Raw genomic sequence first — 102,590 nt, 5'->3', positions numbered from 1 at the left:
GTCCGGGGCGGTGTGGGCGGCTCGGAGGGTCGCGGGGAGGGGGGAGGCCGCGCAGGTGGGCGGGGGCGCGGGGGACGACGGAGAGGCAGCGCCCACGGGGCACGGCGACGGCGCGGGACCGTATGTGCCGAGCGTGCCGTACCGGCCGCCGAACCCGGACACCAATCCGTACCTCCGGGTGCCGGGAGTACCGCGCGAGGAGCCGCAGGACGCACGACCGCCGAGGGGCGCGGGCGGGCCACCGGGAGCCGAGGACGACGTGTCGCGGGCCGGGGGCGGTTCGCCAGGGACTCGGGACGAGGCGTACGGCGTGTACGGCGCACCGACCATCGACGGACCCCTCGGCCCTGCTCCCCCGCGCCCTCGGCGCCGTCCCGCCCCACGGCCGGACGCCCCCTCACCGGGGCCGGAGCGCACGCAGTGGCCACCGCCGCCCCCGCCACCCCTGCCACCACCGCGACCACCGCGACCACCGGGGAAACCGAAGCGCACGGGATGACCGGTGGCTCCACCACCCGCCCGCGCAGCGCACTCGCCGCCGCCCTTCGTGCGGTGGCAAGATTCCTGATACCCGCCCGACATCCATTGTTCCGTGTCCGTCAGGCGGACCTCGGCGGCGCTGGGCACTGGGTGCCGGATACGGTGGTGACACCATGAGCGCTTCGCAGACCGCCGCTTCGCAGACCCCCGAGGCCCCCACTCTCCTCGTCAAGATCTTCGGCAAGGACAGGCCGGGCATCACGGCCGGGCTCTTCGACACCCTCGCCGCCTACCTCGTCGACGTGGTCGACATCGAGCAGGTCGTCACCCGGGGCCGGCTGGTGCTGTGCGCGCTGGTGACCCAGCCGCCGGCCGGTCTGGAGGGCGACCTGCGGGCCACCGTGCACAGCTGGGCCGAGTCGGTGAAGATGCAGGCGGAGATCATCTCGGGGCACGGCGACAACCGTCCGCGTGGTCTCGGGCGCTCCCTGGTGACCGTGCTCGGCCATCCGCTCACCGCCGAGTCGACGGCCGCCGTGGCCGGGCGGATCGCGAAGACCGGCGGCAACATCGACCGTATCTTCCGGCTCGCCAAGTACCCGGTGACAGCCGTGGAGTTCGCGATCTCCGGGGTGGAGACCGAGCCGCTGCGCACGGCTCTGGCGTCCGACGCGGCGGCACTGGGTGTCGACATCGCGGTCGTCTCGGCGGGCCTGCACCGGCGGGCCCAGCGACTGGTCGTCATGGACGTGGACTCCACGCTGATCCAGGACGAGGTCATCGAGCTGTTCGCGGCGCACGCCGACTGCGCGGACAAGGTCGCCGAGGTGACGGCGGCGGCGATGCGCGGGGAGCTGGACTTCGAGCAGTCACTGCACGCGCGCGTGGCGCTGCTGAAGGGGCTGGACGCCTCCGTCGTGGAGAAGGTGCGCAACGAGGTCCGGCTGACGCCGGGCGCGCGCACCCTGATCCGCACGCTGAAACGACTCGGCTACCAGGTCGGCGTGGTCTCCGGCGGCTTCACCCAGGTCACGGACGATCTGAAGGAACGGCTGGGCCTGGACTTCGCGCAGGCCAATACGCTGGAGATCGTCGACGGGAAGCTCACCGGCCGGGTGACCGGCGAGATCGTGGACCGGGCGGGCAAGGCGCGACTGCTGCGCCGGTTCGCCGCCGAGGCCGGGGTGCCGCTGTCGCAGACCGTGGCGATCGGCGACGGTGCCAACGATCTCGACATGCTGAACGCGGCCGGTCTGGGCGTGGCCTTCAATGCCAAGCCGGTGGTCCGCGAGGCGGCGCACACGGCGGTGAACTTCCCCTTCCTCGACACCGTGCTGTACCTGCTGGGCATCACCCGCGAAGAGGTCGAGGCGGCCGACACGCACGACGAGGGCTGAGCGGCCGGTCCCCTTCCGCTCGTCCCCCGCCGCCCATGCCCTGCCACCGATCCGCTCCGGCAGCCCGCACACGGCCCGCATACGGCGCGCATACGACGAAGGGTCCGGTATCCCCGCGCGCGGGGATACCGGGCCCTTCGTGTGCCGCTCTGTTCTGCGACGTCAGCTGTGCGGGGCCCAGAAGTCGACCAGCCTGGCCACGCCGTGCTCCACGGACTTCCAGGAGCCCTCGAAGGTGAGCACCGCGAAGGCGGCGGTCGGGAAGCCGCTGCGGTTCATCCGGGGGAGGCTCTCGCCCTCGGTCTCGCCCGCGAGGGCGTCGGCGAGGGCGTGGATCCCGGGGTTGTGGCCGATCAGGACGAGGTTGCGCACGTCGTCCGGGGTCTCGTTGAGCAGCGCGATCAGCTCGCCCAGGGACGCCTCGTAGATCCGCTCCTCGTAGACGGTCCTCGGTCGCTGCGCGAGCTCGTGGACGGCGAGCTTCCAGGTCTCGCGGGTCCGGGCGGCGGTGGAGCACAGGGCCAGGTCGAAGGTGATCCCTGCATCGGCCAGCTTGCGGCCCGCGACGGGGGCGTCCTGGCGGCCGCGCTCGGCGAGGGGCCGTTCGTAGTCCGCTTCCTGGCCCCAGTCGGCCTTCGCATGCCGGAGGAGGACGATCTTGCGAGGTTCTTCAACGCTCATGAAACCCAGCTTCGCATGAAACAAGCCAGGTGGTGCAGGGAGTTGATGTGCGGGATCACCCGCGCACGGGGCGCCGGGTCAGCGCGCGAGGAGTCGCTGGGCGCGTTCGAAGAGGTGCGCGATCGTGGGGTCGCCGCCCGCCGCGTGCGCGTCCGACGGGTTCAGTATGAGCAGCAGCAGCGCGACGAACGCGAGCGCGGGCAGGGCGAGGGCCCACCAGCGCAGACGGATGTCGACGCCGCCCGGGGTCGCCGGGTGGGGCCGGGAGTGGATACGGGCCGGCATGATCGCCTCCGCGGGTCTTCGGGCGGGTCCGTGGCCGCCTCGCGCGGTCACCACTCGAAGCTACGGAATCAGCGTCCCTGCGCCCATCCGGAGATCCACCCACTTCACCCTGACGCTTACCCCCTAGGGGATGGTGGAGCCAGCCCCACCATCCGCCGGGACGGACGGCCTCCGGGCGGCCCTCACGGGGAGGCGATGATCGCGATGACGGCGATGACGGCGAAGATGGCGAAGAACGAGCCGAAGACGATCAGCATCTTCTTCTGGCCGTTCTGCGGGTTCGGATCGAGCACAGGCTGCATGCCGTCAGTCTCGCACCGGTCCCCCGCGCGCGCGGCGCCGGGGTGGCCGCTCAGCGTGGCGCCGTGACGGCACGCGCGGGGGGGGCCGCTCAGTGGGCCGCCGCCTCGTCCTCCACGGTGCGGTTGCGGCCCGCCAGGAAGCCGACCACCATCTGCGGCACCATCAGGCCCGCCATGAGGGCGATCGGCAGCCCCCAGCCACCGCTCTGCTGATAGAGCACGCCGACCAGCAGCGGGCCCGGGATGGAGATCAGATAGCCGGTGCTCTGCGCGAACGCGGACAGCTGGGCCACCCCGGCACCGCTCCGGGCCCGCATGCCGACCATGGTCAGGGCCAGCGGGAAGGCACAGTTGGAGATGCCCAGCAGCACCGCCCAGGCCCAGGCACCGCCGGCCGGCGCGAGGTACAGCCCGGCGTATCCGGCGAGCCCGCACACGCCGAGGACCAGCACGATCGACCCCTGGTGCGGCAGCCGTGTGGCGACGCGCGGGATGACGAAGGCCAGCGGCACGCCCATCACCATGGTGACGGCGAGGAGCAGGCCCGCGGTACCGGCCGCGACACCGGCGTCCCGGAAGATCTGCGCCATCCAGCCCATGGTGATGTAGGCGGCGGTGGCCTGGAGGCCGAAGAAGACGGCGAGCGCCCACGCGGTGCGACTGCGGGTGATGCGCAGAGGCGCGGGCTGTTCCTCGGCCGCCGCGGCGGCCGTGCGCGCCTGCTCCGGCCGCGGCCGCCCGGGAGCGGCCCCTCGGTCGCGCACGAGCGGCAGCCAGGGCAGGACGGCGGCGGCCGCGAGGCCGGCCCACACGGCGAGGCCGGGCTGCCAGCCGCCGCCCATCGCGTCGGTCAGCGGCACGGTGATCGCGGCGGCGAGGGAGGTGCCCATGGCGAGGGCCATCGAGTACAGGCCGGTCATGGAGCCGACGCGGTCGGGGAACCAGCGCTTGACGATGACGGGCATGAGTACGTTGCTGACCGCGATGCCCATGAGGGCGAGCGCGCTGGCGGCCAGGAAGCCGGCGGTGCTGCCGACGTACGGCCGTATCAGCAGGCCCGTCGTGATGGCGACCATGCCGGCGCAGACCACGGCGGCCGGGCCGAAGCGGCGGGCCAGGCGGGGGGCGGTGATGCCGAAGACGGCGAAGCAGAGCGGGGGCACGGAGGTGAGCAGACCCGCCACGCTGCCGCTCATGCCGAGCCCGTCGCGGACCTCCTCCAGGAGGGCGCCGAGGCTCGTGATGGCCGGGCGGAGGTTCAGCGCGGACAGCACGATGCCGAGGACGACCAGCCGTGTCGCCCACGCGCGCGTGCGGCCCGCGCCGGGAGTCGTCTCGGGGGCGCCGCCCTCGGCACCGCGTCCGGTGGATGACGTGGATGCGGACGACATCGCCGTACGGGTGCCCGCTGTCCGGGCGTCGGCTGTCCGGGTTTCCTCACTAGCCATGAGACCCATCATAGAATGATGGGATGATTCACTGTCCATTCCCGGGTCGGCCGGATCCGGGCCCGTCGTGCGAAGGTGGGCCATGCCCCTGAGCCATCCGCGCCGTTCGGCGCTGTCCGAGCAGGTCATCGCCGAACTGCGCAACCAGATCACCTCCGGCGAGTGGCCGGTCGGCGCACGCATCCCGACGGAACCGGAGCTCGTCGAGCAGCTGGGGGTCGCCCGCAACACGGTCCGCGAGGCCGTGCGCGCGCTGGCGCACAACGGGCTGCTGGACATCCGGCAGGGCTCGGGCACGTACGTGGTGGCGACGAGTGAGCTGGCCGGGGTGATGCACCGCCGGTTCGCCGACGCCGACCCTCGGCACATCGCCGAACTGCGCGCCGCGCTCGAGTCGGCCGCGGCCAAGCTGGCCGCCGAGCGGCGTACCGAGAAGGACCTCAAGCAGCTGGACGCTCTCATGCAGCGGCGCGAGGAGGCCTGGGAGACGGGCGAGGCGGAGGCGTTCGTGGCCGCCGACGCCACCTTCCACCTGGCCGTCGTGGCCGCCTCCCACAACGACGCCATGACGGCGGTGTACGCCGACCTGGGCGAGGTGCTGCGGGACTGGCTGCGCGCGGACGTGGGGGCGGAGCTGACCCCGGAGACGCACATGGACCACACCCGGCTGGTGGACGCGATCCGCGAGGGGGACAAGGAGGCGGCCGCGGCCGAGGCGGCGAGCTATCCGTTCCTGTGCCGGCCGGGCCGGTTCAGCGCTCCCTCTGGTGGCTGATCCAGACCGCGCGGACGCCCTTCCAGCACCGGCCCGTGAGCCGTACGGTCAGGGCGGGCGGGGTGTCCACCGGTGCGCTGTCGGTGCCGATGTCCCACCACTGCGCGCACTTGATGTGCAGGCGTACGCGGTCGGTGTCGACGTAGGGATTGTGGCAGTAGGCCACCACGTGGGAGCCGTGGACGGCCGTCCGGCAGGCGGCGCCGAAGAGGTTCGGCGCGGGCGGCTTCGCGCCGTCCACGCGCGCGCAGGGCATCGCGTCGTACGGCAGACAGAGTACGAAGGCCAGGGCCACGGTCACCGGAGCCAGGCTTCCGGGCAGGCGCACAAGGGGACCTCCTCTGCCGGCCCCGACGGGATCGCGTGAGGTGAACGCGTAATCCAGAGTGCGCCGTGGGGCGGGCCGGCCGCCCGGCGGGTGGGCCGAACGGGTGATACCAGCCACCCCAGGGGCGCGGGAAACCGCGCGGCCAGCCACGGAACGGCCCGCAGTCGGCGACGCACAGTCCCCACCGCCTCCCTGCCGCTCACCCGGTACGACCGAGGCCCGCACCCCTTGGAAACCGCCGACAAGGGGAGCGGGCCTCGGTCATCGACCAGGGCTCGGCGGCAGCGTCACGCGCCGATCGCGTGCAGTCCGCCGTCGACGTGGATGATCTCGCCGGTGGTCTTCGGGAACCAGTCGCTCAGCAGGGCGACGATGCCCTTGCCGGCCGGCTCCGGGTCCTTCAGATCCCACTCCAGCGGGGAGCGGCTGTCCCACACGGCGGCCAGCTCGCCGAAGCCCGGAATGGACTTGGCGGCCATCGAGCCGATCGGGCCCGCGGAGATGAGGTTGCAGCGGATGTTCTGCTTGCCCAGGTCACGCGCGATGTAGCGGCTGGTGGCCTCCAGGGCGGCCTTGGCCGGGCCCATCCAGTCGTACTGCGGCCAGGCGAACTGGGCGTCGAAGGTCAGGCCCACGACCGAGCCGCCGTTCTGCATCAGCGGCAGGCAGGCCATGGTGAGCGACTTCAGGGAGTACGCCGAGACGTGCATGGCCGTGGCGACGGACTCGAACGGCGTGTTCAGGAAGTTGCCGCCGAGCGCGTCCTGCGGCGCGAAGCCGATGGAGTGCACGACACCGTCGAGGCCGCCCAGCTCCTCGCCCACGACGTCGGCCAGCCGCCCGAGGTGCTCCTCGTTCGTCACGTCCAGCTCGATGACCTTGGTGGGCTTCGGCAGCTTCTTGGCGATGCGCTCGGTCAGGGTGGGCCGCGGGAACGCGGTCAGGATGATCTCCGCGCCCTGCTCCTGGGCCTGCTTGGCCGCGTGGAAGGCGATGGAGGACTCCATCAGCACACCGGTGATCAGGACGCGCTTGCCCTCGAGGATTCCGCTCATGGTGATCAGTGACCCATTCCCAGTCCGCCGTCAACGGGGATGACGGCTCCAGTGATGTACGAGGCGTCGTCCGAGGCGAGGAACCGCACCGTCGCGGCGATCTCCTCGGGCTGCGCGTAACGGCCGAGCGGCACCTGAGACACGATGTTCTCGCGCTGCTGGTCGGTGAGCGCCTTGGTCATGTCGGTGTCGACGAAGCCGGGCGCGACGACGTTGAAGGTGATGTTGCGCGAGCCCAGCTCACGGGCGAGGGAGCGCGCGAAGCCTACGAGGGCGGCCTTGGAGGCGGCGTAGTTCGCCTGCCCCGCCGAGCCGAGCAGGCCGACCACGGACGAGATCAGGACGACGCGGCCCTTCTTGGCGCGCAGCATGCCGCGGTTGGCGCGCTTGACGACGCGGAAGGTGCCGGTGAGGTTGGTGTCGATGACCGAGGTGAAGTCCTCCTCGGACATGCGCAGCAGGAGCTGGTCCCTGGTGACGCCGGCGTTGGCGATCAGCACCTCGACCGGACCGTGCTGGTCCTCGATCTCCTTGTAGGCCTGCTCCACCTGCTCCGGGTCGGTGATGTCGCACTTGACGGCGAGGAAGCCGGCCGGCGGCTCGCCCGAACGGTACGTGATCGCGACCTTGTCGCCGGCGTCGGCGAATGCGCGGGCGATGGCGAGGCCGATGCCCCGGTTTCCTCCGGTGACGAGAACCGAGCGGCTCAACGGATCACCCTTTCGATAGCGGTCTGCAGCATGGGACCCACCCGCCCGAACACGTCGATGACAGGCGGCTTCATCGAAAACCTATCGGTAGCACCGCGCGCCCGGGCAAGCGGGCACCGACAGTGGCACGGGGAAGTCCCTGTCGGGTCCCTACAGAAAGGAGCGAGGCGGGACCGAAACCGTGTAGTCCCCGAGGGCGCGTCCACGACATGATCGGACCAGACAGGCCACGACAGCAGGGAGACCTCCGTGCCCCATTCCATCGACGAAGCCTTCACAGCGCTTCCCCTGCGCGCCCTCGCCGACGCGGCGCTGGCACGCGCGCGTGCGCTGGGGGCCGAGCACGCGGACTTCCGGTTCGAGCGGGTGCGCAGCGCGTCCTGGCGGCTGCGGGACGCCAAGCCCGCGGGCTCGTCGGACACCACCGACCTCGGGTACGCGGTCCGGGTCGTGCACGGCGGCACGTGGGGCTTCGCCTCCGGGGTCGACCTGACCCTGGACGCGGCGGCCGGAGTCGCCTCGCAGGCGGTGGCGATGGCCAAGCTGTCCGCCCAGGTGATCAAGGCCGCCGGGTCGGCGGAGAGGGTGGAACTGGCCGACGAACCCGTGCACGCCGACAGGACGTGGATCTCGTCGTACGAGATCGATCCCTTCTCCGTGCCGGCCGAGGAGAAGTCGGCGCTGCTGGCCGAGTGGAGCGCGCGGCTGCTGGCCGCGCCGGGCGTCAGCCACGTCGACGCCTCGCTGCTCACCGTGCACGAGAACAAGTTCTACGCCGACACGGCGGGGACCGTGACCACCCAGCAGCGGGTGCGGCTGCACCCGGAGCTGACGGCGGTCTCGGTGGACGAGTCCAGCGGTGAGTTCGACTCGATGCGGACCATCGCGCCGCCGGTCGGACGCGGCTGGGAGTACCTGACCGGCACCGGCTGGGACTGGGACGGCGAGCTGGAGCGGATCCCGGAGCTGCTCGCCGAGAAGATGCGGGCGCCGAGCGTGGAGCCGGGGCTGTACGACCTGGTGGTCGATCCCTCCAACCTGTGGCTGACGATCCACGAGTCCATCGGCCACGCCACCGAGCTGGACCGTGCCCTCGGCTACGAGGCCGCCTACGCCGGCACCTCCTTCGCCACCTTCGACCAGCTGGGCAAGCTGCGTTACGGCTCCGAGCTGATGAACGTCACCGGCGACCGCACCGCCGAACACGGCCTCGCGACCGTCGGCTACGACGACGAGGGCGTCGCGGCGCAGTCCTGGGACCTGGTCAAGGACGGCACGCTGGTCGGCTACCAGCTGGACCGCAGGATCGCGAGGCTGACCGGGTTCGGCCGCTCCAACGGCTGCGCGTTCGCGGACTCCCCCGGGCATGTGCCGGTGCAGCGCATGGCCAACGTCTCGCTCCGGCCGGACCCCGCCGGGCTGTCCACGGAGGGCCTGATCGGGAGCGTCGACCGGGGCATCTACGTCGTCGGTGACCGGTCCTGGTCGATCGACATGCAGCGGTACAACTTCCAGTTCACCGGGCAGCGCTTCTTCAGGATCGAGAACGGGCGGATCACCGGGCAGCTGAAGGACGTGGCGTACCAGGCGACCACGACGGACTTCTGGGGCTCGATGGCGGCGGTGGGCGGTCCGCAGACCTACGTCCTCGGTGGCGCCTTCAACTGCGGCAAGGCACAGCCCGGCCAGGTCGCGGCCGTCTCGCACGGATGCCCCTCCGCCCTCTTCAAGGGCGTCAACATTCTGAACACCACGCAGGAGGCCGGTCGATGAGCGCCCGCAGCAACAAGCCGCACGAGGTCGTGGAGCAGGCGCTCGCGCTGTCCCGGGCCGACGGCTGTGTCGTCATCGCCGACGAGTACTCGACGGCCAACCTGCGCTGGGCGGGCAACGCGCTCACCACCAACGGCGTGACGCGCGGCCGTACGCTCACCGTGATCGCGACCGTGGCCGGCAAGGAGGGCACGGCCTCGGGCGTCGTGTCCCGGTCGGCCGTCACGGCGGAGGAGCTGGAGCCGCTGGTGCGGGCCGCCGAGGCCGCCGCGCGCGGCGCCGGGCCCGCCGAGGACGCGCAGCCCCTGGTCGGCGGGGTGCCGGAGTCCCCCGACTTCACGGACGCGCCCGCCGAGACCTCCTCTGCGGTCTTCACCGACTTCGCCCCGGCGCTCGGCGAGGCGTTCGCACGCGCGCGTGCGGGCGGCCGTGAGTTGTACGGCTTCGCCAACCACGAGCTGGTGTCGACGTACCTGGGCACGTCCACGGGTCTGCGCCTGCGCCACGACCAGCCCACCGGCACGCTGGAGCTGAACGCCAAGTCGCCCGACCGGCTGCGCTCGGCCTGGGCCGGCCACTCCACGCGGGACTTCAAGGACGTCGACCCGGCCGCCCTGGACGCGGAGCTGGCCGTACGGCTCGGCTGGGCCGAGCGGCGTGTGGAACTGCCCGCGGGCCGGTACGAGACCCTGCTGCCGCCGACCGCGGTCGCGGACCTGCTGATCTACCAGCTGTGGTCGGCGTCGGGCCGGGACGCGGCCGAGGGCCGGACGGTGTTCTCCAGGCCGGGCGGGGGCACGCGCGTGGGCGACCGGCTGAGCGGGCTGCCGCTGACGCTGCGCAGCGATCCGCACGAGCCGGGTCTGGAGTGCGCGCCGTTCGTGGTCGCCCACTCCTCGGGCGGCGACCAGTCGGTGTTCGACAACGGACTGCCGGCGCACGCCACCGAGTGGGTCGGCGAGGGGGTGCTGAAGCATCTGACGACCACCCGGCACAGCGCGGAGCTGACCGGGCTGCCGGTCGCCCCGGCGCTCGGGAACCTGATCCTGGACGGCGGGGGCGACCGCTCCCTGGAGGACATGGTCGCGGGCACCGGGCGCGGGCTGCTGCTGACGTGCCTGTGGTACATCCGCGAGGTCGACCCGGCGACGCTGCTGCTGACCGGTCTGACCCGGGACGGCGTCTACCTCGTGGAGAACGGCGAGGTGACCGGGCAGGTGAACAACTTCCGGTTCAACGAGTCGCCGGTGGACCTGCTGCGACGGGCCACGGAGGCCGGGCGCACCGAGAAGACCCTGCCGCGCGAGTGGAGCGACTGGTTCACCCGGGCCGCGATGCCCGCCCTGCGCATCCCGGATTTCAATATGAGCTCTGTCAGTCAGGGCGTATAACCTCGTAGGCGGCAGTCGCTCGACTGCCCGACGACCAGCAAGGAGATACGAGAACCGTGACGGACATCGTCGACGAGCTGAAGTGGCGCGGGCTCATCGCCCTCTCCACGGACGAGGACGCACTGCGCAAGGCGTTCGCGGACGGCCCCGTCACGTTCTATTGCGGCTTCGACCCGACCGCGCCCAGCCTGCACCTCGGCAACCTCGTGCAGATCCTGACGATGCGCCGCATCCAGCAGGCGGGCAACCGCCCGCTGGGCCTGGTCGGGGGTGCCACCGGTCTGATCGGTGACCCGAAGCCCACCGCGGAGCGCACGCTCAACGCGCCCGAGATCGTTGCCCAGTGGGTGGAGCGGCTGCGCGCGCAGATCGAGCCGCTGCTGGACTTCGAGGGCCCGCACGCCGCGGTGATGGTCAACAACCTCGACTGGACGCAGAGTCTGTCGGCCATCGAGTTCCTGCGCGACATCGGCAAGTACTTCCGGGTCAACAAGATGATCGCGAAGGAGGCCGTCGCCCGGCGGCTCAACTCCGACGCGGGCATCAGCTACACCGAGTTCAGCTACCAGATCCTCCAGGGCATGGACTTCCTGGAGCTGTACCGGCGGTACGGCTGCACCCTGCAGACCGGTGGCAGCGACCAGTGGGGCAACCTCACGTCGGGCACCGACCTGATCCACCGGGTCGAGCCGCACGCCGTGGTGCACGCGCTCGGCACGCCGCTGATCACCAAGGCGGACGGCACCAAGTTCGGCAAGACCGAGTCCGGCACGGTGTGGCTCGACCCCGAGATGACGACGCCGTACGCGTTCTACCAGTTCTGGCTGAACGCGGACGACCGGGACGTCTCGAAGTTCCTGCGCATCTTCAGCTTCAGGTCCCGCGAGGAGATCGAGGAACTGGAGCGGCAGACCGAGGAGCGTCCGCAGGCCCGGGCCGCGCAGCGCGCGCTCGCCGAGGAGCTGACGACGCTGGTGCACGGCGCCGGCCAGACGGCCGCGGTGATCGCCGCGAGCCGCGCCCTCTTCGGCCAGGGCGAGCTGGCGGAGCTGGACGGCGCGACGCTGGCCGCCGCGCTGTCCGAGGTGCCGCACATCCGGGTCGCCGAGCTGGGCCCGGTGGTCGACCTGTTCGCGGAGGTCGGTCTCGTCGCCAGCAAGTCCGCCGCGCGGCGGACGGTGAAGGAGGGCGGTGCCTACGTGAACAACGTGAAGGTCGCCTCCGAGGACGCCGTCCCGGCGAAGGAGGATCTGCTGGACGGGCGGTGGCTGGTGCTTCGGCGCGGGAAGAAGAACCTGGCCGCGGTGGAGGTCGTCGCCGGGTAGTGCCGTCGGGGGTGCGGGTTCCGACACGGCCCCGCACCCCTTGGGCACTCCCGTCCAGGGCGTTCTCACACCGGTGTTCTCTGGGCCTTCCGCTTCCCCAGCGTCGCCATGTAGAGGGCGTCCACCGCGGCCACGATGATGATCGCCGCCACGATCTGGAAGATGTGCCGGCTCCAGTCGATGCCCCGGGTCGCCGCGACGCCGAGCGCACGGGCGACTGCGTTGCCCACGATCGCGCCGAGCATGCCGCAGATCGTGGTCAGCCACAGCGGACTGTGCTGCTTGCCCGGGATGACGGCCTTGGCGATGATGCCGAGCACGAATCCCACGATGATCGCCCACAACCAGCCCATGGCTCCTCCTCGAACGGCTCGACGTGAGCATTAGGGCCAGTGTCGGCGGGTAGGCCGTACGGCGCATGTCGGAATCACCCGCGCGGGCGGGTACGGGGGCATTGCCGCAGGCAGTGGGTGCCCCGGTCTCGTCGGTGACCTGGCCGCGGCGTACCGTGGAACGTGTCCCCGCCCGGTTCCCGGCCGGGTGCGGACGACGGTGCGGGCCGGGGAGAGTCCGATGCGGGCGGATGGTGGACTGTGATGCGGAAACAGCACGGCGGCGGCGTCCAGGTGTTCCGGATCACCGGGGCCCGGACGGGACTCGCCGAGGACGTGCGGGGCCGGCAGCGGCGGTACGTGATCTCGATGACCGTCCGCACGGTGTCGGTGATCCTCGCGGTCGCCCTGTGGAACGTCGAGCGGTACGTCGCCATCGTGGCGCTGGTGTTCGGTGCGCTGCTCCCCTACGTCGCCGTGGTGATCGCGAACGCCGGCCGGGAGCGGCCGCCGTCCCTGCCGTCGACGTTCGTCAGCATGCCGGCGAAGCCGATGATCATGCCGCCGCGCACCGAGGACACACCGGAGCAGCCCGATGCGGAGGGAGCCTCGGCGCATCCGACCGGAGCGCGGGGGGAGCGCCCCGACCCCATGTGATCCGCCCGGTGCGGTCCGCGGAGCAGTGGTGGAAGCGGAATTCGAGCTCCCCGTGAAGCTCAGGAAAAGCTCAGATCAATCGTGCAGTTCCTGTGCCGGGTGATGGGGTACCCGTGACATACTGCGTACGCGCTCCGCATCCCCCGTCGGAGCGACGGACCGACGCCGGGCAGCTCCCCCCGTGGCTGCCCGGCGTCGCCTTGTTCCGGCCCCTTTTCTGTGAGACGAACCCGTGACTGAAGAGATCCCGATCTGCTCCGCCAAGGGCTGCCGTGCCGCCGCCGTGTGGGTCCTGGCGTGGAACAACCCGAAGATCCACACGCCGGAGCGGCGCAAGACATGGCTCGCGTGCGAGGAGCACCGCGAGCATCTTTCGCAGTTTCTCGGGGTGCGGGGTTTCCTCAAGGACGTCGTGCTGTTCGAGGAGTGGGAAGCGCCCGAAGGGTCCTAGCCGCCGATCGCGGACATCGGCCGGTCCGGCTGCACGAACGACGGGTCGTCCAGACCGGCTCCCGCTTTCTTCCCCCACATCGCCAGCTTCCAGATGCGGGCGATCTCCTCGTCGGAGGCGCCGCTGCGCAGGGCGCCGCGCAGGTCGGTCTCCTCGGTGGCGAACAGACAGGTGCGTATCTGGCCGTCGGCCGTGAGGCGGGTGCGGTCGCAGGCCGCGCAGAACGGGCGGGTGACCGAGGCGATGACGCCGACCCGGTGCGGGCCGCCGTCGACCAGCCAGCGCTCGGCCGGGGCCGAGCCGCGCTCGTCCGCGCCCTCGGGGGTGAGGTCGAAGCGGGTGCGCAGGGAGGCGAGGATGTCCCCGGCGGTGACCATGCCCTCGCGCTTCCAGCCGTGCTGGGCGTCGAGGGGCATCTGCTCGATGAAGCGCTGCTCGTAGCCGTACTCGATCGCCCAGGCCAGCAGGTCGGGGGCCTCGTCCTCGTTCAGGCCGGGCATCAGGACAGAGTTGATCTTCACGGGGGTGAGGCCGGCCGCGTGGGCGGCTTCCAGGCCCTCGATGACGTCCTTGTGCCGGTCGCGGCGGGTCAGGGTCTTGAAGACGTCCGGGCGCAGGGTGTCCAGGGAGACGTTGACCCGGTCCAGGCCGGCTGCTTTCAGGGCCGCCGCGGTGCGCTTGAGGCCGATGCCGTTGGTCGTCAGCGACGTCTGGGGGCGGGGGGCGAGGGCCGTGACGCGCTCGATGATTCCGACCAGGCCCGGGCGCAGCAGGGGCTCACCGCCGGTGAAGCGGACCTCCTCGATGCCGAGCAGCCGTACGGCGATGTCGACGAGGCGGACGATCTCGTCGTCCGTGAGCAGGTCGGGCTTGGCCAGCCACTGCAGGCCCTCCTCGGGCATGCAGTAGGTGCAGCGCAGGTTGCACCTGTCGGTCAGTGAGACCCTCAGGTCGGTGGCCACCCGGCCGTAGGTGTCGATGAGCACGTGGGCCCCCTCCCTCTCGGTCACTCAATTGTCCATCGCTGGCGAGCCTACGTGACGCCACTGACAACGACAGCGGCCCGATCCCACGAGCTACGACGAGGCCGCGTCGTAGGACCGTACAGTCCGGCACGGCGCGGCCGTCGTGGGAACCGCTGTCAGTGCGCTCCGGTGCCGGTCAGCGAGCGGACCTCCAGTTCGGCGTACTTGCCGGCGTCCGGGGTCTCCTTCGACAGCAGGGTGCCGAGGGCGCCGAGCAGGAAGCCGACGGGGATGGAGATGATGCCGGGGTTCTCCAGCGGGAACCAGTGGAAGTCGACCTCGGGGAACATCGAGGCCGGGCTGCCGGAGACCACCGGTGAGAAGAGCACGAGGCCGACCGCGGTGACCAGGCCGCCGTAGATCGACCACAGGGCGCCGGCGGTGGTGAACCGCTTCCAGAAGAGGCTGTAGAGGATGGTCGGCAGGTTTGCCGAGGCGGCGACGGCGAAGGCGAGCGCGACGAGGCCGGCCACGTTCAGGTCGCGGGCGAGGGCGCCGAGGACGATGGAGACCGCGCCGATGCCGACCGTCGCCCAGCGGGCCGCGCCGAGCTCCTGCTTCTCGGTGGCCTGTCCCTTCTTGATGACGTTGGCGTAGATGTCGTGCGCGAACGACGAGGAGGAGGCCAGGGTCAGGCCCGCGACGACCGCGAGGATCGTGGCGAAGGCGACCGCGGAGATGGTGGCGAGCATCACGGCGCCCCAGTTGGAGTCGACGCCGCCGAGGTGCAGGGCGAGGAGGGGGGCCGCGGTGTTGCCCGCCTTGTTGGAGGCGATGATCTCGGCCGGTTTGATGAGGGCCGCGGCGCCGAAGCCGAGCGCGAGGGTCATCAGGTAGAAGGCGCCGATCAGGCCGATGGCCCAGATGACCGACTTACGGGCGGCCTTGGCGGTGGGGACGGTGTAGAAGCGGATCAGGATGTGCGGCAGACCCGCGGTGCCGAGGACCAGGGCGAGGCCGAGCGAGAGGAAGTCCAGCTTGGTGGTGCCGGTGGCGCCGTACTTCAGGCCGGGCTCCAGGAACGCCGTGCCCTTGCCGCTGTTGTCGGCCGCCTTGCCGAGCAGATCGGAGATGTTGAAGTGGAACTTCAGCAGGACCAGGAAGGTCAGCAGCAGGGCGCCGAGGATCAGCAGGACGGCCTTGACCATCTGGACCCATGTGGTGCCCTTCATGCCGCCGACGGTGACGTAGACGATCATCAGGACGCCGACCAGGGCGACGATGCCGATCTTGCCGCCGTCGCTGGTGATGCCGAGCAGGAGCGAGACGAGGACGCCCGCGCCGGCCATCTGCGCGAGCAGGTAGAAGATCGAGACGACGATGGTGGACGTGCCCGCCGCCGTGCGGACGGGGCGCTGGCGCATGCGGTACGCCAGGACGTCGCCCATGGTGTAGCGGCCGGAGTTGCGCAGTGGCTCGGCGACCAGGAGCAGGGCGACCAGCCAGGCGACGAGGAAGCCGATGGAGTACAGGAAGCCGTCGTAGCCGAAGAGGGCGATGGCGCCGGCGATGCCGAGGAAGGACGCGGCCGACATGTAGTCGCCGGAGACGGCGAGGCCGTTCTGGAAGCCGGTGAACTGCCGTCCGCCGGCGTAGAAGTCGGCGGCGTCCTTGGTCTGGCGGCCGGCCCAGACGGTGATGACGAGGGTCGCGGCGACGAACACCGCGAAGAGGGTGACGATCAGCGTCCGGTGTTGGCTCGCCTCGCCGGCCGCGAGCAGGGTGTGCTGTGCGGGGCTCATGCGCCGCCCTCCATCCGGGACTTGATGGCCTCGGCCTTGGGGTCGAGCTGTGCGGCCGCGCGCCGCGCGTACCACCAGGCGATGAGGAACGTGGTGACGAACTGGGCGAGGCCCAGGACGAGGGCGACGTTGATGTTGCCGGCCACCTTCGTGCCCATGAAGCCTTCCGCGTAGTTGGAGAGCAGCACGTAGAGCAGGTACCAGGCGGTGAAGGCGATGGTCAGGGGAAAGGCGAAGGAGCGGTGGGCGCGGCGCAGTTCACCGAACTCCGCGCTCTGCTGCACCTCTGCGAACTCCTCGGTGGAGGGAAGGGATGTCCCCGACGGTGCGGGGGGCGGTGTCTCGGTGGCCACGGAGTCTCCTCGCGTTCGCGGTTGCCATGACGACGGGGGGCTTGATGGTGCTCGTGCTCCCTGCCCAAGGTCCACGGCGCCACGCCAGGATCGGTTCAAGTCCTATGAGTTGATCCGCAAGCGGTCTTGTCGAGTCATTGCCAAGTCATTGATGATCAGCAACCGACGGGATAGCTTCACCATGCACAACCGACCCGTCATGTACCCGCCCGAGCGCCATCCGTGTCTCGGGCGGTTCCGTATCCGGATGATGTGGAGACCCTGTGCCTCATTCGCACTCCAGACGCAGGCTCGCGCTCGCCGTGCCCGTTGTGCTGTCCCTGACCGCCTCGCTCGGCTTCCTCCCGGCGGCGGCCTCGGCGGCGCCCGCCACGGCACCGGCGGCGCGGGCGGCGGAGAACGGTCCGAACCTCGCGTACGTCGTCAACACCCGGACCGACCGCCGCACGATCGAGTCGGTACGCCGGGAGATCGCACGCAACGGCGGTTCCCTCGTGGCCGGTTACGACAGGATCGGGGTGTTCGTCGTCCACTCCGCGCACCCCGAGTTCGGCGCGCGGATGCGCGCGGTGCGCGGGGTGGACTCGGCAGGGGCCACGCGCAACGCGCCGCTGCCCGCCCAGTCCACCACGGACACGGGTGCGCCGAAGGCGCTCAGTGCCCAGGAGATCGCCGCGGCCGGCGCGGAGGCGACGGCGGGCCAGGACCCGCTGGAGCCGTTGCAGTGGGACCTGCCGGCCATCAAGGCGGACAAGGCGCACGAGAAGACCCTGGGCAGCCCCGACGTCACGGTCGCCGTCATCGACACCGGTGTGGACGACACCCACCCGGACATCGCACCGAACTTCAACCGCGCGGACTCGGTCAACTGCGTGTCCGGCAGGCCCGACACGACGGACGGGGCCTGGCGGCCGAGCGCGTCGGAGAGCCCGCACGGCACCCACGTGGCCGGTGAGATCGCGGCCGCGAAGAACGGTGTCGGCGTCACGGGCGTCGCGCCGGGTGTCAGGGTGGCCGGCATCAAGGTCGCCGACCCGAAGGGCTACTTCTACACCGAGGCCGTGGTCTGCGGCTTCATGTGGGCGGCCGAGCACCACGTCGACGTGACCAACAACAGCTATTACACCGACCCGTGGTACTTCAACTGCACCGGCGACCCGGACCAGCGGGCACTGGTCGACGCCATCACCCGGGCCTCGCGGTACGCGGAGAGGAAGGGCACGGTCAACGTCGCGGCGGCGGGCAACGAGCGCTACGACCTCGCGTCCGACTCGATCGCGGACAAGGCCTCCCCGAACGACGGCACCCCGTCGGACCGTGTGATCGACCCGCACACGTGCTACGACATACCGACCCAGCTGCCGGGTGTCGTGACGGTCGCGGCGACCGGCGCGAAGGGGTTGAAGTCGTCGTTCTCCAACTACGGCCTCGGCGTGATCGACATCGCCGCGCCGGGCGGGGACTCTACGGCCTACCAGAAGCCGGAGCCCCCGGCGACGAGCGGCCTCATCCTCGGCCCGCTGCCCGGCGGCACATGGGGATACATGGCGGGAACCTCGATGGCGACCCCGCACGTCGCGGGTGTTGCCGCATTGATCAAGTCAACGCATCCGCACGCTCCGGCGAGCCTGGTGAAGGCTCTGCTCTACGCGGAGGCCGACGCCGTACCGTGCACGGACCCGTACGACATCGACGGTGACGGCAAGGTCGACGCGGTGTGTGAGGGAGCGAAGAACGACAACGGCTTCTACGGCCACGGCAGGGCGGACGCGCTGGCCGCGGTGACCTGGTGACCCGGTTGGCCAGGTGGCCGCGCAGGGCCCGAGGCGGGTGGGCTGGCAGGGGCGCGCTCCGGCCGACCCACCCGTACGACATGATCCGGTCATGTTTTCCTACCAAGATCCGGCCGCCTGGGAGCCGTTGCCGCCGCGGCCCCGCGCATGGCTGAGGCGGCGCTTCGCGGCGAGCGCCGTCTATCGCCCGGCGCACTGGGTGCTGGTGGTGCTCGTCTGGGGCCTCCTGCTGGCCGCCGGGGTGCTGGCGGAGATCGTCACGACGTTCAGCGACCGGCTCGAGGAGCGCGCTCTCGGGTTCGCCGACCGGGTCATCGCCCGGACGGCGCTGCCCCGTTGGTACGTCGGCTGGCGGGAGTTCCGGCACGAGGGCGACGCCGGCTACTACCGGACGCTGGTCGACCAGTCCGTCGCGCGCCGCACCGCCCAGGTCTCGGCGCCGAAGCCGCGGGTGCCGCGCGAGTGGACGGTGCCCGTACGCGACTACCGGGGCGCGGGGGCCCGCTACGTCGCCGAGCGGGCCCAGGCGCAGGGCTGGCAGCTGCGGCCGTCCGACGTCCGCAAGGAGGTGAGCCTGTACTGGCCGCACCCGACTCCCCTCGGAGTCGACTCTTAGATTGATTGAATCAATGTTGATTCATCAATAATGCATAGTGTATGCATGGCAGATACCGCGTCAGATACCGCGTCAGGCATCTCGGCGGACATCGCGTCCGCGTGGACCGCACTGGGCGGCGATCCCGCCCTCCTCTCCCGGGTGACGACGGTCGAGCGCCCGGACGCCCTCGCGGCGCGCCTGCCCGTACGGCAGCTGGCCCGCGCGTGTGCCGGTGCCTGTGCACTGGCCGCCGCGGAGCTGGCGGCCCGCCGGGCCGGGCTCGCCGAGGTGCCCGGCGTCCGGGTCGACGACGGCGCCGTCGCCACCGCCTTCCACAGCGAGCGGCACCTGCGGGTCGACGGCCGGGCCCCGGTCGCCTTCGCACCGCTGTCACGGTTCTGGCGGACGGCCGACGGCTGGGTGCGCACCCACGCCAACTACCCGCACCACCGGGCCCGGTTGCTCGGTGCGCTGGGCCTGTCCGAGGACGCCTCGGCGGACCAGGCGGCCGCCCGGCTCGCCGAACGGCCCGCCCTGGAGGTCGAGGAGGCGGTCCATGGCGCCGGCGGCCTCGCCGTGGCCCTGCGCACCCCGAAGGAGTGGGCGGCTACCGAGCAGGCCGCCGAGGTGGCCGCCCGCCCGCTGGTCGAGCACGCCCGCCTGGACTCCGCACACGCGCGCGTGCTCGCGCCGCTCGGCCCCGCCGCCCCTCCGCTGCTGCCCGCCGCGGGGCTGCGTGTCCTGGACCTGACCCGGGTCCTCGCCGGGCCCGTCGCCACCCGCACCCTCGCCCTGCTGGGCGCGGACGTGCTGCGGGTGGACGCCCCCTGGCTGCCCGAACTGCCCGACCAGCACGCCGACACGGGGTTCGGCAAGCGGTCCGCCGCCCTCGACCTGCGCACGGACCGGGGCACCTTCGAGGAGCTGCTGGCGTCGGCGGACGTCGTCGTCACCGGCTACCGGCCCGGCGCCCTCGACGCGTTCGGGCTCTCGCCGCGGGCTCTGGCCGAGCGCCGGCCCGGGGTGGTGGTGGCGCAGGTCTCGGCGTGGGGCGCGTACGGGCCGTGGGGCGGGCGGCGCGGCTTCGACAGCCTGGTGCAGGTCGCGACCGGCATCGCCGTGACCGAGGGCTCGGCCGAGGCGCCGGGTGCGCTGCCCGCGCAGGCCCTGGACCACGGCACCGGCTATCTGCTGGCGGCGGCCGTGCTGCGGGCGCTGACCGAGCAGTCGTACGACGGCGGCGGCCGGTCGGTGCGGCTGGCGCTGGCCCGCACCGCGCACTGGCTGACGGACGGGATCCGGCCGACTCCGGCCACGGGCGCGCCGTACCGGGGCCCGGACACGTGGCTGGCCGAGACGGACGGCCCGCTCGGCCGACTGCGCCACGCCCTGCCACCGGTGAGCTTCGCGGACGGCCCCGGGGACTGGGCGGCGGCCCCGGTGCCCTGGGGGTCGTCCCCGGCCCGCTGGTGGTGAGCGCGCGGGCGGCCGGAAACGTACGTATGCGTGGAATGCCGTAGCCCCAGTTGTTTTCCGGGACTTGCCCGGTTCTGCGGCGGCTGGCGAGGATCGCGGGGTGAGCGCGACACGACCGGCCGCCGAGGCCACCCACGAGGGCGGCCCCGACCGGCGGTCCGGCAGCGGCCGGGCCGCCGCTCTCCTCGTCCTGACGGCGCTGGGCGCCCTGATCCCGCTGCTCGGGCCGGCGGCGGCGCTGCGCGGCACCGGGGAGGCCGCCGCGCCGGGCGCGGGCGGCATCGGGCTGCTGCGCACGGTGCTGTTCGGCGCGCTGAGCGTGCCGCTGGGCGAGTTGTTCGTGCGCGGGCTCGCCGCGCGCGTGCCCGGCGCGCCGGCCGGGCGGCCCCGCAGCTGGGCGCCGCCGGGGCCGGTCTCGTCGCCGCGCTGGCGCTCGCCTCGGTGGTGTCCGCCGGCGATCTGATCCCGCACGGCCTCGGCCAGATCGACGTCGGCGGCCTGTACGGCTCCCGCGACGGCAAGCTGGCCCTGGTGGAGGTCAACGGCTTTCTGCTGGCGGGGCTCCGCGCACTCTCGCCGCGTCCGGCGGCGCAGGTGTGGCCGCTGGCCGCGGTGACGGTCGCCGAGGCGCTGCGGGCGCATCCGGCCACCGAGCACGACCCGCTCACCGGTGCGGCGCTCACCCTGGTGCACCTGACGTGCGCGGCGCTGTGGACCGGCGGTCTGCCGTACGCCCTGCGCACGCTCGGGGCATGGCGCGGCGACCCGGCGGGGGCCGCGCTGCTCGGCCGCTACGCGCGCGTGGCGCTCGTGCTGCTCGCGGCCATCACCGCGACGGGCGTGTGCAGTTCACTGCGGCGGATGCCGGCGGCCACGATTCTCGGCCAGCTGACGACGACGGCGTACGGACGCACCCTGTCGGCCAAGGTCGTCCTGGTCGCCGTCGTCGCCCTGCTCGCCCTCTGGGCGCGGATCCGGCTGCGCCGCGCGCCGGACCCGCTGACCGCGTCGGCGCCCGCGCGGGGCGAGGTGATCGCCCTGGGCGCGGTGGTCGCGGTCTCGGGCCTGCTCACGGCGCTGCCGCTGCCGATCCGCTGGACGTGATGACCGCCTGGATCAACTCTTGATCGCGACGTTGACTCAGTCGTCGTGGATTCATTCCTTATGGACTCAGTCGTTGGTGACGAGCACCTTGAGGGCGGTGCGCTCGTCCATCGCCTTGTATCCGTCCGGCACACCCTCGATGCCGACCGTCAGATCGAACACCGGCGAGGGGTCGATCGTGCCGTCGAGGACGTCGGGGAGCAGGTCGGGGATGTAGGCACGGACCGGGGCGACACCGCCGCGCAGGGCGATGTTCCGGTCGAACATGACGCCGAGGTCCAGACCGGTGCCGCTGCCGTGCGGCACGCCGACGAAGCCGATGGCGCCGCCGTCGCGGGTGATGTTGACGGCCGTACGCATGGACTGTTCGGTGCCGACGGCCTCGACCACGGCGTGCGCGCCCTGCCCGCGGGTGAGTTCGCGGACGGCCTCGACGGCGGCGTCCCCGCGCTCGGCGACGACGTCGGTGGCGCCGAAGCGGCGCGCGATGCCGGTACGGACCTCGTGCCGGCCGAGGGCGATGATCCGCTCGGCACCGAGCCGCTTGGCGGCGAGCACGGCGCACAGGCCGACCGCGCCGTCCCCGACGACCGCGACCGTGGCACCGGGCCGGGCGCCCGCGCCGAGCGCGGCGTGGTGGCCGGTGCCGAGGACGTCGGAGAGGGTCAGCAGGGCGGACAGCAGGTGGTCGTCGGAGGCCGCGTCCTTGGGCAGCCGGACCAGGGTGCCGTCCGCGAAGGGCACGCGCACGGCCTCGCCCTGGCCACCGTCGTAGCCGACGGAGCCCCAGAAACCACCGTGCTCGCAGGACGTCGTCAGACCCTCGCGGCAGTAGTCGCAGACGCCGTCGGACCACATGAAGGGCGCGACGACCAGGTCACCGCGCCTGACGGTGCCCACCTCGGCGCCGGTCTCCTCGACCACGCCGAGGAACTCGTGCCCGATGCGCTGACCCGGCTGCCGGGCAGCCTCGCCGCGGTAGGCCCACAGGTCGCTGCCGCAGATGCAGGCGCGCAGCACCCGGACGACGGCGTCGGTGGGCAGTTGCACCACGGGCTCGGGGACGTCCTCCACGCGCATGTCGTACGGGGCGTGGATGGTGGTGGCGCGCATGGCGAGGGTCCTTCTCGTGCGGGGTCGTGCGGCGCCCGCGGGGGTGTGCGGGCGCACCTCACGGTACGCCGCGGTCACCACCGGCGGCGCGCCCAGGGTGCCCCCGGCCGACGCCCCGCCACCCGTACGGCCCGCCGTCACACCCAGGCCACCCGCACGGCCCGCCCATCGCCGCCGTACGGCCCTCGTGGCCCCTTCGTCAGGCGCCCGCCGCGCCCAGCAGGCTGCCCGCCGCATAGGTGACCCCCATCGCCAGGGCCCCGCCCACCACGTTGCGCAGCACCGCCCGCCCGGGGCGGGCCGCGCCGAGGCGGGCGCTGGCCCAGCCGGTGAGGACGAGGGCGGCCAGGACGGAGACGACGGTGACGGGGAGCCGCCAACCGGCCGGGGGCAGCACGATGGCGAGCAGCGGCAGCAGCGCGCCCACCGTGAAGGCGGTGAAGCTCGCCCAGGCCGCGTGCCAGGGGTTGGTCAGCTCGTCCGGGTTGATGCCCAGCTCCACGCGTGCGTGCGCCCGCAGCGCGTCCCGCGCGGTGAGCTGCTGCGCGGCCTCCCGGGCCACTTCACGGCTCAGCCCGCGCTCCTCCAACAGGCCGGTCAGCTCCCGCAGTTCGGCCTCGGGCTGGTCGCGCAGCTCGCGTTTCTCCACGGCCAGCGCGGCCACCTCGGAGTCCCGCTGGGTGGAGACGGAGACGTACTCGCCGGCCGCCATGGACATCGACCCGGCGAGCAGCCCGGCGAGTCCGGCGGTGAGCAGGGCGGACCGGCTCTGGGTCGCGCCGGCCACGCCGACGACGATGCCCGCGGTGGAGACGATGCCGTCGTTCGCGCCGAGCACGGCGGCCCGCAGCCAGTTCAGCCTCGCCCCGAGCGCGCCCCCGTGTGCCTCGTCGTGGGTTGGTTCCGTCACAGCAGGGAGGATCGCACTCCCGGAGCCGCTCGCGCCGCACCGACGCTCCCTGCCCGCGTGGATCGGGCCGAGTACCCCACCGCCTTCCCGCCCAAGTCCCCCGCCGCCGTTGCCGGTTTACGCCGCGGGCGCATGGGCGAAGCACGCACACGCGTGCGGCACCCGCGGGTCCGTACCGGGACCTGTGGGACCGCGGTGTCAGTCCCGGCCCGTATCCTCAATGACCATGCTCGAAGACCGTGCGACCGCAGTGTCCTCCCCCACCCAGTGGCCGGCCGCGTATCCGAAGGGATACGCGGTCGTTGACGTGGAGACCACCGGCCTGGCCCGGGACGACCGGATCATCTCGGCGGCCGTCTACCGGCTGGACGAGCGCGGCGAGGTCGAGGACCACTGGTACACGCTGGTCAACCCGGAGCGCGATCCGGGACCGGTGTGGATACACGGTCTGACGAGCGAGACGCTCGAGGGCGCGCCACTCTTCGCGGACATCGCGGAGGAGTTCGCCGCCCGGCTGGCGGGCCGGGTGCTCGTGGCGCACAACGCCGTCTTCGACTGGCAGATGATCGCGCGGGAGTACGCGCGTGCGCAGCGCGAGGCGCCGGTGCGTCAGCGGCTGTGCACCATCGCGCTGTCGAAGGAGCTGGGGCTGCCGCTGCCCAACTTCAAGCTGGAGTCGCTGGCGGCGCACTACGGCGTCGTGCAGCAGCGGGCGCACCACGCGCTGGACGACGCGCGCGTGCTGGCGGAGGCGTTCCGGCCGAGCCTCGCGGCCGCGGCGGCGGGCGAGGTACGGCTGCCGCTGCTGGAGTGCCGGCCGCTGACGGAGTGGTCGGACCGCCCGGTGCCCCGCCAGCCCTCCGGCGGTTACGGCGGCTACCGGCCGGGCAGTTGGCGCCCGTCCCGCAAGCGGCCCTCCTGCCCCTATCCCAACCCCGGCCGGTACGAAGACGGCAAACACCTCAAACAGGGCATGCGGGTGGCGTTCTCCGGGGACACCTCGACCGAGCGCGAGCTGCTGGAGGACCGGGCGACCGAGGCGGGGCTGCACGTGGCGTCCAGCATCTCCCGGCTGACCAGCCTGCTGGTGACCAACGATCCCGACTCGGGCACGTCGAAGGTGGTCAAGGCCCGCCAGTTCGGCACGCCGGTGGTGGACGAGGCCGCCTTCGGGCAGCTGCTGCGCGACGTCGAGCCCGCCGACGAGTGACCGTACGGGCCGATCGGCGACCGGCTGACGGGTGACCGTACGAACGGGTGATTGACGCCAGACTCACCCCGCGGCCGCTCGCCCGGACCCCCGGCGACGGCCCACCCTGTGGCATATGGCGAAATGTGAAGTTTGCGGCAATGACTACGGAATGACCTTCGAGGTCCACGCCCAGGGCGCGGTGCACGTCTTCGACTGCTTCTCCTGCGCGATCAAGGGCATGGCCCCGATCTGCGAGAAGTGCAAGGTCGCGATCATCGGCCAAGGCGTGGAGGCCGACGGCAGCTTCTACTGCGGCGCGCACTGTGCCCGTGAATCGGGGAAAGTGGGGATCGTCGACCGGGTCTGACCCGACCCGGCCGAACCCACCCCACGGCGCGGGGGTACCGTCGTGGGGTGCGTCGCTACCGCTTCCTCCTGTCCGTCCAGTGGGTCATCCTCACGCTCGTCTCGATCGCCCTGATCCCGACGATGATCCGGCTCGGCTTCTGGCAGCAGCACCGGTACGAGGAGCGCACCGCGCGCAACAACCTGGTCTCCTCCGCACTGCACGCCGAGCCGGTCCCGGTCGAGCGGCTCTCCACCCCCGGGCACACCGTGACCCGCACCGAGAGGTACCGCACGGTCACCGCGACGGGCACCTTCGACACCGCCCGCGAGGAAGTGGTCCGGCGCCGGACCAACTCCGACGACGAGGTCGGCTTCCACGTGCTCACCCCGTTCGTCCTGACCGACGGCAAGGTGCTGCTCGTCAACCGCGGCTGGATCCCGGCGAACGGCGCCCAGACCGCCTTCCCGAGGATCCCCGCCCCGCCGGCCGGCAGGACCACGATCACCGGGCGACTGATGGCCGACGAGACGACCGCGGCGAGCGGCATCAAGAACATCCAGGGCCTGCCCGACCGGCAGATCATGCTGATCAACAGCGCGCAGGAGGCGCACCGGCTCGGCGCCCGGGTGCTCGGCGGTTACGTCGAGCAGACCGGGCCCCAGACCGACTCCCCGGAGCAGATCTCCGACCCGGGCACCGAGGACGCCCCGCTGAACTACGCGTACATGATCCAGTGGTGGCTGTTCGCCGCGGCCGTCCCGTTCGCCTGGTGGTCCCTGGTCCGGCGCGAGATCCGCGACCGGGCCTCGGCCGCGGTGGCCGAGGCCGCGCAGGACACGCCCGAGGAGACGGCGCCGGCCGCCGTGTGACCCCGGGCGCGCGGGGGCACGTCACTCCCCCGGCGCACCCCCTGGTTGGTCCCCGGATCCGCCGGGAACCCGCATCCCGTGAACGCGCGCATCGAGGACTACGCCCTCATCGGTGACGAGCAGACCGCGGCCCTGGTCGGCAGGGACGGCTCGATCGACTGGCTGTGCCTGCCCCGCTTCGACTCCGGGGCCTGCTTCGCGAAGCTGCTGGGCGACGAGGACCACGGGTACTGGCGGCTCGCGCCCAAGGGGGCCCGGGTCTGCACCCGGCGCGCCTACCGGACCGGCACCCTCGTCCTCGACACCGAGTGGGAGACCACCGAGGGCACCGTGCGGATCACCGACCTGATGCCGCAGCGCGACCGCGTCCCCGACGTCGTACGGATCGTGGAGGGCGTCAGCGGGCACGTCACCGTCCGCAGCACCCTCCGGCTGCGCTTCGACTACGGATCGATCGTGCCGTGGATGCGCCGCTCCGACGGCCACCGGGTCGCCGTCGCCGGACCGGACTCGGTGTGGCTGCGCGCCGAGCCCGCCGTGGAGATGTGGGGCGAAGACCTCGGCACCCACTCCGAGTTCACCGTCGCCGAGGGCGAACGGGTCGCGTTCGTGCTGACCTGGCACCCCTCGCACGAGCCGCGTCCCCCGCTCGTCGACCCCTACAAGGCGCTGAGCGCCAGCGTCAGCGGCTGGCGACGCTGGGCCGCCCGCTGCCGCTACCACGGGCCGTACCGGGACATGGTCGTACGGTCCCTGATCACGCTCAAGGCGCTCACCTACGCCCCGACGGGCGGGATCGTCGCCGCGGCCACCACCTCGCTGCCCGAGGAGCTGGGCGGGGTGCGCAACTGGGACTACCGCTACTGCTGGCTGCGCGACTCCACCCTCACCCTCGGCGCCCTGCTCACCGCCGGCTACCACAAGGAGGCCGAGGCCTGGCGCGACTGGCTGCTGCGCGCGGTCGCGGGCGACCCGGCGGACCTCCAGATCATGTACGGCCTGGCCGGCGAGCGCCGGCTGCCGGAGTGGGAGCTGGCCTGGCTGCCCGGCTTCGCCGAGTCCGCGCCCGTGCGCGTCGGCAACGGCGCCGTCGACCAGCTCCAGCTGGACGTGTACGGCGAGGTCATGGACTCGCTGTACCTGGCCCGCACCACGGGACTGTCCACCAAGCCGCACATGTGGGCGCTCCAGCGCTCGCTGATGACGTTCCTCCAGTCGGCGTGGCGCCAGCCCGACGAGGGACTGTGGGAGGTGCGCGGCGGGCGGCGCCAGTTCGTGCACTCGAAGGTGCTGGTGTGGGTGGCCGCCGACCGCGCCGTACGGACCCTGGAGGAGCACCCGGAACTGGAGGGCGACGCGGACGGCTGGCGGGCGATGCGCGACGAGGTGCACCGGGAGGTGTGCGAGCAGGGCTACGACTCCCGGCGCGGCACCTTCACCCAGTACTACGGCTCGCGCGAACTGGACGCAGCCCTGCTGCTGATCCCCCGGGTCGGCTTCCTGCCGCCCGACGATCCGCGCGTGATCGGCACGGTCGACGCGATCCGCGCGGACCTCGGCCACGGCGGCTTCGTACGCCGTTACGACACGGACGCCGTCGGCGTGGACGGCATGCCGGGCGGCGAAGGCGCCTTCCTCGCCTGCTCGTTCTGGCTCGCGGACGCCCTGCACATGACGGGCCGGACGGACGAGGCCCGGGAGCTCTTCGAGCGGCTGGTCGGGCTGGTCAACGACGTGGGGCTGCTGGCGGAGGAGTACGACCCGGCGCTGGGCGGCCAGGTGGGCAACTTCCCGCAGGCCTTCAGCCACATCGCCCTGGTGAACACCGCCCTCACGCTGTTCGGCGGCGAACAGGCAGGATAGGGGGCATGGATCTTGGACTGAAGGACCGGGTGTACATCGTCACCGGGGCGACGCGCGGGCTGGGCAACGCCGCCGCGCGCGAACTCGTCGCCGACGGCGCGAAGGTAGTGATCAGCGGCCGGGACGAGAAGCGGGTCGCCGACGCCGCCGCCGAACTGGGCCCGAACGCGCTGGGCGTGGCCGTGGACAACTCCGACGAGCGGGCCCCCGAGCGGCTGATCGCGGCCGCCCGCGAGCACTTCGGGGGCTTCCACGGCGTGCTGGTGAGCGTGGGCGGTCCGCCGCCCGGGTTCGTCGCGGACAACTCCGACGAGCAGTGGCGCGGCGCGTTCGAGTCGGTGTTCCTCGGCGCGGTGCGGCTCGCGCGCGCGGCGGCGGCCGAGCTGGAGGCGGGCGGGGTCATCGGCTTCGTGCTGTCCGCGTCGGTGTACGAGCCCATTCCCGCGCTGACCATCTCCAACGGGCTGCGGCCCGGCCTCGCCGGGTTCGCCAAGTCCCTGGCGGACGAGCTCGGGCCGCGCGGGATCCGGGTGCTCGGTCTGCTGCCGTCGCGCATCGACACGGACCGCGTGCGCGAGCTGGACGGGCTGTCCGCCGACCCCGAGGCCACCCGGGCCGCCAACGAGTCCCGGATCCCGCTGCGCCGGTACGGGACGCCGGAGGAGTTCGGGAAGGCCGCGGCGTTCCTGCTGTCGCCGGCGGCTTCCTATCTGACGGGGATCATGCTGCCGGTGGACGGCGGCATGCGGCACGGGTTCTGACCGTCGTCACGTGACCCTCTCGGCAGGGTGTTTGACCGCCCGTAGGCATACCTCCGCCGGGAGGGACGCCAGCCCGGCCGAGTCGCGGGCGTGCGCCAGTGTCCCGGTCGTGAAGGCGGTCAGGGCCGTCGACGGGTCGGTGTGCGGCTCCAGTTGGAGCCGGATCCGCGCCGTGGGCGCCGTACGGCGGCCACGCAGGACGGCCTCGGCGTGGGCCACGCCGTCCTGCCGCACGGCCTCCTCGGCGAGCGCCTCCTCCAGGGCCCTGCCCTGCAGGAGCGCGTACGCGCCGTCGCCGGTGTCGACGACGATCTCGGCCAGCCGCCGGCGGCGCAGGACCGTGGTCAGCCACCACAGGGCGAGCAGCACCAGGACGGCCAGGCCGGCGAGGACGGCCGGCCACCACCAGTCGGTGTGCCGCCAGCGGGTGCGCTCGGCCCGGCTCAGCAGCACGTCGTGCGGGCCGGTGCGCGGCCACCAGGAGGGCACCGGCGCGCCCAGGCCGACGGCCAGCACCGACCCGCCGAGCCCGAGCAGGAGCAGGCCGACGAGGCCCAGCACGACACGGTTGAGACGGCTCGCGCGCATCGCCGTCACCCCTTCCGTCCGGGCCGTGCCACCCGCAGCGACAGCGTGGGCGGCCGGTCCAGGCCGAGGCCCCGGATCGACTCGCCGAGGGTGCGGGCGAGGTCGGCGCGGACGTCGTCCAGGTCGCGGAAGTGCGAGACGGCGCGGACATCGGCCGTGCGCCGGCGCATCCGTACCCGTACCGAGCGGACCCCGGACACGTCCAGGGCCCGGTCGCGCAGCAGCAGCGCCGCGGCCTCGCGCCGGAGCGCGGCGCGCACGTCGGGGTGCGGACGCCGCATCGGCAGCAGGCCGCGCTGGCCGGGCGTGACCGCGAGGACGATCAGCCACAGGCCGAGGGCGGCGGCGACGCCCGCGCCCACCAGCACCCAGGGGTCGTCCAGTTGCCGTTCGGCCAGCTGCCGGGCCAGGGCACGGCGCCAGCGCATCGCCGGGCGGTGGGCGCGGACGGCGGCGACGTCGTAGAGCAGCAGGCCGGCGCCGGCCACGAGCAGGACGGCGACGACGGCGGCCGGGACACGGCGCGGCGCCCAGAAGCGCCGGCTGCCCCGGGGCACGGGCGGGGCGGCGGGCGGGGGTTTGTCGAGGGTCGGGGTGCTCGTCGGTGGCTCGCTCATCACGCCCTCCCGGGGACCGCGCCGGGTGCCGGTGCCGGATGCAGCCGCTCGATCCGGACGGCGACCTCGGTCACCTCCATGTCCACCAACGCACTTACCCGCTGGGCGACATGGCGACGCACGGCCGCGCTGTGGGCGCCGATGTCGCAGGGGTAGCCGAGTTCGAGGTGCACCTGGACGCGGGCCACGTCGGCGTGGCGGACGACGGTGGCGTGCGGGGCGGCGGCGTCGGCGGGCGGGGGCGGCAGTGCCTCGCGGGCGGCCCGCGCGGCGATCTTCGCCACGACCCGGTCGGCGATCCGCAGGGCGCCGCGCTCACCCGGCGGTGCGAGGGCCGGGCGCGGGCGCGGCACGCCGGTCTCGGCGCTCACCGCCCGTCACCGCCGCCGGTCGCGCCGGTCGTCGCGGGTGCGGAAGAGGTCGCCCAGCTCCAGGTCGCCCTCGGCGAACCGGCCGGCGACGAACCCGATCGCGCCCAACGCCGCCACCAGCAGAAAGGCACCGAACCCGCCGAAGTACCCGGCGAATCCCAACGCCATCCCGGCGATCATGCCGACCAGGGCCATGCTCATGCAGCGCTCCTCAGCTCGTCAGCGTGCGGGGTCCGGGGCCGTGCGGTCGGATCACTGGATCCGGGGCTCGGGCTCCTCGTCCTCTTCCTCGGGCAGCTTGACGTCGCTGACGGCGATGTTGACCTCCACGACCTCGAGGCTCGTCATGCGCTCCACGGCGGCGATCACGTTCTCGCGCACCGCACGGGCGACGTCGGCGATCGAGACGCCGTAGTCCACGACGATCTCCAGGTCGAGCGCGGTCTGCACCTCGCCGACCTCGGCCTTGACGCCCCGCGTCACCGACTTGGAGCCGCCCGGCACCCGGTCGCGCACGGCGCCGAAGGTGCGGGCCAGGCCGCTGCCCATGGTGTGCACGCCGACCACGTCCCGGGCCGCGAGCCCGGCGATCTTCTCCACGACGCCGTCCGCGATGGTCGTCCGGCCACGGCCCGCCGGGTCGCCGCCGCCGCGCCGGGTGGCCTTGCGGGTCGACAGCCGCTCCCACTGATCGCCCTCGTGATCGCCCTCGGGGGCCGTCGTCATGTCGGTCATCGCCGTACGTCCCTTTCGGTCGCCGTCTCCCGACCACCGTACGCATGGTTCCCCGCCCGCACACCGGGGATGCGGCAGGCTGGTGGAATGACGGCGGACCGGCGGACTGAGAAGAGGGGGCGGCGCGCAGCGCCTTCGAACAGGGCGGTGGTGGGCGACGGGTGGGCTATTCGGCAGCATGTGGCGGCGGGCAGGCTGCTGCCGCTCGGCGGGGTGCGCGACGGCGCGTGGATCTCGGAGGGGGCGGCCGCGGCCGTGCTGGAGCGTGCGGCGGCGGACGGGGTGCCCGGGGTGCGGCTGGGCGCGCTGCGCATCGGGCTCGCCGATCCGCGGGAGACGCACGAGCCCGTCGTACCGCCCCCGCCGGGCGCGCTGCCGCCGGGTCCCCTACGGGTGACGGCGGACTTCGCGGCGACGGCCGCCGAACCGCTGCCGGCGGTGGCGTCCCGGCTGCGGCAGGTCCTGGCCACGGCCGCGACGGACGGACTCGGCCTGCTGGTGCGGGAGGTGGACCTGCGGGTGACCGATCTGCTGGAGGTGGCGGAGCCGCCCCGGGAGGTACGCCCGCCCCGGCCGGCGGCGGCCGCGGAGCCCACGGACCCCGACGAGGTCCGGGCGGCCGCGGCCGTGCTGTCGGTCCCGGGGGTGACGGGGCTGGCCTCCTCCCTCGGGCGCGGGGTCCGTCTGGAGGAGCGCACGGCCGGTACGACGGCCCTGCCGCACCGGCACGCGCGCGTGGAGCTGACGACCGGCGCGGACCACCGGGCCGTCGACGTGGCCCGGCGGGTCCGCACGGCCGTACGGGAGGCGCTGGAGGACAGGCCGACGGTGACGGTGTCCATCACGGCGGTCGGCTGACCGGCGGGCCCGCATCGCCCTCCCCGGCCCGGCTGTCCTTCGCCCGCTATTCGCCGAGGCCGGCCAGGTCCCGCAGGCGGCGCGCCTGAGCGGCCCGCTCGGCGGCCCGCTGCTCGTCATAGGTCCGGTCGGTGGCACCGCGCAGCAACGCCTTGGTCTCCACGACCGCGTCCCGCGGCGCGGCCACCAGTGCCGCGGCCAAGTCCCGTGCGGCAGCGTCCAGTTGGTCGGCGGGCACGGCGAGATTGGCCAGCCCGGACGCCACCGACTCCTCGGCGCCGACGAACCGTCCGGTGGCGCAGATCTCCAGCGCGCGGGCGTACCCGACGAGACCGACCAGCGGGTGCGTGCCGGTCAGGTCGGGTACGAGGCCGAGGCTGGTCTCGCGCATGGCGAACTGCACGTCGTCCGCGACGACCCGCAGGTCGCACGCGAGCGCGAGTTGGAAGCCGGCCCCGATGGCATGCCCCTGGACGGCGGCGATGGACACGAGGTCGTTGCGCCGCCACCAGGTGAACGCCTCCTGGAACTCGGCGATGCTCGCGTCGAGCCCGGCGTCGTCACGACGCGCGAGATCGATGAAGTTCGGCTCGCCCGGGATCCCCTCCGGGGTGAACATCTGTCGGTCCAGCCCGGCGGAGAAGGACACGCCCTCGCCACGCAGCACGACGACACGGACGGAGCCCGGCAGCAGCCGGCCGGCCTCGGCGAGCGCCCGCCACAGAGCGGGGCTCTGCGCGTTGCGCTTGGCCGGGTTGGTCAGCGTCACCGTGGCGAGCGCGTCGTCGACGGTGAGCCGTACGCCGTCCTTGTCGAGTACAGGAGCGAGGTCCTGGTCGGGCGAAGCCATGGGGCGCCTCCGATGGGTGCGGTCGGTCAGGCATGCCGGCAGTGCCGGGCATGCTTAAGTGACTGCACAGTAACCACCCGGCCGGTCAGACCGCCGACCGGGTGGCCACCATCGAAGCCGATGGGCCGCCCGGAGTCAGGACGATGCGGCCTTCTTGCCTCGGGTCGCTCCGCCACGCCCACGAAGCGTGACGCCCGACTCGCTGAGCATCCGGTGTACGAAGCCATACGAGCGGCCGGTCTCCTCGGCCAGCGCCCGGATGCTCGCACCGGAGTCGTACTTCTTCTTCAGGTCTGCCGCGAGCTTGTCGCGCGCGGCGCCGGTCACCCGGCTGCCCTTCTTCAGAGTCTCGGCCACCCGTGCCTCCTCATGGGAAGTGCGCTCTGGTCTCCTCATGATCACCCCTCCTGGGCGCTATGGCCACCCATTCGGCAAGGTCGGTGGGACATCGTTGTGACGACAGGAGTGGATCCCCACAAGCGGAACTTGATGTTCCAGGAGGTGGTGCCGGTGCGACCGAACGGGTGGATTCACGAAGTACCAGGTCAGCGACGCGAAACGGCCGACCCCTTGGCGATGAAGGGATCGGCCGGAAAATCCGTGTACGACACACCCCGATACGAGGAGATCTCACACAGATGATGGATCACCGATGAGCCGAATGATCCATCCGCAGTGGATCACGCCAGGGCGACGAGGTCCGCGTAGTCGGAGCCCCACAGGTCCTCGACGCCGTCCGGGAGCAGGATGATCCGCTCCGGCTGCAGCGCCTCGACGGCGCCCTCGTCGTGCGTGACGAGGACGACCGCGCCCTTGTAGGTGCGCAGCGCGCCGAGGATCTCCTCGCGGCTCGCGGGGTCGAGGTTGTTGGTCGGCTCGTCGAGCAGGAGCACGTTCGCCGAGGAGACCACCAGGGTCGCCAGGGCGAGCCGGGTCTTCTCGCCGCCGGACAGGACGCCGGCCGGCTTGTCGACGTCGTCGCCGGAGAACAGGAACGAGCCGAGCACCTTGCGCACCTCGACCAGGTCCATGTCGGGGGCCGAGGAGCGCATGTTCTCCAGGACGGTGCGCTCGGGGTCCAGGGTCTCGTGCTCCTGCGCGTAGTAGCCGAGCTTGAGGCCGTGGCCGGGGACGACCTCGCCGGTGTCCGGCGTCTCGACGCCGCCGAGCAGGCGCAGCAGGGTGGTCTTGCCGGCGCCGTTGAGGCCGAGGATGACGACCCGGGAGCCCTTGTCGATGGCGAGGTCGACGTCGGTGAAGATCTCCAGCGAGCCGTACGACTTCGACAGCCCCTCGGCCATCAGCGGGGTCCTGCCGCAGGGCGCGGGCTCCGGGAAACGGAGCTTGGCGACCTTGTCGGACTGGCGGACCGCCTCCAGGCCGGAGAGCAGCTTGTCGGCGCGGCGGGCCATGTTCTGCGCGGCGACCGTCTTGGTGGCCTTGGCGCGCATCTTGTCGGCCTGCGCGTTGAGCGCGGCGGCCTTCTTCTCGGCGTTGGCGCGCTCGCGCTTGCGGCGCTTCTCGTCGGCCTCGCGCTGCTGCTGGTAGAGCTTCCAGCCCATGTTGTAGATGTCGATCTGGGCGCGGTTGGCGTCCAGGTAGAACACCTTGTTGACGACCGTCTCCACCAGGTCGACGTCGTGGCTGATCACGATGAAGCCGCCGCGGTAGGTCTTCAGGTAGTCCCGCAGCCAGATGATCGAGTCCGCGTCGAGGTGGTTGGTCGGCTCGTCGAGGAGCAGGGTGTCCGCGTCCGAGAACAGGATCCGGGCCAGCTCGATACGGCGGCGCTGACCGCCGGAGAGCGTGTGCAGGGGCTGGCCGAGGACGCGGTCGGGCAGGTTGAGCGCGGCGGCGATGGTGGCGGCCTCGGCCTCGGCGGCGTACCCGCCCTTGGTGAGGAACTCGGTCTCCTGGCGCTCGTACTGCTTCAGGGCCTTCTCGCGGGTGGCGCCCTGCCCGTTGGCAATGCGCTGTTCGTTCTCGCGCATCTTGCGGATCAGCACGTCGAGCCCGCGCGCGGACAGGATCCGGTCCCGGGCGAGGACGTCGAGGTCGCCGGTGCGGGGGTCCTGCGGGAGGTAGCCGACCTCGCCGGAGCGGGCGATCTGGCCGCCCGCCGGGATGCCCTCGCCGGCGAGGCACTTGGTGAGGGTGGTCTTGCCGGCGCCGTTGCGGCCGACGAGGCCGATGCGGTCGCCCTTGGCGACACGGAAGGTGGCGTTCTCGATGAGGACGCGCGCACCGGCGCGCAGCTCGATACCGGAGGCGGAGATCACGGACAGACTCCAGGGCGTACAGGAAGGGACGGGCGGACGGCTGAGGGCGTTCGCGCCGTCTAATGCGCGAGGAGAATGGCCATAGGACAAGTCTAACGGGACGGTGCAAGCGGTTTTTCTACGTCCGTGCGTTCGGGCGGCGCTGTCAGTGGTGGCTGCGAGACTGGGCAGGACGCCGCGGAACCGGCGTACGAAGGCGTACCAAGGAGTGATCGGCATGGCGGGCATGGGTGGTGGACGGCCGAGCATCTATCCCTCGCTGCTGTACGCGGACGCGAAGGCGGCGATCCGGCAGCTGACGGAGGCCCTGGGCTTCACGGAGCTGTCGGTGTACGAGACCGAGGGCGGCAAGGTGATGCACGCCGAGCTGGTCCAGGGCCACGGCGCGGTGATGCTCGGCTCCAAGGACCGGGGCGGCCGTTTCGACGCGGCGATGAAGGACGCCGGGCCCGCCGCGGTGTACGTCGTCGTGGACGACGTGGACGCCCACCACCAGCGGGCCCTGGAGCACGGCGTGGAGATCCTCGCGCCCCCGACGGACCAGGACTACGGCGCGCGGGACTACATGGCCCGGGACCTCGAGGGCAACATCTGGAGCTTCGGGACGTACGCCCCCGAGATCGGCGTCTGAGGCGCCGCAGCCGGCCGGGGGCGAGTGCTCAGCCGCCGGTGTGCACCTGGAACGCGGCCCGGCGCACGGCCTTGGCCAGGGCCGGGTCGGGGTGGGCGGCGGCGAGCGCGACGAGGACCTGCACGGTGCGCGGGTGGCCGACGGCGCGGACCTCGTCGAGCAGCTGGGGAACGGTGGGCTGCACCGCGGATTCCAGATGCCGGACCAGCATCGGCGCCTCCCCGTGGTCGGCGACGGCGGCGGCGGTGTCGACCCACAGCCAGGTCGCCTCCTCGCGGGTGAGGACCTCGTGGGCGTCCTCCGGGTCGACCCCGTCGTGCTCGGCGAGCCACAGCAGGGCGTAGGGCCGCAGGGCCGGCTCGTCGACAACCGCGTGCACCTCGGGCTCGGCGGAGCCGCCGACGACGCGCAGCGCCTCGAAGGCCAGGCCGCGCAGCAGGGCGTCCTCGCCGCGCGCGGCGTCGATCAGCTCGGTGACGGCGCCGCCGACGGGCCGCGCGGCGAGCCAGGCCCGGTACTCGGCGCGGGCCGCGTTCGGGCGGAGCTGGGCGCAGCCGCGGAGCATGTCCTCGGCGGACTGCTCGATGTTGCCCGCGGGACTCTGCGCGGCCACGCAGATCTGCTCCAGCTTGACCCACACCGCCCAGCTGCCCAGCGGGGTGAGGGTGGCCTGGTCGTCGCCGTAGGTCAGGGCGCCGACGGCGCCGAGGGCCTCCAGCGCCCAGTCGAGGAGCGGGGGCAGCGGGGTGTCGGCGGCGGGCGCGGAGCCGGACTCGGCCGGCTGCGCGCCCGGGACGACCGGCAGCGCGGCCGCGGGCTCGGCCCCGGTTTCCCCGGGCAGCTCGGTGCCGGGCCCGTAGGAGACCTCGCAGCGCTCGGTGCGCAGTTCGGTGACCCGCTGCTGGAGCAGGTCGAGCAGCTGCGCGCGCGGCACGGGCCCGGCGGACAGCTGGAGGAAGGAGAGCACCTGGGGCATGGCCGAGACGACCTCGGCGACGGCGGCCGGCTCGTGCTCCTCCGGCTCCGGGGAGGCCAGCGACCAGGCGTCGAAGAGGGCGACCCAGCCGCGCAGCACGGCGCTGTCGTCGCGGTCCCAGGCCCGCAGCCGCCAGCCGGGCCGCGCGCTGTCGCCGTGCACCTCGACGAGTCCGGCGAGGCGGGCGGTGTCCCAGTCGGCGCGGACCTGAGCGGCGTTCAGACCGAGATCGGCGGCGGCGCGTTCGGCCGTCGGATCGGAGAGGGTGGCCTTGCCGTCGGCGGTGGCGCCGGGGCTGCCGGAGCCGAGAGCGGTGTCGGCCCAGCGTGCGACGCGGACCGCGCCCGCGAGGCCGGTGCGCGCCATTCTGGCCAGTTCGGCCGGGGCGGGGGTGCCCTCCGGCGGCCGGGGTGCGGGGCGCTGCGGGCGGCGCTGGTTCACGGCTCTGGGGGCGGCGGCCAGGGGTCGCGGTCGGACGAGTCGAAGCCTGGAGTCGCGCGGGATACGGGACGTCACGGGTGCAGTCTTCCGGTTGACGGTCCGAAAACCCAAACGGAATGTCACGGCGGGCGACGGGGCTGGCCAACGCACGAGGTCCGGCGCGGGCCGAGGAGGGCGGATCAGGCCAGTCGTACGACCTTAAACGGAATGCCTGGCACCCGGGCTTTCGGTGCATGCCGGACAGCCGGGACCCCGCTCACACCAGCGGGGTCATGAACCGGCGCAGCCGTTCCTGGTACTCCTGCGGGCCGGCGTTCCACATCGCCGCGTGCGGGGCCCGGGCCACGGTGTGCAGGGCGACGAGATCCGGGCGGCGGGCGGCGAGGCGGCGGGAGTACTCCCAGGGGGCCACCTGGTCGTCGGGGCCGTGGAAGATCAGGGTCGGCACGGTGAGCAGGTCGGGGTCGGTGGGCTCGGCGGCCCGGTCGGCGTACAGGCCGGTGCGGCCCTGGGCGGCGCGCACGGCGAGCGGCAGCAGGGGCGGCGGGGTGTGCCGGGCCCGGGCGAGGGCGCGCAGCGTGGCCTCCCAGCTCAGCACCGGCGAGTCGAGGACCAGCCCGACGACGCGCTCGCGCACCGGGGAGTGCTCGGCGGCGCGCAGGGCCATGGTGGCGCCGGTGGACCAGCCGAGCAGCACGACGCGGCGGGCGCCGTAGCGGACGGCGTAGCGGATCGCCGCGTCCACGTCCCGCCACTCGGTCTCGCCGAGGTGGTTCAGGCCGTCCGGCGGGCGCGGGGCACCGAGGTCGCCTCGGTAGGCGAGGGCGAGGACGGGCACGCGGCGGGAGTGCAGGGGGCCCATGAGGTTCATGGCCTGCTCCCGGGTGGTGCCGAGGCCGTGCACGGCGATCACCCAGGTGTCCCGGGCCGCGGGTACGAACCAGGCGGGCAGGTTGCCGAGTTCGCCGGGTACGTCGATGTCGGCGTGGTCGAGGCCGAGGGCGTCGCCCGGGTTGCCGACGTACAGGTTCGGGGTGAGCCACACCGCGTCACCGGCGGCGAGGGTGCCGTGCGTGACGCGCTCCAGGCGGCGTACGACGGTGTCGGCGCTGTGCTCCGCCCCGTCCAGGACGGGGCCGACGACCGCGTGGGAGCCGTCGCCGGCGAGGCCGTAGGTGCCGGGACGCAGGGAGGCGAGGGCGCGGGTCAGCGTGATCCGGCCGGCGGCCGTGCCGTGCACGGTCAGACGGGGTTCGGTGGGCAGCGGCCGGCCCGCGGGCGCCTTCAGCGCGGCGTCGCTGGCATACCGGCCGGCGGCGACGGACGCCGCACCGGCCGCCAGGACCGCGGTGACTGCCGTGGCGGTCGCTTTGACGGGACGCACCTGTCCAGTGTCGTAGGGGTCGCGGCCACCGGCCAGTGGAGGGGCGGGGCGACGGTGGCGGCGCAAGGGGGGTGGTGTGTGGAGGGCGTGGTGTGTGGAGGGCGTGGGGCACGGAGCCGTGCGGGCGCGGGCCGGGTCGGGGCCGCCGGGCATCGCCGTCGCGGCCGGGCGCGGTGAGGGGCGGAACACGGTGCGCGGAGCCGTGCGTGCGGCTGCGGAATCACCTGGGGGGCGTCCGGGAGGCGCCCCTCGGAATCAGGTAGGCGGGTTCGGGGGGCGGCGCCCCTCCGCATCAGGTGGGCAGAACCCGGAGGCCGGCCGGGTGCGGCGGTGTGCGGCCCGTGTTCACGGTCGCTGGCCGTACCCCCGCAACTTCTCGGCGGCCTCGGTCAATTGAGCCTCCGTCAGCAGGGACGGCGTCAGGCCCGGCACGCTGGACGCCGTCAGCCACAGGCGGCACATCCACTCCAGCTGGGCGGTGCGGTCGTAGGCCTGGTCGAGGGTGGCGCCGTAGGTGACCGTGCCGTGGTTCTGGAGGAGGCAGCCGGAGCGGTCGGTGAGGGCACGGAGCATGTTCCCGGCCAGCTCGTCGGTGCCGTAGGTGGCGTAGGGGGCGACCCGGACGGGGCCGCCGAGCGCGCCGGTCATGTAGTGGACGGGCGGGAGTTCGGGGACGAGCGTGGAGACGGCGGTGGCGTGCACGGCGTGGGTGTGGACGATCGCGCGGGCGTCGGTCGTGCGGTAGACGGCGAGGTGCAGGGGCAGCTCACTGGTCGGCACGAGCGTGCCGAGCACCTGGCGGCCGGTGAGGTCGACGCAGGTGAGGTCGTCCGAAGTGAGCCGGTCGTAGGGCACGCCCGACGGGGTCACGAGCACGCGGTCCCCGACGCGCGCCGAGACGTTGCCCGAGGTGCCGACCACCAGCCCGTCGGTTACAGTCCGCCGCGCCGTCGCGACCAGCTCCGTCCACGTACGTTCCAGTTCCGCGTCCCGCCGCTGCTCAGCCATGCCGTGATCCTGCCAGCCGCGCGGCCCGCACGTGGCCGCTTCCGGGTCGCGCGGGGACGGCGCGGGGATCTCGCGGGGGCACGGGTCACCCGAAAGGCGTCGGCGACCGGAATCACCTACCCCCAAATGGGCGGAAACTGCCTCGAATCGCCGAGAAACAGTCAGGGTTCGACGCTCGCCAGGCCTTGAATGAGCCCTCTTGTTCGCCGGACGCCACACCGTCCGCCGACCCGGGGAGACACATGGCCCGTGTACGCACCCTTCTCCGTCGCCGCGCCGGTGTCCTCGCCGCGGTCACGGCCGCACTCGCCCTCGCGGTGCCCGCAGCCGGCCACCCGGCCGCGGCCTCGGGCCTGCCCCGGGGGCACGACGTCTCCTCGCACCAGAAGCACGTCGGCTGGCAGGCGGCCCGGAACAACGGCGCACGGTTCGTCTACGTCAAGGCGACCGAGGCGACGAGCTACCGCAATCCCTACTTCGCCGAGCAGTACGACGGCTCCCGCGCGGCGGGCCTGGTCCGGGGCGCGTACCACTTCGCGCTGCCGGACAGTTCCTCGGGTACGGCACAGGCCCGGTACTTCGTGCGGCACGGCGGCGACTGGCGGGCGGACGGCTGGACCCTGCCGCCCGCGCTCGACGTCGAATACAACCCGTACAGCAAGAAGCGCAAGTGCTACGGGCTGACGAAGAAGCAGATGGTCCGCTGGATCCGGTCCTTCAGCGACGAGGTGAGGAACGAGACCGGGCGCCGTCCGGTGATCTACACCACCACCCAGTGGTGGAAGCTGTGCACCGGCAACAGCGGCGCGTTCTCCTCCAGCAACCCGCTGTGGATCGCCGGACACGGCACCTCGGGACCAGGGCCGCTGCCGGGCGACTGGCAGTACTGGACGTTCTGGCAGCACGCCACCGACGGCGCCCTGCCGGGTGACCAGGATCTCTTCAACGGCTCGGCCGGCCGGCTGCGGACCTTCGCGCGCGGCTGACAGCCATGGGACGCCCGGGGCGCGGGCGACGGACGGAGACAAGCGGAATCCCATCCGCCCGCCCCGGACACCGCCGCGCCCGCCTCAGTTCACCTTCCGTTCATTCAGGTTGCCTACGTTCGTCCAGCCAATGACCTCGAACGATTGCCTGGGTAAATGGAAAGCTTCTCGCTGATCCTCGCGATTGTGGTGGTAACCGCACTCGCGTTTGATTTCACGAACGGTTTCCACGACACCGCCAACGCGATGGCCACCACCATCTCGACAGGCGCCCTGAAGCCCAAGATCGCAGTTGCCATGTCCGCCGGCCTGAACCTGGTCGGCGCCTTCCTGTCCGTGGAGGTCGCGAACACGATCTCCAAGGGACTCGTCGACGAGAAGGGCATCCGGCCCGAGGTCATCTTCGCCGCCCTGGTCGGCGCGATCCTCTGGAACCTGGTGACCTGGCTGGTGGGCCTCCCGTCCAGTTCCTCGCACGCCCTGATGGGCGGTCTGATCGGTGCCACGGTCGCCTCCGCCGGCCTCGGTGCCGTGCACGGCGACGTGCTGGTGACCAAGGTGCTGCTCCCGGCGGTCGCCGCGCCGATCGTCGCGGGCCTCGCGGCCATGATCGCCACCCGCCTGTCGTACGGCGTCGACAGCAGGACCGGGGACAGGGCCGAGAGCGAGGCCTCCCGCAAGGGCTACCGCGTCGGACAGATCGCCTCCGCCGGTCTGGTCTCCCTGGCCCACGGCACCAACGACGCCCAGAAGACGATGGGCATCATCACCCTCGCGCTGATCGCGGGCGGCGCCATCGCCCCCGGCTCGAACCCTCCCACCTGGGTGATCCTCTCCGCCGGCCTGGCCATCGCGCTCGGCACCTACATCGGCGGCTGGCGCATCATCCGCACCATGGGCACGGGCCTGACCGACCTGGAGCCGCGCCAGGGCTTCGCCGCCCAGACCAGCGCCGCGACCGCCATCCTGGCCTCCTCCCACCTGGGCTTCTCCCTCTCCACCACGCACGTCGTCTCCGGTGCGGTGATGGGCACCGGCGTCGGCCGCAAGGGCGGGGTGGTCCGCTGGTCCACGGCGACCCGCATGCTGGTCGCCTGGATCCTCACGCTCCCGGCCGCCGCGCTGGTCGGCGCGGGCGCCGAGTCCGTCACGGACCTCGGCGACTGGGGCACCGGCGTGGTCGCCGTCTTCCTGGTCGCGTCGAGCGCCGCGATCTGGAAGATGTCCCGCCGCGAGGTCGTCGACCACACCAACGTCGTCGAGGAGACCGAGGTGCCCGCCGGTGTGGTGACCACCGCCATCGCCGCGGTGGCCCCGCCCCCCTCGGGGACGATCAGCGAGGATCTGACGGCCACGATCCCCGCCCCGGCCGGCACCGAGACCACGGCCGCCGCCGCCTCGGTCGCCCCTCCGGCCACCACCGTCTGACCCCGGCCCCCTCGGTTACCAAGGAAGCATCCCCATGAAGATCGACTGGTCGGCCATCGGCTCCGTCTTCGGCGTCAGCCTCGTGTTCACGGTGGGCCTCGTGGTCCTGTTCACCCTCGGCATCAGGGGCCTGACCCGGCGCGAGCAGGCCGCGGCCCAGGGCGACTCCGCCGCCCTCGCCGTCACCGGCGCCTACGTCTGCTTCGCGGCCTGCGCGGCGGCGGTGGCGTACGGCATCTTCCTGATCGTCTCCAAGAACTGACAGAACGGCACCGGCAAAGGCTCCCCTCCGTCCATGACGCAGGGGAGCCTTTGCCATGCCGGGCGGCCACGCGTGTCCCGCGATGTGGGGATCGGCACACTCTCCCCGTGCAGGTCAACGGCAAGTTGACGGCCGTTCCGGGCCCGTGGTGGACTGCCCGGGCCATGTACGGCGGCAGGAGAGGAAGCCGGTGCGAATCCGGCGCGGTCCCGCCACTGTCACCGGGGAAGAACCCCCGGGAGCCAGGAACTCTCACCGCCGAATCTCGTCGAACCAGGGCGCGGACACCCTGAGTGAGGACACCGATCGCCATGCCCGGCTGCCGACCGACAAGGACCGTGACCAGGCCCGCTCCCGCACCCACGGCCGGCTGAGCCGATGGGTGCCGATCGCTCCTACGCGTACGGCGCCGCCGCCGGCCTTCTCGGTGACCTGCTCCTCGGCGACCCGCGCCGTGGGCATCCGGTCGCCGCGTTCGGACGGGTGGCCGCTGCCGTGGAAGGCGTGTTGTGGCGCGACCACCGCGGCTGGGGCACGCTGCACACCGTCGTGTGCGCGGGCGGCGCCGTCGCACTCGGTGCGGCCGCCGCACGCGCCGTGCGCCCCTCCCCCGCCGCCTCCGCCGCGCTGACCGCCGCCGCCGTCTGGTCGGTCGTCGGCGGCACCTCGCTCGCCCGCGAGGCCCGCACCATCGGCCGGGCGCTGGAGCGCGGGGACGTCGAGGCGGCCCGCGCCCGGTTGCCCCACCTGTGCGGCCGGGACCCCCAGTCGCTGGACGCCGACGGGATCGCCCGGGCCGTGGTCGAGTCCGTCGCCGAGAACACCTCGGACGCCGTCGTGGGCGCCCTGGTCTGGGGCGCCGTGGCCGGGGTGCCCGGGCTGCTCGGCTTCCGGGCCGTCAACACCCTGGACGCGATGGTGGGTCACACGTCCCCGCGCCACCGCCGCTACGGCTGGGCCTCCGCCCGCCTCGACGACGTGGCCGGCTGGCCCGGGGCCCGGCTGACCGCCGTACTCGCCGCCGTCGCCGGACCCGACCCGCGCGGCGCCCTGCGCGCCTGGCGGGCCGACGCCCGCAAGCACCCGAGCCCCAACGCCGGGCCCGTGGAGGCCTCGTTCGCGGGCGCGCTCGGCGTCCGCCTGGGCGGGACGCTCTCCTACGGCGGACGGGTCGAGCACCGGCCCGTGCTGGGCGGGGACACCGGGAGGGCCGTCCGGGTCGCCGACATCGACCGGGCGGCGCGGCTCTCCCGCCGCGTCGGCCTGCTCGCGCTCGGCACCACGGTCGCCGCGCGTCTGATCGTCAGCAGCGTCAAGAGCCCGAAGGGACGTGGGAAGTGAACGGGGGACTCCTCGTCGCCGGCACCACCTCCGACGCCGGCAAGAGCGTCGTGACGGCCGGGATCTGCCGGTGGCTGGTGCGCCAGGGCGTGAAGGTCGCGCCGTTCAAGGCGCAGAACATGTCGCTCAACTCCTTCGTGACCCGCGAGGGCGCGGAGATCGGCCGGGCGCAGGCCATGCAGGCCCAGGCGTGCCGGATCGAGCCGACCGCGCTGATGAACCCGGTGCTGCTCAAGCCGGGCGGCGAACAGAGCAGCCAGGTCGTGCTGCTGGGCAGGCCGGTGGGCGAGCTGAGCGCCCGCGGCTATCACGGCGGGCGGCAGCAGCGGCTGCTCGGCACGGTGCTGGACTGCCTGGCGGAGTTGCGGGGCACGTATGACGCGGTGATCTGTGAGGGGGCGGGCAGCCCGGCCGAGATCAATCTGCGCCGGACCGACATCGTGAACATGGGGATCGCGCGGAACGCGCGACTGCCCGTGCTCGTGGTCGGCGACATCGACCGCGGGGGCGTCTTCGCCTCCTTCTTCGGCACCGTCGCCCTGCTCTCGCCCGAGGACCAGGAGCTGGTCGCCGGGTTCCTGGTGAACAAGTTCCGGGGGGACGTGAGCCTTCTGGAGCCCGGGCTCGACATGCTGCACGGCCTCACCGGGCGGCAGACGTACGGCGTTCTCCCCTTCCGGCACGGCCTCGGCATCGACGAGGAGGACGGCCTGCGCGTGTCGCTGCGCGGCACGGTCCGCGAGTCGGCCGTCGTTCCCCCGGTCGGCGAGGACGTGCTCCGGGTCGCCGTCTGCGCGATCCCGCTGATGTCCAACTTCACGGACGTGGACGCGCTCGCCGCCGAACCGGGCGTCGTGGTGCGGTTCGTGGACCGCCCGGAGGAGCTGGCGGACGCCGATCTCGTCGTCGTCCCCGGGACCCGGGGGACGGTCCGGGCCCTGGAGTGGCTGCACGAGCGGGGCCTCGCGGACGCGCTGCGCCGCAGGGCCGCCGAACAGCGGCCCGTCCTCGGCATCTGCGGCGGCTTCCAGATCCTCGGTGAGCACATCGAGGACGAGGTCGAGAGCCGGCGGGGGCAGGTCGACGGGCTCGGGGTGCTGCCCCTAAGGGTGCGGTTCGCCCCCGAGAAGACCCTTGCCCGGCCGGAGGGGGAGGCACTCGGCGAGCGGGTCGAGGGCTACGAGATCCATCACGGGGTCGCCGACGTGACCGGCGGGGACAGGTTCATCTCCGACGGCAGAGGACACAGCCTGGACGGCTGCCGGGTCGGGCAGACCTGGGGCACCCACTGGCACGGCTCGCTGGAGTCGGACGGCTTCCGGCGGGCCTTCCTGCGCGAGGTGGCCGCCGCCGCGGGCCGCCGTTTCGTGCCCGCGCCGGACACCTCCTTCGCCGCGCTGCGCGAGGAGCAGCTCGACCGGCTCGGCGACCTGATCGAACAGCACGCGGACACGGACGCGCTGTGGCGGCTCATCGAGTCGGGCGCGCCGCAAGGACTGCCTTTCATTTCACCGGGAGCGCCCGCATGAGCACAGTGTTGTTGTTGTCCACCGCCGACACGGACCTGCTGGCGGCCCGGGCCTCCGGCGCGGACTTCCGCATCGGCAACCCGACCCGGGTGGACGTCCGGCAGGAGCTGCCGGGGCTGCTGGACGGCGCGGACCTCGCCGTCGTACGGCTGCTCGGCGGCAAGCGGGCCTGGGAGGACGGGCTCGCCGCGCTGAAGGCGGCCGGGATCCCGACGGTGCTGCTGGGCGGCGAGACCGTGCCGGACGCGGAGCTGATGGCCGAGTCCTCGGTGCCGGCCGGTGTGGTCGCGGAGGCGCTGACGTACCTGGTCGAGGGCGGCCCGGCGAACCTGCTGGAGCTGTCCCGGTTCCTGTCGGACACCGTGCTGCTGACCGGCGAGGGCTTCGAGGAGCCGCGGAAGATGCCGGAGTACGGCGTCCACGGCTCGTACGCGGCACGGGACGGCCGCCCGACCGTGGGCGTGCTCTTCTACCGGGCGCACGAGCTGAGCGGCAACACCGCCTTCGTGGACACCCTGTGCGAGGCGATCGAGGCGGCGGGCGCGAACGCCCTTCCCGTGTACTGCGGTTCGCTGCGCGGCGCGGACGCCGGGCTGTACGAGCTGCTGGGCAGGGCCGACGCGCTGGTCGCGACCGTGCTCGCGGCGGGCGGCACGCACGCGTCGCAGGCCTCGGCGGGCGGCGACGAGGAGTCCTGGGACGTCGGCGCCCTCGCCGACCTCGACGTTCCTGTCCTGCAAGGCCTTTGCCTCACCTCCTCTCGCGCCGCGTGGGACGAGTCGGACGCCGCCCTGTCCCCCATGGACGCGGCGATGCAGGTCGCCATCCCGGAGTTCGACGGCCGGCTGATCACCGTGCCCTTCTCCTTCAAGGAGCAGGGTCCGGACGAGGTTCCGGTGTACGTCGCCGACCCCGAGCGGGCCGCGCGCGTGGCCGGAATCGCCCTGCGCCACGCCCGGTTGAAGCACAAGCCGAACGCCGAGAAGAAGATCGCGCTGGTCTTCACCGCGTACCCGACCAAGCACTCGCGGGTCGGCAACGCGGTCGGTCTGGACACGCCCGCGTCGGCGGTGCGGGTGCTGGACGCGTTCCGGGACGCCGGGTACGGGCTCACCGAATACCCGTCCGAGGGCGACGAGTTGATCCACCGGCTCATCGAGGCCGGCGGGCACGACGTCGAGTGGCTGACCGAGGAGCAGCTGGCCGCCGCACCGGCGCGGGTGCCGCTGGCGGACTACCGGGCGTGGTTCGAGAAGCTCGACCCCGATCTCAAGGGGGCCATGACCGAGGCCTGGGGCGAGCCGCCGGGCAGCCTGTACGTCGACGGCGAGGACATCGTGCTGGCGTCCCTGCAGTTCGGGAACGTCGTGGTGATGATCCAGCCGCCGCGCGGCTTCGGGGAGAACCCGATCGCGATCTACCACGACCCCGACATGCCGCCCTCGCACCACTACATGGCGGCCTACCGCTGGCTGGAGGCCGCGCCGTCGGAGGGGGGCTTCGGCGCGGACGCGATCGTGCACATGGGCAAGCACGGCACGATGGAGTGGCTGCCGGGCAAGGGGCTCGGGCTCTCCGGCGGCTGCGCCCCGGACGCCGTCCTCGGGAACCTGCCCCTCGTCTACCCGTTCATCGTGAACGACCCCGGTGAGGGCACCCAGGCCAAGCGGCGCGGGCACGCCACGGTGGTCGACCACCTGGTGCCGCCGATGGCCCGCGCCGACACCTACGGCGACCTGGCCAAGCTGGAGCAGCTGCTCGACGAGTACGCGCTCGTCTCCGACCTGGACCCGGCGAAGGCCCCGGCCGTCCGCGCGCAGATCTGGACGCTGGTGAAGGCGGCCGAGCTGCACCACGACCTGCACGTGGACGAGCAGCCGGGCGACGACGACTTCGACGAGTTCGTCATGCACATCGACGGCTATCTCTGCGAGATCAAGGACGTCCAGATCAGGGACGGTCTGCACATCCTGGGCGGTGGCCCGGTCGGCGAGCCGCGCGTGAACCTGGTGCTGGCCGTGCTGCGGGCTTCCCAGGTGTGGGGCGGTCGGGCGAACGCCCTGCCGGGACTCAGGGCCGCGCTGGCCGCTCATTTCGGGCTGGTCGAGAAGGAGCTGCTGGCCGAGCCGGGCGCACCGGTGAAGGTGCCGGTGGAGCTGACTGACCTGGCCGCAGGCCCGTCCCGGACGGCCGCCGACGCGATCGACCTGCTGGAGCAGCTGTGCCGGGGGATCGCGGAGGGGATGGAGGCGCGGGCATGGGACCGTGCGGTCGTGCCCGCCGTGCTGCGGGGCGTGCTCGGCACCGAACTCCCTGACGCCGCCCGGGTGTTGGAGTTCGCCTGCGAGGAGGTCGTACCCCGGCTGGCGCGCACCACGGACGAGATCGGGCACATCCTGCGGGCGCTGGACGGCGGTTACGTCCCGGCGGGCCCGTCGGGTTCGCCGACCCGTGGCCTCGTGAACGTCCTGCCAACCGGCCGCAACTTCTACTCGGTCGACCCCAAGGCCATTCCGTCCAGGCTGAGTTGGGAGGTCGGGCAGTCGCTCGCCGACTCGCTGGTGCAGCGGTACCTCCAGGACACGGGCGAGTACCCGAAGTCCGTGGGCCTGACGGTCTGGGGCACGTCCGCGATGCGCACCCAGGGCGACGACATCGCCGAGATCCTGGCGCTGCTGGGCTGCCGCCCGGTGTGGGACGACGCCTCGCGCCGGGTGACGGGCTTCGAGATCGTGCCCCCGGCGGAGCTGGGCCGGCCGCGCATCGACGTCACGGTCCGTATCTCCGGCTTCTTCCGGGACGCGTTCCCGCACGTCGTCGGGCTGATCGACGACGCGGTGCGGGCCGTGGCGGAGCTGGACGAGCCCGCGGAAAGCAACTACGTGAAGGCACACGCCGACGAGGACACCGCCGAGCACGGCGACCGGCGCCGCGCGACGGCCCGTGTCTTCGGCTCGAAGCCGGGAGCGTACGGCGCCGGTCTGCTCCCGCTGATCGACGCCCGCAACTGGCGCTCCGACGCGGACCTCGCCGAGGTGTACGCGGTCTGGGGCGGCTACGCCTACGGGCGCGGGCTCGACGGACGGGCGGCGCGCGGCGACATGGAGACCGCGTTCAGGCGGATCGCGGTGGCGGCGAAGAACGTCGACACCCGCGAGCACGACCTGGTCGACGCGGACGACTACTTCCAGTACCACGGCGGCATGGTCGCCATGGTCCGGCATCTGACCGGCGCCAACCCCGAGGCGTACGTGGGTGATTCGGCCGTACCGGACCAGGTGCGGACGCGGACGCTGGGCGAGGAGACGCACCGCGTCTTCCGGGCCCGGGTGGTCAACCCGCGCTGGATGGCGGCCATGCGCCGGCACGGCTACAAGGGCGCCTTCGAGATGGCGGCGACCGTGGACTACCTGTTCGGCTACGACGCGACCGCGGGCGTGGTCGACGACTGGATGTACGAGAAGCTCAGCGCGGAGTACGTCTTCGACCCGGAGAACCGGGACTTCATGAAGAAGTCCAACCCGTGGGCGCTGCGCGGCGTCACCGAGCGGCTCCTGGAGGCCGCGGACCGGGGCCTGTGGGCCGAGCCGGACGCGGACACACTGGAGCGGCTGCGCGCCACCTACCTGGAGCTGGAAGGCGACCTGGAGGGAGACCAGTGAGCACCCCCTTCCCCTTTACGGCCGTGGTCGGCCAGGACGACCTGCGGCTCGCGCTGCTGCTGAACGCCGTCAGCCCCGCCGTCGGCGGTGTCCTGGTGCGCGGCGAGAAGGGTACGGCCAAGTCGACGGCCGTGCGCGCCCTTTCGGCGCTGCTGCCCGAGGTGGCCGTCGTCCCCGGCTGCCGGTTCTCCTGCGACCCGTCGGCACCGGACCCGGGCTGTCCCGACGGCCCGCACGGGCCGGCACCGGGTACGGCACGGCCGGCGCGGATGGTCGAACTGCCCGTCGGCGCCTCCGAGGACCGCCTCGTCGGCGCCCTCGACATCGAGCGCGCGCTCGCGGAGGGCGTGAAGGCGTTCGAGCCGGGCCTGCTGGCCGACGCGCACCGGGGCATCCTGTACGTCGACGAGGTCAACCTCCTCCACGACCACCTGGTCGACCTGCTGCTGGACGCGGCGGCGATGGGCGCCTCGCACGTGGAGCGCGAGGGCGTCTCCGTGCGGCACGCGGCCCGGTTCCTGCTCGTCGGCACGATGAACCCCGAGGAGGGCGAGCTGCGGCCGCAGCTGCTGGACCGGTTCGGGCTGACCGTGGAGGTCGCGGCCTCCCGCGAGCCCGACCAGCGGGTGGAGGTCGTCCGGCGCCGGCTGGCCTACGACGACGATCCGGCCGGCTTCGCCGCGCGGTGGACGGACGAGGAGGCCGCCGTACGGCAACGGATCGTCGTGGCACGGGAGTTGCTGCCGCAGGTGCGTCTCGGCGACGGTGCGCTGCGGCAGATCGCGGCGACCTGCGCGGCCTTCGAGGTGGACGGTATGCGGGCCGACATCGTGATGGCCCGTACGGCGACGGCGCTGGCCGCGTGGGCCGGGCGGACGGATGTGCTGGCGGAGGACGTACGGCAGGCGGCGCTGCTCGCGCTGCCGCACCGCAGGCGCCGTAATCCGTTCGACGCTCCCGGTCTGGACGAGGACAAGCTGGACGAGACGCTGGAGGAGTTCTCCGGGGAGTCCCCCGAGGACGATCCCGACCCCGACGGTCCTGGTGGGGGCGGTGGCCGGCCCCGGCCCGACTCCGGTCCGCAGGGGGGCGGGGACGCGTCCGCGCGCCCGGAGACCGGTGAGGAGGGGGAACCGCGGGCGGCCGGGTCGGCCCGGGAGCAGTCGGCCGTACGGGCCGCCGAGCCGTTCCGCACCAAGGTGCTGAGCGTGCCCGGGATCGGCGAGGGTGCCGCCGGGCGGCGCTCGCGGGCACGGACCGAACACGGGCGGACCACCGGGTCCCGGCGGCCCCGGGGCGCGCTGACCAAGCTGCATCTGGCCGCCACCGTGCAGGCGGCGGCCCCGCACCAGCGGGCGCGCGGCCGGTCCGGACCGGGGCTGGTGATCCGCCGGGACGATCTGCGGCAGGCGACGCGGGAGGGGCGCGAGGGCAACCTCGTGCTGTTCGTGGTCGACGCCTCGGGCTCGATGGCGGCGCGGCAGCGGATGAGCGCGGTGAAGGGTGCCGTGCTGTCGCTGCTGCTGGACGCCTATCAGCGGCGGGACAAGGTGGGTCTGGTGACCTTCCGGGGGTCCGGCGCGGAGGTGGCGCTGCCGCCGACGTCGTCCGTGGACGCGGCCGCCGTACGGCTGGAGTCGCTGCCGACGGGCGGTCGTACGCCGCTGGCGGCCGGACTGCTCAGGGCGCACGAGGTGCTGCGCGTGGAGCGGCTGCGGGATCCGGCGCGACGGGCGCTGGTCGTGGTGGTGACCGACGGGCGGGCGACAGACGGAGGGGCGGCGCGATGGGGGTCCCCCCAGGCTTTCGGCTCTGGGGGAGCCTCCGGCCGGGGTGGTGGTCGGGTGACGGGTGGGACCGATCCGGTGGCGCTGGCCGGGAGGGCGGCGCGGCTGTTCGCGGCCGAGGGGGTCGCGTCGGTGGTCGTGGACTGCGAGTCGGGGCCGGTGCGGCTGGGGCTGGCCGGGCAGCTCGCGGGTGAGCTCGGCGGTACGGCCGTCACGCTGGACGAGCTGCGGGCGGACTCGATCGCCGGGCTGGTCAGGGATGTGCAGGGGACGTCGAGGAGGGCCGCGTAGTGCCGCAGGGACAGCCGAGTGTCGTACCGGACGACGGCCTGACGACCCGTCAGCGTCGCAATCGTCCGCTGGTCGTCGTGCACACCGGCATCGGCAAGGGCAAGTCCACCGCCGCGTTCGGGCTCGCGCTGCGCGCCTGGAACCAGGGGTGGCCGATCGGGGTGTTCCAGTTCGTCAAGTCGGCGAAGTGGAAGGTCGGCGAGGAGAACGCGCTGCGCGTGCTCGGCGCCTCCGGCGAGGGCGGCACCGTCGACTGGCACAAGATGGGCGAGGGCTGGTCCTGGGTCCAGCGCGACGCCCAGATGGACAACGAGGAGAAGGCGCGGGAGGGCTGGGAGCAGGTCAAGCGGGACCTGGCGGCCGAGACGTACCGGCTGTACGTGCTGGACGAGTTCGCGTACCCCATGCACTGGGGCTGGGTCGACATCGACGAGGTCGTGGACGTGCTGCGGAACCGGCCGGGCACCCAGCATGTGGTGATCACCGGGCGGAACGCGCCCGAGAAGCTGGTGGACTTCGCGGATCTCGTCACCGACATGTCGAAGGTCAAGCACCCCATGGACGTGGGGCAGAAGGGCCAGAAGGGCATCGAGTGGTGATGTCGTCGGTGCCACGGCTGGTCATCGCCGCACCCTCGTCGGGCAGCGGCAAGACCACCGTGGCCACGGGGCTGATGGCCGCGTTCGCCGCGCGGGGGCTCGCCGTGTCGCCGCACAAGGTCGGGCCGGACTACATCGACCCCGGGTACCACGCGCTCGCGACCGGCCGGGTCGGGCGGAACCTGGACGCCTACCTGTGCGGGCCGGAGCTGGTCGCTCCGCTGTTCCTGCACGGGGCGCGGGGCTGCGACCTGGCCGTGGTCGAGGGCGTGATGGGGCTGTACGACGGGGCGGCGGGGGAAGGCGAACTGGCCTCCACCGCTCATGTCGCGAAGCTGCTGCGGGCGCCGGTGGTGCTGGTGGTCGACGCCTCGTCGCAGTCGCGGTCGGTGGCGGCGCTGGTGCACGGGTTCGCTTCGTGGGATCCGGAGGTGCGGGTCGGGGGCGTGATCCTGAACAAGGTCGCGTCCGACCGGCACGAGGAGCTGCTGCGGGAGGCGTTGGATTCGGCGGGGGTGCCGGTGCTGGGCGCCCTGCGGAGGGCTCCGCAGGTGGACACGCCGTCGCGGCATCTGGGGTTGGTGCCCGTCGCCGAGCGGCGGGCCGAGGCCGTGGACGCGGTGGCGGCGATGGCCGCGCAGGTCGAGCGAGGTTGTGATCTCGAAGCCCTGCTCGGACTGGCTCGGAGCGCGGGAACACTGTCAGGCGCGCCGTGGGAACCGTCCGTCGGCACGACAGGCAGGCGTACGGTCGTCGCCCTCGCCGGCGGTCCCGCCTTCACCTTCTCCTACGCCGAGCACACCGAACTGCTCACCGCCGCCGGTGCCGAGGTCGTCACCTTCGACCCGCTCCGCGACGAGCAACTGCCCGGGGGAACGGCCGGGTTGGTGATCGGCGGGGGATTTCCCGAGGTGTACGCCGACGAGCTGTCCGCCAACGAGCCGCTGCGGAAGGCCGTGGCGGAACTGGCGCTGGGCGGTGCCCCGGTCGCCGCCGAGTGCGCCGGACTGCTGTATCTCTGCCGGGAGTTGGACGGCAGGCCGATGTGCGGGGTGCTCGATGCCACCGCGCGGATGTCGGAGCGGCTCACCCTCGGCTACCGGGACGCCGTGGCCGTCGGCGACAGTGCGCTGGCCGTCGCCGGGACGCGGATGCGGGGGCACGAGTTCCACCGCACGGTCGTCGAGCCGGGTGCCGGTGCGGCTCCCGCCTGGGGGGTCAGGACGCCCGTGCGGCGGTTGGAAGGTTTCGTACAGCGGGGTGTGCACGCGAGTTATCTGCACACGCACTGGGCGGCCGAGCCCGGTGTGGCCCATCGGTTCGTGGAGAGGTGCCGGACGTCATGAGCAGCAGACTGATCGGAGTCGGGGTCGGTCCCGGTGATCCGGAGCTGGTGACGGTCAAGGGGGTCAACGCGCTGCGCGCGGCCGATGTCGTCGTCGTACCCGTCATGGCCGCGCCTGACGGAAGAGACGGGGGCGAGCCGGGGCGAGCCGAGGCGACCGTGTTGCACTACGTGCCCGCCGAGAAGGTCGTCCGGGTGGTGTTCGCGCTGAACGAGCGGACCGACCGGGCACGCCGGGAGGCGGCCTGGGACGCGGCGGGCGAGCGGGTCGCCGAGTCGCTGCGGGCACACGGTTGCGTCGCCTTCGCCACCATCGGCGATCCCAACGTGTACTCGACGTTCACGTATCTCGCGCAGACCATCGTGGAGCTCGTGCCGGACGTGGTCGTGGAGACCGTGCCCGGGATCACCGCGATGCAGGATCTCGCGGCGCGCTCGGGAGCCGTGCTGACGGAGGGCACCGAGCCGCTGACCCTCGTACCGGTCACGGCCGGGTCCGCCGTGCTCAAGGACGCGCTGGCCGGGCCGGGGACGGTCGTGGCGTACAAGTTCGGCCGACAGGCCGCCGAGGTGGCCGAGGCCCTCGCGGAGACCGGGCGGATCGAGGAGGCCGTGTGGGGCTCGGCGCTCGGGCTGCCGGAGGAGTCGGTGCGGCCGGCCGCCGAACTGGACGGGGAGCCGCTGCCGTACCTCTCCACGCTGATCGCGCCGCCACGCCGCGACAGCGGACGGGGCGGCAAACTGTGACCCCTGCGGCCACCCACCGGCCCGACCGGGCCACCGGCCGGCCCGCCGGACACCCGGTCGCCGGGACCACCGAGCCCCCGGTCGGTCGGGCCGTCCGCCCTGCCGATCACCGGGCCCGCCGGCCCGCCGGACGCCAGGCCCCGGAGCACCGGGCCGCCGAGCACCTGGTCGCCCGGGCCATCGGACACCAGACCACCGAGCCCCCGGCCGACCGGGCCGTCCGCCCTGCCGGTCACCGGGCCTGCCGGGCCACCGGTCGCCGGTTTGACCGGGCCGTCGGTCACCAAGCCACCGGACACCCTGTCGACCAGGCTGACGGACACCCGATCGGTCCCCGGACCGCCGGACACCCGATCGGCCAGGCCGACAGAGACCCCATCCACTCGGCGGCCGGACACCCGACCGGTCCAGCCCCCGGGCACCCGGCCGAGCCGACCACCGGATACCTGGTCACCCCCGCCCCGGGGCACCCGCTCACCCCGGTCGGCGGTCGTCCGTCCGGTCGGGTCGCAGGGGTGGGTGGCGGCTCAGCCGGCGGAGATGCCGACCACCAGCCAGATGAAGGCCGCGCCGGCCACCGTGCACAGGAGGGTGGAGCGCGCCGGGTGTTCGTGGTGGGCCTCGGGGAGGATCTCGGCGGCGGCGAGGTAGAGCAGGACGCCGCCGAAGAGGCCCAGATAGCCGCCGAGCACCGGTTCGGGGATGTGGACGAACGCCGTCGACAGCGCGCCCAGCAGCGGTGCGCAGGCGTCGGCCACCAGCATCGCCACGGCCCGGCGGCGGGCGTTGCCGTACAGGCTCGTGAGGGTGAAGGTGTTGAAGCCGTCGGCGAAGTCGTGCGCGATCACGGCGAGCGCGACGGCCGCGCCCATGCCGCCGCCCACCTGGAAGGCCGCGCCGATCGCCACTCCGTCCATGAAGCTGTGGCCGACCATCGCGCCGGCCGCCGCCAGGCCCACCTCGGGCGCCCGGTGGTGGCCCTCGTCGCCGCCGTGGGCGGCCTGGCGCGCGGCCAGGGTGCGTTCCACCAGATGGGCCAGCAGGAAGCCGGCCACGAAGAGCAGCAGGGCGGCGGGGACGCCGAAGATCTCGCGGTCGGCGGCGTGCAGCGCCTCCGGCAGCAGGTCCAGGCCGACCACGCCCAGCATCAGACCGCCGGCCAGGCCCAGGACCAGGTGCCGACGGTCGGTCACGCGCTGAGCCGTCCAGCCGCCGGCCAGCGTCATCAGGAACGCGCCGAGCGCGACGAAGACCGCCATAGGGACTTGCTATCCGATCGAGGCGCCTTCGCGCACATCCATCACCTCCCATATATCCGCACACCCTGACATTTCACTGCTTCCGCTGTGTGTTTTCCGTACGAGAGGACCTTTCTCATGGCCGATGCCCTCATCGATGCCACCGCCGGCAAGGTGACGTTCGTCGGTGCCGGCCCCGGCGCCGCCGACCTGCTGACGTTCCGCGCCGCGCGCGCGATCACGGAGGCGGACGTGGTGATCTGGGCGGCGAGCCTGGTCCAGGCGGAGGTCCTCGAACACGCGCGCGCGGAGGCGGAGATCCTGGACTCGGCGGCCATGTCCCTGGAGGACGTCGTCGCCGTCTACGCGCGCGCCCACGCCGAGGGCCTGAAGGTGGCCCGGATCCACTCCGGCGACCCGGCGCTGTGGGGCGGCACGCAGGAGCAGCTCGACCGGTGCGCGGAGATCGGGATCGCCACCGAGGTCGTCCCCGGTGTCTCCTCCTTCTCGGCCGTGGCCGCCCTCGCGCAGCGCGAGCTGACGATCCCCGAGGTCGCGCAGTCCGTCGTCCTCACCCGGCTGGGCGGCGGCAAGACGCCGATGCCGCCCGGCGAGGAGGTCCGGGAGTTCGCCCGGCACGGCACGACGATGGCGATCTTCCTCTCGGCCGCCCGCAGCGGCCAGCTGGTGCGCGAGCTGCTGGAGGGCGGCTACCCCACCGACACCCCCGTGGTCATCGCCTACCAGGCGACCTGGCCGGAGGAGCTGGTCGTGAAGTGCACGATCGGCACGCTGGAGGAGACGGTCAAGGAGCACAAGCTCTGGAAGCACACGCTCTTCCTGGTCGGCCCGGCGCTCGACGCCCACGGCACGCGCTCGCACCTGTACCACCCGGGGCACTTCCACGGGTATCGCAAGGCCGACCCGGAGGCCCGGCGGGCCCTGCGCGAGCAGCGGGCGAAGAGTTGATCACGGTCGTCGGGACAGGGACCGGGGCAGGGGCGCCGCTGCTGGAAGAGGTCCTCGCCGGGGCCGCGCTCGTCGTCGGCGGGCGGCGGCACCTGGACGCCGTACGGCTGCCCGACGGCGCCGAGCGCGTCGTCCTCGGGCCGCTGGCGCCCGCCCTGGACACGATCGCGGAGTACGTCGGCAAGGAGCTGCCCGTGCTCGTGCTGGCCTCCGGGGATCCGGGGTTCTTCGGGATCGTGCGGGCGCTGGCCGAGCGGTTCGGGGCCGGGCGGCTGGACGTACGGCCGGGTGTCTCCTCCGTGGCGACGGCGTTCGCGCGGATCGGGCTGCCCTGGGACGACGCGGTCGTGGTCAGCGCGCACGGCCGGGACCTGCGCACGGCCGTCAACGTGTGCCGGGCGCGACCCAAGGTGGCGGTGCTGACGGGTCCGGGCGCGGGTCCGGCGGAACTGGGGGCGGCGCTGCTGCGGCACGGCCAGCAGGTGCCGGGGAGCGCGTCGGCCGGGCCGGTGGCCGCGCCCGCACACGACTCCCCCGGACCGGAGACGGTGTCCTCGTCGGCGTCGGGGCACCCGTCCCGCGGGCGGGTCCTGGTCGTCGCCCGCGCCCTCGGCTCCGCGGCCGAGCGCGTCGAGCGGGTCACGCCCGCCGAGGCCGCCGCCCGGGACTGGGGCACGGACGTCAGCGTGGTGCTGTGCCTGGACGAGACGCGGGCGCTGGGCGCGGTGCGCACGGTCGCCGGGGTGCCGGAGCAGCCCGGCGGGTGGGCGCTGGACGAGGACGCGTTCGCGCACCGGGACTCGATGATCACCAAGTTCGAGGTGCGGGCGCTGGCCCTGGCCCGGCTCGGGCCCCGGCTCGGCGACCTGGTGTGGGACGTGGGCGCCGGGTCGGGCTCGGTGGCGGTGGAGTGCGCGCGGCTCGGTGCGGCCGTCGTCGCCGTCGAGAAGGCGGCGGACGGTGTGGCGCGCGTGCGGGCCAACGCCCGCGCCCACGGTGTCGACGTGGCCGTGGTGCACGGCGCGGCACCGGAGGCGCTGGCCGGGCTCGACGATCCCGACGCGGTGTTCGTCGGCGGTGGCGGCCGGGAGCTGCCGGACATCGTCGGCGCCTGTGCGCGGCGGGCGCGGCGGACGGTCGTCGTGACCATGGCCGCGCTCGACCGGGTGCCGGCGGCGCGCGCGGCGCTCACGGCCGCCGGGTTCGCCTGCGACGGGGTGCTGTTGCAGGCCTCGCGGCTGGCGCCGCTGCCGGGCGAGGTGTCCCGGCTGGCGGCGACCAATCCTGTGTTTCTGCTCTGGGGCGTGCGAACCCAGGCATTCAGTAAGGGAGTTGACGAGTGATCGGCCTCATTTCCGCCACCGCGGCGGGGGCGGCTGCGCGGGACCGGCTGGCGGCGGCGTGGCCGGAACGGACGCGCGTGTACGACGGTCCCGTCGGGGAGGCGGTGCGGGCGGCGTTCGCGGAGTGCGAGCAGCTGGTGTGCTTCCTCGCGACGGGCGCGACCGTGCGGCTGCTCGCGCCGCTGCTCGGCGACAAGACCGCCGACCCGGGCGTGGTGTGCGTGGACGAGGGCGGCCGGTACGCGGTCTCACTCGTCGGCGGGCACGGCGGCGGCGCCAACGAACTCGCCCGCGAGGTGGGCGAGTTGCTGGGCGCGGAGCCAGTGGTGACGACGGCGACGGACTCGGTCGGGCTGCCGGGGCTGGACACGCTCGGGCTGCCGTACGAGGGTTCGGTGGCCGTGGTCTCGCGGGCCCTGCTGGACGGCGAACCGGTCGCGCTGGAGGCCGAGGTGGCCTGGCCGCTGCCGCCCCTGCCCACCTCCGCGCGCGGGGCGTACACCGTCCGGCTGACCGACCGGGCCGTCGCGCCCGGCGAGCGCGAGGTGCTGCTGCGGCCTCCGTCGCTGGTGGTCGGCGTCGGCGCGTCCAAGGGGGCGCCGGTCGAGGAGGTGCTCGGACTGGTCCGGGAGGCGCTCGCGGAGGCGGGCCTCTCGGCGCGGTCGGTCGCCGAACTGGCCACCGTGGACGCCAAGTCGGCGGAGCCGGGGATCGTCGCGGCCGCCGAGCGGCTGGGGGTCCCGCTGGTGACGTACTCCGCCGAGGAACTGGCGGCCGTCGAGGTGCCCCACCCGTCGCAGGCGCCGCTCGCGGCCGTCGGCACGCCCTCCGTGGCGGAGGCGGCCGCGCTGGTGGGCGGCGGTGAACTCCTCGTCCCCAAGCGGAAGTCGGTCCGCGCCGACGGCCGGCCCGCCATGGCCACCTGTGCCGTCGTACGGCGTCCGGCGCGCGGGCGGCTCGCGGTGGTCGGGCTCGGACCGGGCGCCCGGGACCTGCTGACCCCGCGCGCCACGGCCGAACTCCGGCGCGCTTCCGTACTGGTGGGGCTCGACCAGTACGTCGACCAGATCCGCGATCTGCTGCGGCCGGGCACCCGGGTGCTGGAGTCCGGGCTCGGCGCCGAGGAGGAACGGGCCCGTACGGCGGTCGCGGAGGCGCGCAGGGGGCAGGCGGTGGCGCTGATCGGCAGCGGGGACGCCGGTGTGTACGCGATGGCGTCCCCGGCGCTGGCCGAGGCGTCCGACGACATCGACGTGGTCGGGGTGCCGGGCGTGACGGCCGCGCTGGCCGCCGGGGCGATCCTGGGCGCGCCGCTGGGCCACGACCACGTGTCCATCAGCCTGTCCGACCTGCACACGCCGTGGGAGGTCATCGAGCGGCGGGTGCGGGCGGCGGCCGAGGCGGACCTCGTCGTCACCTTCTACAACCCGCGTTCGCGGGGCCGCGACTGGCAGCTGCCCAAGGCGCTCGCGATCCTCGCCGGGCACCGGGAGCCGACGACGCCGGTCGGTGTCGTCCGCAATGCGTCCCGGCCGGACGAGTCGAGCCGGGTGACCACCCTCGGTGCGCTCGACCCGGCGACGGTCGACATGATGACGGTCGTGACGGTCGGCAACACCGCGACCCGGATCGTCGCGGGCCGCATGGTGACCCCGCGCGGCTACCGCTGGCAGGCAGCGCAGCCCGGCGAGCAGGAGGAAGCCGAGTGAACCGGATCGTCCATCCCATCGAGCAGGAGTCCTACCGGCGGTTGCGCGCCCGCCTGGACACCTCGCACTTCCCTCCGCTGACCCGGGCGGTGGTGGAGCGGGTCATCCACTCCGCCGCCGACCTGGAGTACGCGACCGACCTCGTGACCGACGAGGACGACCTGGTCAGGGCGCATGCCGCGCTGCACGCCGGGGCGCCCGTCGTGGTGGACGTGGAGATGGTCGGCGCCGGGATCACCCGCCGCGAGACCGTGTGCCGGCTCAGGGACGCCGGGTCCGTCGCGGGGCTCACCCGCTCCGCCCACGCGATCCGGCTGGCGTACGAGCAGGTCGGGCCCGGTGCCTTGTGGGTGATCGGCAACGCCCCCACCGCGCTGGAGGAACTGCTCGCCCTGGACGCCGCCCCGGCACTCGTCATCGGGCTGCCGGTCGGCTTCGTCGGCGCGGTCGAGTCCAAGGCCGCGCTGCGCGAGAGCGGGCTGCCCGCCGTGAGCAACGTGTCCGAGAAGGGCGGGTCGGCGGTCGCCGCCGCCGCCCTCAACGCCCTGTTGTACCACCCCACTTCACCCGAGGAGACCCCGTGACCACCCCGCCGCCCGCCCTGCTCATCGCCGGCCACGGCACCCGGGACGAGGCCGGAGCCGAGGCGTTCCGCGACTTCGTGCGCGAGCTGGGCCGCCGCCACCCCGAACTGCCCGTCGCGGGCGGCTTCATCGAGCTGTCCCCGCCGCCGCTCGGCGACGCCGTCACCGAGCTGGTCGAGCGGGGCGTACGCCGGTTCGCTGCGGTGCCGCTGATGCTGGTGTCCGCCGGGCACGCCAAGGGCGACATCCCGGCCGCGCTGGCCCGCGAGAAGGAACGGCACCCGGGGATCTCGTACACCTACGGCCGGCCGCTGGGCCCGCACCCCTCGCTGCTGGGCGTGCTGGAGCGGCGGCTGGACGAGGCCCTCGGCGGCGGCGCCCGTACGCCCGGGGACCGGGCCGATGTCACCGTGCTGCTGGTCGGGCGCGGATCGACGGATCCGGACGCCAACGCCGAGGTGCACAAGGCGGCGCGGCTGCTGTGGGAGGGCCGGGGGTACGCCGGGGTGGAGACGGCGTTCGTGTCGCTGGCGGCGCCGGACGTGCCGAGCGGGCTGGACCGGTGCGCGCGGCTGGGGGCGAAGCGGATCGTCGTCCTGCCCTACTTCCTGTTCACCGGGATCCTGCCGGACCGGGTGCGGCAGCAGACCGAGGGCTGGGCGGCCGCGCACCCGGAGGTCGAGGTGCGGTCCGCCGATGTCATCGGGCCCGAGCCGGAGCTGCTGGACCTGGTGATGGAGCGGTACGCGGAGGCGGTCGAGGGCGATCTGCGGATGAACTGCGACTCGTGCGTGTACCGGATCGCGCTGCCCGGTTTCGAGGACAAGGTGGGGCTGCCGCAGCAGCCGCACTTCCACCCGGACGACGACGGGCACGACCATGGGCACGGCCACGGGCAGCACCATCACGGGGGGCACACGCACAGCCATGCGCACTGAGGACACCGGGCGGACCGGGGACACCGGGCACGATCTGCGGCATCACGGCGACGCCGAGGTGCGGGACGACGGCTCGGCGCTGGTCGACCTCGCCGTCAACGTGCGCGCGGACACTCCCCCGTCCTGGCTGCGGGAGCGGATCGCCGCGTCGCTGGGCTCGCTCGCGGCCTACCCGGACGGGCGGGCCGCGCGGGCGGCGGTGGCGGCGCGGCACGGGCTGCCGGTGGAGCGGGTGCTGCTGACGGCCGGGGCGGCGGAGGCGTTCGTACTGCTGGCCCGGGCGCTGAAGGTGCGCCGGCCGGTCGTCGTGCACCCGCAGTTCACGGAGCCGGAGGCCGCGCTGCGGGACGCCGGGCACAGCGTGGACCGGGTGCTGCTGCGGGAGGCGGACGGGTTCCGGCTGGATCCGGCGGCGGTGCCCGAGGACGCCGATCTGGTGGTGATCGGGAATCCGACCAACCCCACGTCGGTCCTGCACCCGGCGGACGGGATCGCCCGACTCGCCCGGCCCGGACGGACGTTGGTGGTGGACGAGGCGTTCATGGACGCGGTGCCGGGCGAGCGGGAGGCGCTGGCCGGGCGCACGGACGTGCCCGGGCTGGTCGTCCTGCGCAGCCTGACCAAGACCTGGGGGCTGGCCGGGCTGCGCATCGGGTACGCCCTGGCCGCGCCGGAGGTCATCGCCTCGCTGGAGCAGGCCCAGCCGCTGTGGCCGGTGTCGACGCCGGCGCTGGCCGCCGCCGAGGCGTGTGTGACGCCGCGGGCGCTGGCGGAGGCGGGGCACGCGGCGCACCGCATCGCCGCCGACCGGGCCCATCTGGTGGCGGGGCTGACGGCTCTCGCCGGCCGGGGTGTCTCGGTGACCGGTCCCGCGCAGGGGCCGTTCGTGCTGGTCCGGATGGCGGGGGCGGCTCAGGTACGACGACGGTTGCGCGAGGCCGGTTACGCCGTGCGCCGGGGTGACACGTTTCCGGGGCTCGGCGAGGAGTGGGTCCGGGTGGCTGTGCGCGACCGGACGACGGCCAACGCGTTCCTCTCGGCGCTGTCCGCCGCCCTCCCGTAACCGGGGCGCCGCCCCCCTTTCCGGTGGGACCGCTGGGAAAGGGGGCGGCGCCAGGGGTCAGCCGTCCGTCAGGCCCGCGTCAGCTCCTGCGGCGCCGGGCCAGCGCCACCGCTCCCCCGCCCGCCAGGACCAGTGCCAGCGCGCCGCCCGCGAGGTAGGGGGTCGCCGAACTGCCGCCGGTCTCGGCGAGGTTGCTCTTCGACACGCCGCCCTGGGGCTTCACGTCGGACGCGGGGGCGGCCTTGCCGGCCGCGTCCTTCGACGCCGTGCCCGCGGCCGGGTCGTGGCTCGGCACCGGGTCGCCCGAGGACGCGGCCGTCGGGGACTCGCAGGTCGCCTGGGCGAGCGTGACCGTGCCCTCGACGTCGGCCACGTTGAGCTGGGGGTCCCCCCGGACGGAGTCTGAGGGAGGGTTGACGGAGACCGTGAGTCGGAGGGCGGTGGCGGCGGCCGTGCGGGTCGTGGTGCGCCGCTGGGACAGATCGAGGCGGACCTCGCCGACGCCGGGCACCTTCACCTCGGTCGGGCCGCCGGCGGTGAGGGTGACGCGCTTGCCGAGGACCGTGACGCCGCCGAGGACGTTCGCGGCGGCGACGGGCGTCCTGCCGGCCTCGCAGACGGCCTGCGCGGTGACCGTGTCGGCCTCGATCAGGGACAGCAGGGGCAGCCCGGGGAGGTGCAGCCGGGCGTGGGCGAGCCGGACCGAGCCCTCGGCGCGCCGTGCGGTCACCGTGGCCTTCGCCGAGGCGACGTCGGCGCCGAGGACGGTGAACGGCCTGCCGCCGTCCACGCCGTCGAGCCGGGCGGACAGCGCGGTCCTGTCGGCGCTCCGCGGCGCCCGGACCTCGTTGAGGGAGACCGTCAGCGGGACGTCGACGGTCTTGTTGAGCAGGGACACGTCGAGCCCGGTGCGCAGGACGACGGCGGAGGCGCGACCGTGGTCACCGGTCGCGTGCGCGGCGCCCGCGCCCAGCACCGCGGGTGCCGCGGCGAGGGCCGTGACCGTCGCCACGGCGGCGAGACGACGGGCGGGCATGCGGAAGTTCGCTCTGGTCAAGGTGTTCAAGGTGGTGGGACTCCCCGGAAGAAACATGCTTGGGACCCGTCAACCTTGTACGCAGTACGGGTGAACGGTCAGTGTTCCCCGGTTACTTCACTCAATCGGGCCGTTTCCGCACGTCTCTTCGAATCGTGAAGCACAAGCGTTCCCCCGCGGCTCTCCTACTGCACGACCTTCCCGTTCAGCACCACCCGGCGCGGCGCCGTCAGCACCCGTACGTCGGCGCGCGGGTCGCCCTCGTACACCACCAGATCGGCCGGTGCGCCCTCCTCCAGTCCGGGCCGGCCGAGCCAGGCGCGGGCGCCCCAGGTCGTGGCGGACAGGGCGGCCACGGGCGGGATGCCGGCGGTGACCAGTTCGGCGACCTCGGCGCCCACCAGTCCGTGCGCCAGCGAGCCGCCGGCGTCGGTGCCCACGTAGACCGGGATCCCGGCGTCGTAGGCGCCGCGCACGGTGTCGTAGCGGCGTTCGTGCAGCCGGCGCATGTGCGCGGACCACTGCGGGAACTTGCTCTCGCCGCCGGCCGCGAGCTGCGGGAAGGTGGCGATGTTGACGAGGGTGGGGACGATCGCGACGCCCCGCTCCGCGAAGAGCGGGATCAGGTCGTCGGTGAGGCCCGTGGCGTGCTCGACGCAGTCGATGCCCGCCTCGACCAGGTCGCGCAGGCAGTCCGTGGCGAAGCAGTGGGCGGTGACCCGGGCGCCGAGGCGGTGGGCCTCGCTGATCGCCGCCTCGACCGCCCCGCGCGGCCAGCAGGCGGACAGGTCGCCGAGGTCGCGGTCGATCCAGTCGCCGACGAGCTTGACCCAGCCGTCGCCGCGCCTCGCCTCCTGGGCGACGTAGGCGACCAGGTCCTCGGGCTCGATCTCCCACGCATAGTTGCGGATGTAGCGGCGGGTGCGGGCGATGTGCCGGCCGGCCCGGATGATCTTCGGCAGGTCGGCGCGGTCGTCGATCCAGCGGGTGTCGGAGGGCGAGCCGGCGTCGCGCAGCAGCAGGGCGCCCGCCTCCCGGTCGGTGCGCGCCTGCTTCTCGGCGGTGTCCGCGTCGACCGGGCCGTGCGCGTCGAGGCCGACGTGGCAGTGCGCGTCGACGAGGCCGGGCAGCGCCCAGCCCTCGACGGTGGTGACGTCCCGCGCCCCGACGGGGCGGTCGTGGCAGATCCTGCCCCCGACCACCCACAGCTCGTCGCGGACGTCCTCGGGCCCGACGAGGACCCGCCCCTTCACGTGCAGCACGGCGCCATCGCTCATGTACTGCACCTTAGTGAGCTACTGTGCGGGCCCGCCGACCTGGTCCGAGGTCTCCTCCTCCACCTCGGCCATCGCCGGGTCGAGCAGCCGGGACAGGAAGTGCCGGGTGCGCTCGTGCCGCGGGGCGCCGATGACCTGGTCCGGGGTGCCGTCCTCGACGATCACGCCGCCGTCCATGAAGACGACCCGGTCGGCGACCTCGCGGGCGAAGGTCATCTCGTGCGTGACGACCATCATGGTCATGCCCTCGCGGGCGAGCCGGCGCATGACCGCGAGGACGTCGCCGACCAGCTCGGGGTCGAGCGCGGAGGTCGGCTCGTCGAAGAGCATCACCTGGGGGCCCATGGCGAGGGCCCGGGCGATGGCCACGCGCTGCTGCTGACCGCCGGAGAGCGAGGCGGGATACGCCTCAGCCTTCTCGGACAGGCCGACGCGGGCCAGGTTCTCGGCGGCGGTCCTCGCCGCGCTCGCCTTGTCCCGCCCGAGGACCCGGCGCTGGGGCAGCGTGAGGTTCTCGGTGACGCTGAGGTGCGGGAAGAGGTTGAACTGCTGGAAGACCATGCCGATCCGGCGGCGCACGGCGTCGATGTCCACGTCGGGGTCGGTGATCTCGGTGCCGCCGACGAAGACCTGTCCCTTGGTGGGCTCCTCCAGCAGGTTCACACAGCGCAGCAGCGTGGACTTGCCGGAGCCGGAGGGGCCGATGACACAGACGACCTCGCCCCGCTCCATCTCCAGGTCGATGCCCTTGAGCACCTGGTTGTCACCGAAGGACTTGTGCAGATCCCGGACGCGGATCTCGGGGCGGGTCACCTGATCTCCCTCTTGGCCTTGGATTCCATCCTGCGCACGACGAGGCTGAGCGGCACCGTGATCAGCAGGTAGCACAGGCCCGCGACCAGGATCGGCGTGGAGTTGGCCGTCGTACTGGCCAGGTCGTTGCCGAACTTGGACAGCTCGCGCTGCTCCAGGGTGACGCCGAGGAACAGCACCAGCGAGGAGTCCTTGAAGAGCAGGACGAGTTCGTTGGTCAGCGGCGGCAGGATGATGCGGAAGGCCTGCGGCAGGATGATGGAGACCATGGCCCTGGCGGGCGAGAACCCGAGCGAACGGGCCGCCTCCATCTGCCCCTTGGGCACGGCCTGGATGCCCGCGCGGATCGTCTCCGCCATGTAGGCGGCGGAGACCAGTCCGAGCGCGACGGCGACCTTGCCGTAGATGCCGCCCGGGTACTCGATGCTCGGGAAGGCGAGCGGCACGCCGGTGCCCACGAAGATGAAGATCAGCAGCGCGGGCAGGCCGCGGAAGATCTCGATGTAGATCCCGGCGAGCCAGCGGTACGGCCCCACGGACGACAGGCGCATCAGGGCGATGACCATGCCGAGGGCGAGGCCGACCACGAACCCGGACAGGGTGAACAGCACGGTGTTCTTGAGGGCCACCGTGATGAGGTCCGGGAACAGCTGGCGCGCGATGTGGGCCTGCGCGAACTGGTTCTTCAGCCGCCCCCAGTCCGCGCCGGCCGCGAGCGCGACCACCGCGGCGACGAAGACGACGTACTGCGCCCCCCGCGAGAGCCGACGCCTCTGACGAGGCGTCAGTCCGCTCTTCCTCGGCTGGAGTTCTGCGTCCGTGTCGATGGCCATGGGGTCAGGACGCGGAGGCCGAGGCGGCCGGGGAGGCGACGGAGGCGTTGTACGGGCCGATCCACTTCTCGTAGATCTTCTTGTACGTGCCGTCGGCCTTGGCGTCCTTCAGGGCCGTGTTGACGGCGTCGAGCAGGGCCTTGTTGCCCTTCTTGACCGTGAAGCCGTACTGCTCGCCGGTCTTGAGGTTGTCGACGACCTTGAACGCGTTCGCGTTGGCCTTGTCCTTCAGCCAGCCCTGGACCACCGGGTAGTCGATGACGACGGCCTGGACCTGGCCGGTGCGCAGGCCGTTGAGGACCGCGTCGGAGGAGGCGAAGGAGACCGGGTCGTAGCCCTTGCCGCGGGCGTAGTCCTCGCCGGTGGTCTGCGCCTGCGCGCCGAGCTTCTTGCCCTTGAGGCCGGCGAACGAGGTGATACCGCTGTTCTTGGCGACGAGCACGGCCTGCGTGGCCTCGAAGTACGGGTCGGAGAAGTCGACGTTCTTCTTGCGCTCGGCGGTGATCGTCATGCCCGCGGCGGCCAGGTCGCACTGGCCGGAGTTCAGGAAGGCGCCGGTCTTGAAGTTCTCGAACGGCGTGTCCAGGATCTGCTGCTTGACGCCCAGGTTCTTGGCGACGAGGTCGATCAGGGAGACGTCGAAGCCCTGCACCTTGCCGTCGATCTCCGACTGGAACGGCGGGTACGGCAGGTGGGTGCAGGTGGTCAGCTGGCCGCCCTTGACGAGGTGGACACCCTTGACGGTCGTCGGACCGCCCCCCGAGCCGCTGGAGGAGCAGCCGGCGACCACGAGCGCCAGCGCGGCGGTCGCGGTGGTGGCGGCCAGGAAGCGGGACCGGCGCCCGAGGAACGTCTTCATGGGGAGTGATCTTCTCTGTGGGGGACCTTTGGGTTCCGATTATAAGGAAGAGTTTGAGTGCCTCAAATCAAACTGATGGTAACGGGGTCATTCCACTTAAGATCGGTGGAGTCGGCCCCCGCCGGCCGAAGATCCGGGAACCACCCGAGAACGAAGAGAGAGCCCGCCGTGACGCACCCCTTCCTCGACCTGCCCCCGCTGAGCGCCGAGCGCTTCGCCGCCATCGAGGACGGGGTGGCCCGGCTGCTGGACACCCGGCAGGACGTGCTGATCACCCAGGGCGAGGCGCTGCTGCCGCTGGAGGGCGCGATCCGCGCCGCGGCCGGTCCGGGCACGGTGGCGCTGAACGTGATCACGGGCCCCTACGGGCAGACCTTCGGCGACTGGCTGCGCTCCTGCGGCGCGACCGTGCACGACATCGCGGTCCCCTTCCACACGGCGGTCACGGCGGAGCAGATCCGCGAGGCGTTCGCCGAGCACCCCGAGATCGACTTCGTGTCCCTCGTGCACGCCGAGGCGGCGACCGGCAACACCAACCCGGTCGCGGAGATCGGCGAGGTGGTACGGGAGCACGGCGCGCTCTTCTACCTGGACGCGGTCGCCTCGGTGGGCGCGGAGCCGGTGCTGCCGGACGCGTGGGGCGTGGACCTGTGCGTGATCGGGGCGCAGAAGGCGATGGGCGGCCCGGCCGGTGTATCGGCGATCTCGGTGAGCGAGCGGGCCTGGACCCGGATGGCGGCCAACCCGCACGCGCCGCGCCGCTCCTACCTGTCCCTGCTGGACTGGAAGGAACGCTGGACCGACGCGGGCCGCGCGGTGCTGCCGCACGCTCCGGCACAGCTGGAGATGCTGGCGCTGCAGGCGTGCCTGGAGCGGATCGAGTCGGCGGGCCTCGACACCGTGATGGCCCGGCACCGCGGCGCGGCGCTGGCCACGCGGGCCGGCGCGGTGGCGCTGGGCGGCGGCCTGGAGCCGTACGTGTACGAGGAGAAGGACGCGGCGCCGGTCGCGACGACCCTGCGGGTGCCGGCGGACGTGGTGGCCTCGGAGCTGGTGGCCCGGGCCCTGGCGAGCGACCCCACCCTGCCCCTGGTCGCGGGCGGGGGTGCGCTGGCGAAGGAGATGATCCGGGTCAACCACTACGGATCGGACGCCACGCCGGGCGCGGTCCAGAGCTCCCTCGCGGCCCTGGGCGGTGCACTCGCCGAGCAGGGCCTGCCCGTGGACCTGGAGGCGGCACGCCGGGCCGTGGACAAGGCCTGGACCCAGGGACGGTAGCGCGCCGCCGCTACGGCACTGCGCCGCGCGGCCGCAAGCTCCCTCACGACGGCCGACGGTCACGCCGCACCCCCGGCACCTCCACGCCCCACCCCTCCACCTGCACCGGCCGCCCACGGCCGATCGCCGGCACACCGAGGCCCCGGGCCGCCCACAGGAACCCGGCCCCGGCCTTCCCGCGGCAGCGCCCGGCCCGCCTCCCACCGCCACGCCGAGCGAGGCAGGAGGCCCGGCCGAAGGCCGTGTCCGGCGCAACCGCGCGCCGCGCTCAGGGCGTTGTCGTACCCGCCTGGCATGCTGCCGCCATGACCACACCTCAGGCACCGCAGACCCTTCCCGACGGCCGGCCCGTGCCGCTGCTGACCGGGCCCGAACTGCCCATGCTGGAGAGCTGGCTGGACTTCCACCGGAGCACGCTGGAGCTGAAGTGCCGCGGGCTGGACGACGAACAGGTCCGGCTCGCCCCGGCGGAGCCGTCGCCGCTGACGCTGCTCGGACTCGTGCAGCACCTCGCCGAGGTCGAGCGGAACTGGTTCCAGCGCGTGCTGGGCGGACTGGACGTGCCGCTGGTGTTCGGGGACGAGACGGGGGCGGGGTACGCCCTCGATCCCGGGCGCGGGCTGGAGGAGGCGCTGGGCGTCTGGCGACAGGAGATCGCGCACGGGCGGGAGCTGCTCGCCGGCCGGAGCCTGGAGGACACCGGACGGATCACCGACGGGCCGATGACCGGCGCCGAGGTCAGCGTGCGCTGGATACTCATCCATCTCATCGAGGAGTACGCCCGGCACAACGGACACGCCGACATTCTGCGTGAACGAATCGACGGAACCACCGGCGTCTGAATTCAATTTACTTTCACAATTCCCGCCTATTTTCCGGACGACAGCTTCCCGTCTTCTTCTGCCCGCTTTTTGCAAGGCTAAACGGGGGAGTTTTCCGGCGTGTTTCTTGCGACCGCTTGACGGTTTCAAGACTGTGACACACTCCACACAGAGGTAGATTTGCCCGGATTTGCCATGGGGCAATCCGGGCAAACCGCCGAGGCTTCTACGCAGCCCGGCGACGGCCGTCGTGCATTTCCTAATTCGCCTCGCTAAATTCGTGCCGCATGACTGCCGCACCCGCAGACCTGCTCATCGACCAGCCGGCGGTGACCGACGGAGCCGCGCTCTGGCGTCTCGCCAAGGACTCGAAAACCCTCGACCTGAACTCTTCGTACAGCTATCTGCTGTGGTGCCGGGACTTCGCCGGCACCTCGGCGGTGGCGCGGGGTGCGGGCGGGGAGCCGGTCGGCTTCGTCACCGGCTACGTGCGGCCCGACCGTCCGCACACCCTGCTCGTCTGGCAGGTGGCGGTGGACTCCGCCCACCGGGGTCTCGGCATCGCCGCCACACTGCTGGACGGACTGACCGCCCGGCTGGCCACCGAGCGCGGCGTCACCGAGGTGGAGACCACCATCACTCCCGGCAACACCGCCTCCGAGCGGCTGTTCACGTCGTTCGCCGAGCGGCACGGGGCGCGCCTCGAACGCGAGGTGCTGTTCCCCACCGAGCTGTTCCCGGACGGCCCGCACGACCCCGAAGTCCTGTACCGCATCAGCCCGTTGACCGGCGTCACCGCGCGCTGACCCCCCTCCTGCCGAGCCCCCCACCGAGCCCCCTCCCGAGGAGCGATTCTCCGTGACCATCACCCAGCCCGACCTCAGTGTCTTCGAGACCCTCGAGTCCGAGGTGCGCAGCTACTGCCGCGGCTGGCCCACGGTCTTCGACCGCGCACAGGGCAGCCGGATGTTCGACGAGGACGGCCATGTGTACCTCGACTTCTTCGCCGGTGCCGGGTCACTCAACTACGGCCACAACAACCCGGTGCTCAAACGGGCGCTGATCGACTATCTGGACCGGGACGGGGTCACCCACGGCCTGGACATGTCGACCACGGCCAAGCGGTCCTTCCTGCAGGCCTTCCAGGATCTGGTGCTGCGCCCGCGCGACCTGCCGTACAAGGTCATGTTCCCGGGCCCGACCGGCACCAACGCCGTGGAGTCGGCGCTGAAGCTGGCCCGAAAGGTCAAGGGCCGGGAGGCGATCGTCTCGTTCACGAACGCCTTCCACGGGATGTCGCTGGGCTCCCTCGCCGTCACCGGCAACGCCTTCAAGCGGGCCGGCGCCGGCATTCCCCTGGTGCACGGCACCCCGATGCCGTTCGACAACTACTTCGACGGCACGGTCCCGGACTTCCTGTGGTTCGAGCGGCTGCTGGAGGACCAGGGCTCCGGGCTCAACAAGCCCGCCGCGGTGATCGTGGAGACCGTGCAGGGCGAGGGCGGCATCAACGTGGCCCGGCCCGAATGGCTGCGCGCGCTCGGGGAGTTGTGCGAGCGGCAGGACATGCTGCTGATCGTCGACGACATCCAGATGGGCTGCGGTCGCACCGGCGCCTTCTTCTCCTTCGAGGAGGCGGGCATCACGCCGGACATCGTCACCGTCTCCAAGTCGATCAGCGGCTACGGGCTGCCGATGTCGCTGTGCCTGTTCAAGCCGGAGCTGGACGTGTGGGAGCCCGGCGAGCACAACGGCACCTTCCGCGGCAACAACCCCGCGTTCGTCACCGCGACCGCGGCGCTGGAGACGTACTGGGCCGACGGCTCGGCGATGGAGAAGCAGACCCGGTCGCGGGGTGAGCAGGTCGAGCAGGCGCTGATCTCGATCACCGAGGAGAACCTCGCCGACGTCAAGGAGTACCGCGGGCGCGGACTGGTGTGGGGCATGGAGTTCCACGACAAGGCGCGGGCCGGCCGGATCGCCAAGCGGGCCTTCGAGCTCGGGCTGCTCATCGAGACGTCCGGCCCCGAGGGCGAGGTCGTCAAGCTGCTGCCCGCGCTCACCATCACACCGGACGAGCTGGACGAGGGCCTGCGGATCCTCGCCCGCGCCGTCCGCGAAACCGTCTGACCAGCGCGTCAGCGCACAAGCTAGGAGGAAGAACAGCACCGTGATCGTCCGATCGTTCAAGGACATCGAAGGCACCGACCGGCATGTGCGGGCGAAGTCCGGCACCTGGGAGAGCAAGCGGATCGTCCTCGCCAAGGAGCGCGTCGGCTTCTCCCTGCACGAGACCGTCCTCTACGCCGGCACGGAGACGTCGATGTGGTACGCCAACCACGTCGAGGCCGTCGTCTGCACCCAGGGCGAGGCCGAACTCACCGACCACGAGACCGGGACGTCGTACACGATCACGCCCGGCACCATGTACCTCCTCGACGGCCACGAGCGGCACACGCTGAAGGTCAAGGCGGACTTCCACTGCCTGTGCGTGTTCAACCCGCCCGTGACCGGACGGGAGGACCACGACGAGAACGGCGTCTACCCGCTCCTGACGGAGCCCGAGGAGGTGTGACAGACATGACCACCCTGACCGATCTGTACCCCAGCCGCGGAGCCACCGAGGTCAGCGTCCCCCGGCAGGACCCGGTCGTCTGGGGCTCCCCGGACACGCCCGGCCCGATCGCGACCGGCGACCTCCAGTCGTACGAGCGTGACGGCTTCCTCGCGATCGACCAGCTGATCACCCCCGACGAGGTCGAGGTCTACCGGCGGGAGCTGGACCGGCTGATCGACGACCCGGCGATCCGCGCCGACGAGCGCTCGGTCATCGAGCCGGCGTCGCAGGAGATCCGCTCGGTCTTCGAGGTGCACCGGATCAGCGAGGTGTTCGCGAACCTGGTGCGCGACGAGCGCGTCGTCGGCCGGGCCCGGCAGATCCTCGGCTCGGACGTGTACGTCCACCAGTCCCGCATCAACGTCAAGCCGGGCTTCGGCGCGAGCGGCTTCTACTGGCACTCGGACTTCGAGACCTGGCACGCCGAGGACGGCCTGCCGAACATGCGCACGGTGTCCGTCTCGATCGCGCTGACCGAGAACCACGACACCAACGGCGGCCTGATGATCATGCCGGGCTCGCACCGCACATTCCTGGGCTGCGCGGGCGCCACGCCCAAGGACAACTACAAGAAGTCCCTCCAGATGCAGGACGCCGGCACACCGTCCGACGAGGCGCTGACGAAGATGGCGGGCGAGTACGGCATCAAGCTCTTCACGGGCAAGGCCGGTTCGGCGACCTGGTTCGACTGCAACTGCATGCACGGCTCCGGCGACAACATCACGCCGTTCCCGCGCAGCAACGTGTTCATCGTGTTCAACAGCGTGGACAACGCGGCCGTCGAGCCCTTCGCGGCACCGGTGCGCCGGCCCGAGTTCATCGGGGCGAGGGACTTCACTGCGGTGAAGTAGCCCCCGACGTACCGCGGCACCCCCGCGAAACCCCGGGCCGGGGCCTCCTGTGTGGGACGGGAGGCCCCGGCCCGGTCATGTCGTGGGCGCCGTCAGCCGGCCAGCACGTCCAGCAGCCGGTCCACGTCCGCGGGCGTGTTGTAGAGGTGGAACGAGGCCCGCAGGTTGCCTGCCCGGTTCGCCACCTCGACGCCCGCGCGGCTCAACTCGCCCTGCCGCCCGCCCAGTCCGGGGACGGAGACGATCGCAGAGCCGGGGGCGGGCAGGGGCGCGTGGCCGAGCGAGCCGAGTCCGGCCCGGAACCGGTCGGCGAGGGCCAGGTCGTGAGCCTGTACGGCGGCCACGCCCAGCTCCTCGATCAGGGCGAGGGAGTGGCGCACGCCGGTGTAGGTGAACAGGGCCGGGCTGACGTCGAACCGCCGTGCCGAACGGGCGAGTTCGGCCACCGGGCCGTAGCAGCTGTCCCAGGGTTCCTCGGCCGCGACCCAGCCCGCCAGCAGCGGGGCGAGGCCCCCGAAGTCCTCGGGGACGACGAGGAAGGCCGCCCCGTGCGGGCCGAGCAGCCACTTGAAGGTCGTGGAGACGGTGAAGTCGTAGGCCCCGGCCTCCATCGGCAGCCAGCCCGCGGCCTGGGAGAAGTCGACGTAGGTGCGCGTGCCGTGCGCCCGGGCCGCCTCGCGCAGGGCCGGCAGGTCGGCGATCCGTCCGTCGGCGGACTGGGCGGCGCTGACCGCGACGAGCGCGGTGCCGGGCCGCACGGACTCGGCGAGCCGTTCCAGCGGTACAGCACGGACCTTGAGGTCGCCCCGGGTGTGGAACGGGTTGAGCACGGAGGTGAAGTCGTCCTCGGCGGTGAGGACTTCGGCGCCGGCCGGCAGCGAGGCGGCGACCAGACCGGTCTGGGAGGCGACCGACGCCCCGGCCGCCACCCGGGCCACCGGCACCCCGGCGAGCCGCGCGAACGCGGCGCGGGCCAGCTCCACGTCCTCGAACAGCGGGTCCAGCGGCCGGCCCGCCGCCCTGATCGCCACCGCTTCGTGCAGGGCGGCGACGGTGCGGGCGGGCAGCAGGCCGCTGCTCGCGGTGTTCAGATAGGCGTTCTTCGGGCTGAACTCGGCACGGACGAGGCTCTCGAAGGTCTCCATGCCCCTACTCTGCGGGGCATGGCATCTCCCGTCCATTGCGAAAATGTACGTGGATTCGCTTAGCGCGCCTTATACATCCGCCCCGACCTGCGGTTTCAGTCCTGCTGGGGTACGGCGCACCCGTCCGGCCCGCAGGCCTGCGCCCCGCCCTGGTCCACCAGCTTCAGCGGCGTCCGCTCGCCCCAGGCCCGGCTGAGGGCCTGGGCGAAGACCTCGGCGGGCTGGGCGCCGGAGACACCGTAGGTGCGGTCGAGGACGAAGAACGGCACGCCGTTCGCGCCGAGCTGTGCGGCCTCGCGCTCGTCGGCGCGGACCTCGTCGGCGTACCGGGCCGGGTCGGCGAGTACGGCGCGGACGGCCTCCGCGTCCAGCCCGGCCTCCACCGCCAGCTCGACCAGGCGCTCGTCGCCCTCGGTGAAGACCGACCGCTCCTCGGCGAAGTTCGCCCGGTACAGGATCTGGATCAGCGCGTCCTGGACGCCCTGCTCCCTGGCGAAGTGCAGCAGGCGGTGCATGTCGAAGGTGTTGCCGTGGTCGCGGCCGCGGGTGCGGTAGTCCAGGCCCTCGGCGGCGGCCTGGGCACCCAGGTTGTCCTCGCCGGCCTCGGCCTGCGCCTCGCTCATGCCGTACTTCTTGGTCAGCATGGTGATCACCGGCTGGACGTCGCCCTTGGCGCGGCCCGGGTCCAGCTCGAAGGACCGGTGCACGACCTCGACCTCGTCGCGGTGCGGGAAGGCGGCGAGGGCCTTGTCGAACCGCGCCTTTCCGACGTAGCACCAGGGACAGGCGATGTCCGTCCAGATCTCGACGCGCATGCTCACGGCTCTTCTCCGGGTCGTACGGGCGCGGGGGCTCTCCCCGCTCCCGGTACGTGAACGTTCAAACAGCCCCGTTCATTCCCCGGACACGGAGAAGCGCAGGAACAGGTGGTGATCACCGTCGGCCGGCGGGTTCTCCGGATCGGGGACCCAGCCGAGGCGGGCGTAGAAGGCCTGGGCGCGCCGGTTGTCCACGTGCACGTCGAGCACCGCGCTCCGCCTGCCGTCGGCGCGCCACTGCTCCGCACAGGCCGCGTGCAGGTCGGTACCGATGCCGGTGCGCCAGCGGTCGGGGTCGACGTGGAACTGGAACAGCTTGACCGTGTCGGCGGGGCCGTCCGCCGGGGGCCGGAAGGAAGCGATGGCGGTGATGGCGCCCTGGTCGACGACGCACAGCACCTGCCCGTCGGGCCGTTCGACGGCGTTGCGCCAGGCGGCGGTCCAGTCGATGCCGTCGTCCGGGAGGCCGTCCGGGTAGTACGTCGAGCGCGCCCGGTGATGCAGCGCGGCGATCACCTCGGCCTCGGCGGGCAGGGCGGTGCGGATCACGCGGGCGCCCGTCACTCGGTCACTGATCATGCCGTCGAGGACGCGCGCCCGTGCGGTGCGGTTCCGTACCCGCCGGCCTGTCGAAGGTCCCCCCCTAACTCCCGTCCCTCAGGTCCTGGGGCCAGGTCGGCCTTAGCTCGATGTGGTCGTACGTCACCACGCACCCCTCCCCCATCGGCGACTGCGTCATGAACCCGACCAGGGCCGCGTCGGTCTCCTTCTCGTCGCCCAGGGTGAAGAGCCGGACGAAGGTCCAGCTCTCGCCGTCCCGGGAGGCGTGGAAGGCGAAGGCCCGGCCGGTGCGGCTGATCCGCAGCCAGACCGAACTGCCGTCCACGGTGAAGGAGTTGCAGTCGTCGGAGTGTCCCCGGGTGACCACCGTGCAGACGGTGGGCACGTCCGGGGAGTACTCCAGGCACAGCTTGGCCCACGCCCGCTCGCCGACGTGCGCGTACAGCACACCGGCGTCGAAGGCCGCCCGGAACCCCACGGTCACCCGGGCGATCAGCTGGAAGTCCCCCTCCGGCGCCCCCAGCAGCCGAGGCGCGTCGGCGGCGGGGTCGAGGGCCGCGCCGGTGGGCGGGACGAACCGGTCCTGCCGGGGCCCGGCCCAGCCGGTCAGCACGCCGTCCTCGTAGGACCAGTGCCCTTCGGGGCCGTAGGTGCGCAGGGGGAAGGGGAGTTCGGGGAGTTCCACGTCCATCGTCCGATTGTGTCAGGGGCTTTCGAACCGGCCGGGCTCTTCCCGCCTACCGCTCCAGGACCCCGTTGAACCGCCGGGGAAGCCCCAGCGGGTTCTCGTCCTTCAGCTCGGCGGGCAGCAGGGCGGTGGGCGCGTTCTGGTAGGCCACCGGGCGCAGCCAGCGCTCGATGGCCGTACCGCCCACGGACGTGGACGTGGACGTCGTGGCCGGGTACGGCCCGCCGTGGTGCTGGGCCGGAGCCACGGCGACACCCGTCGGCCACGCGTTCACGACCACGCGCCCGGCCAGCGGGGTCAGCGAGGCGAGCAGCTCCGGTCCCCGGCCCTGCCCGGCGGCCTCCTCCGCGGACACCTGGACCGTGGCGGTCAGGTTGCCCGGCAGCCGCGAGAGCACGGCGCTCGCCTCGGCCTCGTCGGCGTAGCGGGCCACGACCGAGACCGGCCCGAAGCACTCCTCCAGCAGCAGGTCGTAGGCGCCCTCCTCGGTCAGCCTCGCCGCCGGCACCGTGAGGAACCCGGCGCTGACCGTGTGCTCGCCGCCCGCGCCCGGTGTGACGGGCGAGTCGACGTCCGCGAGGCGGGCCCGCTCCTCGACCCCGGCGACGAAGTTGTCCCGCATGCGGTGGTCGAGCAGGACCCCGGCGGCGGTGTCGCTGACCGCGTCGGTGAGGGACTTCACCAGCCGGTCCCCGGCCGCGCCCGACGGTACGAGCACCAGCCCCGGCTTCACGCAGAACTGCCCGACCCCGAGGGTCATGGAACCGGCGAGCCCGGCGCCGATCGCCTCGGCGCGCTCGGCGACGGCGGCCTCGGTCACGAGGACCGGGTTGAGCGAGCCGAGTTCGCCGTGGAACGGGATCGGTACCGGGCGCGCGGCGGCGGCGTCGAAGAGCGCGCGGCCACCCCGGACCGACCCGGTGAAGCCCGCGGCCGCGACCTGCGGGTGCATGATCAGCTCGATGCCCGCCGTGAAGCCGTGCACGAGGCCGACGACGCCCTCGGGGATGCCGTGGTGGGCGGCGGCCCGGCGCAGCACCTTGGCGACCAGCTCGGACAGGGCCGGGTGGTCGGGGTGGGCCTTGACGACGACCGGGCAGCCCGCGGCGAGCGCGCTCGCGGTGTCACCGCCGGCGACGGAGAAGGCGAAGGGGAAGTTGGAGGCCGAGTAGACGGCGACGACGCCGAGCGGCACCTTGTAGCGGCGCAGGTCCGGGACGGGCGGGGTGGCGGTGTCGTCGGGGTGGTTGATGACGACGTCGAGGAAGGCGCCCTCGTCGACGATGCCGGCGAAGGCCCGCAACTGGTAGCTGGTGCGGGCGAGTTCGCCGGTGAGCCGGACCGGGCCGAGGGCGGTCTCGGCGTCGGCGGTCTCGACGAGGCCGTCCCTGGCCGCGTCCAGGCCGTCGGCGGCGGAGCGCAGGAAGGCGGCGCGGACCGTGCGGTCGGCGAGGGCGCCGCGCGCGGCGTGTGCCGCCAGGACCGCGGCGTCCACCTCCTGGGCTGTGGCCTCCACCGCAACCTGTTCACGCTGCTTCCCGGTGCGCGGGTCGACACTCCAGACTGGTGCTGCTGCCACCGCGGGTCCTCTCCAGACGAGACTGCGCTTAACTGGGTCACCCATCAGCCGCGTTCGATATACTGAACACTGTCTCTGATGATGAATTCGCTGTTCGGAGACTACATATCTCGGGTCCTGAATATCCAGGCCCTGGTCGAACGAAGGGGTCAAGGGCGATGACGGCAGGCGACGCAGGGGGCGGGGCGCAGGTCAAGTCCGCGGTACGGACCGTTGAGCTGCTCGAGTACTTCGCCGGCCGCCCTGGCATGCACTCCCTCGCGGCGGTCCAGGAGGCGGTGGGATACCCCAAGTCCAGCCTGTACATGCTGCTGCGCACCCTCGTGGAGCTGGGCTGGGTCGAGACGGACGCGACGGGCACGCGGTACGGCATCGGGGTGCGGGCGCTGCTGGTCGGCACGTCGTACATCGACGGCGACGAGGTGGTGGCCGCAGCCCGCCCGACGCTGGACCGGCTGTCGGACGACACCACGGAGACGATCCACCTGGCCCGCCTCGACGGCACGAACGTCGTCTATCTGGCCACCCGCCAGTCCCAGCACTATCTGCGCCCCTTCACCCGGGTCGGCCGCCGGCTGCCCGCGCACTCCACCTCGCTCGGCAAGGCGATCCTCGCCACGTACACCGACGAGCAGGTCCGGGGGCTCCTCCCCGAGACCCTCCCGGAGCTGACCGAGCACACGATCACCGACCGCGAGCGACTCATCGAGGAGCTGCACCAGGTGCGGGAGCAGGGCTTCGCGGTCGACCGCGAGGAAAACACGCTCGGCCTGCGCTGCTTCGGCGTGGCGATCCCGTACCGCACCCCGGCCCGGGACGCGATCAGCTGCTCGGTGCCGGTGGCCCGGCTCACCCCCGCGCACGAGCAGATGATCAAGGACGCGCTGTTCGACGCCCGCGATCGGCTGACGCTGGCGACGCGCAGGCTCTGACCGGACGCCGCAGGGGGCCGGCGTTCCTGAGCGTTCGATGAGAAACCGGGCGTACGGGAACGATCACCCCCTTCTCGCTCGTCCTCCTGAGCGGGATGAACAAGACGATCAGGCGGGCGTCCGTCTTCACGATGCTGCTCGTACTCGCTCTGCTGGTCAGGGCGACGTGGGTGCAGTTCTACGACGGCAAGGCCCTCGCGGACGACAACGACAACCGGCGGGGCGCGATCGAGACGTACTCGCGGCCGCTCGGGAACATCATCGTGGCCGGAAACGCGATCACCGGCTCGACGCGGACGACAGGGAGCGACCTCGCTTACAAGCGGACGTACACGGACGGCAAGCTCTACGCCGCGGTGACGGGCTACGCCTCGCAGGCCTACGCCCCCACCCAGCTGGAGGGCGTCTACCAGGACCTGCTGGGCGGCACGGATCCCAGGCTGAAGACCGTGCTGGGCACGCTCACCGGCGAGCGCTCCGACCCGGGCAACGTGCTCACCACGATCGACCCCGCGGTCCAGAAGGCCGCATACCAGGCCCTCGGTGACAAGAAGGGCGCGGCCGTCGCGATCGACCCGAAGACCGGCAAGATCCTCGCGGTGGTCTCGACGCCGTCGTACGACCCCTCCTCGCTCACCGACGCCAACACGGCCGGCAGCGCCTGGAAGCGGTTCAACGCGGACAGGAACAAGCCGCTGACCAACCGGGCGCTGCGCCAGCCGCTGCCGCCGGGTTCCACGTTCAAGCTGGTCGTGGCGGCGGCCGCGCTGGAGGACGGGCTCTACAAGAACGTGGACGAACACACCGACAGCCCCAACCCGTACACCCTGCCGGGCACGGTGCGGCCACTGGCGAACGAGAACCCGTCGGCCCCGTGCGAGAACGCCCCGATCCGGGTCGCCCTGCAGTACTCCTGCAACAACGTCTTCGGCAAGATGGCCGTCGACCTGGGGCAGGACAAGGTGAAGGCCATGGCCGAGAAGTTCGGCTTCGACGACGACTCGCTCGATGTGCCGGTGCGGGCCTACGCCAGCGTGTACCCGTCGCACATGGACAAGGCGCAGACCGGACTGTCCGGCATCGGCCAGTTCGACGTCACGGCGACGCCGCTCCAGATGGCCATGGTGTCCGCGGCGATAGCCAACGGCGGCAAGCTGGTCTCGCCGCACATGGTGTCCCAGATCACCGACAGCGGCGGCGATGTGGTGAAGGACTATGACTCCGGCGCCGGGACCAAGGAGGTCGTCAGCTCCTCCACCGCCGAGCAGCTCCAGTCGGCGATGGAGACGGTGGTCAAGGACGGCACCGGTACGAACGCCCTGATCGACGGCGTCACCGTCGGCGGCAAGACCGGCACCGCCCAGCACGGCGAGAACAACAGCAAGACGCCGTACGCCTGGTTCACGTCCTTCGGCACGTCCGACAGCAGCGGCAAGGAGGTCGCCGTGGCGGTGATGGTCGAGCAGTCGGACGCGGCCAGGTCGGAGGTCAGCGGCAACGGCCTGGCGGCCCCGGTGGCGAAGGCGATGATGCGGGCGGCGCTGAAGTAGGCCTGCTCACCTCCCCTTTCACCGCACCCCTCACTTCACCCCGAGCAGCTGCTCCACGGGGTCGATGGCGAAGTACACGAGGAACAGCGCCGAGACCCCCCACAGCAGCCAGTTGACCTCCTTCGCCTTCCCCAGCACCGTCTTGATGACCACGTAGGCCAGGAAACCGGCTCCGATGCCGTCGGTGATGGAGTAGGTGAACGGCATCGCGGCGATGGTCAGGAACGCCGGGACGGCGATCTCGTACCGGTCCCAGTCGATGTGCTTGACGTGGGTCATCATGAGGAAGCCGACCGCGATCAGCGCGGGGGCCGCCGCCTGCAGCGGGACGATGGTGAGCAGCGGGGTGAGGAAGAGGGCGAGGCCGAAGAGGCCGCCGGTGACGAGGTTGGCGAGGCCGGTGCGGGCACCCTCGCCGACGCCGGCCGCCGACTCGATGTAGGCGGTGTTGGAGGAGGCGGAGCCGAGGCCGCCCGCGACGGCGGCGGCGCCGTCGATGAACAGCACGCGGCCGATGCCGGGCACCTGGCCCTGCTCGTCCAGCAGCCCGGCCTCGGCGCTGATGCCGACGATCGTGCCCATGGCGTCGAAGAAGTCCGACAGGATCAGGGTGAAGACGAGCAGGACGGCGGTGAGCACGCCGGCCTTGCCGAAGCCGCCGAACACGCTGAAGTGACCGATCAGTCCGAAGTCCGGGGCGGCGACGATCCTGTCCGGGACCTTGGGCGTGGTCAGTCCCCAGGTCTTGATGTCGGCGACGGAGTCGATGACGATCGCGACGGCGGTCATCGTCACGATGCTGATGAGGATCGCGCCCTTCACCTTGCGGGCGAGCAGGGCGATGGTCAGCAGCACACCGAGGCAGAAGACCAGCACGGGCCAGCCGGTGAGGCGTCCCACGGCGCCGAGCTGCACGGGCACGGTGGTGTTCGCGGCGTCCGGGATCCGGCTGACGAAGCCGGCGTCGACGAAGCCGATGAACGCGATGAACAGGCCGATGCCGACGCCGATGGCCTGCTTCAGCTGGTGCGGGATCGCGTTCATGATCGCTTCCCGGAGCCCGGTGAGGACCAGGAGGCAGATGATCAGGCCTTCCAGGACGACGAGGCCCATCGCGTCGGGCCAGCTCATCAGCGGGGCGAGCTGGAAGGCGACGACGGCGTTCAGGCCGAGGCCGGCGGCGATCGCGAGCGGCAGGTTGCCGCCGACGCCCATGATGATCGTCATCACACACGCCACCAGCGCGGTGGCGGTGACGAGTTGGCCGGTGTCGAGCGTGTGGCCGTACTTGTCCTTGGCACTTCCCAGGATGATCGGATTCAGGACAAGGATGTAGGCCATGGTGAAGAACGTGGCGAAGCCGCCGCGTATCTCCCGGCCGAACGTGGATCCACGTGCGGAGACTCTGAAGTACCGGTCGATTCCGCTGAGCGGTGCGGACATGGTCCAACTCCTCGTTGCCTGATGGGCGGTGTGCGCGTGCTGGCTGGATTGTTCCCCTGTTCAACCTGATTCAGGTTTTCGACGTGTTACGGAATCGGGTTCGGTGGACCATACGTTGTCCGGCCCCCCGTACGACGCACGCGAAATGACCACTGCTACGCTCCCGATCTCCGTCCGGGACTCCTCCGGACCCCCGCATGTCATTCACATGACATACACAGCACCTCGCAGTCGCGCACCGAGAAGAGGTCACCCGTGGGCACAGTCGTCGACGACGCCGCCTCCGTGGAGTTCCATGCCTTCTTCGAACGGCACCACGCCGAACTCTCCCGGCTGGCCCACCTGTTGACCGGGGAGTCCGACGCCGCCGACGATCTCGCGGCGGACGCGCTGCTGGCGCTGTGGCACCGCTGGGACCGGGTGCGCGCCGCCGACCACCCGGTGGCGTACGCGCGCGGCGTGGTCGCCAACCTCGCCCGTACCCGGATCCGCAGCGCGGTGCGCGAGCGGCGCCGGATCGCGCTGTTCTGGTCGCACCGCGAGGAGAGGACCGAGAACCCGGACGTGGCCGGTGTGGTGGACGTGCGGGAGGCGCTGCGCAGACTGCCGTTCCGCAAACGGGCGTGTGTGGTGCTGCGGCACGCGTTCGACCTCTCGGAGAAGGACACCGCGCTCGCGCTCGGGGTGTCGGTGGGTACGGTGAAGAGCCAGACGTCCAAGGGCCTGGCCGAACTGCACCGGCTGCTCGGCCCCCAGGGCGATCCGCGGCGGATGCACGCGGCGATGACGGCCCGGGCCGGCGAGAGCGGAGGAAGGAACCGATGAGGCAGCAGGACGTGCACGACGAGCTGCGCGCCCGGCTGCACGAGGCGGCCGAGGCCCACGAACCGGACCGCGCGCGCATCCTGGCCCGCGTGGAACGCGGCATGGCCGCCCCGGCCGGCTCCCCCCGCGCCGGCCACCGGTCCACCCGCCCGCCGGTGTGGGGCTGGGCCCGGGTGGCCGGCGCCACGGCGGCGGTCGCGAGCGTGCTGGCGGTCGGCGGGTACGCGGTGGCGTCCGCCGTCAAGGACAGGCCTCCCGCGCGGCAGACGGTCGCGGTCTCGCCGACCCCGACGCCGGCCCCGCACGCGACGACGGCGCACCCGTCGGCGGGCGCCACGAACCCGGCGGCCGGCTCGGGCGCCGCCCACGCGACGCGCGCACCGGGTTCCGCCCCGGCCCGCACACCGGACGCCTCCGCGCGGCCGCCCGTGGCCCGCGGCGAGCAGCAGGGTCCCCTGCGGTCGGACGGCTCGGTCGACCCGCACAGCAACGACTTCTGGGCGCAGAGCGATCTGACCCTGAAGACGTCGAGGCAACTGAGCTCGCTCACGGTCGAGTTGAGGGTCGCCCAGACCGGCGGAGTCTCCTCCACGGGCGCCTGGCGCTCCCTGCCGGAGACGGACTTCACGCAGACGGTCGAGGAGCGGGACGGCTTCCTCGTCTACACCTGGACCCTCAAGGAGGGCCGTACGGTCCCGGCGGGCCAGTGGGTGTTCGCGGGCCAGTACAACCACGAGCGCGGCGCCCGGGACGCGAAGGCCGACGGCTACACCGTCACGGGCACCGCGGACGGCGTCGGCTACGCGGTGAAGGGCGGCTTCGCGACACACGGGTGAGGCCGCGCCCCGGAACTTCGCCACCCTGCCGACACGCCCCCGCCCCGGCACGGTGCGGCCGGTGACGGGGGCGGCGGAGTAGGTACGGCCGTCAGGCGACGAAGTACGTCGGGTTCGGCAGCTTGTACGTCCGGTCGGCGAAGCCGCCGTCCAGGTCCGAGTACTGGTCGCCGAAGTTGGCGATGATCTCGTAGCCGAGGTCGTCCTCGATGTGCTTGCGGGTGCCGGACTTGTACTGGACGGTGGTGCAGGTCCAGGTGCCCGGGGTGGCGCAGTCGCCCAGGTAGGCCGGCGGGTTGGCCTTGTCCTTGAGGAACATGTGGTCGGCGTCGAGGTTCACATCGGCGCCGACCTTCTTCAGGTTGGCGACGGCGGCCGTGCGCTGGGCCTCGGTGAGACCGGAGTTGTAGAAGACCTCGACGCCCTTGGACTGCGCGTAGCGGACCAGTTCGGGGCTGCCGAAGACGGCCGGCCGGTCGGCGCGGTTCACGTAGTCGTTCCACGTGGTGGAGTTGTACGTGTAGTTGTACCGCTTCTCGTAGTCCAGGCTGAGCAGCAGCGTGTCGTCGATGTCGAACATGACGGCCGGCTTCTCGCCGTGCCGGTGCGCCGCGCGGGCGGCCTTGTCGATGTAGGCCCTGGCGTCGGCGTCGATCCGCGCCAGGTCCTTGGCGTACGGGCTGTCGGGCGACGCCTGGTAGACACCGTTGCTGTCGGCGGTGGTGCCGTAGTAGGTGTCGATGTCCTTCACCAACTGCCCGATGTTGTAGGGCTCGTGGGTCGAGTTGGCGGTCGACTGCCGGGCACCGGCCGCGCCCGCGCCGTAGAGCGCGGCACCGGCGATGGCACAGGCGGCACCGACGGCGACAACTCTGTGGGACTTCCGCATGAAAACTCCGGATCCGGTTTGTTGGGGGTGATGTACCAGGTCACGGACTGTCTACGCGCATCACACCCCACTGGGCGAGCGGTGTTATCCGATCGATACGATGGCGGTCCCATGCCACGCCGCCCTCCTCCTGCCGCACTCGGCTACCGGCAGGCCCTCACCGCACTCCTCGCGGCGGACCTCCCCGGCGTGCGCGAACTCCGGGCCCAGGTCGCGGAGGTGAGCCTCGGGCGGCCTTGGGGTGCCGAGTCGCCGAGCACGGACCTGACCGTGCCCTCGTGGGTCCCGGCGGCCCCGGTCGCGGACGGCGTCCTCCCGGCGGTGGGCACGGTCCGCGGCGATTTCGGAGAGCCGGCGGGCGAGTTGCTCGTCTGGGTGAGCGACGGACGGCTGTCGGCCCTTGAGTACGCGTGGTACGGCGACACCGCTCCGACGCGGCTGCCGGACCCCGCTCGGATCAGGGTCCTGTGACCGTGCGCTGGGGTGAAGGGGAGGATGGGGGTCGTGGGCGAAGGCCTGGGTGAAGTTGCCGGCGCCGGCGAAGCCGTTCCGCCAGGGCTTGGTGGGGTTGTGGTTCTGCAGGCTGTCGGAGAAGACGCTGAGCACCGGGTGGGCGATGAAGCCCGGCATCAGCAGGGCCGCCGGGGCGATCAGCAGGTACGGCAGCCTGCACGGGGGCGCGGAGGCACGGCGCCGCCGGGTGGCGCGGGCGGTTTCGCCACGGCTGCGGCTTGGCCCATGACTGTTCTCCGTTCCGGGTAAGCGCCTGCCGATCGTTGTTCGAGATCTCGTCCACAGGAAGGTGTGGACCGGCCGGGCTCAGCCCGCGTACGGTTCCCGCACCGTGCCCGGCCGCGCGAGGAACTCGAAGTCGCAGCCGGTGTCCGCCTGGGTGATCTGCTCGGTGTAGAGCGCGCCGTATCCGCGCTCGGCACGCACGGGCGGCGGCGTCCACTCCGCCCGGCGACGCGCCAACTCCTCGTCGTCCACGTCGAGTCGGAGGGTGCGGGCCGCGACGTCGAGGGTGATGAGGTCGCCGGTGCGCACCAGCGCCAGCGGTCCGCCGACGTACGACTCCGGGGCCACGTGCAGCACGCAGGCGCCGTAACTCGTGCCGCTCATCCGGGCGTCGGAGATCCGGACCATGTCACGCACGCCCTGCTTCAGCAGGTGGTCCGGGATGGGCAGCATGCCGTACTCGGGCATGCCCGGACCGCCCTTGGGCCCGGCGCCCCGCAGCACCAGCACGCTGTCGGCGGTGATGCCGAGCGCGGGGTCGTCGATGGTGCGCTGCATGGTCCGGTAGTCGTCGAAGACGACCGCCGGGCCGGTGTGCTCGAGCAGGCGGGGCTCGGCGGCGATGTGCTTGATGACCGCGCCGTCCGGGCAGAGGTTGCCGCGCAGCACGGCGACCCCGCCCTCGCTCGCGACCGGGTTGTCGCGGGTGCGGATGACGTCGTCGTGGTGGACCCGGGCGCCGTCGAGCTGCTCGCGCAGGGTGTCGTGCGAGACCGTGGGCCGGTCGAGGTGGAGCAGGTCCGGGATCCGGGAGAGGAAGCCGGGCAGGCCGCCGGCGAAGTGGAAGTCCTCCATGAGGTACGTCCGGCCGCCGGGGCGGACGTTGGCGAGGACCGGCACCGTGCGGGCGATCCGGTCGAAGTCGTCCAGGGTGAGCCGGACACCCGCCCGCCCGGCCATGGCGATCAGATGGATCACGGCGTTGGTGGAGCCGCCGAGGCCGAGCACGGTGGTGACGGCGTCCGCGAAGGCCCCATGAGTGAGGATGTCGCTCAACTTCCGTCCCCGATGGACCAGTTCGACGGCGGCCAGGCCCGATCGCGCGGCCATCCGGTCGTGCCCCGAGTCCACCGCCGGGATGCTGGACGCGCCGGGCACGGTCACGCCGAGCGCCTCGGCGGCGGCCGTCAGCGTGGACGCCGTACCCATGGTCATGCAGTGGCCGGGCGAGCGGGCCAGGCCGCTCTCCAGCTCGGCCATCTCGCAGTCCCCGATGAGGCCGGCCCGCCTGTCGTCCCAGTACTTCCACATGTCGGTGCCGGAGCCGAGGACCTCGCCGCGCCAGTGACCCGGGAGCATGGGCCCGGCCGGGACGAAGACGGCCGGGAGGTCGACGCTCGCCGCGCCCATGAGCAGGGCGGGTGTCGACTTGTCGCAGCCGCCCATCAGGACCGCACCGTCGACGGGGTAGGAGCGCAGCAGTTCCTCGGTCTCCATCGCGAGCAGGTTGCGGTAGAGCATGGGGGTCGGCTTCTGGAAGGTCTCGCTGAGGGTGGAGACCGGGAATTCGAGCGGGAAGCCCCCGGCCTGCCACACGCCCCGCTTCACGGCCTGCGCACGGTCCCGCAGGTGCACATGGCACGGGTTGATGTCGGACCAGGTGTTGAGGATCGCGATGACCGGCTTGCCGAGGTGCTCCTCGGGGAGGTAGCCGAGCTGGCGGGTGCGGGCGCGGTGACTGAAGGAGCGCAGACCGTCGGTGCCGTACCACTGGTGGCTTCTCAGCTCCTCGGGGCGCTTGCGCGGGGCGCTCATATCGGCCATCCGGTGGCGATGGCGGCGACCTCGGCGCGCTCGTCCTCGGGCAGCGTCCTGCTCGGCGGGCGGACGTCGCGGCGGCACAGGCCGAGCGAGGCGAGGGCCTCCTTGACGACGGTGACGTTGTTGGCGGAGCCGTGGGCGGCGCGCAGTTCCTCGAAGCGGCGGATCTGCTCCCAGACCTTCATGGCGGCCGGGTAGTCGCCGGACCGAAGCGCTTCGATCATGTTCAGCGAGACGGCCGGGGCGACGTTCACGAGTCCGGAGGTGAAGCCGGTGGCGCCCGCCGAGAAGTAGGAGGGGGCGTAGGGCTCCGCGAGTCCGGCGACCCAGACGAAGCGGTCGAGGCCGGCGTCGCGTGCGAAGGCGGCGAAGCGCACGGTGTCCGGTACGGCGTACTTCACGCCGATGACGTTCGGGCAGTGGTCGGCGAGTTCGGCGAGCCGGGCGCCGGGCAGCTGGGCGTCGCGCAGGTACGGCACCACGCCCAGCTCGGGCACGGACTCGGCGATGGCACGGTGGTAGTCGACCCAGCCGGCCGCCGAGACGTAGGGGTGCACGGGCTGGTGGACCATGACCATTCCGGCGCCGAGGTCGCGCGCGTGCCGGGCGGAGGCGACGGCCGTGGGCAGATCGTGCCCGACCCCGACGAGGACCGCCGCCCGCCCGCCCGCCTCGTCGACGGTCGACTCGGTGACCTGGCGGCGCTCTTCGGGAGTGAGGGCGTAGAACTCTCCGGTGTTGCCGTTCGGGGTGAGGGTGGTGATCCCGCCGTCGAGCAGGCGGCGCAGCAGGGCCCGGTGGGCGCCGGTGTCGACGGAGCCGTCCGCGGCGAACGGGGTCACCGGGATGGCCACCACGTCGGCCAGGGCCGCCCGCCGGCTCTCGAACCTCACGCTGCTCATGAATGACCTTCCTGTGCGGGGGTCTTCGGGTCCACGGCGTGCGGGAGATGCGAGAAGGCGTGGGGTTCGTGGATCTCCTGGGTCTCCTGGGGGAACGCGCGCCGGACGAAGGAGGCGATGTGGGCGTGCAGGGCGCCGGCGGCCGCGTCGGCGTCGCCGGCGAGCGCGAGCCGCAGGATCTCCCGGTGCTCGGCGGCCTCCCGCTCCCAGGAGGGGTCGGTGGCCCAGGCGACGGCGGAGACGAGGGCCGCCTGGTCGCGGACCTCGTCGAGCATCCGGCCGAGCAGCGGGTTGCCGCACGGCAGGTACAGCGCGCGGTGGAACTCCCGGTTGGCCAGGGACCGTTCGGCGGCGTCGGTGGCGCCGTCGGCACGGGCCAGCGCGTCGCGCGCGGCATCGAGGGGGGCGCCGCGCCGGACGGCCCGGCGCAGCGCCTCGGGCTCCAGCAGGAGCCGTACGTCGTACACCTCGCGCGCCATGTCCGCGTCCACCATGCGCACCGTGACGCCCTTGTACTGGCTCATCACGACCAGCCCGGTCCCGGCGAGGGTCTTCAGCGCCTCGCGCACCGGGGTCTTGGACACCCCGAACTGCGCGGCCAGCTCCGTCTCGACGAGGGCCTGACCGGGCGTCAACCGCCCGGTCAGGATGCGGTGTTTGATCGCGTCCAGCACGTACTGGGTGCGGGACGGGATCGGGGTGGGCACAGAGGTCATGCGGCCCTCTCGGATCTCACATATCGCGTCTCATATATGACGTACGAAGTACGACGCGTTGAAGGTAGGAGGGGGCCCGTGTTTCGTCAATGCTTCTGACAAACGAAGCCGGAGGAGGTCGGCGGCTCGCGCGACGGCCGCCTCACAGGTGAGCGTGGGACCGACGTGGGTGACGAGCAGTGCGCACACCCGCGCCTCCGGGCGGTGCGCCCGGCACCCTCCGACGCCAGGTGCACCTGTTCCCCTTCGCGATGGATGTCGAGGTCGGCCTCGCACAGGAACAGGTCGGCGCGGTCGGCGAGTTCACCGAGTGCGGTGCACGCGCGGGGCAGGGATGGGCGGGTAAGGGCGGTCAAGGGTGCAGGCGGCGGTGCGCGGATCGGCGCTGTGGTCCGCGGGCATAGTGGAGATCCGGAGCGCGGTCAGCCGCGCCTGCTCCGTGTGCCGCTGCAGTTCCGCGAACGACCCGGGCCCCGCATCCACCCACTCCTCGGCACCCCCACCGGCCGGCAGGTACCCCGCGCGCGGTCGGCCGGGCCCGGAGCGCGGGGCTGTGCCGATATGCGGCTCCGCCGCGTGGGCGCGCTCAGACACGACGAACCCGCGGCCGAGAACCGGTCGAGCCCCCGACCGCGGGGCGCCGCGACTCACCCACGGCAGCCGCCGCTGCCGAACCGGCGGAGCCTACGGCCGCCACCCCGGATCCCGGCCGCTCAGCCCGATCGCCCGGTCCAGCAGTGTCGCGGACTCCGGCACCTCGACCACCGGCCCGAACAGCCCGCTCCCGCGGTCGGGGTCGTTCGCGGCGGCCCGCAGAAACGTGAGCGCCGAGCCCAGCGCGGCCGGGTCGGGGGCGTAGTCCTGCCCCGTGGCGCGGGCCAGGTCCCAGCCGTGGACGACCAGTTCGTCGGCGACGACCGCACCCGCGACCGCCGCCGGCAGGTCCACGCCGCCGGCCCGGGTGTCCCCGGTCCACGCGGCCGGGTCGCGCCAGGCCTCGGCCAGCTCGTCCAGCGCCTTGGGCAGGTCCTCGCGCCAGCCGGGGCCGAGGTCCGGGACGGCGGCGTTCGGGTCGGTGTCGGTCGTGGGGCCGAGGTCCTTGCGCGCCGCGTCACGGAAGGCCACGGACAGCCCCAGCAGGTGGCCCAGCAGGTTCCGCACCGCCAGGTCCGGGCAGGGGGTCGGGTCGGCCAGCTGCTCGTCGGTCACGGACTCGGCGAGCCGCGCCACCGCTCTGGTCTGGGCTCCGAGGTCGAACGTGGTCATGCCTGCCTCACTCCTTCAGGATCGCGCCCCCCGTACGAAGGACAGACCGGCCGGCGCGCGGAAACTCATCGGTCCCGCCCGTTCCCGTGCGCGTCCGCGTCCACCTCCGTATCCGCGGCCACGGCGACCGGCCGCCGCCGAGGCACCACACCGCGATCACCGGGTCGCACAGGGCGCAGCCGAACGAGGAGTCGTGGGCGAACGGGATGATCGGGTGGCCCTTGAGGTGGTGCACGACGTCCCAGGCCGTGTGCAGCAGCCAGCCGACGCCGGTCCACGCCCAGGAGTCGAGGCCCTTGTAGGCGACGAAGGAGGACACGGCCGTGAACGCGAACTCCCAGCCGCCGAGGCCGCCGCCGCTGAGGTAGGCCGCGCCGGCCCCCGCGACGATGACCGCGTTGAGGCGGCGCCGGTGGGCGTCCGGGACGAGGGACATGAGCAGGACGTAGAGGAGCCCGATGAGGATCGGGGCGACGTAACGCATGCGCTCGACGGTAGGCAGCGGCGCGCGTGCGCCCCAGTGGCACGACTGACACGTTCCGACGGATTGTCGCCAGCGGCCGGCCGGCGCGGAACCCGCCGGTCCACCACCCGGGAATAGGGCATCTCACCGATCCCCGTCCACCCCCCTTAGCTCCACGATGGCCGGGCATGACGACTTCGTGGACCCTGCCGCGCGTCCTGCGGGACCGCAACGCGGCGCTGTATCTCACGGGCCTGACGGTGTCCGCCTCCGGTACCTCCTCGTTGTGGCTGGCCTCGGGTGTGTGGGTCAGGGACCTCACCGGGTCCGACGGCCTGGCCGCCGTGTGCATGCTCGCCATGTGGGCGCCCGCCCTCGCGGGTCCGGCACTCGGCACGGTCGCCGACCGGGTGCGCCGAAAGCCCCTGCTGGTCCGCATGGACCTGGGGCTCGCCGCCGCCCTCCCCACGCTCTTCGCCGTCCGCTCCCCCGGCGGGCTGTGGCTGCTGTTCACCGTCCTGCTCCTGTACGGCACGGTGGCGGTCGTCGCCGAGGCCGCCGTGGCGGGGCTGGTGACCGCCGCCGTCGACGAGTGCCTCCTCGGCGATTTCAACGGCCTGCGGATGACCGTCACGGAGGGCATGAAGCTGGTCGCCCCGCTGACCGGGGCGGGCCTGTACGCCGCCTTCGGCGGTCCGGCGGTCGCGTGTCTGGACGCGGTCACCTTCGTGGTCTCCGCCGCTCTGGTCGCCCTGCTGCGGGTGCGCGAGGAACAGCCCGTACGGTCGGGCGGCGACTGGCGCGGGGAGACCGCGCGGGGCGTGCGGCACCTGTGGGGGCACCCCGGGCTGCGCCCGCTGGTCACGGCCGGCGGTACGACGATGCTGCTCGGCTCGCTGAGCGCCACGACGGTGTACGCCGTCGTGGACCGGCTCGGCCGCGCACCCGCCTACGCGGGCGTGCTGTACGCCGTCCAGGGCGCGGGTTCGGTGGCGGCCGGGCTCGTGGCGGGAGCCGCGCTGCGGCGCCTCGGCGGACGCCGGCTCGCGGCGGCGGGCATCGCGCTGAACGCGGTCGCGGTGGCCGCGCGAGCGGTGCCGTCGGACGCGGTGGCCCTCGTGTCCGCCGCGGCGACCGGGCTGGCGCTGCCCTGTGTGCTCGTCGCGGTGTTCACCGCCGTCCAGCGTGAGACGCCCGGCCCGCTGCTGGGCCGGGCGACGGCCACGGCCAACACCCTCGTCTTCACGCCCAACGTGATCGGGCTGGGCGTCGGGGCGGGCCTGGTCGAACTCGCCTCCCCCGCGCTGCTGTTGCCCCTCTACGGCCTCGCCCTGCTGCTGACGGCGGCCGCGACGGCTCAGCGCGCGGACGGCCCGGACAGCGCCTCCCGTACCGCGTCGAGGTCGCCGTCCGACGCCAACCCGGCGTGATACAGCCGCAGTTCCGTCGCGCCCTGCGCACGCGCGCGTGCCGCGTCCCGCGCGAGGGTGCCGGGGCTGCCGCCCATCCCGGAGACCACGGTGAAGTTGGCGGCGATCACCGTCCGCTCGCGGGCGTGGGCGGCGAAGGGCGCCAGCAGGCCCGTGCCGCCCGCGCACGGCACCACCACGCCGTCGGCGACGGCGAGTACGCGCGCGGGGTCGACGCCGGCGTTGGCGCCGCAGTGGTGGGAGACCGGGTCGGCGTGCAGCAGGATCCGGAAGCCGGCCGGTGCGGCGGCGCGGACGGCGGCGACGGCCTCCTCCTGGAGGGTGCCGGCGGTCTCCTCGCGCCACGCGCGCGTGCGGGCCGCCGGCTCCTCGCCGAGCAGCTTGACGACGGTCGGCCAGCCCTCGTCGTCCGCCGCGCCCCGCCACAGCGGCTCCAGGGCGTCGCGCACGGACGCCGCCAACCCGTCGGGGTCGAGGCCCCGTTCGCCGTAACCGTCGCGGCAGGACGGGCAGAAGCACAGGGCCATCAGGTACTGCCCGGCCTCGCCGAGGCCGACCCCGCCGGTCTTGTCGTGGGCGTGCAGATGCTGGAGCCCGTACCAGCCGAGGGACTCCAGCTCGGTGCCGTGCGCGCCGGGGCGTACGGCGGCCTCGGCAGCGAGGTCGACCAGGTACGCGCGCGTGGCGGGCTGGGCGATGCAGGGCGCCCAGGGGTAGCGGTCGCCGTAGGCGTTGACGACGGAGGTGTCCGGATGCTCGGCGCCCATGCGGGAGTTGTGCGCGAGCACGACCCAGGTGTGCACCTCCAGCCCGGCCGCGGCCAGGGCCCGTGCCGCCTCGCCCCAGGCGTCGCCCGGGGCCCAGCGGCCGGCGGGGCAGGGGCGCAGGGCGCGGCCCGTCCAGCGGTCGCCGGGCGGGTACAGGACGGCCGCGTACTCGGCGGTGACGATGCGGTGGCGGGGGTGGCGGGGCGTCAGGGTGCGGGTGGAGTGGTAGGCGGCGGCGAGGGTCACCTGCCGCACCCCGAGCCCGGCCACGCGCGCGGGGGCCGCGGGATCGCCGTTGACGTCCCAGGGGTAGACGAACGCCGCCGCCTTCACCGGCCCTCCTCCAGCAGTGCGTAGCCGCGCTCGATCAGCTGGGCGAGCTGCTTGACGTGGTCCTCGGACGGTTCGTGCAGCGGGGGCCGGACCTCGCCGACGTCCAGGCCGCGCAGCCGTACGCCCGCCTTGACGAGGGAGACGGCGTAGCCGCTGCCCTGGGCGCGCAGTTCCACGAACGGGCGGTAGAAGCCGTCCAGCAGGCGTCGCACGGTCGCCGTGTCGCCCCCCGCGAGGGCGGCGTGGAAGGCGCGGGCGATCTCGGGGGCGAAGCAGAAGACGGCCGAGGAGTACAGGGTGATGCCGAGGGCGTGGTAGGCGAGCTGGGTCTGCTCGGCGGTGGGCAGGCCGTTGAAGTACAGGAAGCCGCCGGGGGCCTCGGTGCGCACGGCGCTGACGATGCGCTGCATGAGGTCGAGGTCGCCGAGGCCGTCCTTGAGGCCGATGATCCCGTCGGTGCGGGCGAGTTCGACCACCGTGGGCGGGGTGAAGACGGCGTTGTCGCGCTGGTAGACGATGACCGGCAGGGCCGTGGCGGCGGCGACCTCCCGGTAGTGCCGCAGCAGTCCCTCCTGGCCGGCCTTGACGAGGTACGGCGGCATGGCGAGCAGGCCGTCGGCGCCCGCCTCCTCGGCCAGGCGCGCGTAGCGGACGGCGAGCGCGGTGCCGTACCCGGCGCCCGCGACGACCGGCACGCGCCCCTCGGCGGCCTCGACGGCCGCCCGGACGCAGTCCTGGAACTCCTCCGGCAGCAGCGCGTGGAACTCTCCGGTGCCGCAGCAGGCGAACACGGCGGCGGCGCCGACGTCGACGCCCCGGCGTACATGGGTGCGGTAGACGTCGAGATCGAGGGCGCCGCCCGGGCCGTAGGCCGTGACGGGGAAGAAGAGCGGCCCGCTCGGTTCGCTGAGCCGTTCGGTGAGAGGGGCTGGCGTCACGAGCTCTCCCTTGAGAAACACACTGATGCATGGTTCTGATCCGTGTCTACATTTCTGAACGCGACCACGCTAAGGGGCGCCCTTACGGCAGGTCAAGCAGGCAAAGGCGCAACTCTGGAGCGGATTCTCCGCGTTCACGCGACACTTGACGCTGCCGGGTGAAGCTCTCTAACTTGTCCATGTATGTGAATACCGGCTACAAGGAGAACCGAGGATGCCCGCTCCCCGCACCGTTCTGCTCACCGGCGCCGCCGGCGGGCTCGGCACCCTGATGCGGTCCCGGCTGCCGGAGTACGGCTACGCGCTGCGCCTGTTCGACATGCGCCCCGTCGAGGGCGCGCCGGACGCGATCACCGCCGACCTCGGCGACACGGCCGCGGTGCGCGAGGCGGTGCGGGGCGTGGACGCGGTCCTCCACCTCGCGGGCATCTCCCTGGAAGCCCCGTTCGACAAGATCCTCAAGGCGAACATCGAGGGCACCTACAACCTCTACGAGGCGGCCCGCCAGGAGGGCGTGCCCCGGATCGTCTTCGCCTCCTCCAACCACGCCGTCGGCTTCACCCCCGCCCCGCGCGCGGGCGAACCGCTCATCCCGGTCGACGCCCCGCGCCGCCCGGACACCTTCTACGGCCTGTCCAAGTCCTTCGGCGAGGATCTCGCCCAGCTGTACTGGGACAAGCACGGCCTGGAGACCGTCTCGGTGCGCATCGGCTCCTGCTTCCCGGAACCGACCAGCGTGCGCATGCTCTCGGTGTGGATGAGCCCGGCCGACGGCGCCCGCCTCTTCCACGCGGCCCTGACCGCCGAGGAAGTCGGCCACACGGTCGTCTACGGCTCCTCCGCCAACACCCGGCTGTGGTGGGACCTGACCACCGCGCGGGCGCTCGGTTACACGCCGCAGGACGACTCCGAGCCGTACGCCGACAAGCTGATCGCCGAGCAGGGCGAGCTCGACCCGGCGAACCCGGCCCACAGCCACCTGGGCGGGCACTTCGTGAGCGACCCGCCCATCTGGCCGTACTGACCCCGCGGACGACGTCCGGGAAGAAGGCTCCCGGCGGCGGAAAACCGTCGCCCACGCGCGCGGGCGGGCACCGAACGGGCCCGCCCGCCGCCCCGTCCGGGCATCCGGGCCGCCCGCTCCGACCCCGCCGGACACGGCCTCGCAGGTCCGCGCCGGGCACCGCGCCCGGCAAACGGGCCCACACGGGCAGAAACGGGCCCACGACAGGCTTGGTCGGTGCCGCACCCCCGCTGTAGAACTTCCCCCATGGGCCCGAACGGGCAGTTCCACGCGGAAGCGGGTGACGGCATGAGCACCAGGACGGCAGAGGAGCGCCAGCGCGAGATCGTGCTGGCGGCGCGCGCCACCGGCTCGGTCGACGTCGCCGCGCTCGCCGAGGAGCTGGGCGTGGCCAAGGAGACCATCCGGCGCGATCTGCGCGCCTTGGAGGACCACGGCCTGGTCCGCCGTACGCACGGCGGCGCCTATCCGGTGGAGAGCGCGGGCTTCGAGACGACGCTCGCCTTCCGCGCCACCAGCCATGTGCCCGAGAAGCGCCGGATCGCGGCCGCCGCGGCCGGGCTGCTCGGGGACGCCGAGACGGTCTTCGTCGACGAGGGCTTCACCCCGCAGCTCATCGCCGAGGCCCTGCCCACCGACCGGCCGCTCACCGTGGTCACCGCCTCGCTGCCGGTCGCGGCCGCCCTCGCCGGGGCCGAACAGGTCTCGGTGCTGCTGCTCGGCGGCCGGGTCCGGGCGGGCACGCTGGCCACCGTCGACCACTGGACGACGAAGATGCTCGCCGGCTTCGTCCTCGACCTGGCCTTCATCGGCGCCAACGGCATCTCCCGCGAGTACGGCCTGACCACGCCCGACCCGGCGGTCAGCGAGGTCAAGGCACAGGCGCTGCGCGCCGCCCGGCGGACCGTGTTCGCGGGCGTGCACACCAAGTTCGGCGCGGTCAGCTTCTGCCGGTTCGCCGAGGTCGGCGCGCTCGAGGCGATCGTGACGAGCACCCTGCTCCCGGCCGCCGAAGCCCACCGCTACTCCCTGCTGGGCCCGCAGGTCATCAGGGTCTGAAAAACAAACCGACCAGGTCTGAAAAACAAACTCACCACCTCCAGGGGCTCTTCATGTCGAGAAACGCCCCTTATCTCCCCATATCTCCAGGAGCGACCCATGCGCACCCCGAGCCGACGGAGGCCGCGAGCCACGCTCGCCATGGCCGCCGCGGGAACGCTGCTCGCCCCGCTGCTCTCCGGCTGCTGGGCCGGCGCGGGCGGGACCGGTTCCGGCGGCGACTCCATCAACGTCCTGATGGTCAACAACCCGCAGATGACCGAGTTGCAGAAGCTGACCGCCGCGCACTTCACCAAAGAGACCGGCATCAAGGTCAACTTCACGGTCCTGCCCGAGAACGACGTCCGCGACAAGATCAGCCAGGACTTCGCCAACCAGGCCGGGCAGTACGACGTGGCCACCCTGTCCAACTACGAGATACCGATCTACGCCCGCAACAGCTGGCTGCACGAGATGGACTCGTACGTCGCGAAGGACCCGTCGTACGACGAGAACGACGTACTCAAGCCGATGCGCCAGTCCCTCACCGCCGACGACGGCAAGCTCTACGGGCAGCCCTTCTACGGCGAGTCGTCGTTCCTGATGTACCGCAAGGACGTCTTCGCGGCGAAGGGCCTCACCATGCCCGCCCACCCCACCTGGCAGCAGGTCGCCGGCCTCGCCGCGAAGGCGGACGGCGCGAGGCCGGGGATGAAGGGCATCTGTCTGCGCGGACTGCCCGGCTGGGGCGAGCTGACGGCGCCGCTGACGACGGTCGTGAACACCTTCGGCGGCACCTGGTTCGACAAGAGCTGGAAGGCCCACCTGGACTCGCCCGAGTTCGAGAAGGCGACAAAGTTCTATGTCGATCTCGTCCGTGCGCACGGCGAGTCCGGCGCAGCCCAGTCCGGCTTCGCCGAGTGCCTGAACGACATGACCCAGGGCAAGGTCGCCATGTGGTACGACGCCACGAGCGCCGCCGGACTGCTGGAGGCGGCCGGTTCACCGGTCAAGGGCAGGCTCGCCTACGCCCCGGCCCCCGTCGAGAAGACCTCGTCCTCCGGCTGGCTCTACACCTGGGCCTGGGGCATCCAGAAGGCCTCCCGCAACCCCGACAAGGCCTGGAAGTTCGTCTCCTGGGCGTCGAGCAAGGGCTATGAGCAGCTGGTCGGCAAGACCAGCGGGTGGCCGGACGTCCCGGCGGGCAAGCGGGCGTCGACGTACCAGAACGCCGACTACCGCGCGTCGGCCGCCTCCTTCCAGGAGATGACCAGGCAGGCCATCGAGAGCGCCCGCCCGAACGACCCCGGGGTGCAGCCGCGGCCCGCACCCGGCATCCAGTTCGTCGGCATCCCGGAGTTCACCGACCTCGGCACCAAGGTCTCCCAGGAGATCAGCGCGGCCATCGCCGGACGCCAGTCCGTCGGCTCGGCCCTGAAGAAGTCCCAGCAGCTCGCCGAGAAGATCTCCAAGGAGTACGAGGGACGATGACAGCCACGACCACGGCCGCCCTCGCGGCCTCCCCCGCACAGACGGTGAGACAACCCTCCGCCCGGCTCCGCGCCTGGGCCACCCGGGCCCCGCTGCTCCCGGCCCTCGTGTTCATGATCGCCGTGACCCAACTGCCGTTCGTGGCCACGCTGGTGATCTCCTTCTTCGACTGGAACGCCCTCTACCCCAAGGCCCGTCACTTCACCGGCCTGGACAACTACCGCCAGGTGCTGACCGACGCCGACCTGCGCCAGTCGGTGTGGACGACCGTGCTGCTCACGGTGGCGGTGGTGCTGGCCAGCCTGGTGCTGGGGCTGGCGCTCGCCCTGCTGCTGGACCGCAGGTTCCGCGGCCGGGGCATCGTCCGCACCCTGCTGATCGCACCCTTCCTCGTGGTGCCGGTGGCTGCGGCGCTGCTCTGGAAGCATGTGCTCTACAACCCTGAATACGGCTTGCTCAATGGGTTGTTGCACTATGTGGGCGGCCCCCAGCCGGACTGGATCTCCCACACCCCGCTGCTCGCGGTCGAGGCCTCCCTGGTGTGGCAGTGGACGCCGTTCATGATGCTGATCCTGCTCGCCGGTCTGCAGAGCCGGGACCAGCAGCAGATCGAGGCCGCCCGGGTCGACGGCGCGAACGACTGGCAGGTCTTCCGCCATCTGACCCTCCCCCACCTGCGCCGCTACCTCGAACTCGGCGCCCTGCTCGGCTCGATCTACATCGTGCAGAACTTCGACGCGGTCTTCACGATCACCTCGGGCGGCCTGGGGACGGCGAACCTGCCGTACACGGTCTACCAGAGCTTCTACCAGGCCCACGAGAACGGCCTCGCCTCGGCGGCCGGCGTCCTGGTCGTCATCGGCTCGATCATCATCGCCACCTTCGCGCTGCGCGTGGTGTCGTCCCTGTTCCGCGAGGAGGTGTCCCGCGCATGACCGCCGTATCGCGCCTGCTGCGCCGGAACGGACCGGGCCTCGTGGCCTGGCTGGCCGGGATCGTGTTCTTCCTGCCGATCGCCTGGATGGCGCTGACCTCGTTCCACTCGGAGGCGGACGCGGCGACCAACCCGCCGTCCTTCACCGCGTCGTTGACGCTCGACGGCTACCGCGAGTTCTTCGGCAGCGGCGGCGGGGCGAGCCCGTGGCCCGCGCTGGTCAACTCCACGGTGGCGTCGGTGGTCTCCACGCTCTGCGTCCTCCTCCTGGCCCTCCCGGCGGCGTACGCGCTGTCGATCCGTCCGGTGCGGAAGTGGACGGACGTGCTGTTCTTCTTCCTGTCCACGAAGATGCTGCCGGCCGTGGCGGGCCTGCTGCCGATCTACCTGTTCGCCAGGAACACCGGGATGCTCGACAACATCTGGCTCCTGGTCGTCCTCTACACCTCCATGAACCTGCCGATCGCGGTGTGGATGATGCAGTCCTTCCTCGCCGAGGTGCCGGTCGCCGTCATCGAGGCCGCGCGCGTGGACGGTGCCCGGCTGCCGACGATCCTCGCGCGCGTGGTCGCCCCGATCGCCCTGCCCGGCATCGCCGCCACCGCCCTGATCTGCTTCATCTTCAGCTGGAACGAGCTGCTGTTCGCCCGAGTGCTGACGGGCGTGGTCGCCGAGACCGCACCCGTGTTCCTGACCGGCTTCATCACCAGCCAGGGCCTGTTCCTGGCCAAGGTGTGCGCCGCGTCGCTCGTCATCTCCCTGCCGGTGCTCGCCGCGGGGTTCGCCGCCCAGGACAAGCTGGTCCAGGGCCTGTCGTTGGGAGCCGTGAAATGAAGGCCGCCGTCATCGAGTCCGTGGGCCGCGCCGTGGTCACCGAGGTGCCCGACCCCACACCGGGCCCGCGCGAGGTCGTCGTGGAGGTGGCGGCCTGCGGCCTGTGCGGCACCGATCTGCACATCCTCCAGGGCGAGTTCGCGCCCAAGCTGCCGATCGTCCCCGGGCACGAGTTCGCGGGCGAGGTGGTCGGGGTCGGCGGCCAGGTCACCGAGGTCGCGATCGGCGACCGGGTGGCCGTGGACCCCTCGCTGTACTGCTACGAGTGCCGGCACTGCCGCGACGGCCACAACAACCTGTGCGAGCGGTGGGCCGCGATCGGCGTGACCACGGCGGGCGGGGCGGCACAGTACGCGGTCGCCCCCGTGGCGAACTGCGTGAAGCTGCCGGAGCACGTGCGCACCGAGGACGCGGCCCTCGTGGAACCGCTGTCCTGCGCGGTACGGGGCTACGACATCCTCAGCAGCCGGCTCGGCGCCCACGTCCTGATCTACGGCTCCGGCACCATGGGCCTGATGATGCTGGAGCTCGCCAAGCGCACGGGCGCGGCGAGCGTGGACGTGGTGGACGTGAACCCGGCGCGGCTGGAGACGGCACGGCGCCTCGGCGTGTCGGCCGCGGCGGCCGGCGCGGACGAGCTGGAGCGGCCGCGGGGCTGGGACGTGGTCGTGGACGCGACCGGCAACGCGGCGGCGATCCAGGACGGCCTGGGCCGGGTGGCGAAGGCGGGCACCTTCCTGCAGTTCGGGGTGGCCGACTACGCGACCCGGGTGACCATCGACCCGTACCGCATCTACAACCAGGAGATCACCATCACCGGCTCCATGGCGGTGCTGCACAGCTTCGAGCGGGCGGCGGAGCTGTTCGCGAACGGCGTCCTGGATCCGCAGGTCTTCATCAGCGACCGGATCCCGCTGGAGCGCTATCCGCAGGCACTGAAGCAGTTCGCGGCGGGGGTGGGCCGGAAGATCGTGGTGGTGCCCTGAGCCGGCTGCGGGCGGGGCCCGGATCCCGCTCGGGGTCGGGCCCCTGAGCCGATGGGGGGCTGGGTAAGGGAACGGTAAAGCGGTGTCGTTCGTTCACCCGGCATGACAGCTATGACCCCAGGCTCGAACATCCCTCTGCCGGCCGCCCGCGTCGCGGTGGACGTGGCCGCGCCCGTGCGGCTCGACGTGTCGGGCCTGCTGCTCACGGGCGACGGCAAGGTGCGCTCGGACGACGACTTCATCTTCTACAACCAGCCGGCGGGCCCGGGCGTGACCTACACGTCCGGCGGGGGCACGGCCCCCGACTCGGTCACGGTCGACACCCTCGCCGTCCCGCCGGACATCGAGAAGATCGTGGTCACCGCCAGCCCGGACGCGGCCGGCCAGACCTTCCAGGGCGTCGAGCCGACGGCCACGATCCGCGACGCGCACACCGGCGCGGCGCTGGCCACGTTCACCCCGCCCCGGCTCGGCGCGGAGACGGCGCTGGTCGTCGTGGAGCTCTACCGCCGGGGCGGCGCCTGGAAGGCCCGCGCCGTGGGCCAGGGGTACGCCGACGGCCTGGCCGGCATCGCGACGGACTTCGGCGTGACGGTGGAGGAACCGGCCGCGGCCCCCGCGGCACCGCCGCAGCCGGTTGCCCCGCCGGCCCCGCCGATGTCCACCCCGGCGGCTCCCCCGATGCCGCCGGCCCCGCCCGCGCCGCCCGCCCCCGTCCCCGGCGCCGGGAAGGTGAACCTGGACAAGGGCCGGGTCAGCCTCCGGAAGAACCAGACGGTGTCCCTGGTGAAGGCCGGCCGCCCGCTGCTCTCCCAGGTGAAGATGGGCCTCGGCTGGGAGCCGGCGTTCCGCGGCGCGGACATCGACCTGGACGCCTCGGTCATCGCGTACGGCCCGCAGCGCAACCACGTCGACAGCTGCTACTTCGGCAAGCTGACGATCCTGAACGGCGCGATCAAGCACTCGGGCGACAACCTCACCGGTGAGGGCGGGGGCGACGACGAGGTGATCGTGGTCGACCTCGGCCGCATCCCCCCGGAGGTCACCGGCCTGGTCTTCACGGTCAACTCCTTCTCCGGGCAGAAGTTCACGGAGGTCGCCAAGGCCTACTGCCGCCTGGTCGCCGCGGTCACCGACGAGGAGCTGGTCCGCTTCGACCTGACCAACGCCGAGCCCCAGACGGGCGTCATGATGGCCAAGTTCGTCCGGCAGTTCTCCGGCGAGTGGGACATGACGGCGCTCGGCGACTTCGTCAAGGCCCGCACGGTCCGGAACATGGTGGATCCGGGGGCGCGAGCCCTGTAGCCCCCCGCCACGGCGCAGCCGTACAGCACCCGCCGACGCAGCCGCCGCGCCCTCCGGGGCGCGGGGCTACGCCCGCAGTCCCTCCGTCACCAGTGCCAGATAGCGCCGGATCCGCGTTCCCTTCCCGTCCGCCAGCTCCGCTGCCGTGGTCACCCCGTGGGCCAGCCGCAGCAGTTCGACCGGCTCCAGGTCGGCGCGCAGGAAGCCGTCCGCCCGCGCGGCCTCGATCAGCCGGTCCGCCGCGCCGCGCACGGTCGTCCCGCACGCCGTCAGCGCCGCCGTGCTGCCGTCCGTGACCGCCGATCCGAGCAGCGCCTTCAGCCCGCGCACCTGGATCGAGCCGACACACAGCTCGTACAGCCACTCCGTCAGCGCTTCGCCCGGCGGCAGTTGTGCCGCCAGCTCGTCGGCCCGCGACCCGAGCGCCTCGACACGGCCCACGTACGCGGCCTCCAACAGCGCCTGCCGCGTGGGGAAGTGCCGGTACAGCGTGCCGGAGCCGACGCCCGCCCGCTTGGCGATGTCGTCGAGCGACGCGCTCTCCCCATGCTCGGCGAAGGCCTCGGCCGCCACCTTCAGCAACCGCTCGTAGTTGCGCCGAGCGTCCGCGCGCATGGGCCTGACCTGCGCCATCCCGCTACTCCTTGCCAACCGGGGGCTCTCTCCGCATGGTATCGAACACGAACGGCCAAGCTCAGGAGGACGGCCGCGGTGCGAGCGGACGAACGGTTACCGCCTCTGCCGCTTCCACGGCCCCGTGATGGCCAGCATGATGCCCGGGGTCTGGATGTTGGCGTACAGGGTCCTGCCGTCGGGCGAGAAGGTGACGCCGGTGAACTCGCTGTATTCCCGCTCCTTTGCGGTGCCGATGTTGAGTTCGTTGCGCGCGATCGGATACGTGAGGCCGCTCTCGGTGGCGCCGAACAGATGCTGGACGCCCTCGCCGTCCTCGGCGATGACGAGGCCGCCGTACGGGGAGACGGTGATGTTGTCGGGGCCGTCGAAGACACCGTCCTGCGCGGGGTCCGGATCGACGCCGAGCAGCACCTTCAGGGTCAGGGTGCGGCGCTTCGGGTCGTAGAACCAGACCTGGCCGTCGTGCGGGACCGGGCTCTCCTCGCGGGCGTAGGAGGAGACGACGTACGCGCCGCCGTCGCCCCACCACATGCCCTCCAGCTTGCGGGCGCGGGTGACCTGACCGGTGCTGAACTGCTTGCGGACGGAGACGGCCCTGGCGTCGCGGTCGGGGACGTCCACCCAGTCGACGCCGTAGACCGTGCCGATCCTCGTGGCACGGGAGAGGTCGTCGACGAACGTCCCGCCGGAGTCGAAGCACTTGAAGGCCTGGAGCAGGCCCGCGTCGTCCGCGAGGGTGCGCAGCTTGCCGCGGCCGTGGCGGAAGCCCTCCGGCGGGGTCCACCGGTACAGCAGGCCGTTGGGTCCGGAGGCGTCCTCGGTGAGGTAGAGGTGGCCGCGCCCGGGGTCGACCACGACGGCCTCGTGGGCGTAGCGGCCGAGTGCCTTGACCGGCCTCGGGTCGCGGTTGGCCCGGCGGTCGGCGGGGTCGACCTCGAAGACGTAGCCGTGGTCCTTGGTCATGCCGTTCCGGCCGGCCTTGTCCTCGGTCTCCTCGCAGGTCAGCCAGGTGCCCCACGGGGTGCTGCCGCCCGCGCAGTTGGTGGCGGTGCCCGCGATGCCGACCCACTCGCCCACATGGTCGCGGCGGACCTCGACCACCGTGCAGCCGCCGGCCGCCGCCGGGTCGTAGACGAGGCCCTCGGCGAGCGGCACCGGGTGCGGCCAGGCGGCGCGGGGGCCGGCCAGCTCGTGGTTGTTGACGAGCAGGGTGGCGCCGCGCGGGCCTTCGAAGGTGGCGGTGCCATCGTGGTTGGACGGGGTGAACTCGCCCGACTCCAGCCTGGTGCGGCCGCTGTAGGTGATGACGCGGTAGGTGAAGTCCTCGGGCAGGGCGAGGAGGCCGGCCGGGTCGGCGATCAGGGGGCCGTAGCCGACGCCGTGCCGACCGCGCGCCGCCGCACCGTCCGCGGCCCCGGTGCCGGCCGCGGTCCCGGCGTCGTCCGTGGCGGCGAGGGCGCCGGGGGCACTGGCGAGGGCACCGACGCTGCCTGCCAGCGCCACTCCGGCACCGGTGATCGCGGATGTTCTGGTGAAGTCCCTGCGGGTGAGCGACATGGTGTCTCCTGAGACGGTGGGAGTGCCGTGGAGGGTGGCGTCCTCGGTCCGGCGCACACGCTCGTGCCCGCTTCTGAACACCGGCTGAACGCCGGGCGACTTCAGAACCCTTTGTTCAAGAATCCGTATGCACTACCCCATGCCGAACCCAAGGGTTTCTTCGGCCGCCTTCAACTCCCCTGCTGGGAGCGGGCCTTGAACGCCGCCTTCCGGGCCTCCTTCGCCACCTTCTTGTCCGGGTGCAGCCGGCCCATCGCCTCCAGCACATCGGCGGTGGCCGGATGCTCCACCCGCCACGCGGCCGCGAAGAACCCGCTGTGCTGTGCGGCCAGCCCCTCGACCAGGGCCTGCAGCTCCTCGGAGTTGCCCTCGGCGGCGAGCTGTGCGGCCACCGTGTCGATGGTCAGCCAGAAGACCATGTCCTCGGACGGCGCCGGCACCCCGGCGGCGCCCTGCTCCGTCAGCCACACCCGGGCGAGGCCGCCCAGCTCCGGATCGTCCAGCACCTCGCGCAGCGCCGGTTCGGCGTCCCCGCCGATCAGCGACAGAGCCTGCTGGCAGCGCAGCCGGCGCAGCGGCGCGCCCTCGTCACCGCCGCGCGCGGCCGCGAGCAACTCCCGTGCGGCGTCCAGCGCTTGACGTCGGGCCAGCCACAGCTCGGTC

The 102,590-nt window shown here is 72.7% G+C and carries 99 protein-coding genes, 2 pseudogenes and 1 riboswitch (1 of these 102 running past the window's edge); of the genes and pseudogenes, 53 read left to right on the top strand and 48 right to left on the bottom strand.

Going from position 1 to position 102,590, the window contains the following annotated elements:
* Nucleotides 1-653: 653 nt before the first annotated feature.
* Nucleotides 654-1,877, top strand: a complete 1,224-nt coding sequence (gene serB, locus BIV23_RS16815) for a phosphoserine phosphatase SerB (RefSeq protein WP_071381666.1) — start codon at nucleotides 654-656, stop codon at nucleotides 1,875-1,877.
* A gap of 162 nt (nucleotides 1,878-2,039) precedes the next feature.
* Here serB and BIV23_RS16810 read toward each other — a convergent pair whose 3' ends face one another.
* The 4 genes from BIV23_RS16810 to BIV23_RS16800 form a co-directional block, all read right to left on the bottom strand.
* Nucleotides 2,040-2,558: a SixA phosphatase family protein gene (locus tag BIV23_RS16810; RefSeq protein ID WP_071381665.1), complete on the bottom strand. Its 519-nt coding sequence runs from the start codon at nucleotides 2,556-2,558 to the stop codon at nucleotides 2,040-2,042.
* Between the two features lie 78 nt (nucleotides 2,559-2,636).
* Nucleotides 2,637-2,843 (bottom strand): hypothetical protein, encoded by a 207-nt coding sequence (locus BIV23_RS16805; RefSeq protein ID WP_071381664.1) that lies wholly within the window; start codon nucleotides 2,841-2,843, stop codon nucleotides 2,637-2,639.
* Between the two features lie 182 nt (nucleotides 2,844-3,025).
* Complete coding sequence (locus BIV23_RS53215) at nucleotides 3,026-3,145, bottom strand: SGM_5486 family transporter-associated protein (RefSeq protein ID WP_256255592.1); 120 nt, start codon at nucleotides 3,143-3,145, stop codon at nucleotides 3,026-3,028.
* 89 nt (nucleotides 3,146-3,234) lie between these two features.
* The gene (locus BIV23_RS16800) at nucleotides 3,235-4,536 is read right to left on the bottom strand and encodes a CynX/NimT family MFS transporter (protein ID WP_071381663.1); all 1,302 of its coding nucleotides are present in this window, start codon (nucleotides 4,534-4,536) and stop codon (nucleotides 3,235-3,237) included.
* A gap of 139 nt (nucleotides 4,537-4,675) precedes the next feature.
* Here BIV23_RS16800 and BIV23_RS16795 point away from each other — a divergent pair, with 139 nt between their 5' ends.
* The gene (locus BIV23_RS16795) at nucleotides 4,676-5,368 is read left to right on the top strand and encodes a FadR/GntR family transcriptional regulator (RefSeq protein WP_071381662.1); all 693 of its coding nucleotides are present in this window, start codon (nucleotides 4,676-4,678) and stop codon (nucleotides 5,366-5,368) included.
* Here the strand turns inward: BIV23_RS16795 and BIV23_RS16790 are convergent.
* From BIV23_RS16790 to fabG, 3 genes are all read right to left on the bottom strand, one after another.
* Nucleotides 5,346-5,696 carry a hypothetical protein gene (locus BIV23_RS16790; RefSeq protein WP_071381661.1) on the bottom strand — a complete coding sequence of 117 codons (351 nt, stop codon included), beginning with the start codon at nucleotides 5,694-5,696 and terminating at the stop codon, nucleotides 5,346-5,348. The genes BIV23_RS16795 and BIV23_RS16790 overlap by 23 nt on opposite strands.
* 287 nt (nucleotides 5,697-5,983) lie before the next feature.
* Nucleotides 5,984-6,751, bottom strand: a complete 768-nt coding sequence (fabI, locus tag BIV23_RS16785) for an enoyl-ACP reductase FabI (protein ID WP_071381660.1) — start codon at nucleotides 6,749-6,751, stop codon at nucleotides 5,984-5,986.
* Between the two features lie 5 nt (nucleotides 6,752-6,756).
* Nucleotides 6,757-7,461 (bottom strand): 3-oxoacyl-[acyl-carrier-protein] reductase, encoded by a 705-nt coding sequence (fabG, locus tag BIV23_RS16780; protein ID WP_071381659.1) that lies wholly within the window; start codon nucleotides 7,459-7,461, stop codon nucleotides 6,757-6,759.
* A gap of 249 nt (nucleotides 7,462-7,710) precedes the next feature.
* Here fabG and BIV23_RS16775 point away from each other — a divergent pair, with 249 nt between their 5' ends.
* From BIV23_RS16775 to tyrS, 3 genes are read left to right on the top strand one after another with little or no spacing between them, the layout of a single operon-like run.
* Nucleotides 7,711-9,234 (top strand): TldD/PmbA family protein, encoded by a 1,524-nt coding sequence (locus BIV23_RS16775; protein WP_071381658.1) that lies wholly within the window; start codon nucleotides 7,711-7,713, stop codon nucleotides 9,232-9,234.
* Complete coding sequence (locus tag BIV23_RS16770) at nucleotides 9,231-10,625, top strand: metallopeptidase TldD-related protein (protein WP_071381657.1); 1,395 nt, start codon at nucleotides 9,231-9,233, stop codon at nucleotides 10,623-10,625. The genes BIV23_RS16775 and BIV23_RS16770 overlap by 4 nt, the downstream gene beginning before the upstream one ends.
* Nucleotides 10,626-10,681: 56 nt before the next feature.
* A complete protein-coding gene (gene tyrS / locus BIV23_RS16765; protein ID WP_071381656.1) occupies nucleotides 10,682-11,950 on the top strand; it encodes a tyrosine--tRNA ligase in 1,269 nt (422 codons plus the stop codon).
* Between the two features lie 65 nt (nucleotides 11,951-12,015).
* Here the strand turns inward: tyrS and BIV23_RS16760 are convergent, their stop codons facing one another.
* A complete protein-coding gene (locus BIV23_RS16760) occupies nucleotides 12,016-12,303 on the bottom strand; it encodes a GlsB/YeaQ/YmgE family stress response membrane protein (protein ID WP_071381655.1) in 288 nt (95 codons plus the stop codon).
* A 243-nt stretch (nucleotides 12,304-12,546) separates the two neighbouring features.
* On the opposite strand from BIV23_RS16760, the gene BIV23_RS16755 reads away from it, so the two are divergent.
* On the top strand, nucleotides 12,547-12,939 hold the full coding sequence (locus tag BIV23_RS16755) for a DUF3099 domain-containing protein (RefSeq protein ID WP_071381654.1): 393 nt from the start codon (nucleotides 12,547-12,549) through the stop codon (nucleotides 12,937-12,939).
* Nucleotides 12,940-13,171: 232 nt separating this feature from the next.
* Entirely contained in the window at nucleotides 13,172-13,390 is a 219-nt protein-coding gene (locus BIV23_RS16750) for a hypothetical protein (RefSeq protein WP_071381653.1), read from the top strand.
* Here the strand turns inward: BIV23_RS16750 and moaA are convergent.
* The 3 genes from moaA to BIV23_RS16735 all read right to left on the bottom strand — a co-directional run bounded on the left by moaA (nucleotide 13,387) and on the right by BIV23_RS16735 (nucleotide 16,510).
* On the bottom strand, nucleotides 13,387-14,376 hold the full coding sequence (moaA, locus tag BIV23_RS16745) for a GTP 3',8-cyclase MoaA (RefSeq protein ID WP_071381678.1): 990 nt from the start codon (nucleotides 14,374-14,376) through the stop codon (nucleotides 13,387-13,389). The two genes, BIV23_RS16750 and moaA, sit on opposite strands and share 4 nt — an antisense overlap.
* Before the next feature lie 155 nt (nucleotides 14,377-14,531).
* Entirely contained in the window at nucleotides 14,532-16,157 is a 1,626-nt protein-coding gene (locus tag BIV23_RS16740) for a solute symporter family protein (protein WP_071381652.1), read from the bottom strand.
* A complete protein-coding gene (locus BIV23_RS16735) occupies nucleotides 16,154-16,510 on the bottom strand; it encodes a DUF485 domain-containing protein (protein ID WP_071381651.1) in 357 nt (118 codons plus the stop codon). Before BIV23_RS16735 ends, BIV23_RS16740 begins: the two co-directional genes overlap by 4 nt.
* 263 nt (nucleotides 16,511-16,773) lie before the next feature.
* Here BIV23_RS16735 and BIV23_RS16730 point away from each other — a divergent pair, with 263 nt between their 5' ends.
* The 4 genes and pseudogenes from BIV23_RS16730 (at nucleotide 16,774) to BIV23_RS16715 (ending at nucleotide 21,481) form a co-directional block, all read left to right on the top strand.
* Nucleotides 16,774-18,303 (top strand): S8 family peptidase, encoded by a 1,530-nt coding sequence (locus BIV23_RS16730; RefSeq protein WP_071381650.1) that lies wholly within the window; start codon nucleotides 16,774-16,776, stop codon nucleotides 18,301-18,303.
* Nucleotides 18,304-18,394: 91 nt separating this feature from the next.
* Nucleotides 18,395-18,919 (top strand): hypothetical protein, encoded by a 525-nt coding sequence (locus tag BIV23_RS16725; protein WP_071381649.1) that lies wholly within the window; start codon nucleotides 18,395-18,397, stop codon nucleotides 18,917-18,919.
* Between the two features lie 45 nt (nucleotides 18,920-18,964).
* Entirely contained in the window at nucleotides 18,965-20,377 is a 1,413-nt protein-coding gene (locus tag BIV23_RS16720; RefSeq protein ID WP_071381648.1) for a CoA transferase, read from the top strand.
* 100 nt (nucleotides 20,378-20,477) lie between these two features.
* Nucleotides 20,478-21,481, top strand: a pseudogene (locus tag BIV23_RS16715) (CopD family protein).
* A gap of 66 nt (nucleotides 21,482-21,547) precedes the next feature.
* Here the strand turns inward: BIV23_RS16715 and BIV23_RS16710 are convergent.
* Entirely contained in the window at nucleotides 21,548-22,594 is a 1,047-nt protein-coding gene (locus BIV23_RS16710) for a zinc-dependent alcohol dehydrogenase family protein (RefSeq protein WP_071381647.1), read from the bottom strand.
* A gap of 199 nt (nucleotides 22,595-22,793) precedes the next feature.
* Nucleotides 22,794-23,504, bottom strand: coding sequence for a VIT1/CCC1 transporter family protein (locus BIV23_RS16705; protein ID WP_071381646.1), 711 nt, complete (start codon nucleotides 23,502-23,504; stop codon nucleotides 22,794-22,796).
* Between the two features lie 226 nt (nucleotides 23,505-23,730).
* Here BIV23_RS16705 and BIV23_RS16700 point away from each other — a divergent pair, with 226 nt between their 5' ends.
* From BIV23_RS16700 to BIV23_RS16680, 5 genes are all read left to right on the top strand, one after another.
* On the top strand, nucleotides 23,731-24,714 hold the full coding sequence (locus tag BIV23_RS16700; protein WP_071381645.1) for a DEDDh family exonuclease: 984 nt from the start codon (nucleotides 23,731-23,733) through the stop codon (nucleotides 24,712-24,714).
* 115 nt (nucleotides 24,715-24,829) lie between these two features.
* Nucleotides 24,830-25,063, top strand: coding sequence for a hypothetical protein (locus BIV23_RS16695; protein WP_071381644.1), 234 nt, complete (start codon nucleotides 24,830-24,832; stop codon nucleotides 25,061-25,063).
* A 47-nt stretch (nucleotides 25,064-25,110) separates the two neighbouring features.
* Entirely contained in the window at nucleotides 25,111-25,914 is an 804-nt protein-coding gene (locus BIV23_RS16690; RefSeq protein ID WP_071381643.1) for an SURF1 family cytochrome oxidase biogenesis protein, read from the top strand.
* 78 nt (nucleotides 25,915-25,992) lie between these two features.
* The gene (locus BIV23_RS16685; RefSeq protein WP_071381642.1) at nucleotides 25,993-27,777 is read left to right on the top strand and encodes a glycoside hydrolase family 15 protein; all 1,785 of its coding nucleotides are present in this window, start codon (nucleotides 25,993-25,995) and stop codon (nucleotides 27,775-27,777) included.
* Between the two features lie 5 nt (nucleotides 27,778-27,782).
* Nucleotides 27,783-28,538, top strand: a complete 756-nt coding sequence (locus tag BIV23_RS16680; protein ID WP_071381641.1) for an SDR family oxidoreductase — start codon at nucleotides 27,783-27,785, stop codon at nucleotides 28,536-28,538.
* A 6-nt stretch (nucleotides 28,539-28,544) separates the two neighbouring features.
* Here BIV23_RS16680 and amaP read toward each other — a convergent pair whose 3' ends face one another.
* From amaP to BIV23_RS16655, 5 genes are read right to left on the bottom strand one after another with little or no spacing between them, the layout of a single operon-like run.
* Nucleotides 28,545-29,126, bottom strand: a complete 582-nt coding sequence (amaP, locus tag BIV23_RS16675) for an alkaline shock response membrane anchor protein AmaP (RefSeq protein ID WP_071381677.1) — start codon at nucleotides 29,124-29,126, stop codon at nucleotides 28,545-28,547.
* Nucleotides 29,127-29,131: 5 nt separating this feature from the next.
* Nucleotides 29,132-29,743 (bottom strand): DUF6286 domain-containing protein, encoded by a 612-nt coding sequence (locus tag BIV23_RS16670; protein ID WP_071381640.1) that lies wholly within the window; start codon nucleotides 29,741-29,743, stop codon nucleotides 29,132-29,134.
* The gene (locus BIV23_RS16665) at nucleotides 29,743-30,114 is read right to left on the bottom strand and encodes an Asp23/Gls24 family envelope stress response protein (protein WP_071381639.1); all 372 of its coding nucleotides are present in this window, start codon (nucleotides 30,112-30,114) and stop codon (nucleotides 29,743-29,745) included. The genes BIV23_RS16670 and BIV23_RS16665 overlap by 1 nt, the downstream gene beginning before the upstream one ends.
* 6 nt (nucleotides 30,115-30,120) lie before the next feature.
* Entirely contained in the window at nucleotides 30,121-30,315 is a 195-nt protein-coding gene (locus BIV23_RS16660) for a hypothetical protein (RefSeq protein WP_071381638.1), read from the bottom strand.
* Between the two features lie 51 nt (nucleotides 30,316-30,366).
* Nucleotides 30,367-30,849: an Asp23/Gls24 family envelope stress response protein gene (locus BIV23_RS16655; protein ID WP_071381637.1), complete on the bottom strand. Its 483-nt coding sequence runs from the start codon at nucleotides 30,847-30,849 to the stop codon at nucleotides 30,367-30,369.
* A 147-nt stretch (nucleotides 30,850-30,996) separates the two neighbouring features.
* Between BIV23_RS16655 and BIV23_RS16650 the strand changes: the two genes are divergently transcribed.
* Nucleotides 30,997-31,707: a nucleopolyhedrovirus P10 family protein gene (locus BIV23_RS16650; RefSeq protein WP_071381636.1), complete on the top strand. Its 711-nt coding sequence runs from the start codon at nucleotides 30,997-30,999 to the stop codon at nucleotides 31,705-31,707.
* Nucleotides 31,708-31,753: 46 nt separating this feature from the next.
* Here the strand turns inward: BIV23_RS16650 and BIV23_RS16645 are convergent, their stop codons facing one another.
* From BIV23_RS16645 to abc-f, 3 genes are all read right to left on the bottom strand, one after another.
* Nucleotides 31,754-32,557 (bottom strand): enoyl-CoA hydratase/isomerase family protein, encoded by an 804-nt coding sequence (locus tag BIV23_RS16645; protein ID WP_071381635.1) that lies wholly within the window; start codon nucleotides 32,555-32,557, stop codon nucleotides 31,754-31,756.
* A gap of 135 nt (nucleotides 32,558-32,692) precedes the next feature.
* Nucleotides 32,693-32,914: a helix-turn-helix domain-containing protein gene (locus tag BIV23_RS16640; protein WP_004002281.1), complete on the bottom strand. Its 222-nt coding sequence runs from the start codon at nucleotides 32,912-32,914 to the stop codon at nucleotides 32,693-32,695.
* Nucleotides 32,915-33,237: 323 nt separating this feature from the next.
* Nucleotides 33,238-34,836: a ribosomal protection-like ABC-F family protein gene (abc-f, locus tag BIV23_RS16635; RefSeq protein ID WP_071381634.1), complete on the bottom strand. Its 1,599-nt coding sequence runs from the start codon at nucleotides 34,834-34,836 to the stop codon at nucleotides 33,238-33,240.
* A 217-nt stretch (nucleotides 34,837-35,053) separates the two neighbouring features.
* On the opposite strand from abc-f, the gene BIV23_RS16630 reads away from it, so the two are divergent.
* On the top strand, nucleotides 35,054-35,467 hold the full coding sequence (locus BIV23_RS16630) for a VOC family protein (protein ID WP_071381633.1): 414 nt from the start codon (nucleotides 35,054-35,056) through the stop codon (nucleotides 35,465-35,467).
* Nucleotides 35,468-35,495: 28 nt separating this feature from the next.
* Here the strand turns inward: BIV23_RS16630 and BIV23_RS16625 are convergent, their stop codons facing one another.
* The 3 genes from BIV23_RS16625 to BIV23_RS16615 form a co-directional block, all read right to left on the bottom strand.
* Nucleotides 35,496-36,959 (bottom strand): hypothetical protein, encoded by a 1,464-nt coding sequence (locus tag BIV23_RS16625; protein ID WP_177239917.1) that lies wholly within the window; start codon nucleotides 36,957-36,959, stop codon nucleotides 35,496-35,498.
* 181 nt (nucleotides 36,960-37,140) lie between these two features.
* Nucleotides 37,141-38,268 carry an alpha/beta hydrolase gene (locus BIV23_RS16620; protein ID WP_071381631.1) on the bottom strand — a complete coding sequence of 376 codons (1,128 nt, stop codon included), beginning with the start codon at nucleotides 38,266-38,268 and terminating at the stop codon, nucleotides 37,141-37,143.
* A 345-nt stretch (nucleotides 38,269-38,613) separates the two neighbouring features.
* Entirely contained in the window at nucleotides 38,614-39,276 is a 663-nt protein-coding gene (locus tag BIV23_RS16615) for a class II aldolase/adducin family protein (RefSeq protein WP_107471183.1), read from the bottom strand.
* A 242-nt stretch (nucleotides 39,277-39,518) separates the two neighbouring features.
* On the opposite strand from BIV23_RS16615, the gene BIV23_RS16610 reads away from it, so the two are divergent.
* The 10 genes from BIV23_RS16610 (at nucleotide 39,519) to cobI (ending at nucleotide 53,253) form a co-directional block, all read left to right on the top strand.
* Nucleotides 39,519-40,262: a lysozyme gene (locus BIV23_RS16610; RefSeq protein ID WP_071381630.1), complete on the top strand. Its 744-nt coding sequence runs from the start codon at nucleotides 39,519-39,521 to the stop codon at nucleotides 40,260-40,262.
* A gap of 156 nt (nucleotides 40,263-40,418) precedes the next feature.
* Nucleotides 40,419-41,690 (top strand): inorganic phosphate transporter, encoded by a 1,272-nt coding sequence (locus tag BIV23_RS16605; protein ID WP_071381629.1) that lies wholly within the window; start codon nucleotides 40,419-40,421, stop codon nucleotides 41,688-41,690.
* Between the two features lie 34 nt (nucleotides 41,691-41,724).
* Nucleotides 41,725-41,952, top strand: coding sequence for a hypothetical protein (locus BIV23_RS16600; protein ID WP_071381628.1), 228 nt, complete (start codon nucleotides 41,725-41,727; stop codon nucleotides 41,950-41,952).
* A 132-nt stretch (nucleotides 41,953-42,084) separates the two neighbouring features.
* Nucleotides 42,085-42,223, top strand: a riboswitch (cobalamin riboswitch).
* A gap of 107 nt (nucleotides 42,224-42,330) precedes the next feature.
* Nucleotides 42,331-43,293, top strand: coding sequence for a cobalamin biosynthesis protein (locus tag BIV23_RS16595; RefSeq protein WP_071381627.1), 963 nt, complete (start codon nucleotides 42,331-42,333; stop codon nucleotides 43,291-43,293).
* On the top strand, nucleotides 43,290-44,822 hold the full coding sequence (locus BIV23_RS16590) for a cobyric acid synthase (RefSeq protein ID WP_071381626.1): 1,533 nt from the start codon (nucleotides 43,290-43,292) through the stop codon (nucleotides 44,820-44,822). Before BIV23_RS16595 ends, BIV23_RS16590 begins: the two co-directional genes overlap by 4 nt.
* Nucleotides 44,819-48,484: a cobaltochelatase subunit CobN gene (cobN, locus tag BIV23_RS16585; protein WP_107471182.1), complete on the top strand. Its 3,666-nt coding sequence runs from the start codon at nucleotides 44,819-44,821 to the stop codon at nucleotides 48,482-48,484. The genes BIV23_RS16590 and cobN overlap by 4 nt, the downstream gene beginning before the upstream one ends.
* Nucleotides 48,481-50,562, top strand: coding sequence for a putative cobaltochelatase (locus BIV23_RS16580; protein ID WP_071381624.1), 2,082 nt, complete (start codon nucleotides 48,481-48,483; stop codon nucleotides 50,560-50,562). Before cobN ends, BIV23_RS16580 begins: the two co-directional genes overlap by 4 nt.
* Nucleotides 50,562-51,161 (top strand): cob(I)yrinic acid a,c-diamide adenosyltransferase, encoded by a 600-nt coding sequence (cobO, locus tag BIV23_RS16575; RefSeq protein ID WP_071381623.1) that lies wholly within the window; start codon nucleotides 50,562-50,564, stop codon nucleotides 51,159-51,161. The genes BIV23_RS16580 and cobO overlap by 1 nt, the downstream gene beginning before the upstream one ends.
* Nucleotides 51,161-52,507, top strand: coding sequence for a cobyrinic acid a,c-diamide synthase CobB (locus BIV23_RS16570; RefSeq protein WP_177239916.1), 1,347 nt, complete (start codon nucleotides 51,161-51,163; stop codon nucleotides 52,505-52,507). Before cobO ends, BIV23_RS16570 begins: the two co-directional genes overlap by 1 nt.
* The gene (gene cobI, locus BIV23_RS16565; protein WP_071381674.1) at nucleotides 52,504-53,253 is read left to right on the top strand and encodes a precorrin-2 C(20)-methyltransferase; all 750 of its coding nucleotides are present in this window, start codon (nucleotides 52,504-52,506) and stop codon (nucleotides 53,251-53,253) included. Before BIV23_RS16570 ends, cobI begins: the two co-directional genes overlap by 4 nt.
* A 527-nt stretch (nucleotides 53,254-53,780) precedes the next feature.
* Here cobI and BIV23_RS16560 read toward each other — a convergent pair.
* On the bottom strand, nucleotides 53,781-54,512 hold the full coding sequence (locus BIV23_RS16560; RefSeq protein ID WP_071381622.1) for a ZIP family metal transporter: 732 nt from the start codon (nucleotides 54,510-54,512) through the stop codon (nucleotides 53,781-53,783).
* A 117-nt stretch (nucleotides 54,513-54,629) separates the two neighbouring features.
* Between BIV23_RS16560 and cobM the strand changes: the two genes are divergently transcribed.
* The 6 genes from cobM to cobC are packed head-to-tail and all read left to right on the top strand — an operon-like array spanning nucleotide 54,630 to nucleotide 61,097.
* Entirely contained in the window at nucleotides 54,630-55,460 is an 831-nt protein-coding gene (gene cobM / locus BIV23_RS16555) for a precorrin-4 C(11)-methyltransferase (RefSeq protein ID WP_071381621.1), read from the top strand.
* On the top strand, nucleotides 55,457-56,803 hold the full coding sequence (locus BIV23_RS16550; RefSeq protein WP_071381620.1) for a bifunctional cobalt-precorrin-7 (C(5))-methyltransferase/cobalt-precorrin-6B (C(15))-methyltransferase: 1,347 nt from the start codon (nucleotides 55,457-55,459) through the stop codon (nucleotides 56,801-56,803). Before cobM ends, BIV23_RS16550 begins: the two co-directional genes overlap by 4 nt.
* Nucleotides 56,800-58,512, top strand: coding sequence for a precorrin-3B C(17)-methyltransferase (gene cobJ, locus BIV23_RS16545; protein WP_071381619.1), 1,713 nt, complete (start codon nucleotides 56,800-56,802; stop codon nucleotides 58,510-58,512). The genes BIV23_RS16550 and cobJ overlap by 4 nt, the downstream gene beginning before the upstream one ends.
* The gene (locus BIV23_RS16540; RefSeq protein WP_071381618.1) at nucleotides 58,509-59,096 is read left to right on the top strand and encodes a precorrin-8X methylmutase; all 588 of its coding nucleotides are present in this window, start codon (nucleotides 58,509-58,511) and stop codon (nucleotides 59,094-59,096) included. The genes cobJ and BIV23_RS16540 overlap by 4 nt, the downstream gene beginning before the upstream one ends.
* The gene (locus BIV23_RS16535) at nucleotides 59,093-60,034 is read left to right on the top strand and encodes a sirohydrochlorin chelatase (protein ID WP_071381617.1); all 942 of its coding nucleotides are present in this window, start codon (nucleotides 59,093-59,095) and stop codon (nucleotides 60,032-60,034) included. The genes BIV23_RS16540 and BIV23_RS16535 overlap by 4 nt, the downstream gene beginning before the upstream one ends.
* Complete coding sequence (gene cobC, locus BIV23_RS16530) at nucleotides 60,024-61,097, top strand: Rv2231c family histidinol phosphate aminotransferase CobC (protein WP_079173202.1); 1,074 nt, start codon at nucleotides 60,024-60,026, stop codon at nucleotides 61,095-61,097. Before BIV23_RS16535 ends, cobC begins: the two co-directional genes overlap by 11 nt.
* 79 nt (nucleotides 61,098-61,176) lie before the next feature.
* On the opposite strand, the gene BIV23_RS16525 is transcribed toward cobC, so the two are convergent.
* From BIV23_RS16525 to BIV23_RS16505, 5 genes are all read right to left on the bottom strand, one after another.
* Nucleotides 61,177-62,154, bottom strand: a complete 978-nt coding sequence (locus tag BIV23_RS16525) for an SCO1860 family LAETG-anchored protein (protein ID WP_107471186.1) — start codon at nucleotides 62,152-62,154, stop codon at nucleotides 61,177-61,179.
* A gap of 164 nt (nucleotides 62,155-62,318) precedes the next feature.
* The gene (locus BIV23_RS16520) at nucleotides 62,319-63,410 is read right to left on the bottom strand and encodes an amidohydrolase family protein (protein ID WP_071381615.1); all 1,092 of its coding nucleotides are present in this window, start codon (nucleotides 63,408-63,410) and stop codon (nucleotides 62,319-62,321) included.
* An 18-nt stretch (nucleotides 63,411-63,428) separates the two neighbouring features.
* A complete protein-coding gene (locus BIV23_RS16515) occupies nucleotides 63,429-64,223 on the bottom strand; it encodes an amino acid ABC transporter ATP-binding protein (RefSeq protein ID WP_071381614.1) in 795 nt (264 codons plus the stop codon).
* Nucleotides 64,220-65,056: an amino acid ABC transporter permease gene (locus BIV23_RS16510; protein ID WP_071381613.1), complete on the bottom strand. Its 837-nt coding sequence runs from the start codon at nucleotides 65,054-65,056 to the stop codon at nucleotides 64,220-64,222. The genes BIV23_RS16515 and BIV23_RS16510 overlap by 4 nt, the downstream gene beginning before the upstream one ends.
* A gap of 4 nt (nucleotides 65,057-65,060) precedes the next feature.
* The gene (locus tag BIV23_RS16505) at nucleotides 65,061-65,915 is read right to left on the bottom strand and encodes a basic amino acid ABC transporter substrate-binding protein (RefSeq protein WP_071381612.1); all 855 of its coding nucleotides are present in this window, start codon (nucleotides 65,913-65,915) and stop codon (nucleotides 65,061-65,063) included.
* A 168-nt stretch (nucleotides 65,916-66,083) separates the two neighbouring features.
* Between BIV23_RS16505 and BIV23_RS16500 the strand changes: the two genes are divergently transcribed.
* The 6 genes from BIV23_RS16500 to thpD all read left to right on the top strand — a co-directional run bounded on the left by BIV23_RS16500 (nucleotide 66,084) and on the right by thpD (nucleotide 71,482).
* Nucleotides 66,084-67,193, top strand: a complete 1,110-nt coding sequence (locus BIV23_RS16500; protein ID WP_071381611.1) for a pyridoxal-phosphate-dependent aminotransferase family protein — start codon at nucleotides 66,084-66,086, stop codon at nucleotides 67,191-67,193.
* Between the two features lie 305 nt (nucleotides 67,194-67,498).
* The gene (locus tag BIV23_RS16495) at nucleotides 67,499-68,035 is read left to right on the top strand and encodes a DinB family protein (protein ID WP_071381610.1); all 537 of its coding nucleotides are present in this window, start codon (nucleotides 67,499-67,501) and stop codon (nucleotides 68,033-68,035) included.
* A gap of 266 nt (nucleotides 68,036-68,301) precedes the next feature.
* The gene (gene ectA, locus BIV23_RS16490) at nucleotides 68,302-68,820 is read left to right on the top strand and encodes a diaminobutyrate acetyltransferase (RefSeq protein ID WP_071381609.1); all 519 of its coding nucleotides are present in this window, start codon (nucleotides 68,302-68,304) and stop codon (nucleotides 68,818-68,820) included.
* Between the two features lie 52 nt (nucleotides 68,821-68,872).
* Nucleotides 68,873-70,144, top strand: a complete 1,272-nt coding sequence (gene ectB / locus BIV23_RS16485) for a diaminobutyrate--2-oxoglutarate transaminase (RefSeq protein ID WP_071381608.1) — start codon at nucleotides 68,873-68,875, stop codon at nucleotides 70,142-70,144.
* A gap of 40 nt (nucleotides 70,145-70,184) precedes the next feature.
* Nucleotides 70,185-70,589 (top strand): ectoine synthase, encoded by a 405-nt coding sequence (locus tag BIV23_RS16480; RefSeq protein ID WP_071381607.1) that lies wholly within the window; start codon nucleotides 70,185-70,187, stop codon nucleotides 70,587-70,589.
* A gap of 5 nt (nucleotides 70,590-70,594) precedes the next feature.
* On the top strand, nucleotides 70,595-71,482 hold the full coding sequence (gene thpD / locus BIV23_RS16475; RefSeq protein WP_071381606.1) for an ectoine hydroxylase: 888 nt from the start codon (nucleotides 70,595-70,597) through the stop codon (nucleotides 71,480-71,482).
* A gap of 92 nt (nucleotides 71,483-71,574) precedes the next feature.
* Here thpD and BIV23_RS16470 read toward each other — a convergent pair whose 3' ends face one another.
* The 5 genes from BIV23_RS16470 to BIV23_RS16450 all read right to left on the bottom strand — a co-directional run bounded on the left by BIV23_RS16470 (nucleotide 71,575) and on the right by BIV23_RS16450 (nucleotide 76,273).
* Entirely contained in the window at nucleotides 71,575-72,627 is a 1,053-nt protein-coding gene (locus BIV23_RS16470; protein WP_071381605.1) for an aminotransferase class V-fold PLP-dependent enzyme, read from the bottom strand.
* A 95-nt stretch (nucleotides 72,628-72,722) separates the two neighbouring features.
* Complete coding sequence (locus BIV23_RS16465) at nucleotides 72,723-73,442, bottom strand: DsbA family oxidoreductase (protein WP_071381672.1); 720 nt, start codon at nucleotides 73,440-73,442, stop codon at nucleotides 72,723-72,725.
* A gap of 78 nt (nucleotides 73,443-73,520) precedes the next feature.
* Nucleotides 73,521-74,024: a GNAT family N-acetyltransferase gene (locus BIV23_RS16460; RefSeq protein WP_177239914.1), complete on the bottom strand. Its 504-nt coding sequence runs from the start codon at nucleotides 74,022-74,024 to the stop codon at nucleotides 73,521-73,523.
* A 64-nt stretch (nucleotides 74,025-74,088) separates the two neighbouring features.
* Nucleotides 74,089-74,697, bottom strand: coding sequence for a DUF1349 domain-containing protein (locus BIV23_RS16455; protein WP_071381604.1), 609 nt, complete (start codon nucleotides 74,695-74,697; stop codon nucleotides 74,089-74,091).
* A gap of 46 nt (nucleotides 74,698-74,743) precedes the next feature.
* Nucleotides 74,744-76,273 carry an aldehyde dehydrogenase (NADP(+)) gene (locus BIV23_RS16450; protein WP_079173198.1) on the bottom strand — a complete coding sequence of 510 codons (1,530 nt, stop codon included), beginning with the start codon at nucleotides 76,271-76,273 and terminating at the stop codon, nucleotides 74,744-74,746.
* Nucleotides 76,274-76,431: 158 nt separating this feature from the next.
* Between BIV23_RS16450 and BIV23_RS16445 the strand changes: the two genes are divergently transcribed.
* Nucleotides 76,432-77,205 (top strand): IclR family transcriptional regulator, encoded by a 774-nt coding sequence (locus tag BIV23_RS16445; RefSeq protein ID WP_071381602.1) that lies wholly within the window; start codon nucleotides 76,432-76,434, stop codon nucleotides 77,203-77,205.
* A 95-nt stretch (nucleotides 77,206-77,300) separates the two neighbouring features.
* On the top strand, nucleotides 77,301-78,755 hold the full coding sequence (locus BIV23_RS16440) for a peptidoglycan D,D-transpeptidase FtsI family protein (RefSeq protein WP_071381601.1): 1,455 nt from the start codon (nucleotides 77,301-77,303) through the stop codon (nucleotides 78,753-78,755).
* 30 nt (nucleotides 78,756-78,785) lie between these two features.
* Here BIV23_RS16440 and BIV23_RS16435 read toward each other — a convergent pair whose 3' ends face one another.
* The gene (locus BIV23_RS16435; RefSeq protein ID WP_071381600.1) at nucleotides 78,786-80,198 is read right to left on the bottom strand and encodes an NCS2 family permease; all 1,413 of its coding nucleotides are present in this window, start codon (nucleotides 80,196-80,198) and stop codon (nucleotides 78,786-78,788) included.
* 255 nt (nucleotides 80,199-80,453) lie between these two features.
* Between BIV23_RS16435 and BIV23_RS16430 the strand changes: the two genes are divergently transcribed.
* Together BIV23_RS16430 and BIV23_RS16425 are read left to right on the top strand one after the other, a co-directional pair.
* Nucleotides 80,454-81,023, top strand: a complete 570-nt coding sequence (locus tag BIV23_RS16430; protein ID WP_071381599.1) for a SigE family RNA polymerase sigma factor — start codon at nucleotides 80,454-80,456, stop codon at nucleotides 81,021-81,023.
* The gene (locus tag BIV23_RS16425) at nucleotides 81,020-81,859 is read left to right on the top strand and encodes a hypothetical protein (RefSeq protein ID WP_071381598.1); all 840 of its coding nucleotides are present in this window, start codon (nucleotides 81,020-81,022) and stop codon (nucleotides 81,857-81,859) included. The genes BIV23_RS16430 and BIV23_RS16425 overlap by 4 nt, the downstream gene beginning before the upstream one ends.
* Nucleotides 81,860-81,950: 91 nt before the next feature.
* On the opposite strand, the gene BIV23_RS16420 is transcribed toward BIV23_RS16425, so the two are convergent.
* Nucleotides 81,951-82,748 (bottom strand): HAD family acid phosphatase, encoded by a 798-nt coding sequence (locus tag BIV23_RS16420; RefSeq protein WP_071381597.1) that lies wholly within the window; start codon nucleotides 82,746-82,748, stop codon nucleotides 81,951-81,953.
* Nucleotides 82,749-82,859: 111 nt separating this feature from the next.
* On the opposite strand from BIV23_RS16420, the gene BIV23_RS50340 reads away from it, so the two are divergent.
* Nucleotides 82,860-83,219 (top strand): hypothetical protein, encoded by a 360-nt coding sequence (locus tag BIV23_RS50340; protein WP_071381596.1) that lies wholly within the window; start codon nucleotides 82,860-82,862, stop codon nucleotides 83,217-83,219.
* A gap of 27 nt (nucleotides 83,220-83,246) precedes the next feature.
* On the opposite strand, the pseudogene BIV23_RS46320 reads toward BIV23_RS50340, so the two are convergent.
* From BIV23_RS46320 to BIV23_RS16380, 6 genes and pseudogenes are all read right to left on the bottom strand, one after another.
* Nucleotides 83,247-83,488, bottom strand: a pseudogene (locus BIV23_RS46320) (carbohydrate ABC transporter permease); the annotation flags it as partial.
* A gap of 79 nt (nucleotides 83,489-83,567) precedes the next feature.
* The gene (araD, locus tag BIV23_RS16405; RefSeq protein WP_071381594.1) at nucleotides 83,568-85,301 is read right to left on the bottom strand and encodes an L-arabinonate dehydratase; all 1,734 of its coding nucleotides are present in this window, start codon (nucleotides 85,299-85,301) and stop codon (nucleotides 83,568-83,570) included.
* Nucleotides 85,298-86,209, bottom strand: coding sequence for a dihydrodipicolinate synthase family protein (locus BIV23_RS16400; protein ID WP_071381593.1), 912 nt, complete (start codon nucleotides 86,207-86,209; stop codon nucleotides 85,298-85,300). The genes araD and BIV23_RS16400 overlap by 4 nt, the downstream gene beginning before the upstream one ends.
* The gene (locus BIV23_RS16395) at nucleotides 86,206-86,925 is read right to left on the bottom strand and encodes a GntR family transcriptional regulator (RefSeq protein WP_245790548.1); all 720 of its coding nucleotides are present in this window, start codon (nucleotides 86,923-86,925) and stop codon (nucleotides 86,206-86,208) included. The genes BIV23_RS16400 and BIV23_RS16395 overlap by 4 nt, the downstream gene beginning before the upstream one ends.
* Before the next feature lie 684 nt (nucleotides 86,926-87,609).
* Complete coding sequence (locus BIV23_RS16385) at nucleotides 87,610-88,191, bottom strand: TIGR03086 family metal-binding protein (protein WP_071381591.1); 582 nt, start codon at nucleotides 88,189-88,191, stop codon at nucleotides 87,610-87,612.
* A gap of 7 nt (nucleotides 88,192-88,198) precedes the next feature.
* Nucleotides 88,199-88,675, bottom strand: a complete 477-nt coding sequence (locus tag BIV23_RS16380; protein WP_071381590.1) for a DUF6010 family protein — start codon at nucleotides 88,673-88,675, stop codon at nucleotides 88,199-88,201.
* Nucleotides 88,676-88,842: 167 nt separating this feature from the next.
* On the opposite strand from BIV23_RS16380, the gene BIV23_RS16375 reads away from it, so the two are divergent.
* A complete protein-coding gene (locus tag BIV23_RS16375) occupies nucleotides 88,843-90,084 on the top strand; it encodes an MFS transporter (protein ID WP_071381589.1) in 1,242 nt (413 codons plus the stop codon).
* Here BIV23_RS16375 and BIV23_RS16370 read toward each other — a convergent pair.
* Entirely contained in the window at nucleotides 90,012-91,184 is a 1,173-nt protein-coding gene (locus BIV23_RS16370) for a hypothetical protein (protein WP_071381588.1), read from the bottom strand. The two genes, BIV23_RS16375 and BIV23_RS16370, sit on opposite strands and share 73 nt — an antisense overlap.
* Entirely contained in the window at nucleotides 91,181-92,122 is a 942-nt protein-coding gene (locus tag BIV23_RS16365; RefSeq protein ID WP_071381587.1) for a 5-dehydro-4-deoxyglucarate dehydratase, read from the bottom strand. Before BIV23_RS16365 ends, BIV23_RS16370 begins: the two co-directional genes overlap by 4 nt.
* A gap of 214 nt (nucleotides 92,123-92,336) precedes the next feature.
* Here BIV23_RS16365 and BIV23_RS16360 point away from each other — a divergent pair, with 214 nt between their 5' ends.
* The 7 genes from BIV23_RS16360 (at nucleotide 92,337) to BIV23_RS16330 (ending at nucleotide 99,734) form a co-directional block, all read left to right on the top strand.
* Nucleotides 92,337-93,146, top strand: a complete 810-nt coding sequence (locus BIV23_RS16360; protein ID WP_071381586.1) for an NAD-dependent epimerase/dehydratase family protein — start codon at nucleotides 92,337-92,339, stop codon at nucleotides 93,144-93,146.
* A gap of 288 nt (nucleotides 93,147-93,434) precedes the next feature.
* Nucleotides 93,435-94,205, top strand: a complete 771-nt coding sequence (locus tag BIV23_RS16355) for a DeoR/GlpR family DNA-binding transcription regulator (protein ID WP_071381669.1) — start codon at nucleotides 93,435-93,437, stop codon at nucleotides 94,203-94,205.
* Nucleotides 94,206-94,304: 99 nt separating this feature from the next.
* On the top strand, nucleotides 94,305-95,675 hold the full coding sequence (locus BIV23_RS16350; protein ID WP_071381585.1) for an ABC transporter substrate-binding protein: 1,371 nt from the start codon (nucleotides 94,305-94,307) through the stop codon (nucleotides 95,673-95,675).
* On the top strand, nucleotides 95,672-96,610 hold the full coding sequence (locus BIV23_RS16345) for a carbohydrate ABC transporter permease (protein WP_071381584.1): 939 nt from the start codon (nucleotides 95,672-95,674) through the stop codon (nucleotides 96,608-96,610). Before BIV23_RS16350 ends, BIV23_RS16345 begins: the two co-directional genes overlap by 4 nt.
* Nucleotides 96,607-97,443: a carbohydrate ABC transporter permease gene (locus BIV23_RS16340; RefSeq protein WP_071381583.1), complete on the top strand. Its 837-nt coding sequence runs from the start codon at nucleotides 96,607-96,609 to the stop codon at nucleotides 97,441-97,443. Before BIV23_RS16345 ends, BIV23_RS16340 begins: the two co-directional genes overlap by 4 nt.
* Complete coding sequence (locus tag BIV23_RS16335) at nucleotides 97,440-98,429, top strand: zinc-dependent alcohol dehydrogenase family protein (RefSeq protein ID WP_071381582.1); 990 nt, start codon at nucleotides 97,440-97,442, stop codon at nucleotides 98,427-98,429. The genes BIV23_RS16340 and BIV23_RS16335 overlap by 4 nt, the downstream gene beginning before the upstream one ends.
* 111 nt (nucleotides 98,430-98,540) lie before the next feature.
* On the top strand, nucleotides 98,541-99,734 hold the full coding sequence (locus tag BIV23_RS16330; protein ID WP_071381581.1) for a TerD family protein: 1,194 nt from the start codon (nucleotides 98,541-98,543) through the stop codon (nucleotides 99,732-99,734).
* A gap of 66 nt (nucleotides 99,735-99,800) precedes the next feature.
* Here BIV23_RS16330 and BIV23_RS16325 read toward each other — a convergent pair whose 3' ends face one another.
* The 3 genes from BIV23_RS16325 to BIV23_RS16315 form a co-directional block, all read right to left on the bottom strand.
* Complete coding sequence (locus tag BIV23_RS16325) at nucleotides 99,801-100,367, bottom strand: TetR/AcrR family transcriptional regulator (protein ID WP_071381580.1); 567 nt, start codon at nucleotides 100,365-100,367, stop codon at nucleotides 99,801-99,803.
* Between the two features lie 96 nt (nucleotides 100,368-100,463).
* Entirely contained in the window at nucleotides 100,464-101,927 is a 1,464-nt protein-coding gene (locus tag BIV23_RS16320; RefSeq protein ID WP_071381668.1) for an alkaline phosphatase PhoX, read from the bottom strand.
* A 170-nt stretch (nucleotides 101,928-102,097) separates the two neighbouring features.
* Nucleotides 102,098-102,590: the 3' end of a hypothetical protein gene (locus BIV23_RS16315; protein ID WP_071381579.1), read on the bottom strand. 935 nt of this gene lie beyond the right edge of the window; only the last 493 of its 1,428 coding nucleotides appear in the window; the start codon falls outside the window, past its right edge; it ends in the stop codon at nucleotides 102,098-102,100.

Origin of the sequence: Streptomyces monashensis (assembly GCF_001866665.1) — a bacterium.
In the GTDB taxonomy this organism is placed as follows: domain Bacteria; phylum Actinomycetota; class Actinomycetes; order Streptomycetales; family Streptomycetaceae; genus Streptomyces; species Streptomyces monashensis.
The sequence above is the reverse complement of the archived record's forward strand: the minus strand, read 5'-3'. Positions and strand labels throughout refer to the sequence as shown.

Excerpts from the sequence above, each read along its gene's own strand:
- serB (WP_071381666.1), top strand. The coding sequence starts at position 654 with ATGAGCGCTTCGCAGACCGCCGCTTCGCAGACCCCCGAGGCCCCCACT.
- BIV23_RS16810 (WP_071381665.1), bottom strand. The coding sequence starts at position 2,558 with ATGAGCGTTGAAGAACCTCGCAAGATCGTCCTCCTCCGGCATGCGAAG.
- BIV23_RS16805 (WP_071381664.1), bottom strand. The coding sequence starts at position 2,843 with ATGCCGGCCCGTATCCACTCCCGGCCCCACCCGGCGACCCCGGGCGGC.
- BIV23_RS53215 (WP_256255592.1), bottom strand. The coding sequence starts at position 3,145 with ATGCAGCCTGTGCTCGATCCGAACCCGCAGAACGGCCAGAAGAAGATG.
- BIV23_RS16800 (WP_071381663.1), bottom strand. The coding sequence starts at position 4,536 with ATGTCGTCCGCATCCACGTCATCCACCGGACGCGGTGCCGAGGGCGGC.
- BIV23_RS16795 (WP_071381662.1), top strand. The coding sequence starts at position 4,676 with ATGCCCCTGAGCCATCCGCGCCGTTCGGCGCTGTCCGAGCAGGTCATC.
- fabI (WP_071381660.1), bottom strand. The coding sequence starts at position 6,751 with ATGAGCGGAATCCTCGAGGGCAAGCGCGTCCTGATCACCGGTGTGCTG.
- BIV23_RS16770 (WP_071381657.1), top strand. The coding sequence starts at position 9,231 with ATGAGCGCCCGCAGCAACAAGCCGCACGAGGTCGTGGAGCAGGCGCTC.
- BIV23_RS16760 (WP_071381655.1), bottom strand. The coding sequence starts at position 12,303 with ATGGGCTGGTTGTGGGCGATCATCGTGGGATTCGTGCTCGGCATCATC.
- BIV23_RS16755 (WP_071381654.1), top strand. The coding sequence starts at position 12,547 with ATGCGGAAACAGCACGGCGGCGGCGTCCAGGTGTTCCGGATCACCGGG.
- BIV23_RS16740 (WP_071381652.1), bottom strand. The coding sequence starts at position 16,157 with ATGAGCCCCGCACAGCACACCCTGCTCGCGGCCGGCGAGGCGAGCCAA.
- BIV23_RS16725 (WP_071381649.1), top strand. The coding sequence starts at position 18,395 with ATGTTTTCCTACCAAGATCCGGCCGCCTGGGAGCCGTTGCCGCCGCGG.
- BIV23_RS16720 (WP_071381648.1), top strand. The coding sequence starts at position 18,965 with ATGGCAGATACCGCGTCAGATACCGCGTCAGGCATCTCGGCGGACATC.
- BIV23_RS16710 (WP_071381647.1), bottom strand. The coding sequence starts at position 22,594 with ATGCGCGCCACCACCATCCACGCCCCGTACGACATGCGCGTGGAGGAC.
- BIV23_RS16700 (WP_071381645.1), top strand. The coding sequence starts at position 23,731 with ATGCTCGAAGACCGTGCGACCGCAGTGTCCTCCCCCACCCAGTGGCCG.
- BIV23_RS16695 (WP_071381644.1), top strand. The coding sequence starts at position 24,830 with ATGGCGAAATGTGAAGTTTGCGGCAATGACTACGGAATGACCTTCGAG.
- BIV23_RS16680 (WP_071381641.1), top strand. The coding sequence starts at position 27,783 with ATGGATCTTGGACTGAAGGACCGGGTGTACATCGTCACCGGGGCGACG.
- amaP (WP_071381677.1), bottom strand. The coding sequence starts at position 29,126 with ATGCGCGCGAGCCGTCTCAACCGTGTCGTGCTGGGCCTCGTCGGCCTG.
- BIV23_RS16670 (WP_071381640.1), bottom strand. The coding sequence starts at position 29,743 with ATGAGCGAGCCACCGACGAGCACCCCGACCCTCGACAAACCCCCGCCC.
- BIV23_RS16660 (WP_071381638.1), bottom strand. The coding sequence starts at position 30,315 with ATGAGCATGGCCCTGGTCGGCATGATCGCCGGGATGGCGTTGGGATTC.
- BIV23_RS16655 (WP_071381637.1), bottom strand. The coding sequence starts at position 30,849 with ATGACCGACATGACGACGGCCCCCGAGGGCGATCACGAGGGCGATCAG.
- BIV23_RS16645 (WP_071381635.1), bottom strand. The coding sequence starts at position 32,557 with ATGGCTTCGCCCGACCAGGACCTCGCTCCTGTACTCGACAAGGACGGC.
- BIV23_RS16630 (WP_071381633.1), top strand. The coding sequence starts at position 35,054 with ATGGCGGGCATGGGTGGTGGACGGCCGAGCATCTATCCCTCGCTGCTG.
- BIV23_RS16615 (WP_107471183.1), bottom strand. The coding sequence starts at position 39,276 with ATGGCTGAGCAGCGGCGGGACGCGGAACTGGAACGTACGTGGACGGAG.
- BIV23_RS16610 (WP_071381630.1), top strand. The coding sequence starts at position 39,519 with ATGGCCCGTGTACGCACCCTTCTCCGTCGCCGCGCCGGTGTCCTCGCC.
- BIV23_RS16605 (WP_071381629.1), top strand. The coding sequence starts at position 40,419 with ATGGAAAGCTTCTCGCTGATCCTCGCGATTGTGGTGGTAACCGCACTC.
- BIV23_RS16600 (WP_071381628.1), top strand. The coding sequence starts at position 41,725 with ATGAAGATCGACTGGTCGGCCATCGGCTCCGTCTTCGGCGTCAGCCTC.
- BIV23_RS16595 (WP_071381627.1), top strand. The coding sequence starts at position 42,331 with ATGGGTGCCGATCGCTCCTACGCGTACGGCGCCGCCGCCGGCCTTCTC.
- cobN (WP_107471182.1), top strand. The coding sequence starts at position 44,819 with ATGAGCACAGTGTTGTTGTTGTCCACCGCCGACACGGACCTGCTGGCG.
- BIV23_RS16570 (WP_177239916.1), top strand. The coding sequence starts at position 51,161 with ATGTCGTCGGTGCCACGGCTGGTCATCGCCGCACCCTCGTCGGGCAGC.
- cobI (WP_071381674.1), top strand. The coding sequence starts at position 52,504 with ATGAGCAGCAGACTGATCGGAGTCGGGGTCGGTCCCGGTGATCCGGAG.
- BIV23_RS16560 (WP_071381622.1), bottom strand. The coding sequence starts at position 54,512 with ATGGCGGTCTTCGTCGCGCTCGGCGCGTTCCTGATGACGCTGGCCGGC.
- cobM (WP_071381621.1), top strand. The coding sequence starts at position 54,630 with ATGGCCGATGCCCTCATCGATGCCACCGCCGGCAAGGTGACGTTCGTC.
- cobC (WP_079173202.1), top strand. The coding sequence starts at position 60,024 with ATGCGCACTGAGGACACCGGGCGGACCGGGGACACCGGGCACGATCTG.
- BIV23_RS16520 (WP_071381615.1), bottom strand. The coding sequence starts at position 63,410 with ATGAGCGATGGCGCCGTGCTGCACGTGAAGGGGCGGGTCCTCGTCGGG.
- BIV23_RS16510 (WP_071381613.1), bottom strand. The coding sequence starts at position 65,056 with ATGGCCATCGACACGGACGCAGAACTCCAGCCGAGGAAGAGCGGACTG.
- BIV23_RS16505 (WP_071381612.1), bottom strand. The coding sequence starts at position 65,915 with ATGAAGACGTTCCTCGGGCGCCGGTCCCGCTTCCTGGCCGCCACCACC.
- BIV23_RS16495 (WP_071381610.1), top strand. The coding sequence starts at position 67,499 with ATGACCACACCTCAGGCACCGCAGACCCTTCCCGACGGCCGGCCCGTG.
- ectA (WP_071381609.1), top strand. The coding sequence starts at position 68,302 with ATGACTGCCGCACCCGCAGACCTGCTCATCGACCAGCCGGCGGTGACC.
- thpD (WP_071381606.1), top strand. The coding sequence starts at position 70,595 with ATGACCACCCTGACCGATCTGTACCCCAGCCGCGGAGCCACCGAGGTC.
- BIV23_RS16470 (WP_071381605.1), bottom strand. The coding sequence starts at position 72,627 with ATGGAGACCTTCGAGAGCCTCGTCCGTGCCGAGTTCAGCCCGAAGAAC.
- BIV23_RS16465 (WP_071381672.1), bottom strand. The coding sequence starts at position 73,442 with ATGCGCGTCGAGATCTGGACGGACATCGCCTGTCCCTGGTGCTACGTC.
- BIV23_RS16460 (WP_177239914.1), bottom strand. The coding sequence starts at position 74,024 with ATGATCAGTGACCGAGTGACGGGCGCCCGCGTGATCCGCACCGCCCTG.
- BIV23_RS16455 (WP_071381604.1), bottom strand. The coding sequence starts at position 74,697 with ATGGACGTGGAACTCCCCGAACTCCCCTTCCCCCTGCGCACCTACGGC.
- BIV23_RS16445 (WP_071381602.1), top strand. The coding sequence starts at position 76,432 with ATGACGGCAGGCGACGCAGGGGGCGGGGCGCAGGTCAAGTCCGCGGTA.
- BIV23_RS16440 (WP_071381601.1), top strand. The coding sequence starts at position 77,301 with ATGAACAAGACGATCAGGCGGGCGTCCGTCTTCACGATGCTGCTCGTA.
- BIV23_RS16435 (WP_071381600.1), bottom strand. The coding sequence starts at position 80,198 with ATGTCCGCACCGCTCAGCGGAATCGACCGGTACTTCAGAGTCTCCGCA.
- BIV23_RS16425 (WP_071381598.1), top strand. The coding sequence starts at position 81,020 with ATGAGGCAGCAGGACGTGCACGACGAGCTGCGCGCCCGGCTGCACGAG.
- BIV23_RS16420 (WP_071381597.1), bottom strand. The coding sequence starts at position 82,748 with ATGCGGAAGTCCCACAGAGTTGTCGCCGTCGGTGCCGCCTGTGCCATC.
- BIV23_RS50340 (WP_071381596.1), top strand. The coding sequence starts at position 82,860 with ATGCCACGCCGCCCTCCTCCTGCCGCACTCGGCTACCGGCAGGCCCTC.
- araD (WP_071381594.1), bottom strand. The coding sequence starts at position 85,301 with ATGAGCGCCCCGCGCAAGCGCCCCGAGGAGCTGAGAAGCCACCAGTGG.
- BIV23_RS16400 (WP_071381593.1), bottom strand. The coding sequence starts at position 86,209 with ATGAGCAGCGTGAGGTTCGAGAGCCGGCGGGCGGCCCTGGCCGACGTG.
- BIV23_RS16395 (WP_245790548.1), bottom strand. The coding sequence starts at position 86,925 with ATGACCTCTGTGCCCACCCCGATCCCGTCCCGCACCCAGTACGTGCTG.
- BIV23_RS16385 (WP_071381591.1), bottom strand. The coding sequence starts at position 88,191 with ATGACCACGTTCGACCTCGGAGCCCAGACCAGAGCGGTGGCGCGGCTC.
- BIV23_RS16380 (WP_071381590.1), bottom strand. The coding sequence starts at position 88,675 with ATGCGTTACGTCGCCCCGATCCTCATCGGGCTCCTCTACGTCCTGCTC.
- BIV23_RS16375 (WP_071381589.1), top strand. The coding sequence starts at position 88,843 with ATGACGACTTCGTGGACCCTGCCGCGCGTCCTGCGGGACCGCAACGCG.
- BIV23_RS16360 (WP_071381586.1), top strand. The coding sequence starts at position 92,337 with ATGCCCGCTCCCCGCACCGTTCTGCTCACCGGCGCCGCCGGCGGGCTC.
- BIV23_RS16355 (WP_071381669.1), top strand. The coding sequence starts at position 93,435 with ATGAGCACCAGGACGGCAGAGGAGCGCCAGCGCGAGATCGTGCTGGCG.
- BIV23_RS16350 (WP_071381585.1), top strand. The coding sequence starts at position 94,305 with ATGCGCACCCCGAGCCGACGGAGGCCGCGAGCCACGCTCGCCATGGCC.
- BIV23_RS16345 (WP_071381584.1), top strand. The coding sequence starts at position 95,672 with ATGACAGCCACGACCACGGCCGCCCTCGCGGCCTCCCCCGCACAGACG.
- BIV23_RS16340 (WP_071381583.1), top strand. The coding sequence starts at position 96,607 with ATGACCGCCGTATCGCGCCTGCTGCGCCGGAACGGACCGGGCCTCGTG.
- BIV23_RS16335 (WP_071381582.1), top strand. The coding sequence starts at position 97,440 with ATGAAGGCCGCCGTCATCGAGTCCGTGGGCCGCGCCGTGGTCACCGAG.
- BIV23_RS16330 (WP_071381581.1), top strand. The coding sequence starts at position 98,541 with ATGACCCCAGGCTCGAACATCCCTCTGCCGGCCGCCCGCGTCGCGGTG.
- BIV23_RS16325 (WP_071381580.1), bottom strand. The coding sequence starts at position 100,367 with ATGGCGCAGGTCAGGCCCATGCGCGCGGACGCTCGGCGCAACTACGAG.
- BIV23_RS16320 (WP_071381668.1), bottom strand. The coding sequence starts at position 101,927 with ATGTCGCTCACCCGCAGGGACTTCACCAGAACATCCGCGATCACCGGT.